Below are 115,343 nucleotides of genomic sequence, written 5' to 3' on the forward strand. Positions count from 1 at the left end.
TGATGCTTTTAATAAATGAATCAAGTATTTTAGTGGGTGAAACTGAGCTTGATCCCTCATTGTTATCGAATATTTTGTATCAAAAGGTAGTAATGTTTTTACTGCTCCAAATGAGTCGATTCCTAACTTCTCATAAGCTTTCAATTCATTTTCTAAATTTCTTACATAATCATCTGAAGTTGTATAAATGGTTGCATCTTGAGTCTCATAATTGCATTCTATTTGGTTATCACTCGTATATTTTTTAATAAAATCCATGGCATTTTTAGTAGAATGATAAAAGATTTTTGTCTTTTCTAATCCAAAATGTTGAATTAACTCATCGTAAATTAAATCGTGCTGTGCAGTTACTTTGGCAGTCGTGTGGCCTGTTGTGCCATTAATTATTTTATTCGCTTCAATTAATGCCACCTTCATACCAGCTTGCGTTAAGAAGTATGCGGTTGAAATTCCCGTAATTCCGGCACCAACGATTACAGCATCAAATTCTTCATCATCATTAAACGGTTCAAAAGTAGGTATATTTAGTCCACTTCTCCAAATTGGCTTTGATTCCTTCGGCAAGCCATTATAATCAATCTTTTCATTCATCTTTAAATACCTCCATTTAGGTTATGTGGTTATTATTACCAAATTGTTGGATGTTCATTAAACTAACTTTTCAATACTACTAATTAGTAAATATTGTTAAAATGGAGATAATGATGAATGCTCAGTTAAGAAAATAAAAAATAGTTAATAATTAGTAAAGAGGGTAATTTACATGGCATATAGAATTAAAGACACGTTAATTTCTGAAACGGATTTAAAAAATAGAGTAAAAGCACTTGCCAAGCAAATAGAACATGACTTTAATAACGAACCACTAATCCTTGTAGTTGTTTTAAAAGGATCATTTGTATTTGCAGCTGATCTAGTTCGTGAAATGAAAGGTAATATTAATGTAGACTTTATTTCTGTTTCCAGCTATAGTAATCAAACTGAATCAACTGGAAAAGTAAGACTATTAAAAGATTTAGATGAGAATATCACAGATAAAAACGTGGTGGTAATTGAAGATATCATTGATAGTGGTCTAACATTGCATTTTTTACGTGACCATCTTCAAATGCATAAGCCAAAATCGATTAAGATTTGTACTTTATTAGATAAACCTGAAAGAAGAAAAATCGATCTACCAGTTGATTATGTAGGTTTTGTCATTCCAGATGAGTTTATCGTTGGCTATGGAATTGATTATGCACAGCAATATCGAAATCTACCGTATATTGCAACTGTAGAAGAATACTAATTTAATAAAAAACATGCCGTTTGATTTTTTATCAAACGGCTTTTTTTTATTTCTTGTTAACTTTTTTATTAATTAAGTCGTTTTTTTTCTCCATGAAAAGCCACCTCTTTTAGTTACTTATCTAATCTAGCTATTCAATCATTTAATCATTATCCTGTTAAAAATGTTCTCTTTGATATTTATATAATTTCTTGGGAAAAATAACTCCAAATTAGTAAACGGGGTGAATTTATGAAACGCAAATTACTACTCATTTTCATGATTGTTGTTTGTTTAATTTTTCCGAACTTTAGTTACGTCGAAGCTACTGCTAACCCACTAAAAATTGCGTTTATTCGCGATGGATTCGTTTGGATAAAAATAAATAATAAAGAGGAAAAAATCACAAAAGCTAAAGGGGTTTATACGAATCAACCCGAGTGGTCCTTTGATGGAAATTATTTAATGTACCAAAAAGAAATACCTACTGGTCCTACACCATCTTATCCTACTCGCTCAGAAATATGGATTTATAATATGAAAACCAAAAAAGAACAACGAATCATTTCTGATGGTGAAAATCCAAAATGGTCCCCTACTAAAAATATTTTTTCTTTTCTAGATAGTGGTGTGTTGAACGTTTCTGATTTTAAAAATTTTTACAATATTGCACTAGGTGTGGATGATTATAATTGGATTCCAAACGGAAAAGGTTTTATAGCCTCATCAGCCGCAACACTAAATCCAGACGGTTGGACAAATCCAGTTTTATATAAAATCACCTTACCAAATGATTTAAAAAATATTACTAGCACAACAAACACAGTAAAACAATTTTTTGTTGTTCCTAAAACCTTAACAAAAGGCAATACGTCCATTCCGTCCATAAATGCTTCAACATTTCAATTTTCGCCTGATCAAAAATGGATTTCATTTATTGTTAACCCAACAGCTTCTTGGTCTATGGATAGCGACATGCTTTGTATCATTTCTTCAGATGGAAAGGTTTTTGAAGTTCAAGATGAAATTATTTTACATTTAGATAATCCAAAATGGGCCCAATCTAAAAATATATTAGGATACATCGCAGGTGGGGGCAGATTAGTTTTCGGATACAAAAATAAGAAGATGAATATTACTGAAATGCCAGCATTTACATCTACAAATTTAACACCACCACATTATGCTGAATTAGGATTTACATGGTGTGATGATACATCGATTGTAGTTTCAAGAGTAAAAGAAAGCGAGTGGTCAAATGATGAGAAAAAAAGACCAAAACCATCATTAAATGTGATTAATCTTTCTACTCATAAACAATTAAAAATAACAAATCCACCATCTGGAAAAGGAGATTATAATCCAATCTACTCTAAGACTACCAATAAAATAACGTGGACCAGAAAAGGCGAATTAGATGTTGCCGGTAATGTTTGGATCGCCAATTTGGATGGTAGTAAACCTAAAATTTTATTAAAAAATGTTAGTTCATACGCTATTTTTGAGCGTTAATAAGGATGAGGATGAAATTTTTCATCCTTTTTCTATTTCAAGACCATTAACGAAGCAATTATTTTGTAAAATTGGTACTACTTTAAAATGGTTTAATTGACTACAATGTCTAACATCATCTTCAAAGCCCTTCATTCTCAGCTCTCTTCCACTTCCACATTCCCAAATCAATTCTTTCAATTTATGTTTCGATTGAAGAAACGCGCCAATACAAACTTCCGCTTCAGGTGATTTTGTTCCTTCTAACTCTGATAAAATTGCTCCTGCTCCTAAATAATCTTCAATAGAAGGCCTGAGTGAATCCTCATTTTCATATAAATCATTCCAAACCTCACCGCACGGAATGACTGTTATATTCATATTTTTTTCGTTTTTTAGGTGATTAGCAAAACTTGCAACCGAAGATGCATTTAGTAAAGAACCAATCAATAACACGGGCACCTTTGAAGCAATCCATCAACAAAATGCCCCATTTAGAGAACATAAAACAAATTTTTGATTGGCATGACGTTCATTAAATGAGACAGGCGAAAGTGTTGCCTTCCCTAAAACTGCCGCTTCATTTCTTCCTAAAATATACTCCGCTCCAATCTTATTAGCATATGCTTTTCCATCTAAATTTGGTGGATATGGATAGACGATTGAATTTTGAAATACTGCCGAAACAACAGTCGATGAAAAACTAAGAACATCAACAATAATCGTAATATCTCCGCGTTCCGCTGCTTCCCTAGCTCCCCTTTTTCCCCACTCTACTCGGCATTCATAATTAGATTGATCGAACATGTTCTCACCCCTTTATTAGTCTTTTAAAAACGTCATACATAGAAAAAGCAATACTCTTTAAAAGTATTGCACTAGTGAGTAGACAAAGTATAAAAAAATAGATTTTCAGACTAATTGCAAGCGCTTGTCTTTCGAGGCACGAAGCCTGGTGAGGAGCGGAGTTTTGGCGGTTATGAGCACCGCGCAGGCAAGCGAAGTAACGAAAAAGCCAGCGTTTGGCGGGCAGACTAAAACTGTTATCGATATGTAACTTCTGTATACCCTAAACTATTTTTAGTTGTCTTCATCGGCTGATTAGGATAATAGAACACTAAATCTTTATAATTCATTTTATATTTACTTGTTTTAAAGTACTTATTCAGAGACATCGTCCTCATTTTTTCACCGTCTACATAGATTGCCTTTCCTTTAGGTCGATCCTTATCAAATCCATAAATAAGTTGATCATTTAAAAAATGCATTCCCTTTCCATCTCCGGCATACAAATGCTCTGCACCTGAAATTGAAGCAAAATTCATATTTAAAAACGATGATGATTAAAATATATATATACTATGGGGTATATCCGTAATACAAAGAATGTATGGACTATTTGGAATGTTAACCAAATTGTAGTCCACTTTTTTTAATTCTGGTAAATCCTTATGAATGGCGAAACTAACTGCTTTTTCTTTTGAATTAAAATTTATTGATATGTAAGTAAATATGCTCACTAATGCTACTAAAATTAGTACATATATAATACCTTTTTTACTCATATTCTAACTTCCTTATTGGATTTTTATTTTATTCAGGGAAAGAGCATACCCCTAAACGATTTCCTTCTAAATCTTTAAATTCAAACCATTTAAATGTTCCATCTTCATTCAATTGCTCTAATTCTACATCATGTTCTTTTAAATGATTATAAGCTTGTTCGATATTTGGAGTATAAAAATTAAAACTCATATGCGTAGTTGGATTTTCTACTTGGTTTGTCTTTCTCACTAACGTTAATGGTGTTTCCCCAATATTTAATGCCGCATATCCATTCAACGGATCGTTCCATCTAACTGTAAAACCCAATACCGAGCAATACCAATCTACCGCTTTCTCAAAATCAGTTACTTGCAGAAAAACTGTATCAATTCTTTTAAAATGCTCTGACATAGCTAAGGCCCCCTTTTTTACTACATACTATTTATTCAACACTTAAAAACTATTTCCTTTTAACATTTCATGATAAAAATAAAGGGATTCCACTATAAATAGTCAATTATTATAAAGATTAAATCTAGACAATGGAGGAGAAATATTGATAAAAATCGTAAAAGTAAAAAAAGAAGAGGAATCAAGATTACATAATTTAATGCAATTTTATATTTATGAATTTACGAAATATCTTCCTGAAATTAAACTCGGAGAAAACGGATCTTTTCATAAGTTCAATTTGGAAAAATACTGGCAGGAACTAGATTATCACGCATTTTTTGTATTGAATAAAGAAGAATTGATCGGATTCGCTTTAATAGAGGCTTTATCAGAATCAACTTCAAATTGTATAGAGGAGTTTTTTATAATTGGAAAATATAAAGGGCATGGATTTGGTAAAAAAGTTGCAATTGAACTTTTCAATCTCTTTCCGGGAAAATGGAGTATCTCACAAATTGAAAAAAATGAACCTGCAAAGGCTTTTTGGCGAAATGTAATTAATTATTATACAAAAGGGAACTTTACTGAAAGAGTTGATGAGAATAAAAAGACAATTCAAGAGTTTGATACGTATGAAATTATAGAAAAATAATTTAAAACAAAGCCACCCTATAGGTGGCTTATTTTATAATATAGATTTAATTTGCTTTGAAATTATAAAGTGGTTTAATGACGTTAATAACTTCGATTGCATCCTTAGTATTTTCAATGATTTCTTTCATTTCCTTATAAGCCATTGGACTTTCGTCGAGTGTGCTCTCTAAAACTGAGGTACTCCAAACATCCTTCATTGTTTCTTTGAACTCTTCAAGTGAAAGTGTAGCCTTAGCTTTAGATCGACTAAGAATTCGACCTGCACCATGAGGGGCCGAATAGTTCCAATCTGGGTTACCTTTGCCGATTGCAATTAAACTACCATCTCGCATGTTGATTGGAATTAATACTTTCTCACCTTTTTGAGCGGAAATCGCTCCTTTACGAAGAATCATATTTTCGATATCAATATAATTATGAACAGTCGTAAATTGTTCGACAACTGTTAAATCCATATTGGTAATAATTTCATCCATCATTGCCTTGCGGTTCCATAAAGCATATTCTTGGGCAATTGCCATATCATGCATATATCGATCAAACCAAACTCCTTCTAAATAAGCTAAATCCTTTGGAATAGATTGAGTTGGAAGGTTTTTTAGAGCAGACTCAATTTCCTTTTCACGGCCTTCATCTCTTAATTGCTGTATAACTTTTGAACGATTTTCTGACTGGCTCTTTAACAATTCATACGCCTTTTTTTGATAAAATTCTGCTACAACTTTACCTAAATTACGGCTTCCAGAGTGAATGACAAAATAAATATTTCCATCCTCATCAGAATTACACTCAATAAAATGATTTCCACCACCAAGAGACCCTAGGCTAAGCTTTGTTCTAGTTTCATTTAATTCTTTAAAGCAATAAAGCTTAGAAAAATCAATTTTCTTCACAAAATCATGCTTATTATTTCGAATTGAAAACCCTGATGGAACATGTTTACGAATGACTGCATCTAGTTTTTGAAAATCGATTTCTTTTTGTGAAACTCTTATAGTTTCCATTCCACAACCTATATCGTACATTCATCTCTAATTTATTAGAGGGTGGACTATACCTTCTCTACAATCATCGGAGTATGCAGCTCCTTATGTAGGCTCGCCGTGTTAATTATTCCATCTGACATTAGAAAAGTAGAATAATTCTGCACAATCGTCTGCTAACAACGTGCAAGTCTCTGAACCATTTGAGTATGTCACCATACCCTCTGGCTGCTGATTGCCCTCGACTTATTTTACGTTAGGGTTTCCAGCAATTGAGCGAGTTTTTTAACGTTGGAGCCGACTTAGTTAACCCCAACGAGATTTGGAACGATTTTATCCTGAATTGTCATTGTCGTTCCAATTGTGCATCCCTTACCTGCATGAGTATCAGGCATAATTCTAATTTTAGAACTTTTTACGAACTCTTGATTACATAGTTCAATAATTTGCCCAATTGCTCCTTGCTCCACATTATCTGTAAATATTATAGCTTCATTAAATGAGCCTTTAACTGTAAGCATCATGTTCTCCTTAGTTTTATTTTAAGGTCTAACTTTATTAAACTATTTCAAAGTCATTGATATTAGTTCTAAATATTTTCTAAATTTAATGAATACGAAAGAAATTCTTTATCAACTTGATAGCCGTTTTTTTCATATAATGCTTGTGCAAATTTATTATCAATCGCAGTTTGTAAATCTAATGCTTTTGCTTTCGATTTGATTGCAAATTCCTTTGCTGCATTTAATAACAATTGAGCTACTCCTTTTTGCCTTGCCGTTTCAGTTACATATAAGTCATTTAAAATCCATAACTTTTTCATTGATACGGAAGAAAATGAAGGATATAACTGAGTAAATCCTATCGATTGATCTTTTTCTTTCACAAGAAAAATAATAGAATCATTGTTATTGATTCGTTCTGTTATAAAATCAATCGCCCCGTTTAAATTACTTTCTTGTTTATAAAACATTCTGTACTGATCAAATAAATTTGCTACTTCAGTAATATGCTCTGATTTTGCACGAACTACTTCCATTATGTCACCTCTTCTAACTTTTAATAAATCTATTAGTTAGTTCGGTACATTTCGTTTAATTTCCTCTAATCACTACAAAAGATACAACCCTAAGTAAAATAGTAATTTTTATTTGAAAAGTTAATAATATAAAAATGATCTTATAATTTCCCAAAATTTAGGTTTTCATATGAATTAACTTATAATAAGATTGAAGATGAAAAACTAATTTAATCTTTTCTTTTATGTGAATAAATTAACATTCTTACACTTGGGGTGACTAATTAATGGATAAAAAAGCGCTCATTATTATTGATTATACGAATGACTTTGTAGCTGATGCTGGCTCATTAACTTGTGGTAAACCTGCACAAGAAATTGAGCAAAGTATTCTTCAATTAACTAAAAATTTTATTGAAAATCAAGATTATGTAGTATTTGCAGTAGACGTCCATGATGAGAATGATCCGTTTCATCCCGAAACAAAATTATTTCCACCTCATAATATTAGACATACTAAAGGAAGAGATTTATATGGTGGATTAATGGATTTATACAATTCATCAAAAGGCAATTCTACTATTCAATGGCTCGATAAAACACGTTACTCCGCTTTTGCAGGAACAGACCTTGAGATAAAACTAAATGAAAGAGGCATTAGCGAACTTCATTTAATAGGAGTTTGCACTGATATTTGTGTATTACATACCGCAGTCGATGCTTATAATAAAGGTTATAAAATAGTCGTTCATAAGCAGGCTGTTGCAAGCTTTAATGCAGCTGGGCATGAATGGGCATTAAGTCATTTCAAAAATACTTTAGGGGCGGAAATAAGATGAATTACAACTTTCAAGATGATAGCCTTGCACTTCATACAGACCTTTATCAAATTAATATGGCGGAAACTTATTGGGGAGACAATATTCACAATAAAAACGCTATTTTTGAACTTTATTTTCGTAAACTCCCATTTGGAAATGGATATGCAATCTTTGCAGGTTTAGAAAAAATAATCAGTTATCTGCAAAACTTTAACTTTAGTAGTTCAGATCTTACCTATTTAAAGGAAGAACTAGGTTACAAAGATGAATTTATTCAATTTCTGTCTAACGTAAAATTCACAGGATCAATTAGAGCAATTCAAGAAGGTGAATTAGTTTTTGGCAATGAGCCAATTTTAAGAGTCGAGGCCCCGCTATTAGAGGCACAATTAATTGAAACTGCCTTGTTAAACATTGTCAATTATCAAACATTAATTGCTACTAAAGCTTCCCGAATTAAACATATCGTTGGTAATGATACATTAATGGAATTCGGAACAAGACGTGCTCAAGAATTTGATGCTGCCATTTGGGGAGCAAGAGCTGCTTTTATTGGTGGATTCCATGCGACTAGTAACGTTCGTGCTGGTAAATTATTTAACATTCCTGTTTCAGGTACACATGCTCATGCGCTCGTGCAAGCATATCGAGATGAATACATAGCTTTCAAAAAATATGCAGATCGTCATTACAACTGTACATTCCTAGTTGATACATACGATACACTAAAAAGTGGAGTCCCAAATGCGATTAAAGTCGCAAAAGAACTAGGAGATAAAATTAACTTTGCAGCAATCCGACTAGATAGTGGTGACTTAGCCTATTTATCGAAAGAGGCTAGAAAAATGCTCGATGAAGCTGGTTTTATAAATACTAAAATTGTTGCTTCGAATGATTTAGATGAATATACAATTTTAAATTTAAAATCGCAAGGAGCAAAAATTGATTCTTGGGGAATCGGAACAAAGCTTATTACAGCATATGATCAACCGGCTCTAGGAGCTGTTTATAAACTAGTTAGTATTGAAGATGAAAATGGAAAAATGATTGATACAATAAAAATTTCCCAAAACCCTGAAAAAGTAACAACTCCAGGACTAAAGAAATTGTATCGAATTATTAATACAATTAACCATCATGCTGAGGCTGATTATATTGCCCTTGAAGATGAAGATCCAAAGTCTGAGGAAAAAATAAAGTTATTCCATCCGATACATCCATATATCAGTAAGTTTGTAACTAATTTTGAAGCTAGAGAACTTCATCATCAAATCTTTACAAAAGGTGAATTAGTCTACAAAGTACCTGCAATAAAAGACATTCAGGATTTTGCTGAAAACAACTTAAATTTACTTTGGGAAGAATACAAGCGTGCATTAAATCCTGAAGAATATCCTGTAGACTTGAGTCAAAAATGTTGGGATAACAAAATGGAAAAAATAGCAGAAGCTAGAAAGAAAACAGAGGAAATGAAAAATGGCTAAAATTGGGATTTATGGCAGTTCGTTTGATCCGATTACAAACGTTCATTTATGGACTGCAAGTACGATTGCTCATCGTTGTCAATTAGACAAAGTCATCTTTTTACCATGCTCATCCAAAAGAAGAGATAAACAATTACATAATACGGATGAACATCGTTGGAATATGTTAAAATTGGCAATTCAAAACAACTCAAAGTTTATTGCAGACGATTATGAAATGAGTAAAGAGGCTTGGGAAGTTTTCACTTACTATACAATGAACCATTTTAAAGCTAAATATAGTGAAGATGAAGTGTATTTCATAATGGGTGCTGATCTCTTAGAAGATATTGCAGAAGGAAAATGGAAATACGGGGATCAATTAGTTTCCGAGAACAAATTCATTGTAATGGCTCGTGATGGAATTGATATGCTAAAGACCATCTCTCGTTCTCCCTTATTAAGAAACAATGATAATGGTTCAAGATTTCATCTAATTGATAAAGGACTAGCGATGGAAATTAGTTCAACATATATCCGAGAAGAGTTTGCTAAAGGTGGCGAACCAAGATATTTATTACCTGAGGATTGCTACGCATATATTAAAAAATACAATCTGTATCAAAAGGAGAATGAAGATTGAACAGTTTACAAAAAGAAATCGTTGCAGAAATGAAAGTAAAACCAGTTATCGATCCTAAAGAAGAAATAAGAATAAGTGTTGATTTCCTAAAAAACTATCTTAAAAAACATCCATTTTTAAATGGTTTTGTTTTAGGTATTTCAGGTGGTCAAGATTCAACTTTAACTGGTAAACTTGCCCAAATGGCAATAGATGAATTAAATAATGAGCAATCAGAAAAAAATTATCTATTTATTGCAATACGATTACCATATGGCGTTCAAATGGACGAAGAGGACTGCCAGGAAGCTTTAAAGTTTATCCAACCAACTAAGACATACACAGTGAATATTAAAGCTGCAGTAGATGCTAGTGTTAAAACTTTAAAAGAAATTGGTATTGACCTTACTGATTTTGCAAAAGGTAATGAAAAAGCACGTGAAAGAATGAAAGCTCAATATAGTATTGCTGCTATGAATGGGTGTGTTGTCTTAGGCACTGACCATTCTGCTGAGGCTATAACTGGCTTTTACACTAAATATGGAGATGGTGGATCAGACCTTTGTCCAATTTTCCGTCTAAATAAACGCCAAGGGAAGATGTTGCTAAAAGAATTAAATTGCCCACCTAGGCTATATGAAAAAGTTCCGACTGCTGACCTTGAAGAAGATCGTCCACAATTAGCAGATGAAGTCGCTCTTGGCGTCACATACGATGACATCGACGATTATTTAGAAGGTAAAGAAATTAATAGTGACTCCCAAGCAAAAATCGAATCATGGTTTAATAAATCTAGACATAAGAGACAAATGCCATACACTGTTTTTGATAAATTTTAATTCATTTAAAGCTACCTATTTGGGTAGCTTCTTCACTTTTGTGCTCTATAAATGGATATGAAAGTTAAAATTGGACATGGTAATAATACAGTCATTAAGAAAGGAATGTTCATATCATGTGGATTTTATTTTTTATTCTTCTAATCTTATGGGTATTAGGTTATTTTACTTTCCATATTGCAGGCGGACTAATTCATATTCTATTAATTATCGCAATTATTGTCTTTATCGTTAACCTATTTAGACGTAAAAAGTAGCAAATTTATAGATACTTTTTCTACAAACTAAAGAGCTTGATTTTACAAGCTCTTTTTCTTATGCCATTTCTATTCCTAATTCTGCTTTATCCCCTTCTATATTCCTCTATTTTTGAATAAACTTCTATGAATGTCATAAATAATAGAGGAGCGAAATTATGTCAGTGAGTATGGAGCCCCCTATATCTATGGAACAAATGCTTCAAACAATTCGAACAGGACTACCAAAAACACTTGAACCTAAACATATAATTATTGTTGGTGCTGGAATATCAGGTTTAGTAGCAGCCTCACTATTAAAAGCAGCAGGACATGAAGTAACAATTCTCGAAGGAAATGATCGTATTGGTGGTCGTATTTTTACTAATCGTAATTTTTATTCAGGACAGTATATGGAGAATGGTGCAATGAGAATTCCTTCTATTCACTTACTTGTTTTAGAATATATTAAGAAATTTAACCTTCCTTTAGAAGAATTCATTAATAGTACACCAAACGATATAATATTTGTAAACAATGTGAGAACTATTCAAAAGCTTTATGAAGAAAATCCAGACATTCTTAACTTCCCTACTGCACCACCCGAAAAAGGTAAAACTGCTGAATATTTGGCTCAATACGCCATGCAACCCGTAACTGATTTCATAAAAAAGAATCCAAAAAAGAATTGGGAAATCGTTATTAAATTACTTGATCGTTATTCGATGGAATATTATTTGAAATACAATCCATATGGTAGGACATTATCTGTTGGAGCCATTGATATGATTAAGGTTATGCTTGGGATGGAAGGCTTTCCTGAGCTTTCATTCACTGCCTTACTTCGAGAAGTAATGATTCTGTTTACTCCTGGACTAAAGTTTTATGAAATAAAAGGTGGAAATGATCACTTACCTTATTCATTCCTACCTGAATTAAAAGAAAATATTTTTTATCATCAAAAAATGAAAAAGATTGAACAACACGACTCTTCTGTTACGATTCATACAGAGGACACGAAAACCTCGCAGGCATTTACAGTAACTGGAGACCTAGCTATCATTACTATCCCTTTTTCATTACTAAACTTCGTTGATATCATTCCACGCGATTTATTTTCTTATAACAAATATAAAGCAATTCGACAATTACATTATGTTCCTTCAACAAAAATTGGTTTACAATTTAAAACTAGATTTTGGGAAAAAGCGGGTTTTATTGGAGGTAAAATGATTTCTGATCTACCTGTTCGTTATTCTTATTTCCCAAGCCAATCCGTTGGCTCAGAAGGCCCCGGTGTCATATTAGCAAGTTATACATGGGAAGATAACGCATCAATTTGGGATAGTCTAACTGAAAAAGAACAAATAGAAAATGCTCTAGAAGATTTATCCAAAATTTACGGAAAAGAAATATATAACGAGTTTATGACTGGTAATACATTTAGTTGGTCAGAAAATCCTTATTCAGGTGGAGCTTTTGCAATTTACAAACCTGACCAACAAACTGAGATTGCGCCATATATTTCCACTCCAGAAGGTCTGATCCATTTTGCTGGTGATCACACTTCTACAACCCCAGGATGGATTCAAGGTGCAATCGAATCTGGAATAAGGGTAGCATATGAGGTGAACGATTTACCTAAATCAACGGCAAATGCGAATTTTGAAACACATGATCAAGGTTAGCACTAGCGTTTTTAATTTATAACCTTAGATAGGAGCAATAGTGCACAAAATGCTGTCATTCAATTAATTAAATCCCTTAGCCTAAAACATTTCAAGAAAAACACAAAACCCACAAGTACTTAACCTTGTGGGTTATCATCATGTTTTTATCCAATTTTTAAATATCCTACAGAAGGAACAAATGAGTATCCTTGATTAATAACCATATCTGTTATTTCTGTCGTTTCACTATCTCTGACTTGATGAAACAATTTATATTTTATTGATTTTACTTTCTTTCCTCTTAATACATTATTTAAATAAATTAACTCAATGTCTAAAAAAGGTATTCTGTACTTTAAGTTATTCGTGATTCTATTTGTAATTAGTTCATTAAACTCAATATCGGCATTATTAACTGAATTTTTTTTCATATCATCTACTAATTTATTCTGTTTATCAGTAAACTCACTAATAATATATTCGATTTCCACTTTTGAAAGGGAACGAGTTTCTTTTAATGGCAATGTAACTTGATTTGTTTTTTCTTTACTAAATAGTCGTTTAAAAAATTTAATCATAGTCCCGTCCTCTTCAATTTTTCTTATTTATATTTTGTCATGATTAAACAATATTGTAAAAATATTTTTTTAGGCACTAATACTATTCTATTATTAAACCGAAATTCCTTTGTAGAATTGCATCTCTTTTAAAATATTTAGAGTAAAACTTAATAATTCCAATAGTCATAGAATGAATTAGAATATAAATTGCCTTGTCAGATAAAAAACACCTAGTAATAGGTGTTTCAGTGTGTAGCCAAAGTACTAATTATGTATCGAAATATGGGGTTTTTTCAATTTTAATGGACTTTTGCTTTACTTATTTAGGAATATAGTGATCTCCATAAATAAAACGTTACGTAAGCTTCCCAGCCCTTCCATTTTGTAGCCATTTTCTTAATTTCTTCAATTGAAGGTTTTTTCTCTAATGATAGTCGATTTTTTATTGCATTATGTAGTCCTACATCGGCAATTGGAAACGCAGATTTTTCTTGTAAACATTTCATCAAAACGTAATCAGCTGTCCAGTTCCCAACTCCTCGAATTTCTAACAGCTTATTTAACTTTTTCTCGTATGAATCTAAACGATTTAGAGATTCTTTTGAGATGAATCCATCTGTCATTAATTTTGCGATCCCAATCACGTATTCAGCTTTTCGTTTAGTAAATTTCAAGCTAGTTAAATCGGACACTTCAAGTTTGGATATTACATCCGGAGTTGGAAATAGCCAAAATATCTCATCCTTCCAACTAAAGCTTTCTCCATATTTTTCAACAAAACTTCTTTTTAAAGAAAATGCAAATGTCAAATTGATTTGTTGACCCATAATTGCCCATGAAAATGCTTCAAATAAATCCGGAATTCCAATTACGCGAAGTCCAAAATGCTGATCAATTAGCAATTGTAGCATTTGATTATCTTTACTTATTTCATAGAACTCGGTCAGGTTTCTACCTATATCAAATAAATCCCATATAAATGCTGCTGCGGCTACTTTTATTTCTTCACTTGGACTTTGGTCTGGAAACTCAATTAATATTTCGTCTTGATCACTACTTACTTTTAGTAGAATTAATCTATTTTCTATTTTAATAAGTTTAAAAAAATTATCCTCATTTACTTGATGGAGTACTTCATTTTTAGAACGTGCTAGAAATGCTAAGCATTCTTTAAAACTAAAATCTTTTGGTGTTAAGATGGATATTGAATTCTTATTTTTATCTAATATAAGTGATTCATTAAATTCTTTATTCATATTAATCACCTCTTTCCACAAGATTAGCATTCAAAAAGTATAAGTATTGCCATTCTTTTTCGTTATTTGAATTTCTCAAAAATAATCTTTTATAAATTCACCGTTTCCTTATCCTGCTGTACGGACTTTCCACTCTGTGATAGATAACTATGTAGGATCATGCCGATCATAATAATAATCATTCCAATCCAAGAAATAATTGATGGAGATGCAGATGATAAAAAGAGCATTTCACCAATTACTGTGAATAAAACTTCCATGGATTGAGTTGCTTCTACTGCTCCTAATTTTTGCATATTTCCCCTTACTAAATCAGTAGCTTGAAAAAATAATACAGTAGCAATTACACCTGATGAGATCGCTACAATTAATGATTGTGATACTTGGTTTTGACTTGGAAGTCCTACGGTATATAATCCATAGATTGATAGGATCATCCAAAACGGTAAGCTTGCTAAGGTCATTCCTAAAACGCGTTGATATACATCCAGCTTTCCATCACATACTTCCATCATTTTTCGATTGCCAAGTGGGTATGCAAATGAGGCAATTACAACTGGTAAAATACCCGTTAAAACTGTTGAAATAGCTATCTTTGTAGCTAACTCAATCTGCATTAATAAAATTCCAAATATGATTAATAAAGACATGCCTAATCCTTTAAAAGGAATTTTCCCACGTACTTTCTGAGTTCCATTTGATGTTTGAAGTGTCATGAAGAAAAATGGTGCTAAAAGTGATCCAGATAAAATTGTTATTTGCCATGAACTAGCAATTAGCCATCCTGGAGAATAAACTGCTGCCAGACAAATTGGAGCATAAAATAAACCAAATCCAATTGTTGACCATATAACCCAACTTTTTAATTTCCCTTTCATTTCTTTCAATAGATCAATCAAATTTCTTCTAGAGATTACAATGATTAATAAAAAAGGTACCATAAAAAAGTACCTTAAGGAAGCGCTCCAAATCCAACTTCCACCAGATATTTCCATCGATCGATTTAATATAAATGTGATGGAAAAGAAAAATGCCGCTAATATTCCTAATACTATTGGGCGCATAATTTCACCTCTAAACTATCTAATTATCTTTTACGATAAAATGATTTTCAGTTAAAACTTCCTATAATTTTTTTTCTACGCAAAAATTTCAGGGTATCATTCAGTTTCTTCAAGCTTCTCATCCAATTACTACCTTACCTTACATAGAAGATTTTTCAACTAAATGAACCCCTCCAACCCACCAGTCAATGCCAATTAAATTCATTCGATTTGCTTTTCCGCTTAGTACGTCTAATCCCCCTTTAGTTAATTCAATTTTTGCTTTTGGGTTATGATGTTTAAAACTTGGTAATTCACTGTCACTGCCTACTAGAGGGTGCTCACCATCCATTAATTCATTTAAAATTGCTGCGAAATATAAATCGCTTAATCCATCATTTGTTCTTTTTTTCACGAGATTATTAAATAGTTCTGCAAAGGAGTTAATGCCTTCATTAATCATTGATAATGCTAAAAATTCTACATCATTTAATCCATTTTGTTGAGAAGGAAAATATGTCATATGACTTAATAAAGCTTGTTTTAAAAACGGAAGCGCATGACATTTTTGAATAAGTTCATTAAGTCCATCTAGATTATCTGAACAATAGGCTTTCCATCCAGCACATGCTTCTTCTATTTGCTCGTCTGTAACTTCTTGTTTAGTTGAAAGTAATCCAATTAACTGTTCTGAAGATAATTGACCTAATCCGTAAAATGGTTCAATACCATCATATTCATTAATACTAACCATCGAAATTTTTTGAAATCCAAGTGCCGATAATTCCGATAATAAATAGAGGATCGTCACCTGATCGTAACGATCATGTTCGAACCATAGAACAACTTCCTCAGAACGAGATAGTTCATTTAATAATTGATATTGGCTTTGGCAATTTTCAATAAAAAAACTCGAAGGAATTTGTAGCTTTTGTTCAAAAAATTCTGCTCTTCTTTTATATGTTTCTTCTAATGGCCAATCTTGACTAAGCGGTCCAAAATCATACATTTCTCTCCATACAACAATATTATCATTTAAAGACTTTATTTTTCCTCCAACCACATCACCATTTACAATATGATTCATCTATTCATCTACTTTCTCCATTGGTTTAAAAAAAGAAAATACAGTTCTTAATTCTTCCTTCCGACCGGAGATTCCTCTTATTTTTTTCATAATAAAAACCACCTAATTTATAGGTGGCAAGATATTTTTATAAAGTCGGTTACTCGTTAATCTCTTTTTTGTTTTTTTCTACTCGAAGACATTTCAACACCAGTTTCAGATGTTGTTGTCCCTTGACCTTGTACATTTGGTGATCCTAAGCCAACTCTAGATGGATCTTTTTTAGTTTTTCCCATATTAACACCTCCATCTTTACTTTTTCTAAACTTAAACTTCTTTATTCAAAGAATATTTTTCCTGTAAATTGCAAATCTTATATATCTGAGGAGGTGTTTTTTATGGCTAGAATCGGAGTAGAACAATCTTTAACTAATGTCCAAGAAGCATTACGTTCAGCAGGACATGATGTTGTTGAATTAAAACAGGAATCAGATGCAAATGGTTGCGATTGCTGCGTTGTAACAGGACTTGATTCAAATGTAATGGGAATGCAAAACGTAGCTACACAAGGATCAGTAATCGAGGCAAGTGGCTTAACTGCTGATGAAGTTTGTCAACAAGTTGAAAGTAGATTACAATAACAAATTACAAACAAAGATTATATCTTAAACACTCTAAAAACCTCGCCTATTGGCGAACTTTAAAGCGATGACAGAAGCGCAGTTGCACTTTTATTTATGCAACTACATCGAGTCCTCTTCGTCACTTTAAATTTTAGCTTTCTAATGTGCAAAAAAGGGTAAGCAAAATTTAATGAAATTTGCTTACCCTTTTTTCAATTTATAAATTTAATCCACCGTACAACAAAGCTCCCAATACAATATAAGCCGGATGTAACTTAACTTTCTCCTTTAATATGTAACTAATAACTCCTAAAAATAAAAACTGTCCAATACCAATTTAAAATATGAATCATGAAAGGAATTATAAGCCATAACGCCAAGTAAAACTGCGATTGTTGGGTTGACGTAAAGCATCATTCGCTTAACTTGAATCGAATGAAGATAGTTATACAAAATTCCCATTAAGGTCAGCATAAGGATTAATGATGGAGCAACTGTAGCGAATACAGCTAAAAATGAACCTAGTATACCACCTTCATGGAATCCGATATACCCTGCAATTTTAATAGCAATCGGTCCAGGTAGAGAGAGCAAGAGCTCATTTAATATGCCTCCAATTATTATGCTGGACGTAAATGAAAATTGAATGTATCAATCCCCTTATTAATGTAAATGATAAAATTAAGGGAGGTGTCTTATAATGGCAAAAGATGTACTTTGTGAAGTTGATAACTGTAAATATTGGGCTTCTGGAAACAAATGTAGTGCTGATTCCATTTATGTTGTGAGCCATAAAGGGAAACAAGCTAAAAACAATGCTGAAACAGATTGTAAAACATTTGAAGCTGGAATGTAATAGTCTTATGGGTGACCTACTAAGTAGGTTGCCCTTCCTTATTTATAGTATTGATAATAACTATCATTTTCATTCAAATTTATTCCAATTTTTTTATATTTTTTACATCGTAATCTTAGTTCTAACTCGATAGTAATCATTTTATCTAATCACTACAATTCAAAAAAATTATGCCTTTCAACTTTACATACTCTTAATGCGAAGGATTCATACCAGTCTTTTTTCCCACGTTCTTGAGCAACTTTGTGAGCTGCGTGCTCTTTCCATTTTTTAATAGCCTCCAATGACTCCCAATACGAAACCGTTATTCCCATCTCATGATCACGAGCGCTTTCCACTCCAAGGAATCCTTGTTGACTCGAAGCAAGTTCAACCATTTTATCAGACATCTTACTATATCCATTATCTCCATCCGTTCTTTTAGAACAAAAAATTACTGCATAATATGGAAGATTTGGCTTTTTTGCAAATGTACTCATTTTTAACCCTCCTTCTTCTATTAATCATATTTGATGAAAGAGTTAATTAACATAGACAAACTCAAAAAAATGTAAATAAAAAAGCAATACTCAAGGTATCGCTTCTTAATATTACTCAAAAATATAAGGATTACCGCTTAAATTATTTCTCATTTCTTCTGTTACTTGAATATCCTCTTGATGAGAGATTTGTTCAAATACTTCATCATTAATTCCACTACCATCATAATGTACTGCTTTATTTTCCATTGGAATCACCTTCTAATTGTATTAGTTTTATGACGTAAAACTTTATTATTAGATTAACCAACTCTGAAAAATAAATTATAAAAACGATGCAAAAAACGCATCGTTTCCATTTTTTATATTAATTTAGTCTCATTTACTTTATTTGTTAAAATAAAAGAATAGATCGCAGAAAGTAAAGCAAAAATAACAATAATTCCTCCTACTAATGCGTTCATTGTTACTGTATATTGAGAAATTAGGATCCCACCTAAACTTGAACCTAAAGCAATTCCTGTATGAGAAAAAGAGTTATTTAATCCAACTTGAATATCAGCCGAATCATTTGCTACCCTCGCTAGGCTATCTTGAACGGCTGGACTAATTGACCAGGATACTGTTCCCCAAAGAACAACTATAATAAATAAACTAAAAATAGAACTAGGATCGAATGTTAACGTTAAAATAGATATAGCTAATAATCCTAAATTAAACACTAATGTTTTACTTCCACCAAATTTATCAGTAGACCAACCACCTAACCATCCACCTAAAATCCCTGCCATACCAAATACTAGTAAAACAATACTGATCATATTAGTAGATAATCCCATCGTTTTCATTAAGTATGGTGTAAAGTAAGTATAAATTGTAAAATGTCCTGTTAATTGTAAAAATGATATTAGTTGTATCGATAAAATACGTTTATTTTTTAGTGTTGCTACTTGCTTAATCAATGGGATTGTAGACTGACCTTTAACTTTCGGTAAGAACTTATAAATCCCTAACATAGCAAATAAGCTTAATAAACCGACTAAAACAAAAGTCATTCTCCAACCGAAGTTTTCACCGATTATTGTACCCAAAGGGACACCAAAAACAAGAGATGAACTGATTCCCATAAAAATAACTCCAATTGCTCTACCTCTAATTTCAGGTGAAACGATGTTTGTTGCAGTCGTTATTGAAACAACAATTACAACTGAGCAACTTGCTGCAAGTATAATACGTGCAATTAGTAATACAGCGAAATTCGGACTAAAGATGGAAAGAATATTTCCAACGAAAAATACTGCTAATGCGATTAATAGTAATTTTTTACGTTCTATTTTTGAAGTGATTGCTATAAAAATAGGTGCTCCAAAAGCAAATACTACTGAAAAAATGGAAACTAGTTGACCAACCGCACCAACTGAAACATGTAAATCCCCTGCAATCATTGACAGTAAACCAGTAATAATAAATTCAACGGTTCCTGCGACAAATGTTGCAATAGCTAAAATATATATACTTTTATGCATTGCTTAACTCCTCAAGTATGACTATTCATTTATCATAATTTTTTGCCACATTAGTTTATTATATAGATATAATTAAAATTGTCTATGTAAAAAAACGAATCTACCTAAGATTCGTTTTTTATTATTCTTCGTTATTTTCTATATTTGATTTAACTAGTTTTATACTTTGGTCCTCATTATTTTCAACTAGATGCTGAAGGATCGATAATTTATTTACCCAAAATTGCTCGTAATATGATAACCATTGTTTAATCTCTAAAAATGCTTCTGGTTGTAGTCTGTATCTTCTTTCTCTGCCAACTTTTCTGCCACTAATTAATTCAGCTTCTGAAAGGATATGGAGATGTTTTGCAATTGCTGTTCTACTCATTGGAAAATTACTTGATATCTCTGAAATGGGTAATTCATTATTAGCTAATAATTTTAGTACTTCTCTTCTAGTAGGATCGGCTATCGCTTGAAATACGTCATATTTTTGTGCAGAACTGGACACTAGTTTTCAACAACCTTTTTAAGCTTCTGAACAATACCAGCCCAACCACCATTCATATTGTCGCGTACTATACCACTTTTTTGGTTTGGTTTTGTAAGAATATCATCAGTAGTTTTCCATCCACTATGGATTAATGTAAATTCAGTTTGATCCCCTAAATCTTTTAAATTAAATGATACAACCCATCCATCAACATCCCAAGTAAACGATACTCGATTTGGTTCATCAATTTCTAAAACTTTACAAGGTGATGGACCAAATGGACCTTGCAAATGAAACTCGTGACCTACGACTGGTTTAAAATCATTTGGCATGAACCATGCAGATATACCTTCCGATGTTGAGACGACCTCCCAGACCTTTTGGATAGGTGCATTGTATATTAGAGTTTGTTTAATATCTTCAACTTGGTTTTGTACGCCCATTTCAATCCTTCTTTCTAGTTAATATAAAACCTTTTGGTTACATTTAAAATTATATACAACCTTTTGGTTTTATGTCAATCTAATTTTACGTACTTATTTTTTCCTTTAGTTATTAAATTATTATTAATCGATAAAATGCCTTACATTTCAAATTCTCTTTAAACAACAAGAATATGTTATCTGTTGCAAAACGCTTTCATACATACTAAACTAGTATAACAGGCTATGACTCAGCTTCCTTCTACTTTCACTGATTAGAGCGTCTAGCGAGTCCCTTTCCTGTATTCCTTATCAGAATTGATAAGGTTACGAGGCTATATTGAATCTTCCTTCTATCAGGTTTGTACTCTAAGTACTTTTTCTAGATTCAATAATTCCCTCGTTTTTTTTATTATAAAACTTGGAGGCCATACATGAATCAAACATACATCCTTTTCCGAAGAAAAAATTCCCTCTATATCGAAAAACAAGAACACAACCTCCCAAAACCATTACTGGCAACAGCCTTGAAGCAGCTTGAAGCATTCGGTTACACTTTTTCACTTGAACTTATCGAAATTTTACAAACATGGAATGATCAAGCATTTATTGCTTGGTTTCTCGATTTCAAGGAAATGATTACTCACGAATTAGGCTATGACGTTGACCACATTCCTTTTTACAAAAATTTCCCTAATGACGTAATGAAAATTGATGAAGCGGATTTATATATGAACAGCTTATTGTACTATACATTTGATGTTCAGCCTCTTACCCTTATTCAAAATAGACCACCACTTAGAAATAAAAAAGACCTAAAAATAATTAAACTTGCAAGACAAGATGATTTAATTCAAATTATTAAAAAATTAATTGATAGTACTGGTTCTTTTAAATCCCAAGACATTGAGGATATCCAGATTGTACTTTCAACTCAAAATAAACCACTAAACTTATTACCAGAACTATTTTTATCAAAAGAAAAAATGGTTACCGTACTGAAGCTATTGTATCAATCTAAAAAAATAAGTGAATATGAAGTCGCAAACTATTTAAAAACAGCAACAGATATTTTACGCTTTTGTGTTGCATTAAGTGATGGCGATCCTTCTTTAAGCATAAATACTAAATTTATATCATTTAGTAGAAAAGAACGTAAATTAGTACTTTCATTGTTAAATAACATCCCTCATGCAATTGAAGAGATGGTTAAAAAACGAAACGTTTGGATTAGAATTGGAGAAAAACTACATCCTGGCGAATATTCGAAGCGTTTTCCGCACGCTGCAAATTTATTCAATATCCTTAGAAACGAAAAAAAAATAAGTACATACCAAAGTAAAATCACTAAATATTCAAGTGAAAAGAATCTCATTAAATTAACAAGTGAATTAATAAAACGCCCTGGTGAGTTTGCTAGAAAACTAGATTTTGTTTTACGTTCATTTACTGAAGATAATGATCAGCAATATATTGTTTCACAGTTTTCAATCGTTTGTAAGGATGTGTCAACTCCGGTTCTATTGAGTTTATGGAGTCATTTTAATAAACGTAATGATGAGAGAAGAATTCGCACCTTTTTTCCTAAAGGAAATATTGCGAAGCTCTATGCAATTGAAAATAATCTAACAAAACTTAGTGAAGTTATAATCGAAGTTGTTTTAAATATTGTTAAAAAAACATTGTCCGAACGTTTTTCTGTTAAAGAATCTCTTGGCAAAGTATGGATTGATGAGACCTATCGTAACTTTACCTTACCTAATGGATTGCGCTCGGCAAGTAAGGCACTTAGAACAATACCCCGAGGTTCAAATATTCCGATTGGTGAAGGTGATATTATTAGATTCTTTCTTTATTGGAAAGAAGGCGATGTAAATGGAGTACATACAGGAACTGTTGATATAGATTTAAGTGCAGTGTTTTACGATGATCATTTTAATTATATAAGTGATATCTCTTACTATGAGCTAAAAAATAAACGGCTTAAATGTTATCACAGTGGTGATTTCACAAGTGCTCCTAAAGGTGCTAGTGAATTCATAGACTGCCATATTCCAACTCTTAAAAATAATGGAATACGGTATGTTGTATTAAGTGTAAATAGTTATTCAGATCATTCATTTTGTAATTTACCTAGTTGTTTTGCTGGATGGATGCTACGAGACGATATTAAGTCAGGTAAGGTCTTTGAGCCAAGTACTGTAATGGATCGCTTCGATCTAGCTAATGACCAAAAAATTAGTATTCCACTAATTTTTGATACTTTCGAACAGAAGGTTATTTGGTGTGATTTAGGTTTACAAGACAATATTGAGTACTATAACAACGCAAAAAGCAATTCGAATAGTTTAGCAATACTAACTGAAGCTATGACTGAAAAGAATAGTATTTCTCTTTATGAACTATTAGAGTTACATGCCGTTGCCCGTGGTGAGCTTGTAACAAATAAAGATGAAGCAGATACAGTGTTTTCATTCAATGAAGAAGTTACACCATACCGCTATGATTTAATAGTAAGTGAGTTTATGAGCTAAGTTTTATCCCCCAGACATTTAATAAAGTCTAGGGGATATTTTGTTTCCACTAATCATTGTTATAAATTCAGCACGCTCAGTACAAAACTCATTTTCCTCTTTAAATCCAAAATTTTCATAAAGCCGAATCGCTCTTTTATTAAACTTAGCAACTGTTAATCTGAATGTAGAAAGATTACTCGTTTCATGAATTCTTTTAAGAATAAACTTGAAAAATTCACTGCCAAACCCTTTCCCCGTTAAATCTGGTCTAACCCCTAAACCGATATCAACCATCCTTTTTTCATAAACACCAAACTCGTTCCCTTTTGGTACTTGAGCTGAATAACCAATACAATAAAAGCCAATCAAGTTCTCATCTTGATCAATTACTGCTAAATACTGATTATTTACTAGTTCATCTAGTCCTTCATTGCTTATTTCATTATTATAAAAATCGTAAGGTGGTGCATAACTCCAATTAAGAATTTCTGTGGCGTAAGACTCTGTCATTTTACTAATGTATAATTTCATAAATTTCTCCTTTTTTCTACTTGTTAATCTGCAAATATAAAAAGCATTACTCATTTAAAATAGAGTAATGCTTAATTTAAATTAAGGTCTATCTAAACTAAACAACTTAATCGAGCATAATAAATTTACGAAACTACTCTATTTCTAACAAAAAAGTATACTCCGATATTAATTAATAAAATTCCAAAAAAGGCAGCTGATAATAACTGAACACCTAAAATTATACTTGCGTTATCACTAGCATTAAGGATCCACCAAATACTCGCTATGCCTAAGATAAATAGGTTAATATTAAATGCAATCGACATTGTTGCTAATACATTGTGTGTTTTATTTTGCATTTTAACCTCTACCCAAACAGATAAAATCAAGGATACGAAAATAATACTAAGGAATTCAATCAACTGTAGATTCATTTCTTATTCCTCCTAAATTTTATTTGGCAATCAACTTACTATTAGGTTATTCTTTTGATTCGTTATAAAAGAAGAAATTCCTTCCAAAAAGTAGCATTATCATTTTAAATAAGGACTTGTACCTATAACTTTTAATCTAAAAAATTATCGTATATAATAATCATTTTATAATTTTGTTTCTACAAATTAGTTCTTAACTATTTTTAACTTCTCAATAATTTAATATACGATTGAGCATTCTTATATCAGCAATCAAAAAGCAATCCATTAAAGGATTGCTCTTTTTACTTTTCATATTGAGTCCAACTGGATCCATGTATCTTATTTGAAACATTAATTATTTTTTTCTTAACTCTTTGTTCTTCAGAGCCTTTTAAAAATAATGGTTGGTAATTATTTCGGCTAGATACTGAAGAAATTGAAAATGGAACGACTTTTATTTCTTTTTGATTTGTTAGTACCCCATTATTTAGATGAAATGTTTGTTGGAAAACAAATGTATCTTTATCTTTTGGATTTTTATTTCCGCCGAACATAAAATTCCCTAAACTGTATACGATAAATTTCCCTTTATACTCTTCAATTCCTTGTACAACATGTGGGTGATGGCCAACTATTAAATCTGCTCCATGGTCGACTGCATAATGTGCTAAATTCTTTTGAGTACTATTTGGTACGTAATCACGTTCGACTCCCCAATGGAAATGGATTAGAATAATTTTCACACCACTTTTTCTTAAATTTTGTATATCATTATTAATTTTAATCCTTAAGTCGGGTGAATCGTTCCAGCCTTCATAACCTAGTGCAGCAACTTTCACACCTTTAATCGTAGTTACATATTGGTCGTTATAGCCAAAATAACCTATATTTTCTTTTTTCAAATTGTTAATCGTATCTTCAAAACCTTTTTGGAAATAATCATGACTATGGTTGTTAGCTAAATTAACCGCTTCAATACCACTTAAAGTTAATATTTTGGCATAAGAAGGATTCCCTTTAAAGCGAAAGGTTTTAGCTGCTCTTATTTTTGCATTCGTTAGCGTCGTTTCTAAATTAACAGTTGATAAGTCATCTTGTTTAAAAATATTATTTAACCCTTTTGTAAAATAAGCTAATCCATTTTTATTTGCTTCTGCTGGAAAAGAATTAATATATTGAAAATCCTCATCTGATCCAAGTGTAAAATCGCCAGCTGCACTAATTTTTATAGTCGTTTCTTTGTTTTCTGGTTTTGCGGTATTGTTATTTTCTGGTTTTTGTACTGGTGGCTTTATGGCAGGTTTTTTTATTGATTTTGGTTTTTCTACTACTTTATTTTTAGTCTCGTTTTTTACTAAATTGCTTTCAACATAAACTTTCTTATAAACAAAATAACTAAATCCTGATAAACAGCCAAATAGAACTAATATCATCATCCAAATAAATATTTTTTTACCATTTCTTTTTTCAGTATTTTTATCCTTCCGACTCCTCATATGTTTTTATTTCTCCTTTTTATATCTTTGCTAGAAATATATTTTCGATTATTAGAAATTTAAAAAATTCTATTTCTCTTTAGTACGGATGCCTAAACCTTCCCTACTACATTTAGACAAAGATTTTCATGAAATTGCTAAAAAAGCCGACTACTGACGAGCTTAAGCGAAGACAGAGACGTAGTTGCATTTACACTTTATTCCTAAAATTTGTTCTCACTGCCAATTTATACTTACTTAAAGATGAAAAAAGAGAGAGTGAGCTTTACTCTCACTTTCTATAGAAGAAACCTAGTTCGTTTCTTAATTTTTTAACGTTAATACATATGCCACAAATTCATTTAGATTATCTTTTAACATCACTTTAGAAACCAATATTTTTTTACCGGATGGACTCCAAGTAATTGGCCCAGCAATTTCGTCTAAATCAGTCGATAATTGTGTTATCTTTCTAGATTTGACATCAATCACAAATAATCCTCTTTCTCCCTTATCTTCCGAAATTACAGAAAAAGCTAATGTTTTGGAGTTTGGCGACCAACCTGCACCGAAAATTTGAGTTCCCGTAGCTAATGATACGGTTTTTCTTCCATTTTCATCGGTAATAAACAACTCTCTTTTGGTTGCTGCAATTTTTCTAACAATAGCAAATTGCTTTTGATCTGGAGATGGAATAACCCATTCAACTTTTTGCTCATTGTATTTTTTTCTTAATAGATGAACTTTATCAGAGTTTGCATCAATCTTTTTTACTTGTCCATTTAGATCTGCCGAATACATTTGCTGAAATAAAGTTGAATAAATGACGGTTTGATTATCGATCCATCGTCCTTCTGTCGCAAATGCATAAATGGTATCAGGCTCTGACACTTTAAGCTTCCCAGTTCCGTCAGAATTTATAATATAACCTGTACCAGAATTCCCATCCTCAGTTTGTTTATAAAAAATATGCTTTTTATCAGGTGAAATTATGGCACCTACTTGATCATGCTCCTCACTTGCTAATGCTTTTGATTTGTTTGTGTTTAGATCATATGAGAATAAATTAATGTGATAAGTATAGTCACCATTATCTGTCATGACTGATTTTGGTAATTTCATATTTTTTTGTTCAGTTAAAATTGTATGATTATCCAACCAATCCGTACCACGAATTCCTTCATAACGATCAATTTTCTCAAGGGCTAAATCATTTGTTACAACCTCTTCATTCCCTGTTAATACGGTAATTTTTTTATGTTTTTTTTCAATTACTATCTCTTCATTTTGACTTTCACACCCAGCTATTAATAGTATTGTACTAACTAGAAAAAATACTTTGATCATGTACTTTTTATACATCACATCACCTTCCTACATTTGTACAAATTTTATGATACGTTTAGAATGTTTCTTTTTTTAACATACCATGTTTCCAATTTGTAAACTTTTAATTCGCTAACGGAAATGTAATGATAAAATTTGATCCGCTACCTTCTATCGATTCAACATGAATCGTACCATTTTGCTTTTCAATTAAATCCTTTGTTAAAGCAAGCCCTAAACCCGATCCTCCAGATTGACGAGAACGATCCTTATTTACGGTGAAAAATGGTTCAAATATTTTATCCTGTAATTCCGATGAAATACCAATACCCGTATCAGAAATATTAATAACTAAACGCTTATTTTCAATCCAATTCGAAACGTTTATCTCACCATTTGTTTTATTATATTTAATGGCATTATCTAATAAGTTCATTATGATTAATGTAAAGCTTTCTTTATCAATAAGAATCGTTGCATGCTCAAAATTTGTACGAATAGATAAACCAAACTTAGTCATTTTTCCTTTCATTCTTAAGCAAATATCTTCTAAAAGGGAATATACATCGACTTTTTCTTTTACAATTTCAAAGTCATACTTCTCAAGTTCTGCTAGCTTTAATATTTTTTCAACCATATCGTAAAGACGAAGTGATTCTTTTCCTATATTACTTATTGCTTCTTCTAATAATTTAGGATCGTCCGAATACATGTCTAATAAATCAATATAAGCTCTAATTACGGTAAGTGGGGTTTTAAACTCATGCGTAATTGAACCAATAAACTGCTTTTGTTGTTTTTCTAAAACTTTAAGCTTTTCAACAGCTAATTGTAGATTTTCTTTTTCTTGTTGAATGCCTTTTATATTATTTTGAATTTCATTACTCATGTAGTAAATTGCTTGGCTTAAATAACCCAACTCATCTTTTCTACTTAAAGTAGAACGATCTGGATAGTTTCCTAATTGAATTTCCTCCGTTACTTTTCTAAGTTTTAAAATACTCATAACAAGAGAATTAAAAAAGAAATATCCAATAATAAAACTAAGAAACGTAGTTGCTAAACCTATTTTAATAAACAGTTTTATTGTATTATCATAAAACTTCTGATTATTAATTAATGAATAATCGAACTGTACAACCCCAATTTGATTAGTAGCATTATAAATTGGTGCAAAATAAGTTAATGTTTCACCGCTCTCCTGATATGCAATTTTACCTTTTAACGCATAACTTAAGGTATCTCCTACGTCTCTTGTAGATTCTAATGGAAGAGAATCTCCTACAACTTTTCCAGACATATTAAAAATTGTGACATGAAGACTACTAATAATCCCAATCTGTCTAGCTATTTCCCGACCATATCGTTTAAAAAAATCTTGAGGATTTTCTGATGTTTGACTTAAATAAACTTGCTTTACATATACATTTGCTAATTTACTTTGCCTAGCAAGTGTTTCTTCAGTTTGTTTTTGCTGGTTTTGTTTGATACCCTGTAAGACTAATATACTTAATACAATGACAGTTCCGATTAAAAGCATCGCTAAAAATAAGCTCGACTTAACTTTAATACTTAGTTTCATTTATTTTCACTAGATATCTTATATCCAACTCCAAAAACAGTTTGAATGAGATGTTGATAAGAATTACCTAATTTTTTACGTAAACGTTGTATATGGATATCGACTGTTCTCGTTCCACCAATATATTCCATTCCCCACACTAAATCTAATAATTCATCTCTGCTAAAAATACGATCCATATTAGAAATTAATAAAACTAGAAGGTCGAATTCTTTAGGAGTTAATTCTATATTTGTGCCATCAACTGTCACTTTTCTCTGAGAAGGAATTACTTGTAGCTTATTAATTGAAATGCTCTTTTTTTCATCTGGTGTTGATTGTTTTTTTAATCTTCGAAGTAAAGATCTAGTTCTAGCAAGTAATTCCCTAATATCAAACGGTTTTGTTATATAATCGTCGGCTCCAAACTCTAACCCTAAAACCCGATCAATAATATCATCCTTAGCTGTAAGTAAAATAATGCCAAGTCCTTCCTTATTTCCTATTTGTTTACATAGGTCCAAGCCGTTCATTTCAGGCATCATAATATCTGATATTAAAATATCTGGTTTAAAATCTGAAATTTTATCTAATGCTTCTTTTCCATTAAACGCATTTTCTACAATAAATCCTTCTCTACGAAATGCGTAAGTTAACGGATCAACAATACTTTTTTCATCATCTACAATTAATACTTTTCCTTGCAATTACCTCACCTAAATTCATAATTATGTTTTTATTATATTTAAACTTTAATATTTTCCTTAGGAAAAATTATAGATGGCTTAGTATTGAATTACTAAACGTTTTTACTATAAATGCAAAAAGTTTACATCTTGGAAACATCTTGTTCTTTTTTTTATTCGTTGTTCTTAACATTAATTAGTTTGGACAATATTCTAGTCCTTTATCTGAAATCATACATTTAATAATGAGTACATTTGAAATGGAGGTAGGAACTAAAGCAAAGAACTAAATTCCGTAAAAAACTACTAAAATTTTATAACTAGAAAGGAGGTAACGTTGCCTAATTGTTTGCTACCAAATCATAATTTCACGATAGAAATATTTTACTTACTGTGAATCTAGAAAGCTCGCGAAAGTGGCATTGGGTAGAACCATGATAGTGAGTAGGCATAATAACAGACGACCAAAATTGGACACGTAGAACAGGGAAGCAAACATGAATCTATAGATAGTATAGATTAATGGCAACGGGATTCCATGGAAAGTTACCATATTCGAAATATGCAAGATAAATGCAAAAAATATAAACTATGCCATGTAGTGTTTCAAACTTCTGAAAGAGCTTTATTAGAAGGGGTTTTATTAGATAACAATTCGAGTAGCGCGGACTTACTCGTCCCAGAAGACCTCGGCGCAACTGAATCTCGTTATTTTGAAGTACGACAAAGTGGTGGAGACAATTTTCGCCCTAGATACCGAGCCTATAAAAAGGTCACTGTACCACTTTCTTCTGTTGAAGCAATCTACTTATATCCGTATTACCACTCAAATTATCCTTATATTTATCAAAGAAATTATCATCCTCAATAGTAAAAAAAGCATCTAGAATCTAGATGCTTTTCATTTTTGATTTTGAAGTTTTATTCCGCTACAAATGCAACGATTGATAATGGTTTGATTTCATTGGAAGTAATAGACTCTTCTAGCATTCTTACTTCTGATCGAATAAGTCCATTTAATTTACTAGGCATAGTTTCGATATTATTGAGTTCAATATCGATATCCGCCAAAGTCTTATTAATCTCCCATCTAGCATCCTGTAATTTTGGAGAGAATATAGATGTTTCAATCATTATGTTCCACCCTGAAGCTTTACAAATATTTTTAATATCATTTGGAGTAAAAAGGGTACGAATATTTGATTCACTATTTTGTTTTAAAGACTCATACTGAGCCTGAATTAAAATAGATAATAAATGTGGGTATTGCTCAATTGAGCTAATTCTTGTATCCCATTCGGCAAAGCATAATTTCTTCCCCCATTTTTTAATCTTTTTTAAAACAGCAATAAATTCTTCATGTGATTTTAAATACCAAGAACAGTGAGACATAACAATATAATCAAACTGATTTTCCTGAAAATCAATAGATGGTGATACTATGTCAATTTCAAAATCTATCTTTAATTGTTTACCTAAATTCGATTGTAATAGAAAGTCTGCAGAATCTCCTAATGAAATTGGACTTCCATATGTTCGTGGGCCAATATCGATTCCATGAACAAATCCATTTTCCCCGACAATATATGCTAAAACGGCAGTCGTATCTCCTTGACCACAGCCTATTTCTAATACTTTACTACCCTTTTCTATATTCCAAAATCCAACTAATTTAAAGCGATGTTCTGTTTGAATTCTTTGTATTTCAGACATCCCCTTACCTGATGCCATACATTCAATAACTGAATCAACTGCATTTTTTAGCACTGAATTCCTCCTTAGAGATAAAAGTTTTTATGAAACTATTTTTCTATTATTTTCAAATTGGTTATTCTAATTTAAAGTTTACTTCTCCGACACCTAAATCCACATTTATTGTTAATTTAACATCAGCGTTTTCGTAGGCTTCATTAACATAAACACCATTTCCTTTTGAAATTAAATCGACTACATTTGCCTTGCCAATCCCCTTACTTAAATTTATCTTTACACCCACATCAGAAGGTAATACAATGGTCGTTTTTCCAACCCCTGTTTCAATATTTGCTTCGAAGCTTTTATTCCAGTTTCCACCTAAATTAACATTAAGCTCCCCGACTCCAGCCTCGATTTCTAAATCATTTAAATCCAGACCACGTAAATCAAGATTTGTTTGTGATGCGCCAGTATTAACATCTAGATCAATCGGAAGTTTATTCGAAAGCTTCAAATTCCATTGATTCTTTAATTTACCAATATTCACTTTTGGAAAATGCTTTTTAGATTGGTCTATTCTTACTTCTCCCGTGGAATCTTTAAGCTTATATGATACATCCGGATTAAAATATTTATTGTTATATTCGATCGTTCCGTCTACCCAATTTTTTGTACCTTTAGATACATTCATGACTCCAGCACCTAAATCTAAACTAACATCCAATTTTTTAGCTTGATCTTTATGAATAGAAATAGTTTCTTCTTTTACCTTTTCATTGTTAAAAATTGAACAACTAGCAAGAGCGAATACCGAGGTAATCAATAATAAAGCAGAAATAATAAATTTTTTCATTTTTTAACCTCCAATTAAAAACTTCTAATAATCACATTTTATGGAAATTAAATAATCTAAATAACATCCTGTAGTATCAATCCGTCTACGACTAAAGTATGAAAGTAAAAAAGTACGAGATATCCACTAATAATTATTAGATTTTTTGACAGTATTCTCCTTTAATTTTTATAAAAAGAATAATAATACCAAACTAAAATTAATCAATTACATACCTTTTCTAGATTGCGAATAAATTGTAACGAAGGAATCGTAAAGGAGGAGAATAGATGACAAGTTCTCCACTAACAACTGATCAGATGATTTCAATCATACAAAACGGCCTTAGGAAAGCTGTATCCTCAAAAAAAGTAGTTATTGTAGGCGCTGGGATGGCTGGTTTGACGGCAGCTTCATTATTAAAAAATGCAGGACATCAAGTCACCATTATCGAGGCAAATGATCGAGTTGGTGGTCGTGCCTATACTTTACGTGATCCGTTTAGTGATAGGTTATATTTAAATGCTGGTCCATTACGAATCCCAAATGTCCATCATTTAACTTTAGAGTATATTAGAAAATTCAATTTGCCAGTAAATGAATTTATTAATGAAACCCCAAACGATATTATTTATGCAAATGGAATAAAAACGAATCAAGTTAACTATAAAAGCAATCCCGACATTTTAAATTATCCAGTAGCACCAAACGAAAAAGGAAAAACTTCAGATGTATTATTGGATCAAGCATTGCAGCCATTTATCAATTTTATTAATCAAAATCCATTAACTAATTGGGAAATAGTCGAAAAAAGGTATGGTAATATTTCATTTGGTTCTTTTTTAAATTCGTACTTTTCAATTGGTGCAGTTGATATGATTGGAGTGCTCCTTGATTTTGAAGCATTTATGGGAATGTCCTTTTTAGAAGTATTAAGGGAACAGGTCACTTTTAAATCAGCAACTAAATTTTATGAAATTACAGGAGGAATGGATCTATTACCAAAAGCGTTTCTTCCTCAATTAAAGGAAAATATACTATTCAATCAAAAACTGACTAGAATTACTCAAAATGGTAATTCCATAACAATTCAAACAACTGACAATAAAACCGCAAACCAATACATTATGAACGCAGATCTTGCCATCATAGCTATACCATTTTCACTTTTAAGATTTGTGGAAATTGAACCATTTCATTCAATTTCTTATTACAAGCGAAAAGCAATTCGCGAAATAAACTACATGTCTGCAACTAAAATTGGAATTGAGTTTAAAAGCAGATTTTGGGAGAAATATGGTCAATTCGGTGGTATGTCTACAACCGATTTACCTACCAGACTCTCACTCTATCCTAGTACTGGGATTGGCACTATTGGTCCAGCAGTAGTGAAGGCAAGCTATACGTGGGCAGATGAGGCTCTAACATTAAGTGCCTTAACTGAAGAAGAACGTATTCATTATGCATTACGGGACTTGTCTAAGATTTGGGGTGACCAAGTTTATTCTGAATTTGTAACGGGAACGTCCTTTAATTGGAGTCAAAATCCATTTTCTGTTGGCGCTTTTACATTTTTTGAACCGGGGCAAGAGGAAGAACTTAATTCTTATATTTCCTCTCCTGAAGGCAGATTGCACTTTGCAGGTGAACATACTTCCCGTTCACATGCCTGGATTCAAGGTGCTATTGAGTCTGGTATACGGGCTGCTAATGAAGTTAATAGCATATACTAAACTACTTAAAAGTAAGAAAGACCGGGTAATCACTGCCCGGTCCAATTTTATCTACAAATATTTTTCATTTTTTCTTCTCTCATCTAATGTATTAGTTCATATCTCAACTTCCCAAATCGAAACCAGGTCTTGTTGCAATTACTAACTATTCTTATTGAATTGGACCACCTGGTCTAAATCGGCACATCATAATTTCATCAACAAATCGGCCATTAGCTTTTATATTCCCTCTTTTAACACCTTCAACTTTAAACCCAAATTTTTCATATAACGCTTGTGCCTTAGGATTTGTCTCCAATACTCCAAGCTCTACTCTTTCTAGCATTAACCAATGATCTGCCAAATCTAATACTTTCGTAAGCAAAGTTTTTCCAATTCCCTTATTATGATGATTTCCATCAGTTGCGATAAATAAATCTCCTACATGGGACCTGCGACCTGTTCTTTGCACTAAACCAACTAACCCTACTACATCTCCATTACATTCTGCTACAAATTCAAATTCGTTTGCTTGCAAGTTTCTAATTCTATTTTCCATCATGTCTACTCGCATACTAGGTAGAAATATCATATAGGGAAAAACATTTTCTTGAGTGCATATACGATGAAGTGCCTTAGCATCATTTATTTCTACTGGTCTAATCAATACTTCCATCTATTGTCACTCCTACAAATTTTTTATTTTAAATCTTCAAGCCATTCATGATTAGATTGATGTATCAAGATTGCTTCACGTAGCCATACTTTCTGTGAAAGGTTTAAATAATCTTTCACGTTATTAAAGTCCTGATGATCCTTTTCTTTTGTATTTCTAACCTTATATAAAAGCACTATTTCTGGATTCAAGTAAGGAATCCCTTCATTTGTAACACGAAAAAATGAGTCAAGCTTACAACTAATCGACATATCTCTTCTAAACTTCCAATCATTTAACTCGATTTCATTTAATAAAACTTCTAATTCTTCTTTTGTCTTATCATTTTTGCCATGTATTTCATGAATAGGTAATTCTAAATATTCATTCTCCCAAGTTGATAATTCCCCTTTTATAACTTTATTAAACGTCCAGTTATGTAAATATTCTTTAAAATATAATTGATCATTACGAGCAATAGAGATTTCAATATCATGGTGATTTCTCGTTTGTTTTTCTAAGAAAAGGTCAATTGCCCATCCACCAGCTATATACCATCCTTTCTTAAAATCCTTCATTTGTTTATAAACTTTATAACATTGTTCAAAAGACATAACTTTCCTACCCCCTAATTAAAAAAGTATCACACAAAATGTATGATACTTTTTAATAGATTTATTTAGTTCTTATGAAGAATAATCTTTCTACCTTAGGATGAATTGGCTCATCTGCATAAGAACGATTTGATCGATCATATGGTTGAAATCCTACATCTGTAGAATCATTATCATCTGAATAAAGTTTTGTTCCTGAATCATCTGAAACAATTGAGGTCTCAGAACCATCAGACACTAAATTAGGACTGTAATTAATAGATAATACAGTGAACAAACACAATATTGTAATAATGTTGAAAAGTCTTTTCATCATGTTATTTCCTACTTTCGATAATTTTTAATAAAGTGCTATTGTATTCTTTATATAACATGTTTTGTTTTTCTAACGATTCGTGTTTCTCATAGTAATCTGTAACAACATTATAGTATTTGATTAATTTTTCATGGTCATTGGTTTGAACCCATAATGGCAAGCCAACTTCACGTAAATATGTAACTAAATTTGCTTCGTCCTTTTTTGCCTCTAGTAATAAAACCTTCATTCGAATATAAGATGCACTATTTTTATCCTTTATTTTGGAGAGATTCTTACATAATAACTTGGTAGCTGTCTCATAATCATTTATGATCATCATATTATTCGCTATATTTGAAATGACTAAAAAGTATTCTTCAGTACCTTCCTGTATGTTAGATAAATAGGCTTGATAATACTTTATTGCTTTTTTATGTTGATTAGAATGATAGTATAAAAAGCCTAAATTATGTAAAGCACTCATATGTATTGTTTTATCACTTAATATGACAGAAGAATCTAGTATTTCAATTAGAAATTGCTCGGCTCGATCTAAAAACTTACTCTTAATTAATTGAAGTGAAAGTAACATTTTTGCATCAAGAATTCGTTTAATATTATTGTTTTGTAGAAAAATAGGAATTGCTTTATTACAAAAATACATAGATAAGGAAGTCTGATTAATAAAGCTATATACTAAAGCTCTATAAAAGCAATATTCCTGGAAATCGATCTCGAGGTTTGGCGTAATTTCTTGTACTTCATCCATTACTAGAAGAGAGTCATTATATCTTTTTTCTTTTATGTAATATATTGATAGTGTAAACAAATATTTTATTGTTTCATATTGGGAAAATTTCTTCTTTTTTGCCTCAAGTTGTTTCCATTTTTTCTTTGCCATTTTAAGATCTTCAATAAAAATATAATATCTCCAAATTGTAATACAAAAATCATTTGATATATTAGTATAATTTATACTTTCCTCTTTACCGATCAATTCTTCAAAAAGCATTTTACTAGAATCATAGTCAGCTCGTTCGATTGAAGTCCATAATCGTTTAAGTTGACCAGTCACTTCTTCTATACTATCATTTTCATCTATTTCAACTTGCATCTTTTTTAAAAGCAATTCAATCGTTTCTATACCAGCCTCTTTTGTACCATTTTCAATTTTACTTAAATGCGAAACAGAGCATATTCCTTCACATAATTTCTCCTGGGTCCATCCTAATTTTTTTCGATGATGAAAGATCATCATGCCATAATCCATATTAAAATCTCCTGTTCACCTTTATTTAAAATAGAAATTTATATGACTAGACACTATTAATTTCTTATATTAATATTTTTAATTTTTTCTTAATAATTAAATTTTATTAGATTTTCCGACACATTAATATACTTTTTCGTTTTTTTTCAGACAAATTATATTCAAAAAATTTTCCCAATACAAAAAAGCCGAATCGAATGGTATGATTTTATTACAAGCAATTAAACGATACTAACGACTAATAACTTCATTAGTATTTTTTAAATGCACCCCCATTTAATAACCAGTTTTAAAGCAAGATGTAATCATTACATCTTGCGATTTTTTTGATTAAAGCCATTTTTAATTTTCTAAATAATTTAAATATAGTTTTAGTTTTTAAGCCATCAAGTAATTTAATAGATTCATGCTAGAATCTTCCAAATTTATTCATACTTGTAGAGGTCCTATATGACAAAAAAACGACACATTTCATATTTGGTAATTATTGGAATAACCATCATTATTATATTAACATTAAAACTATCTATTGAAAAAGAAAAACAGAAGAGATTGGACGATGAAGCGTCTACAGAATTAATAATTGAACAAAATGTTCAAAATTCTGTACGAAACTACATTACAGCTTTAAAGTGGAAAGATGTTGAGATTTATAACTCTGTTGTAGTAAATTCATTAAAAATCAGCAATCACTCTTACTACTTTACTAAGATAATGTCTAACGTAATAGATGCAAAATTCATCGGGGATAATTTATCTGTCATTCATTTAAATAAAAAAGATCATAAAACTACGGTACATATTAAATACGCAATAACATTTGTTGACGGGATAAAGCCTGAAGGAAATTATAAAAACGGTAGAAATATATGTAATGTAAAACTGGATCTTGTTAAAATACAAAATAAATGGGTCATTTCAAGTATTTATGATTTAAAAGTTATCTAAATAAAAATACGTTCTCAATAAAGACCGTGATAAATGAAGAAAGTCCACTAGCTGATAACTTTGCTTGTGGATTTTTTTTATTTAAACTTATTCCCTGCCTTAATCTATAAAATTCAGACAAAAAAGGAGGTCTCAAAAGTACGCTGACTTTGAGATCTCCTTTTTAAGTCATCAGTAGTTTATTTCCAAATCAATTAGCCTAATTGCTAAAAAAACTGTTTAAATTGTATCTAAATCTTTCAGCAACATATCTTTACTTTCTTCAAACTTTACATCTTTTACATATTCATACGCTTTAGTTTTAGCAGCTAAGCTCTCGGCTGACTGATTTAATTTCGCATACGCTCTTGATAAAGCCTCATATGCATATGCTATGTAGAACGGTTCTACTTCTGCTTCTAAACTAATCTTGACACATTTTTTTGCGTAATCTAAAGCTGTTTCTCCTTGCCCTATAACAGCATACACTCGTGATAATTGCCAATATCCAATCGATATGTTTCTTGGTGTATGGCTCTCTACTTTTGTCCAATGCCAAAAAGAGCTATGACATAAATGAACCATTTCTTCTGTTTCACTTTGAGATCTATTTTCTAATTCAAGTAGATCCCAAACTTTATTAAAACATGAAGCAGCAAGCTCCCTATGAGTGAAGCTATTTTGTTTAATCGTCTCTTCCATCATTTGGTCCCCCATAAATAAAATTAAAAATATGTATTACCTAAAAAACTAAATATCATTTTATTCACATACAGAGTTTGAGTCAGCATCACAGCTAGCAATGGTTTCAAAGCCTGTTGAGCTATTTTTAATTTGTATAACTGCATTTCTTCGTTGCTCTTCTAACTTTAATCCTTTTTCACCAACGGATTGTTCATAATAATTTATTTCTTGTTCTTGCCGCTCGTCAGCATTAGCATTAAAGCTCATTAAAATACCTACTGGAGTTGCTAAAACTAACAAAAATACACCAATTCTAAGAGCCGCGTACTTAAATGCTTTGTACCCGTTTTTTAATAATTTATCCATTTGTATAAATCTCCTCAAATTGAATATAATATTCGAAACTCTTCAGCAAATCTTAACTAACAATACTATTCTCTGTTCGATTCATATTTTCCTGTTTCCCACTATGGATCATAAAATTATATGAGAAATCCTACAAAAAAAAAAACGCGTTCAAACCGATGAAAATGAATTCATCTATATGAACGCGTAATTCTTATTCGATTATGTTTATTGTTACTTAGTTTCTATTCACCTAAATCTACATTGTGGTAAACACGTTGAACATCTTCAATATCTTCAAGAACGTCTAACATTTTTTCAAACTTTGCAAGGCCATCTTCTGGAAGAGTTACATCATTTTGCGCTAACATTGTTAATTCAGCTACTGTAAACTCAGTAATACCTACATTCTTAAACGCTTCTTGTATTGCATAAAACTGGTCTTGATCAGCATAAACAATGACAGCATCTTCTTCTTCTAAAATATCGCGAACATCAACATCTGCTTCCATTAAGATTTCAAGCACTTCATCAGATGACTTACCTTCAAGTCCAATTACAGCCGTTGCATCGAACATATATGATACAGAACCTGTTACCCCAAGGTTGCCACCGTTTTTACTAAATGCAGCACGAACCTCTGCAGCTGTACGGTTTACATTATTAGTAAGCGCATCAACAATGACCATTGATCCATTAGGACCGAAACCTTCGTAACGAAGCTCATCAAAGCTTTCTTCAGAACCACCTTTTGCTTTTTCAATCGCACGGTCAACAATATGTTTCGGTACACTATAAGTTTTCGCACGCTCTAGTACAACTTTTAAAGCTTGGTTTGATTCTGGATCCGGCTCACCTTGCTTTGCTGCTACATATATTTCACGTCCAAACTTTGCATAAATACGGCTAGTATTTGCATCTTTTGAAGCTTTCTTCTCTTTAATATTATTCCATTTACGACCCATCTTGTTCCACTCTCTTTCAACTTTAAATCTACGATTAATTTACTATGTATTTGACTTTCGCCAAACATTTACCATTTAATATTATACCTCATTTATACTTTTTTTCGAAATGAATCGTTATTAAATATTAGTGGAAATAAAAAACATTACTTCTAGTTTTGAAGTAATGCCTTTATTTTTATATAACCTTTACTTTTATCAAATAAGTAAAATAATTATTCCCCTTCCAAATACCTTTTACCTCATATATTCTTTCCCCTTTTTTAGATCCAAGTTGGAATGAGTAACTTCCGTAATGATCTAGATTGTGGTCATAAATATAAGTTTTTTTAGTCCCATTATGCTCTATTATTTCCACATTTTCGGGTTGTTCCGAAAAATAAATTCTTAGAAGCTCCCCTTCGAATGCTGGAATAGCTTCTTCTTCATAAATATTTTTATCTGTACCATTTTTTGATTTAACTTTATCTAATAATTTCCCCCAAGAATAATTTGCTATTTTATAAGGAATTGTTTTATCTGCTAGCTCAAATTTAACTTCCGGTTTTTCATCTTTAGATAAAATTGTTTGGTTAATAATGATCGAAATGGTAAAAATTGCAACTAAATATAAGATTCCCCGTTTAAACATCGAACTTCCGCTCCATATTTTTCATTTAATAAGTTTAATGTAATCCATTTCTATTAATTTGTATATTGGGAAAATTCTGTACATTTGTTTTTAAAATGTTAAATCTACTAAGTTACACTATTCATTTTTATAATAAGATCATTTCAACATATTTTTCATAGAAATGACAAAAATTAAGGTAACATGGTGGGAGTAATAGAAAGGATTGATAACATGTTTAATAATAATCCAGAGTATTGGATCTCTAAACTTGGACTAGAAGCACATCCAGAAGGTGGATATTACAAATCTACCTATCAATCAAAGGAGCAAATATCGGATCGTGAATTAACGGTAAATTTTGATGATCATAGATTGCTTTATACTAGTATCTATTTTTTACTACAATCACATGATATTTCTCATTTTCACAGATTAAAGTCTGATGAATTATGGTATTTCCATGCAGGTAGTTCATTAACGATTCATGTGATACATGAGAATGGTCGATACGAAGAAATTAAATTAGGACTAAATTTAGAAAATGGAGAAGTTCCTCAATATTTAGTACCAAAAAATTCAATTTTCGGTTCATCAGTTGTGGACGAAAATACTTTTTCATTAGTAGGCTGTATGGTTTCACCTGGATTTGACTTTAAAGACTTTGAATTACTTACTCAAGAGCAATTACATAGTGAATACCCTGAATATAATGAAATTATTAATAAGTTAGCTTATAAGATACTTCCTTATTAAATTAAAAAAGAAAGTGAGCTTTTAGCTCACTTTCTTCTTTTTTTAATAGGGAAATGTAGCAACTAACTCAGAGTTAAGGTAATCTTTTTTATTTACTGGATTTCTTGTTACGATTTCGTCATTTTTGTTTTTTATCAGGTCTAGCCAATTGTGATTACTTCATATTTAAATAAGTAGTACTCACAAATCCTTTTTTACCATCGTAAGAAACGATTGCCCAATTATAATCAATTTGAGTTTTCCCTTTTGTTTGATAGCCAAGGTAACTGATTTTTGCACCTTTTGGTATCACAGTTAAAACTTTATATTTTGTACTTGGACCAGTACGTAAATTTAAATTAGCTTTTGTTGTAACAGTAGTTGGTACTTTTTGTAAGTATTTAGTACTTACATATGCTATACCATTTTTAGTAGTTGTTGTTTTAATTTGTGCCCAGCTAGCATTATAGAATTTTACAATCTCAATTTGGTCTTTCTTTCTTAAAGTGTCTACAACTTTTGAACTTGTATTTGGAGCACTTCGTACGTTTAATACACTTGCAGTTACCTCATATACACTAATCGGAGCATTTAAAACCGCTGCACTAACATGTGTTGGCACGGCCGTTACACCATTTGAAAATAATATTGCGCCAGACAAGGCCATAGTAGATACAAAAGTTTTTAATAATTTTTTCTTCATTTTCAATTCCTCCTCTCACTTTACATCTCAATAATATTGAATCAATGTTTCAATATTAGTCATGAGATGTATCCAAATTGTAAATTTTCAATTGTAATAATACGAAACACTAACAGGAAAAATTCGCATATGCTTCCAAATTTATGGATATTCTAAAATTTATATTTGTATGAATGGAGGCAAACTATGGATAATCAAGCGAACAATGAAGAAATATTGACGAATCGGCAAGGCCATCCAGTAACAGATAATCAAAACATAAGAACTGTTGGTAATCGGGGACCAACAACTTTAGAAAACTATGACTTTCTTGAAAAAATCTCACATTTTGATCGTGAACGAATTCCAGAACGCGTTGTGCATGCACGTGGAGCCGGTGCACAAGGATATTTCGAAGCCTATGGAAAAGTAGGCGATTACGCAATTTCTAAATATACTAGAGCAAAATTATTTCAAGAGAAAGGAAAAAAAACACCCGTATATGTTCGATTTTCCACAGTTGTAGGTGGTGGACATTCTCCTGAAACTTTACGTGATCCACGCGGTTTCGCTACAAAGTTTTATACTGAAGATGGAAATTGGGATTTAGTCGGTAATAATCTAAAAATCTTTTTTATTCGTGATCCTTTAAAATTTCCAGACATGGTTCACTCATTTAAACCAGATCCAGTAACAAATCTTCCTGATCCTGAAAGAATGTTTGACTTTCTTCATCTAACACCTGAATCCACTCATATGGTTACATTTCTCTTTTCCCCATGGGGAATTCCAGCTAACTATCGACAAATGCAAGGATCCGGTGTTAATACATATAAGTGGGTAAACAAAGATGGCCAGGCAGTACTTATTAAATACCACTGGGAACCGCTAAAACAAGGAATAAAAAATTTATTACAACGTGAAGCAGATGAGATCCAATCTACAAATTATAATCATGCAACTCAAGACCTGTACGAGGCTATAGAGAAAGGCGATTATCCAGAATGGGAATTATGTGTACAAATTATGAGTGATGATGAGCATCCCGAGCTTGATTTTGATCCACTAGATCCTACAAAGCTATGGGATCCAAAAAAGTTTCCATTTTTACCAGTTGGAAAAATGGTACTAAATAAAAATCCAGAAAACTATTTTGCAGAAGTTGAACAAATTGCATTTGGGACAGGTGTTCTAGTTGACGGACTGGATTTTTCAGATGATAAATTACTTCAAGGTCGCACTTTTTCGTACTCAGATACACAACGATATCGAGTTGGAACAAATTACTTACAACTACCAGTTAATTCACCAAAAAATCATGTAGCAACAAATCAACGGGATGGACAAATGGAATATAAAGTTGATGTAGCTCCAGGTCAAAACCCACATGTAAACTATGAACCTTCATCACTAGGTGGATTAAAAGAGGCACCAAAGAATGGAAAAGATCATGAGCCTGCTTACAATAATAAGTTAGTACGACAAAAAATTGACCGACCGAACGACTTTATTCAAGCTGGTACTACTTACCGTGCTTTCGATGAAACTGAAAAAAATGAATTAATTTCCAATTTAGTAGATGCACTCAAAGTATGTAAGCCACATATTCAAGAAACGATGGTAGGTTATTTTACAAAAGCAGATGAAGAATACGGACGCAGAGTGCGCGAAGGTTTAGAAAAAGTGAAGAGTAATCGAACTGAACACACTAGTACAGAAGCAGCTGATGTCGCGACTGACAAAGCCAAAAATATGGGCCATGAATCAGATCAATATTAAAATTATGAATTGGGATAGGCAGACGCCTATCCTTTTTATGTTATTATCAAAAATACGGACAAAGAGTTAATTTATTGATAAAGTTTTAAACTTTGCTTATATCATTATCTGAATATTAAGACTAAATATTCACAATTAAAAGATAAAAGTTTAAAATAAGTTTGTAAGGACAAAGATGATACATATTAAATTAATTAAAAGAGGGCTGATACTTAAATGAATAATGTAACTAAATTTAATATTTTCAAACCAGCAAAAGACATATTCGAGGCATTTGTTGATCCATCTAAAATAGGTAACTTTTGGTTTTCTTCTAGCTCTGAACGATGGGAAGAAGGAAAAGTCATTACTTTAAAATACGACCTTTACAATGCAGAAGGTAAAATTAATATCATAGAGATTGAGGAAAATAAGAAGATTGTGTTTGCTTGGGGACCTACAGTAGAAGGAAATATCGTAACAATTACATTAAATGAACAAGATCAAAATAACACAATTATTGAAGTGGTGGAAGAAGGCTTTAATGAAAGCGACCCACAATATGTTCATCATTTAATCGATAATAAAGAAGGCTGGGTATTTATGCTAAGCTGTTTAAAATGTTATTTAGAATTTGGTGTAACTAATTTAAGAGGCGGACTAGTAAAATAATTTTAAAGTAAAACAATAATATACGGGGCTATCTCATCAGTTAGGTTAACTGACTCTTGGGTGCCCCCTTTTTAATGGTAAGTAGAATGTAGCATTAGTTCGGAATTCAGTTGCCATGACTTTGAGGAGGTATCTCTGGGGTACTTATCATTTGTAGTTGAACTAATTAATCATTCTCATAGATGATTAGCAGATTTTTATTCGGTTTAGTTAGTAAATGAACAGTTTTACTAGTTTACCAGTTAGAAAGATACTAATATTATATGATTCCTATTTTACAATACTCCTACCGCTATGGGTGTTAAAACTTAAAACTTAAAACTTAAAGTCATCGCTCTAATTCATACTAAATCAATTGAAAAAAATTGAAAGAACCCACTAAATATCTATAGAAGTGAGCGTTTATGCTAAGATAGCCCCCACCACATCATACATTAACAACGTTCAAATCTTAAAACTGTTCAAATAAAAAAAGGCTTCCATATGTCAGCATCTGTGACCGATGGAACCCCCATATTTTATGTTTTTTCTACCCTTATCAAAACAGACTCGTCTAGAATCTCACATCGATATTTAAGCTTACTTTCACTTGGTTAGAATCACGAGTCTTTGTCCTCATAGGCCTTTCAAATCCACTAATTACCAGTTACTTATTGAAGCCCACTCATTATAGGAGAACTTTTAGTTAATATTTTTACCTCCGCTGTTTCGCCCCTCTTACATAAAGGATAATAATCGCAAAGATAAACATTCCACAAACAATAAAAGGCATTAAGCCTGAACTATAAACCATATATACTCGAATATGACGTATTGCATTTACAACTATAAAAAGCACCATGGATAGCCATAAAATTACAATAAGAGCCGCATTTTTATTTCTTCGCATAAACATCAGCCCCTCCCAAAAAAACAACTACAAAAAATTATTTTATTCTATTATATAGTCGAATGACCTAATCAATGACCACACGTTTTGAGTATTTGTAAAAGTTTAAAAAAAATTAAAAGGATAGCTAGTCTATAATAACTAGAGCTATCCTTTGTTCTTCCCATTTTATATATATCGAAAAATCTGTACAATTTGCATATGGTACATCATTATTAATCTTATTTTCTAAATCGATAAGTGTATATTTTTGCCACTCTTCTAATCGATTCAAATCCCATTTTTGAACAAATAAGTGATACAAAAATATTTCTCTCAATTTAAGAAAGATCGGGATTTGTTTTACTATGTCGTTATGAAGGAAGTTTTCTAGTTTATATCCCTTAAAGAAGTTCACCATAAATGTCTCAATAAACTGTTCATTCATTTGGTTAAAAGAGTTCTGTTGCCAATACGCATGATAAAAAGCTGTAGCAAAATCTTGTGCGAACCAATTAAATGCACAATCATCAAAATCAATCGTAAAGAGAGTATTACCGACTAATATTAAATTCCCTTGATGGAAATCATTATGAATAATTCCAAATGTATCAGATGTGATTCGAAATTCTTTGAGCTTTTCCATATGCTTATCAAAAATCTCTTTTATATTAGGAACTAACTGATTTCTAATCCCAAAAACGTCATAGCTATCAAGTGACCAGACTGGACGATGAACTACACTTAATTTATAACGTTTAGCTAAAGAATGCATCTTCCCCAATTTTTTACCCCATTGTTCAAACAGATGTTTATTCCAATGGTTAGGATTAGTAACATCAATTTGTTCGCCATCAATATACTCAAAATAAGTTATGACTCTTCCGTCTTCTTCTCTTAAATTACGATCTGCTCTTGCAACATTTACTCCTTGCTTATGTAATAAATTTATAAATTCAACTTCTTGTAAAACCATTTCTTTCGTTCTTCCTAATTTAGACTGCCTAACCACTCTATTATCTTGTTCATCATAAAATACATCATTTTGAAACCCACCGCTTAAACGAACTTGATTATTATTCTGCTTATTCATTGAGAGTCCCTACTATCTTATAGAATCTCATACAATCTCCATTTTGTGTTCAGAACAAAAATATATTAAGATATTTTTAAGCATTTAATCTTTTCTATATTAAATATTATATCTATTCAATTTAAGGAGTTTTCAAAATATGAGTATGCCATTTGAATTTAATTGGTTAATTGTAACGAACGAGCACGCTGTAAGACATGAAAATAACCTATTCTCGTTAGAACAAAACGGATACCATTTATACCCTATTGACACACCAATCAATGTCTCCCGAAAGAATGATGAAAAACCTTTTGGAATAGCTGTTATTCAGAAAGTAGAATGGAGAAATAATAATACATATTTACTTTATGAACTAAAAGCAATTGATACAGTTAATTAAGAAGATACAAGGATATTTTTAACAGCAAAATAAACATAAAAAGTTCAAGAACAATACTTGAACTTTTTTAATTAGAAGCCGTTCATAACATGTTTTTTTAGCCTAGAGATTTTAAAGACTTCGAATAAATAATAGGTGCATTATTTTTACTAACCATCTCAATAATACCAATCTCTTGTATTTTGCCTACAATCGTGTCATTTCGATACAAACAATAATTATAAGCTTCTGCTAGTTTATCCAGTGACAATCTATTACCTAAAGTACAATGCGGTATCCACTCCCCAGGCAAATACATGGACTTTGGATTATCATTAAATGGTTTAAACCGAGTATGAAATTCCTCGTGAAACTCAATCAAATTTTTAGTAACATTGGGTGAAAAATACAATATGCCAGTATTAAAAAACGACCCAATTGAATTAAACGTAATATCTATTTCTGATTTACTCTCATAAAATTCATCTAATTGTTCAATGAATTTCATTAAATCTAAATTATGATAACTTGCTAAAGTAATATGCGGTTTACGATCTACTACTTCATCAGCATAGAAAGAAATCGATTTTTCACTTAACTCTGTCCAAATATCTTTAATAATTTTTTCGGTTTTTTCATCAAATAAAGCTACAACTCCATACATCATATTTTCCTTCTTTCTAAACTTATACTAGATCCATATGCATAATATAGAGCTCACCTTTTCTCCCCATTACTCTATTTCCCTTATCAATAAAACCGCTTTTTAAATAAACATGCTGTGCAGCAGTATTTTTATGATTCACACCCAAAATAATTTCATCTCGTTCAGGGAAATTCGCTTTTACAAAAGAAGGCAATAAATTTAAAGATTGTTTTGCAATCCCTTTTCCTTGAAAATTTGTATCAACAGAATAAGCCCTTAATAGAATTGCATTTTTATTATCACTATATTGTCTAACTCCATCCCAACCATGCAAAACAAAAAATCCTGCAACATCATTGTTACTCATAATTAAAATCGCATGACGATCAGCCTCTAATACACATTTTTCTATATTATCAATAGGTAGACCAGTAAATTTTAAATGCTCATCAGCCAGAAAATAGTTTTTTAATTGGTCATCATATTTATCATTATAGAATTGTAAAGAAATAGTATTTGTCGTTAATAAAGAATTAGACATGCAAATATCCCCCAATAAAAATAGAATTACAAGAATAGTACAATAATTATAATCGTTTTTCTATAGTGTTTTTTTAACTAGCTCATTACTATTTTTAAACAACTATTTAGAATTAATGGAGGATTAAACAATTATATGTACTCATTTAATAAACAAAAAACCACCTCTTTAGTGGTTTTTCCAAAACAGTTTGCGCTAAATAATATACCTAAATTTCCTCAAATGGTTCAGGATAATTTTGCTGAAAATACGATAATAAATCGCTTTTTTTAAGAAGGAGATTCAAACAAATTTGCTGGCTGATCGCAGATTTAAATACAAGTTTATTGCAAAACTGACACTTTTCCTTTTCAATAAATGCATGTTTAATAGACAAAGGGAAAATCGTTTTTTGTTTTCCTGCTAATAATATGTAGCTTTGATGATTAACGGAAAAGCTTATTTTATAACCTTCGTACCCCCCAAGCTTACTAATGACCACGTTTTGAATATCTAAGTCTTGAATCACCATGTGTAATAACACCTCCGTTTTCAACAAAATATATGACGAAATGCTATTTTTATGTCTCATTATCGTTAAATATTTTCATAAAAAAATAAAAACTACCCAAAAAGTAGTTTTTTATCACGATTTCTTTATTAATTTATTATTTTACTTTGGTCGACGATTGTCAAAAGCCATTTGATATCTGATTAAAATTGTTCAGAATAATGTTCTTGGAAATAAGCTAATAATTCTTTTCTTCTATTAAATAAAGTTGGACAAACTTGTTGACTAAAATTCGATGGAAAAACTAGTTTATTGCATAGCTGACATGTTCCTTTTTCATTAAAAGTATGAATTAGAGACAAAGGAAATAATAGATTTGTTTTACCGACTAAAAGTACATACTGCTGTTGATTAATCGAAAATCTAATTTTATAGCCTTTATAATCGGTATGTTTTGCAATTTGTATGTTTTTAATTTCAAATTCAAGCTTTGTCACTTTTGACTTACACCTCCAATTAAAGGGTAGATTCAGATTTTAATAGACTTTTTTACACTTGTATTTCCTGACAACTTGTATAATCCTATATTATTAGTTTACTTAACAAAACTTTCATATAGTAATACTCTTATCAGTATTTATTAAAACTATTTTAGCTTTTTCATTTTGTTGAATGATAAGAGTTTCATTTTTTTCTTTGTTTTTTTTTAGTAAATTTTGATTTAAATTTACTTTTCCGGAAAAATATGACACTAAATAAGTGAAGATATCTATGAACTTATGTTAAAATTTAAACTAAATGTGATCACACATTTTAAATAATTTAATTACCAAGTTCATGTAATCTTAGATTTGCCCTTACTATTAAATGAGGTAAGGGATTTTTCTTTGTTATTTCAGTTATTGGTTAGAGGGAAGGTTAGTAATGAAATCAAAATCAGCAAGTACCTTAATTAAGTTAAATTTGAAAGGAGTAAGAAATAAAAAGCGAGCATTAACATTAAACTCAATGGCATTAGTTGGACTTGCATCAACATTAACAATTCAAATTCCATATAATACTACTGCGGCTGCAGCCTCTATTGATTCCAAGAAAACTCTGCAATCTAGTAAACTATATTCAAATAATATAATAAGTACATATAAATCAATTGGTAATGGTGTCCACGTAAGAACTGGAGCTGGTACCTCTTATCAGATTTTAGGTAGTGTTAATAAAAACCAAAAACTAGATGTTATTTCATTGTCTAATGGTTGGTATAAGATAAAATTTAATGGATCAACAGGATACATTAGTGCATCTTATGTTGAAAAAGTTACCGAATCGAATAATAGTATTTCTAATCAAGTGGTCAGTTCGGGTAATTACTTTTCTACTGGTAATGGTGTCCGTATAAGATCGGGCGCTGGAACTTCTTATCAGATTTTAGGCAGTGTTAATAAAAATCAAAGACTAGATGTAATCTCAGTTTCAAATGGTTGGTATAAAATAAAATATAATGGAGTAACTGGATATATTAGTTCATCCTATGTTGGAAAAGTTACCGAGTCGAGTAATAATAATACTAATCATAATCAAACGGTTAGTACGGGTAACTACATTTCTACTGGTAATGGTGTCCGCATCAGATCTGGGGCTGGAACTTCTTATCAGATTTTAGGTAGTGTTAATAAAAATCAAAGATTAGATGTAATCTCACTATCTAATGGTTGGTATAAAGTAAAATATAAAGGGACAACTGGGTATATTAGTGCATCTTATGTTGGAAAAGAAAAAGTTTCGAATCAGACAGATACAAATATGACAGACTCAAACAAGGTTGATTCAAATCAGGTAGATTCAAATAATATTCAGTCATTTGATGTACAAACTTTAATCAACATATCAAAAAAATATTCAGGTGTACCTTATATTTGGGGTGGAGAAACTCCTTCAGGTTTTGATTGTAGTGGGTATATTTCTTATGTATTCAAAGAATCTGGCCTGTCACTTCCTAGAACAAATGTTGCAGGTTATTGGTATAATAATTCAAATTTAAAAACCGTAGCTGACTTTCAACCTGGTGATTTAATCTTTTTCCAAAACACTTATACTTATGGACCATCCCATATGGGTATAGTGATTAATAATAATGAGTTTATCCATGCAAGTAGTAGTTCAGGAGTAACGATTTCTAAAATAAACAATTCATATTGGAACCAACATTTTTTAGGATTTAAACGATTTAAATAATTTTTCAACATCTTACTTGAAAAAACACCTATCATGGGTGTTTTTTTAGCTTGACGATATTAAAATATAGTTGATTTTTCCTTACTCATAGCGAGTTCAAGAGTAACTATTTTTTTCATCAATTGTATATTTAGGTATAAAAAATGCACCTCCAATGTTAGACTGTTTCTAAATTTGGGGTGCACTTCCTTACAGATATTTTTTATTAATTACTCTCAATAATCTCTTTTAGTTCAGACCAACACGTAATACGCGGGATGTCCAACTCTCGATTATATGAAGTGTCTTTCACATATGCTTTTAAAGGTAATTCTGATAGTGTGTTCAATATTTCTGGTTTATCATCAAAGTAGTAATCTAAATCTAATTCTTTTATAATATGAATTTTTTCAGAATCTTTCATTCCGCAATAAAAGCGATCTGGATGAACAGGAAATCCATTTTTTAATAACCATTCTTTTGTTCGTTCACCATATTCTTTATTTCTTGCTGTCACATAGTAAATTTCGTGTCCTTGCTTTTCTAATTCTTGTAATGTTTCAACAGCATATGGAAATGGAGGACATGTAGTAAAGTATGTTTCTTCTAAGTTACTCTTCCACATTTTGCTTCCTTCTTCTGCCGTTAAGCCAAAAGGTTCATGAATTTCAACTGTTTTTAATTCATTGTAAGCTTCTATAGGAATATTTTTATTTAGCTTTTTATTATAAATGTGAAAAGCATGCTGTCTTAAATCAATTAAAGTATCGTCTATATCGAATCCGAATTTCATTTTAAAAGTCCTTCCTCATGAAGTAATATATTTAGGATAGCCTATGAATTTATAATCAGGACCAATTTTCGTTAATTCAATATTTTCGAGTTCAATCGCTTGTCCCATTTTATCAAGCCCAGTACCTTCTAAAAATGTAGGTGCATTTTTTCCACCTATTAATTTAGGAGCTAAATAGACAATCACTTTATCAACTAAATTCTGATTGATAAAGGAAGCATTTACTTCTCCACCACCTTCTACTAATAAAGAAGAAATTGAATGTTCACCTAGAATTTTTAGCATTTCGTTTAAATCAACTCTATTTGAATTACTCGTAACAAATACTTTTACACCTAAGTTTTCTAATTCACTTCTTTTTTGTTCAGAGTGGTTTTGACTTGTGAATATCCATGTTTCAGCTTGCCCATCGGTTACTACTTTTGATTCTAAAGGTATTTTTAAAGTAGAATCTAGAATCACTCGTACTGGATTACGTCCGTTTGGAATTCTAGTTGTTAATTCTGGATTATCTTTTAATACTGTATTAACACCAACTAATATCGCACCAATTTCATTTCTTAATTGATGAACATCATTTCGAGCTTCCGCTGAAGTGATCCATTTACTATCAGAAGAATGGGTTGCAATCTTTCCATCTAATGTAGATGCAGATTTCATTACGACAAAAGGAATGTTTTTAACAATATATTTGTTAAATACTTCATTCATTTTGATCGACTGCTCTTCGCAAACTCCGATGATTACTTCAATTCCTGCATCTTGAAGAATTTTTACTCCTCTTCCTGCCACTAAAGGATTGGGGTCAAGTGTTGCGATGACTACTTTTTTCAAACCTGCATGTACAATCGCCTCTGCACATGGACCAGTTCGTCCATGATGAGAGCATGGCTCAAGCGTTACATAAATTGTGCCACCTTCAGCTTTATCTCCTGCCATTCTTAGCGCATTAATTTCAGCATGAGGTTCACCAGCTTTTAGGTGAGCACCAATTCCAACTATCCGATTATCATTTACAATTACAGATCCTACTAATGGGTTGGGGTCGGTTTGACCTTTTGTAGCCATGGCATTTTGAATAGCTAAATTCATATAAAATTCATGATTACTCACTAGTACGTCCTCCTTTAAAATGACCAGAACGAACAATTTTAGTCTCTAAATACTTTTCGTTATACTTTGATTTGTCTCCCCATAATTGAATTCTCCCAGATACATTAGCACCAGATTTTTGAAGAGCATCCAATTTTCTTGGGTTGTTTGTAATTAAAGTAACCGGTTTTGAGCGAAGCGTTTTTAATACTCGAATAGCGTCTTCGTAGTTTCGTGCATCATCTACAAAACCAAGCTCTTCATTTGCCTCAACCGTATCAAATCCTTGCTCTTGGAGAACATATGCCATCGCTTTACTAAATAAACCGATTCCTCTTCCTTCATGATTTGCTAAATAAAATAATGCACCTGATTCATTTGAAGAAATCATTTTCATTGCTTCTTTTAATTGGAATCCACAATCACAACGTTTACTTCCAAAAATATCACCCGTATGACAAATACTATGCATTCGAATTAGTGCATCCTCTGAATTTTCAAAGTCACCATAAACTAATACGCTTGATTGTTGCATTTCTGCTAAATTTGAAGAGGCTAATTTACTAATAATTTTTTCTGTGTTATATGACCCATCGTTACAAAAATCCCCTTCGATATCCTCACATCGTAGCCAACAATACCATTGAAAAATGACTGTTTCCCCATCTAAATTTACTGGTAGTTTAATTGGTCCAACTAAATAAATTGATTTATCGTTATTTTTTATGACATTAATTTTCTCTTTTAATAAAGAAACTACTTTTTCGTTGATCATGAGGCTTCCTCCTGTTTTCTAACACGATTTCATATTGATATAATATATTTCCTAGTTTTTACTTGTCCATATTTTAAATTTTAAAATTATTCTTATCTAGTCACATCAAAATGCTGTTTAAAAGTACTTTCCTGGGTTAGTTGTTCCTTTTGTAAGCTTTCAACTTCTTCTCGTCTAGTATATTCAAATTTCTTTAACACTACTGTACTTGTATCTTTGTTTCGAATAGCATCTTGAATGATATCTGTTAAAATATCTGCATCTTTCAATGCAATATTTACACCAAGCGCAGCAGTAGGACTCATCGTATGAGCCGCATCCCCCATTATAATTAAGCCGTCTTTTACCCACGTTTTACTACGGCTACTTTGAACATTTAATAAAACAAAATCGTTCCAAGATTTTATATTTTCTTGAACAGTTTCAGTCAGTTCTGGAAATGCTTTGATTAGCTGATTTACAAAAGGATTAAAAGATTTACTTCTTAAGTTCGGAAAAGAACCTTCATCTATATTCCATCCTATTTGAATAAACCCTCCTGCTTGAGTAAACAAAGCCAATTGATGTTTATTTATCAATGTTAATCTAATTGTTGAATCCCAACTTGCTGGTCTCGGTACTTTAGCCCAAAGTAGGTCGTATCCATGTTTTATAATATCTGTTTGTATATTTGCTAATTTGCGAATCGTTGAGAATCGGCCGTCGGCTCCAATTATAACTGAGCTATTAATTGTTATCTCAGTACCATTATTTATTGCTTTAACGCCAATATATCGACCATTTGGATCTTCGATTAATTTAGACACACGTGTTCCCATCAAAAGCTTGAAGTTTTCATATTTATTTGCTTCTTTTAAAATAACATTTAATAAATGATTTTGTGGAACATGAATACCAACGTGTTTTGAACCTTGTGGTGGAAAAATATTTTTTATTATTTTATTATGATTCCAATATTCAACAGGATCCATGAGTAGTAGTCCATTTTCTTTAACTTTTTCATAAAGATGATGCTTTTTTAATATTTGTTCACCTTCAGAATTTAGATGTTCTCCTCTAAATTCTTTATCAATTCCATTATGTCGTTCCACAAGAACTGTCGAAATATTATTTTTCGCAAGCAAATATGCTAATAGTGCACCACCTGGTCCTGCACCTACAATACATACATCTGTATTCATATTCATGTTGTTTTGCCACCTATTTATAGACATTTATTATGTTTCTAAAAAAATTATTTGGTTACTTTATGTAAGTAAGTTTAATTTAGTAATAAACTTACGTCAAGTAATAAATTTATGTATCGTAATCTTGTTATTAATAAAAATTTAGTTATAATATGTTATAGGTGAGGTGGTTTTAAATGGATTTTTCTTTATTATGCCCTCGGTTTGAAAAAAGCGTTGAATTAATTAGTAAACGCTGGGCAATTCTAATAATTTTTCAACTTCTTTCTGGATCACAACGATTTTGTACAATCGAATCAAACTTGCCAATTAGTGGGCGTGTCCTTTCAGAAAGACTAAAGGATTTAGAACAAGCAGGTATTGTAAAACGAGATGTTTATCCAGAAACTCCAGTTCGAATCGAATATTCTTTAACAGAAAAAGGACTGGCTTTAGAACCAGTTATTAAGGAATTAATGAAATGGTCGCAAGATTGGACAACAATCGATTAAAAATAGTTTTTGTTATTTGCTTCGCCTTTTAATTATTTTTTAGAATTCTAATATGTATAAAGGAGATGTCTCATCGGGATTAATGCTAACTATGAGACATCCCTTTTTAATAACAATAAAAAAGTTGCCTCAAAAGTACGCTGACTAATGAGACAACCTTTATTCACTTTTCTATAAATTTCTTACTCTACTAGCTGCTTATTGAATACCTAACTCACTCTTACTATCTGCAAGTTCTTTACCTTTATAACGCTAACCAGTTTTGGAGCATTGTCTACAGCTGGATTTTGTTTTAAGAAATTCTTTTCTACATAAGCAAAATCTTTTGCATCAACTGTACCGTCATTGATATCAGCTGAACGTTTGTTTTTTCATTTGTACGTTCAAAAGTATTTCTAATTTTTAATTTTAATCTTTTAAGAAAACTGATCAATTCTTTCTTCTTTCAAAAATCATTCTTGATTATTCGATTGTTCTTTTTCCTTCTTTCTTTTTAGAAAAAAATTAAGCCAATGATCCCTACTAAAAGTAATAATCCGCCTCCGATATAATACCAATAATGATTATTTTTTATTTAAACTGCTTTATTATTCAAATCTTGACACTTGAATAAATGGCTTTTTAGATTCAGCAGAATAAACTTCTGTTTTATTTGAAATCTCATTCCAGAAACAAACGTTATGGATGATTTTGAGTATCCTACAGATAATACTCCATAAAAGTTGAGTGAGCAGCTCCAACTAATGATGACATCCCGATTACACTAACAAGCGCGACTTTTGTAAATTTCATTTCACTTTACTCCTTTAAAATTTTTTTGTTTCAACGATGTCATTATTTCGCCGTATTAAAGTGATTCCCATGATGTTTTTTACCTTTGATTTAGGTGAAAATAATATCCTGTCTTCAATAAAAATTCACATTTTACTCTAAGATTCGCATTAAAAGGTAATTTTTCAGAAAAAACTTTCACTGAATTAAGACGGAACATTAATAGCAATAATAGTAATAAATTGGACAAAAATATATGGAGATTTTGAATGGATAAATCAACAAAGCGGAAATTACAAATAATAGATATTTTAAGTAAAGAAGATAAGTGGTTTAAAACAGAAGAATTAGCAAATGAGTTACTTTGTACTGAAAAAACAATCCGAAATGATTTACAGGCAATTAACACACACCTACCTAAAGGATGGCAAATTGAAACAATAAAAGGGAAAGGAATTTATATTAATAAACCGATTTCCTCATCAATTAACCAAATTCGTTCACTTTTTGTAAAAAACTCCTTGAAATTTCAAGCTATCATGCTAATACAATTTACTCAAATTAAAAGTATTGCAGAATTAGCAAACGCGCTTTTTACACAGCAACCTACTGTCTATTCAATACTTGATCGAGTTGAGGAATTATTGGGGGCCTACCATCTAACTTTAAAACGTGGCCCGCTCGAAATCGTAGGAAGAGAATTTGAAATTCGGCTATTGTGTAGTGATATTCTAGATGTTTTATACTCTTATTCGGATGACCAAGAATGGCCACTTGAAGCATTCTCATTTCAAGATATTAAAAAAATTGTAGTGGACACAACCGAAAAGTTTAAATTATTCCTATTTCCTTCTACTGCCAATAAGTACATCTATTTACTTGGAACGATGTTATATAGAATCGATAAAAAAATGCATCTTGGATTAACTGAGCAATCGAACAACATGGTTTTAGAATCAAAGTATTTTAAAATTGCTAATGAAATTTGTAGTCATTTAGAAAATCGATATAAACAGTATATTTCTATGAATGAACGGATTGCGTTTTCATTATTAATATCAACTCTTCCATATTATAGTTTTGACAACATGGAAAAAAACGAATTTCTTTATTTATATCAGAATCAAAAAACAAAGTATTTTAAGGAACTCTATCACTTAGTTGAACTATTAAAGGAAAAAACAGGTATATCGTTAGATAAAGACGAGGAGTTTCTATACACATTACATGACCAATTCCAAAGATACTCGTTCATTTTATACTCCATCGATAAAAAAGAACCATCCTATTCAATGGACCGTTATGTTAAAAATCAGTATTCAGACCTATATAAAAATGTATCAAAAGCATTACAAATCTGGACAAAAAAATTTTCATACCCAGAAATTACTAGAGATAAAATTGCGAAAGTTACATTAAATGTTCAAGCTTCTAAAATTAATTTCTCATCATCAAGGAAGAAGGTTTTATTATTAACAAGTAATGGTCCAGGAGTTCATCGTTATATTGAAACGAAATTGGTTACTGCTTTTGGACATAAAATTGATTTTATTCTACCTAAATTAGGTGAGTTTGAATCAACAATTATAAATGAACTAAACATTGAGTTTATTATTTCTGATTTCTTGCTTGAAGGCGAAATCATTCACCCAGTTATTACAATTGATCCTGTTCTTACGCAAAGAGATATTGATCAAATTTCAAATTTTTTAAATTCAAACTCGACAGAAAAAAAGTAAGGCCAAAAAATAAACCTTACTTTTTTTGTATTTTGACTATCTATTCTCCAAGTGTCGTTTAATAAACTGTGCAATTTCTGTATTCGCTTGCTTACTAATACGCGAAGCTTTGTCCATTAACTGAAAATCATGAAACATTCCTCTCCAAACTTTACATGTCACCTCTACGCCATTAGCATTTGCTTTTGCAGCATAGGCTAAAATATCATCGATTAACTCTTCCCTTGCGCCAGCATGAATCAGCATTGGAGGTCAACCTTTTAAATCACCATAAAGTGGTGAGATTAAAGGATTTTTCCGATTATTATTCCCTACGTATGTATCAACAATATTGATATCATTTCCATGATAACTTGCATGAATACGATCAAAATCTGAAGTGTATAATTGACTTTCTTTTGTTAAGTCAGTCGCTGGAGAGATTCCTACAACAGCAGTTGGATAGTTTCGATTTGAAGATTTTATTTTATTTAACAAAGCAAATGCTAAATTACCACCAGCACTATCACCAACGATAATAACTTTAGAATTAGGACCATAATTTTCCCCTAAATAATTATAAACTTTTTCAACATCAGTTAAAGCTGCTGGAAATGGATTTTCAGGTGAAAGTCTATACTGTATCGTTAATACCCTGTAACCTGTCTCTCTAGCTAGGATTGTTCCTAAATTCCTTGAAAATCCTAAACCACCCCTGGTCCACCCTCCGCCGTGTACATAAAAAACAATCTTATCTTCTGAGGATCCATCTGGAATTAACCATTCTACTTTTGTTCCTTCAATATTATCTCCTTTAATTTTAATATTTGGGGGAGTTGGAATTATTTGTTTTTCAATTTCAATTCGTTTTTGTTCTAATGATGCCGTTCTTCCTTCTTTTGCCTTTTTTATATTTAATGCTCTAAGAGCTTCCGAAACTTTGTCTGGTTTCTCATTCTGATAGATAAGGGAAGAATTACTTTCACTTTTCACAGTATTTTTCGAAGCAACTAAATAATTTCCCATTAACAAACACGTCACTAGTGAAAGAAATAAAAAAGTTTTTTTCAAATTAGCTCCCTACTTTACTGGTATTTTTTGTTATCTAATATTAAATTTTCCATTTTCTCATGAATTACTCAAGATAAAAAAGGTGCACAGAATTTGTGCACCTCAGGCTGTTGACAAGCGCTCGCTTTCTTCGTTACTTCGCCTGTCTGCGGTGCTCATTACCGTCTAGGGTAACTCCGCTCCTCACCAGGCTTTGTGCCTCGAAAGACAAGCGCTTGCAATCAGCCTGAATATCAAGTTTTTAGTACTTTGTCTACACACTGAGGTGCACAGAATTTGTTTTCCATTTTCTCTTGAATTACTCAAGATAAAAAAGGTGCACAGAATTTGTGCACCTTTTTAGCGTAGACATTAAAAAGTAGGTAAATTACTTAAATTATTTGTAGGATCACCATCAGGGTAAGAGCGAAGGGTTTTATGTGGATTATCTCCACGAGTTAGACCCGTGTTCACATCTTCAATTTGTTCAAGTTCTGCCATTGCAATGGCTTGCTCAATCCCGACTATTTCACCATTTTGAAATTTTACATCTGTAATATCACCATCGCCATTTTTTCGTACTGCGACGATATGTAATTTATTTGGATCATCTTGATGTTCAGGATGTCCGATACCACGATTTTGAAACGACATTCCAATACACCTCCATTTATTAGACACAAAAATAGTATGGCGAGATGAAAATATGTTTATCCTTCCAAATTATTACAAGACTAAATCTAAAATAATATTGATAGATATTTCACAATTTATACACAGACAAATTTGCACAAAAACTATACGATAGTAGTGTAATCATTAATCCAAACCACTTTCGAAAGAAGGGAAAAATATGACTACTATTTTAGGAATGACAAGAGAAGGTAGATTAATCCACAAAATTGGTGATGGTTATTACCGATATACAAAATTAAACAAAGACGAACTAAAAATATTAAATATACTTATTGGTGAAGGTATGGCGACTGTCGTAAAAAAAGGGATCGATAATGCGGCTCTTGTTAAACTGACTGAACAAGGCAAAATGATTAAACACGAATGTTAGCTTTCATTGTTAGGAATAAATGATTAATACATCCATGACACCCTTTATATATTTTTATTTACCCCTTTAAAATAATAGCTGAAATAACTAAGCATACTTAAAGGGGTACAGTTTTATTTAGGCGACTATGTTTTTACATTCTTTGATGAATCATTTGTTTATACAATGGCATAATAGAATTTATCACGATTATTATTGACTCCATTTATTCGCCTACTAAGCCATCACCATCTCGATCATCCATGTATTTATAGAGCCATGAATCCCGCGTAATTGGCATTTTAAAGCCAGCTGCTTTAGCTTCAGCGATTGTAACACTTCCGTTATGATTGGTATCCACTTTACTAACATCCTCATTACTATTTTTCGTGTTGTTTACAGATACATTGTTTGTTTTCGGTAGCGTACTGCTCGCACCTGTCGTTTTCCTTAAATTTTTGTTCACTTCATCTGGGCTTACATTGTCAAATTCATCTGTAATGGATCTGCCCTGAATTTTGTATGTGAATTTATAATGGTTAGGAATTTGCGTCTGCGTATTTGGATATTGAATCACTGCTACGAAATCTGTACAACCTCTTGCATCTCGAATCACTTTTTCCATATAAGCTTGATCGCCGTGCCTATTGAGATTGCTGTTCTGAGGTGTAATGTTATATGCGTTTGAAACTCCCCCAAGTGAGTCAGCAATCACATGCCCTTTATCCAAGGTCGGACTCTCTGTACCAGGAACATTCGCTTCATCAGTGTAATATCTTCCTGATGACAAAACATGATCAGTTTTCGAATTTTGAAGTGTTATCTTTTTCGCCTCAACACGAATAAGCTGACCGTATTCATTTGTATACGCCCAATATTTGCGTTCTCCATATCCGACATCTACTTTGACATTCGGCTGTCTATCTCCTGACATGTCCCCGCCGTTTACTACAATTAGGGTATATTTGCTGTAATCAAATCCGTTCGTTGTACCTGTTGACTTTGAAGTACTAGATGCAGGAACACTTTTGTTAGGTTCACGATCACTAGTTGGTTTTACTGTTTCATCGGCAGACGTACCCTTATTGGTTTCAACAGCCTTGGAAGCCGTGCTCGCTTTCGATTGGCCTTTTTCTGATGTAGTCTGTTCAGTGATTTTTCCGCAACCCACAAATACAAATAGTAAAATCACAGTAAATAAAATCAAAAATATTCTTTTGTTCACATTTCTGCACACCTTTCTCATTTTTCTACACTAGAAAAATCATATATAAACGATAACATATTTTAATCTTTTGTTGGAATATATCTATCGTTTGTATTGATTCTTTAAGCAACAATCCGACCTAGCAGTTGAATAAGAAAATCTCCAATCTACTTTAAAAGCGCAAAAAAAAAAACGCTATCTCATAATCAAGACAACGTTTTAGATTGATTTCAAATTTGTTCATTTAAACTTGTGCCAAACTGATAAAGACTTTAATCACTCTGGATTAGCATCGGACCTTATTTGACTACTCTTTCAGGAGAAAAACCTAATAATCTATTACGTATTGGAACTTCTAAGTATATTTTACTGTCAATTTCGAAAATGAATCATCGATAAAAAGCACAGTTTAATTCCGTATATTTAACTATTAATAACTAAAATTAACCTATAAAACTTCATACTATATTCTCATAGAGATAGTGTTGATATTTAATTTGAATAAATGTAATATATTAATTGATAATCCTGCAGGTTATTTTTTCCAATTTTACCACTAATTACCATAACTATTTTATAGCTCGTATATCCCCAGAAATATGGTCTGGGAGTCTCTACCTAATTCCCGTTAAGAATTAGACTACGAGGTAATTTTTACTTTATTAGTAAAAAAAGCTGAATTTAATAAAGGGTAACTATGTTCCTTTGAATAGATCTTTTAAATACTCTATTAATCTAAGACTGTTTAAAAGTGGGTATTCTTCACCTATTTGAAGTACTTTATTCCCTTTAAAATATCAACTTTTTTGCGAACCAAGATAAAGTAGGACTTATCTCTTTAGTGGAGAATACGTCCTACTTTATCTTGGTTTTTTTACGTCACTTAAATGTTTTCTTAAATTAATGTTTATAGAAGGGGTTTATTGATATGTATAAGGCCATGTATCATACTTTTGATCACCTAAGACTATCTGACAAGCAAACGCAAGAGGCTAATATTGCGTTCTTACATGACTTTAATGCAATTTTAGAATTCCCCCATTTAAAAAAATTAGCAAAAAAAACACAGTTAATTCCCAACTCAGAGCATTGCCATAATCGTTTGTCTCATACTATTGATGTATGCCATGTTTCAGGCTTAATCGTGCAACATCTTAATAATTATTTTCAAAAGAATAACATTACACCCATAAATAAAGATTTAGTAAAGACTATTAGTCTAGCTCATGATATTGGTCATCCACCATTTGGACATACCGGTGAACGAGTGCTAGATGAAATGATGAAAAAAATGGGCGGATTTGAATCAAATGCACAAAGCGTTAAAATTTTAGTTAATAGTTCGGATGATTTTAAATACAGAACCCTTACTGCCATAATGAAATACAAAAATAAAATCCCGTTAATTCGAGAAGAATATAACGGTTTAATTAAAGGCTATTACGGGTATATGACAGACTATTTAGAACCTTTATTTTTGACATATCGAGACAATGTCATTGAGCAATCGATCGTAGACATAGCAGATACGATTTCTTATGCCCTATCAGATCTAAAAGATTTAATTCTATTTTATGGAGAAAATAGATTTGCTCAATTACTTAACAGATATTTTACAGAAAGCACGATGCTAGCGGAGACAATGCTTTCTTTCCCTGATATTAGTAGATCTGAATTACTTTATTTCATTCCAAAAATTATGGAAGACATTAAAAATAATATACTTGGGGAAATATTACAAAATTACCGTATGTTCACATCGAAATCACTTCATTCTATTATCCATGATTTTATAGAAACATTAGTGATTAAGATAAACTATGCACATCCAATGTATAGTAAATTGAGTCTCCCAATAGAAAATGAAATAAAACTTTTTTTATTAAATCAAATTACTAAGAAATGTTTCTTAGAAAGAAAAGTTAATAGAGAAATAGATAAAAAGATTACTCATAATATACAGCTCACCTACGATTATCTTTTTAACTTAAATAGTGAGGATTCTTTGTTGAAATTAGATAAGGAAGTCTTACATCAATTGATCAATCTCTCTACTGTTATTGAGCGTTCACGTTTTGTTTGTGACGTAATGTGTCATTTAAGTGATATGGAGATTGAAGATTTTGTAAGGAAATCTAATAAAAAAATAATTGTAGTATAACAGGAGGAAATAACATGAGTATAAATGTAAAACAATCTGTCGAGCAGTTCAGTTTAAATAGTAAAGAGTATTATGAAAACAGATACGAATTATATGAAAGATTACGAAATGATGCACCTGTTTTTTGGCATGAAGAAATGCAATCTTGGTTTATAACTAGATATGAGGATGTGTCAAAGAATTTACTTGGAGATAAATTTATTTCAAGTAATGTAATTCCGAATAAAATGAGTAATCTTGCTGAAGGAGAAGATCAACATTTTAAAGATATAATCGATATCATTAAGACTTGGATGGTCTATAATGATCGACCAGTTCATTCTCAATTAAAAGGTTATATGAACAGAGCCTTTTTAGTTAATGAAATCGAACTTATCGCTCCTGAAATTCAGAAGATTGTTTCTACAATCGTTGATAAAGTTCTTGAAAAAAACATAAGTTCATTTGACTTTGTAAAAGAGATCGCACACCCTATTCCTGCAATGGTACTTTGTAAAATGTTAGGAATTCCTGGTGAAGAAGTCGACAGATTTATTAAGTGGTCTGATGATATCGCATTATTTATGCAAGATTTCGTTGTGTCTCATGTTCCTAGTAAAGAAATTAGTGAACAAGTTAGAGGAAGCGTAAGAGAAATTTGGACATACCTTTCAGATGCGATTGCGGAAAGACGTAAAGAAAAGAAAAATGATTTATTAAGTAGGTTAATCTCTGAAACTCCTGGTGAAGATGGTGAACTTACTGATGATCAATTAATTGCTCAAACAATGCATTTAATTTTTGGTGGACATAAAATTCCTCAATTTGTGTTAAGTAATACATTACATCTTCTATTTAAGAATCAAGATGTTCTAGAAATGCTTAAAAAAGATATGTCCCTTCTTCCAAAAGTGTTAGATGAAACAATGAGACTAGAAGGGCCAATCCAATATATTGTTAGACATGCTTCAAATGATATCGAATTACACGGACAGCAAATCAAGAAAAATGATTCGGTTTATTTCTTCTTAGCTTCTGCTGGCCGAGACGAGCGAGTATTTGCAAATCCTGACAAAATGGATATAAGTAGAACAGGTTTCCGTCATGTAGCTTTCGGCGGAGGTTATCATACTTGTATAGCTGCTGCTTTTGCTCGTGTGGAGATCATGGAGATTCTTAAGGAAGTAATAACTCGTTTTCCAACAATCGATTCATTATATGATTTAGAAAATCCAGAGTGGACTGCAAACCCTACTTTCACTGGAATGATCCAGATGCAAGTGAAAATCTAGTATTACAGGATATTTGATAGGAATAGAAAAAAATTTCTATTCCTATTTTTTCTAATTTAGAGGTGATTACAAATTGAATAATTGCGAGTTTCATAATACTACCATTTTAGTCGTTCATGAAATTTATGGAATTAACAAACATATAAAAGAAATTTGTGACAATTTGAATAAATTAGGATTTACAGTCGTTTGTCCAAATTTATTAGGTAATTCAGAGATTTTTTGCTATAAAGATGAAAACAAAGCTTATAAGCATTTTGTTCATGAGATTGGTTTTGAGTTAGCTACTAATAAAATTATAACTCTTGCAAAAGAACTTCGAACTAAATGTGCTAATTTGTATATTTTGGGGTTTAGTGTAGGTGCAACGATTGCATGGTTAGGCAGTAAATATGACGGGTTATTTGATGGAATAATTGGATTTTATGGTTCGAGGATTAGAGACTACTTAGAGGTTAGTCCAAAATGCGAGACCTTATTAATTTTTCCAACGAAAGAAAAATCATTTGATCCTGAATGTGTCGTAAATAAATTGAAAACAAAAGATAAGATTCAAATCATTAAAATAGAAGGAAGTCATGGTTTTACCGATCAATCAACTTCTAATTATAATCGGTATGCTACTGAATATTGTTTTCAAAAAATGCGTGATTTTATTATGAAACAAAATCATCAAAAAAGTAATTTTTCCGAAACGGGTGGAATCAAATGACCGATCAAAAATGGATGTCATTACAGTTTTTTGGGTTTTTCTTCACTTTTGGAATTTTCGTACCTTATTGGTCTGCTTGGCTAACAACAAGTAAAGGTTTTACAGCTGATGAAGCTGGACTTATCATTGCTTTAGGATTAATAACAAGGTCAATAACAACCTTTTTTATTTTTCCATTTATAAGTAGATACCTAAATTTAGCAAGATTAAACCAAGTAGTTTCCTTAACTTCTGTTACGCTATTAATCCTATTAATCCCATTTAATAGTTTAATTGCAGTAGCTTCCATTACAGTTTTATTAAGTCTAGTTTATCCAATGCCTTTAGCTATGTATGAGTCTATGGCGTCTATCCTTATTAGAGAAAGCAAAATAGAGTATGGAAAAAGTAGATCTTATGGCTCGATTGGCTATATTATTTCTCTATCATTAACCGGAATAATTATATCTTTAAAAAGTGAAAATGTAGTTATTTACTTTTTGATAATTGGATGTGTTCTACTTTCTTTATTAACATCCATGAACGCTCCTTTACCTTTAAAAACAAAAATAACATCAAAAAAGGTTCCATTATTTAAATTGTTTAAATCAAAAGCGTTTTTATTAGTACTAACGATCTGCATCACCCTTCAAGCTGCACATGCAGCATATTATAGTTATGCTGTTCTTTTTTTGAAAAATATTGGGGTGAAAACTAGTTTTACAGGTTTCATCTTAATCATTGCAGTAATATCAGAAATTGCTTTCTTCTATCTATCAGATTCTCTATTTAAAAGGAGATCTGTTCCAGTTTTATTAATGTTTAGTGTAAGTGCTTCTATATTAAGATGGGTATTGATCTTTTCTTTTAACAGCATTTCAGTTTTTGTATTGTCTCAATTTTTGCATTCTATTACTTTTGGGCTTACTCAATTTGCCTTTGTAAAATATTTAGATGAAAACATCGAAAACAAGTACTTCCCCTTTGCTCATGGAATTTATGCAGCTCTTGGTTTAAGTTTAGGTAGCGGTATTTTAACATTAGTAAGTGGTTACCTCTACTCTATATCTCCATCTTTTGCTTTTTTAGGTATGGCATTGGTCTGTATCCCCTGTTTAGGATTATGTTACTTTTTGAAATTAACATTAGGGGATCAAAATAACTTAACAGGAGAGATAAGTGAAAATGTTACTAGTAAAAGAAAAAGTGTATAGTACTAAAAAGTCTGTAAACTCTGATGAAACAATTCATACAGAAGTAATTCATTTGAATGAAGAAAAAGTGATTAAGTTGAAATTTATAAGTTCAAATTCTCCTAGAAATCAGGGTGTCGGATTTATATCAGAAAATGGAATATCAATCAACAATGCCCCAAAACAAAAAACAGTCATTATTTGGAAAAATGAAGTTCAATCAGAACTAATCTTAAAATGCTCCAGTGGCTTTTTAAATATTTTTAATGTGTGGGAAGAAGAACGAATGGTAGGTTTCCATGATTTTCAGTCTGGTATGAGAATCAAAAAGGAGAAAGATGCAATGTTCTACAGTTGTAATGATACTTTTGCTAATGGTGATTTTACCTCTTTAGTATTCTCACTTGAAATACTATCCGATTAAAATAAACAAAAAAGCAGAGTTGAATTTTTTCAATTCTGTTTTTTACTAAAAACTTATACCATCTTTTCCTTAATCCAATCCTTTCTTTGCGTCTATTTTTGGAAAGAATAGGAAAAACTAAATTAAGATTCGATATAGTAAACTTTTGTTCACTAGAAAGTAGGTATTAAACATGACTGAAGATTTTTTTGCTGATTATGAAAAATTTGTTGTTCCACCTTTATATCCATTTAAAGAAGAGAAACGAAAATTTAATCCTAAAGACTATGCATCATATTACATCTTAACAGTCTCATTATATGACTCTCTTATTTCAAATTGGAACGAGGCGGCTAAATATAAAATTGACGTCCGAAACTGTATAGATCACGTATTAAATGATTTTAATGAAAAAAAAGGTGGTAAATATCATCTTCAATTACTTGAATTTGAAAGTGATAAATCCTATTTTGTCATTGCCTTGTCTATAAAAAATAAAATTGAAAAAGAAAAAATCGATGGAATTATTTCAAAGTATATTGAACAACTTGTATCAAATTCTTTTTATATTGGACAGAGCTGGTACTGGCTAATCGGTCAAAAAGGGAAAAGAGACCGAAAACTCTTCAATATATCAATAAAGGAATACATGCACTAGCCTATATTATTCGGCATTCTATTTTTCTTTTATTTAATAAAAGGATTGATCTTAAATTTCCCCTTCTAAACACGCTTCAACAAAGCTACTTATTCGTTCTCTATATCGAACTCACGTATCCTTGTGTTTTAAAGATGTTCGAAACATAAAGCTTCTTTAATTTTTCCACAAAAGAAAAATGAGCCAATCAACTAATCGGCTCATTTCTAAAACTTATGTCAGATAAAAAAAAGTTAATTTAGTCCCTTAAACCCATACTTCTCTAATATCTTCACTGACTCATCATTTTGAAGATATTCAAAGAATTTTTTTGCTTCTTTAGGTTGCTTGCTATTCTTTATTACGCCTAACGGATAAATAATTGGATCGTGTGTATTTTCAGCTGCTGTTGCTACAATCTTAACTTTTGTCGATGTCAATGCATCTGTTTTATATACAATTCCTGCGTCCACATTATTTGTTTCTACATAAGAAAGTACTTGCCTAACATCCTTACCATATACTACTTTTCCTTCAATTGATTTCCAAACATTTAAATTTTCCAATGTTTCCTTTCCATATTGTCCTGCTGGTACAGATTCTGGCGTACCGATCGAAACTTTATCTGCTTTTGTAAGATCTTCAAAAGAGTTAATTTCTTTTTTTGTATCCTTTGGTACAACTAAAACCAGTTCATTTCCAACTACATTTTTACCCTGGCTCTGATTAATTAAACCAGCTTTTACTAAATTATTAAATTTGTCCTCTGCAGCTGAGAAGAAAAGATCGACTGGTGCTCCTTGAGAAATTTGTTGTTGTAATGCTCCGGATGCACCATAGTTGAAGTTTATTCTTATATTAGGATTTTCCTTTTCAAAGTTTGCTTTAATAACGTTAAGTGCATCCTGTAAACTAGCAGCTGCTGAAATAGTTAATTCTACATTTTTTTGAGAAACTTCTTGTTTCTGAGCTGTCGACTTTTTAGCTTGCTCATTTGATGAACAACCAGATACAACTAGTCCTAATAACATCATCGAAACTATTAAAGAATAAATTTTTTTCATCCTTCATCTACCTTCCCGCTTAATATATAACTAGTTATATCTAATTATATTTAGTTATAACTAAATAAGAAATAGAATTTTAAAATTCCAATAAATTTACTAGGAATATGCTTTTTACAAGGCATTGAGTTAAAATAGAAAATGGAGGGATGTAAATGACGACGGAACTTTCCTATACAATCGAAGAAGTGTCACAGTTTTTAAAAGTATCGAAATTAACCATTTATGACCTTGTCAAAAAAGGTGAATTACCTGTATTCCGTGTAGGAAGACAGATGAGAATAGCAGCAAATGACTTGGACAATTACATAAAAAACAATAAAACAAATCAAAAAACCACATTGCCTGCCTCAGTTTTTGAACCCCGTAGAAGTGATCATCTAAAAGAATCAAATCATATTGTTATTAGTGGCCAAGATTTAGTTTTAGATATACTCGGTAAACAGATCGAGAAAAACTCAAACTATAAATCTTTAAGATCTTTTACTGGAAGCTTAAACAGTCTTATTTCTATGTATAATGGTGAATGTGACATTGTTAGCCTTCATCTTTTTGACGGAGATACAGGAGAATATAATCTACCATATCTTAAAAAAATTTTAGTGGGACATCCATTTATTTTATTCAATCTGCTATCTAGGAAAGCAGGCTTATACGTTAAAAAAGGTAATCCTTTAAAGATTACCTCTTGGAAAGATTTGGAACGTGAAGATATAAAAATTGTCAATAGAGAGAAAGGCTCAGGTGCTCGAATTCTTCTCGATGAACAGCTACGTATTAATAAGACCTCTCCTAAAAATATTAAAGGATATGAACATGAAGTGAGCAATCATATAAGTGTGGCCTCCGCTGTCTCAACAGGGGTAGCAGACGTTGGAGTAGGAATTGAAAAAGCTGCTAAAATTGTAGGAATTGATTTTATTCCACTCGTCACAGAACAGTATGATTTAGTTATATTAAAAACCCCTAAAAATGACCACCTGATAAGTATAGTTCAAGAAATCTTAACTTCTGATCAGTTTCAATCAGAGGTTGATTCTTTAGGTGACTATGATACTTCTATGACAGGGAAAATTATATATGAGACAAATTAAAAGAAGGATACTGAAATTAGTACCCTTCTTTTTTGCTTGTTATTAAAAGTAAAAGTCATTCGAACAAAACCAAATCTGCTATCATTTGGTCCTAAATTTAAATTACTTACTATATTGTGTTAGAACATACTCAAATCATACATTGTATTTACAGAAGATTTTTTATGTAATGATTTAACCTCATCTTCAATTTCGCGACAATTCCTTACGATCTCCTGTATATGTGAAATAATTTGTAAGCATTCAAATGAAGGCATCACTTTGGTTTCTTCCACACACTCAATTAACTTTATACCAAATTCTTTTTCTAAACTAATGATTGATTCTTTCATCTCAGCTTCATTAACAATTAGCTTCTGTGCTGCAATCATAAAGGAACCACTTTCTATCACTTCACAAAGATGACTTAATTGTTCAATTTTCATATAGTTTCCTCCATTACTCTACGATGTTCCTTTTCCTGGTCTAGTTTAATTATATTAAGTGTTGATGTGATTTTAATTTTTAAAAAAAGTATCAATACTGTTTTTTCAAATAATTAATCGTTTATAACCACGTATGTAATCTTCTTCCTAAAAACCAACTGACCAAATTCATATAATTCCAACTCTATTAAAGGAAAATTCTACAATTAAAATTAATTTCCCTTTGATTTAAACTTGGGTTATTTTTGCCTTGATTTTATTGATTTTTCCAGTTCGACACTGCTAATTTCAGAAGAAATCTATATTAAATAAGCCAATTTTATATTACTCAAATAGAAAAAACCCTACAATTTGTGGGTTTCTTAGGGATTCCCTATTCTTGAATATTTTTAACTATAAATATTCATTTGGGGTAATTTTGTTAAAACGTATTAATTTTTCCAATGAAAGCTGATAACACACTAAATTCTAAGCAAAATTTAATTAATAATACAGCTTAAATCAAACTATAATTGCATATAAGAAATGGTAGAAAGATAGTCAATCTAATATTCACATTCGGGGGAATAACAATGGTTTTCTTTTATCAATTCGGGATTTTAGTTGTCATTATTGGAATCGTGCTCTTCTTATTGTTTTATAAGGTCTTTATCAAAATAGGTAGGTTATTTAACAAACATATTAAAAACATAAAAAAAGAAATCGGGAGAGATGAAGAGTGAACGGTTTAAGAAGTCTGCTTGCTGGCGGAGTTATTATAATTGGAGGTATTATTTACACAATTGGCGGTATGTAGCATATTAGTGTTGGTAGTATTGGTATTGAAAAACATATGAGCGGAGAAATTACTGAAGTCCCCCAAGGTTTTCATTGGACTGGTTGGGGAGTTTCGGTACAAGAATATCCTACATATACACAATCATTAGTTTTATCAAGTGACAAACACGAAGGTGGAAATTCGAATCAAGAATGGTCAGTAGGTACCGGAGATCAGCAAGAGCTCCCTGTTAATACAAATTTAACATGGAAAATTTCAACTAAAAACGTCGCCAATCTTTATCAATCAGTAGGTGGAAAAGATATTAGTTACATCAAAAATAACATCGTCAAACCTACAATGAAAAATGTTGTTAACAAAATTACGCACAAATATAGTTGGAACGACATTAAAGGTTCAAAACAAGCTGATATTACTGAAGAGATCAATGCTTCACTAGATAAAGAACTTGCAAAACAAGGTATTGAAGTCGGAACTTTTGGATTTACACACGTAGGTTCCCCTGCAGGTATGGCACAATCGCAAGCACAATTAGCAACTTCTGAATTGAACGTAAAAAAGGCATTAGCTGACCAAGAAAAAGCTAAGATTGAAAATCAAACAAAAATCCTAAATGCGGAAGCAGATGCTAAAGCAAATAAAATTTTATCAGACTCACTTACTCCAGAATTATTAAAGAAAATGGAAATGGATGCTAGGCAAAAATGGGGTTGGGTTACTGTTCAAGGTGGGACACCTCTAGTTCAGGCAAAATAACCAATAAGAAGAATAAATTTAAAAATATTTAACAGGCATATAAGGTCATTCGAATTTTAGAATGCTATTTTAAAAATAACTTCACCTAAGGCGTCAAGTAAGGTATTAATTGATAAGTTTATTTCTCCCAAGCAATTCACTACTCAATTTAAAACTCTTTCTACATTTTTAGGAAGGGTTTTTATTTATTTTAAGATTATTAAGAATGATTTTTTTAAAACATAAAAAAAGGTGCCCCTTAAAAATTTTACTTTTGGGACAACCTCTTTATTCTTTTTATTCATATCGAAGCGCTTGAATAGGATCAAGCTTTGACGCTTTATTCGCTGGAAAAACACCAAATACGACCCCAACTAATAAAGAAAATACAAACGATAACAGCATAACCGGAACAGAGTATGCAATTGCAGTTCCTGTCGTTATCGTAAATATTTTGGCACTTATTACACCTATTAAAACGCCTATAATTCCACCAAGTGAACTTAATACCATTGATTCAATAAGAAATTGAAGAAGAATACTTCCACGCTTTGCTCCAATTGCTTTTCGTATTCCGATTTCTTTTGTGCGTTCTGAAACCGATACTAGCATAATATTCATAATACCGATACCACCAACAATAAGTGAGATCGCAGCACTTCCACCTAGCATTAATGTCATCGTTTTATTAACAGATGAAGCAGTTTCCATTAAATCCTCTGGACTTGAAACACTATAGCTATCTTCATCGCCAATGATTGCAAACATCTTTTGTTCAATTCTACGTAATGTAAAATTAATCATATTTTCATTTTCTACTTTTACATAGACAGTTCCAATTGAAGTAGTAGATGCCAAACGCTGAGCTGTGCTAAGTGGAACAAATATCGTACTGTCTCCACTTGAACCTAATGAACTACCAACTGATTGAAGTACCCCAACGACTCTAAATGATGTTCCATTAACCTTAACGTATTGACCAACTGGATTTCCAAAACCAAATAAAGTTCTTGCTGTGCTTGAGCCAAGTACTGCTATTTTTGAGTGATTATCATTATCTAAGTCTGCGATAAACCGCCCTGATTGTAGCTCTAAATCACGAACTTTTAAATAAGGTGACGTTGTTCCTGTCACTGATACTTGTGCGTTCGTTTGTCCGTTTTTTACAGTAACTCTTCCAGAAACAGTCGGAGCAATTGCTTCTACACCACTAACGTCCTTAAGTTGATTGGCATCATCTTCTTTAAACGTTACATCGGAACCAGTAACACTTACTGTTAATACATTTGTACCTAAGCTTCCTATTTGATCTTGCACTTCTTTCGTTGATCCTTGTCCAATCGCAACCATCACAATAACGGAGGATACACCGATAATAATACCTAGCATCGTTAAGAACGCTCTTACTTTATTTCCTTTAATGCTCTTAAGCGCCATTCTCAGTGTCTGCAAACCATTCACCACCATTCTCGTATAGCTGGCCATCATGTATCCGCACAACACGATTTGCCTGTTTTGCAACATCTAAATCATGTGTAATTAGAATAATCGTATGTCCTTGCTCATTTAACAAATTCATAATCTCTAAAATTTCCTTACTTGTTTTACTATCGAGAGCACCAGTCGGTTCATCTGCTAGTAAAATAGGAGGGCTTCCAGCAAGGGCACGCGCAATTGCGACACGCTGTTGCTGCCCTCCTGATAATTGTGTAGGTAAATGATTTGCCCGATCTACTATTCCTACTTTTTTTAATGCCGAAAGGGCAATTTCTCTTCGTTCAGCTGTTTTCATTCCTCTATAAATAAGAGGAAGTTCTACATTTTCTACCGCAGTTAACTTTGGTATAAGATTGAAATTTTGAAAAATAAATCCAATTTTTTCATTCCGTATAGTCGCTAGTTGCGAGCTCTTCATTTGCCCTACATCATCATTATTAATCAAATATCTCCCAGAATCTGGTCGGTCTAAGCACCCAATCATGTTCATAAATGTTGACTTGCCTGAACCTGATGGACCGATTATTGATATAAAATCACCCTTTTGGATATCAAGAGATACACTCTGTAGAGCCATTACCGTTTCACCGCCAAGTTCATACATTTTCGTCATATTTTTAATTTGAATGATCGGCTCAAAGTTAGTCATTATTTACCTCCTTGTCCGCCACCTAATTGATTTTTCCCCCCGAAATTTCCGCTACGGTTGAATTCACTACCTGAAAAACCGCCACCAGAGAATCCACCACCTGGAAACCCGCCTCCTTGCATCATAACTCCACCAGAATTCCCCTTAGATTGAACGCTCGGAATTTCAATAGACTCGCCTTCACTTAATCCACTTGTAATTTCTACACTCGTATCATTTGAAATACCAGTTTTGACGGTAACTTTCTTTGTAGATTGTCCAGAATCATCTGTAGAAGTAGGAACTAGTACATATTTTTCATTTCCATTTTTATATACTGCTTCCACTGGAACATATAGCGCGTCGGCTTTACTTTGTATTAAAATACTTGCTTCTGTTGACATACCTATTTTCAAACCTTTTGGATTTTTAATTTTTACAGTTACATCAAATGTTGAAACGCCATTTGTCGATGTGCCTTCATTTGCTACTTTTGTTACAGCCCCATCGAAAGTTTCACCTTCAAAAGCACTTGCTGTTATTTTTACTGACTGTCCAACTTTTACCTTTGTGATATCTAATTCATCAACACTGATTGTTGTTTCCAAAGAACTATAATTTGTTATATGCGCAACTGTCGTAGAACTTTGTACCGAATCTCCACTATTCACAGCAAGACTAGTAATTGTTCCAGCAACTGGTGCCTGTAAAACACTACCATCTGTAAATTTCATAAGTGTTTCACCTGCTTTGACAACTGATCCTTCCTTCACATTTACAGTATCCGCTACTAAAGTACTACCTACAGTATTTCCTGTACTAGAATTATTTGAGGAACTGCCACTACCTTCCCGTGTAATCGGTAATATAACGCCATCTTCATCTTCCATGCGCATTAGTACTTTTCCTTGTGATGCACCGCTACCGCTAGTTACGTAAACCTTTGTAATTTCTCCATCTTTTGGAGCCGTAACAACATCACCATTCTTAAATGTCACAAGTGTGTCACCTTTATCTACTGATTCTCCAGATGAAACACTTACACTGTCCACAACAAGAATCGTATTTGCTGCAGTAACATCCTCGTCGGTATTTGCAGTTACCGAACCCGACCCAGTAACAGCTACTTCTAACTTTCCTTTTTGTGCCGTAATTGTTTGTACTGTAGCCATCACATTTTGGGCTTGATTTGCTTGACTCTTACTATATATGAACCAGCCACTTCCTCCTCCAACAGCAACAACAATAACTGAAATAATAACCCACTTTTTCAATTTACTTTTCTCCTCTCCATCAGTGAGATTGATATGAATATGTACCCGATTATTCTTTATTGAGATACATGCGATTTCGGAATTTCACATATCTCAGAGCCTCTACTATCTTTTAACGATTTTAAGAACATCAGGGCTTGTCTTTCGTTTATACAGCAAACTTACTCTACTATTGATCGTTTGTTTTAGAGCTTGTTTTAGTTTATTTTTTACTCCTCCTAATTTCATTTGATAAGCCCATTTTGGATTGTGTACCTTAAATTTCCCTTAATAAAATTAATGCTTTTAATGGGGATACGATATAAGTTGTTTTCAAAGAAACTCTTAAATTACGCACAAACAAATACCCCCCTTCTATGTTTTTTGAAGGGGGGATTCTACTTATCTTCTTGAAATCAATATATAGGGAACCCTCCATTTACTAGACTAACTACATGTTGATCTCTTACATTCTCCCATACTTATCAGTGACTTTATATTCCTTACCTTGTCGCTAAGAATAGAAACATATCTTCACGCATGGATATTAGGGTACAATTAGAGGTTTTATATGTCTAAATTATTTATTAAAGTTATTTATAGACTTATTTTTGCTTCTGTCAATACCAGCATAACAAGGACGATTGCATCGTTTCCAATTAAAAAACCACCTTTACAGGAGGTTTTAAATTTATAGACTATTGTGCTTTCTGTTATCCAAATAATTACACTTTATTAGTAACTTGTTTTGTTTCTTTTATATCCATTTTTTCCCAAGGCGTTCCTAAAAACGGTAGCGCCCATCTATCTAATCCATACCATCCCGCAACTTTCCATCCTAATACTAACCAAGTAGCTAGAATAAACAAAAGGGGATTAGTACTAAGCGTTCCTGCAAATAAATAGCTTACACTCATTAAACTACCAAAAAAAGCAGCAATTCCTGTTAGTAAACCTAAAATTAGTCCTAGACCTACAAGAACCTCACCATAAGCTACTAAATATGAAAAGAATTTAGCATTTGGTAATACTGTGTGCTTTAAAAAACTTGCATACCAACCAGTTACATCTGGATGAGGAACAGTAGAATTAGCTTTAGCTAAAGCACCTTGAGTAAAGCCCTTTACTACAACTCCAGCTTGTGATCCAGTCCAAACGTCTGAATTTATTTTATCCCATCCAGCTGATAACCATTCGTACCCTAAGTAAATACGTATAACTAACCAAATCCAAGCAGATTTACTACTGTTAAAAAATTAGAAACAGGATTATCAGAAACAATAACTTCATAGCTACCAACATTTTTATTTTCCATTGATTCTCACCCTCCTGAGCGTTTTCTTATTTTAATTTTTTAACAGTAAAAAATATGTACTTTGTAAAATATTATTCTTTAATATATAATTTTTCTATTTCTATTATAGGTACAATGTCATTTACAAAACCTGTATAATTTAAGCATAGAAAAAATGCACATCAAGTTTAACCAAATTTAAAAAGATTATTATTTAATAATAAATACTGGGCAAGTCACCTTTTGTACTACATAATGACTGACACTGCCTAAAAACAACTCTTTTAAATTACTTAGACCACGGCTACCCATCACAACAAGGTCGGCATTATTACTATTAATAAAATCCACAATCGTACACGAAGGAATACCTTCCAAAACGAATGTTTCTGTACGATTAGGAAGTTCTTCCAGCTTTTTATTTACTTCATTAAGTGCTATTTTCGCTATCTCATATTCTGTTTGGCGTATCTCCTCTATATTCAACGTACCGTAATTAGAAACATCAACAGGTACATGAAATACTGTGATGACATTCAATTCGATACTTTTATTTTGTTTTGCTAATATGATAGCCCTGTCCAATGCTTTTTTGCTTAATTCAGAATTATCATATGGAACTACTATTCTTGAACATACATTTAACATCCTTTTCTTCCTCCTATACTAATTTCGATTATTTATTTCTAAACACCTCGATATAGTCCTAATAGACTCATATAATATAGATGTATTCACAAAACTATATTAGATTTGTAAAAGTAGTTCGATTCTTAATATACTCAAATTTTAAACAGTTTTAATAGGTATTAAATTGACCTACATAGAAATAGTTTTTGAGTGGAAAGTTAGTACAAAACTGAAATCATCATCTTCAATTAGAATGATCTTACTAGTAATTTCAAAATCTTTAAAAATACATACGTAAATAAAATAGAACTCGATTATCTAACAATTAATACCGGGCAAGTAGCTTTTTGCAATACATAATGACTGACACTGCCTAGGAAAATTTCCTTTAATACACTCAAACCACGACTTCCCATCACAACAAGATCACCGTCTTCTTGCTTAACAAAATCTACAATCGTTTCAGCAGGGTTTCCTTCCAATACACATGTTTTTGACTTGTTTGGCAGTGAATTTAACTTTTTCTCAATTTCAATAAGTATTTCCTTGGCTGCTAAGAGTTCTGCCTTACGCATCACACGATAGTAAGAAACGGTATATGGTATATTAATAACCATAATAACAACCAATTCTATCCTTTTATCCTGTTTTGCTATATTCATTGCCGTTTCTAATGCCTTTTTGCCTAATTCAGAATGATCATATGCAACTATCATTTTCGAGCATACAGATAACATATAATTCACCTCTTTCCAATAAATCTTATTCTTCCATTTAAATTAATATCACTTTGTAATTATTAATTTAAATGGAATTTCATAAGTTTATTAAGTGAAAATTTCATTAGATTGTTTGAAGATTTTAATTTAGTAAGAAGATAAATAAAAAACACCATTCTAATCGAACGATGACTTTTGATTAATCTTATTAGTGAAACTGAAAGATTTTTATTCTTTTAGCGCACTTTTATATCCTTTTTTGTAGTCAAGAATCAAATATATTTCCGATGAATTTTCTTTCCATCATAACTTAACAACACTGACTTATTCTCAATATTTGTCTCCAAATGAACCCCTCTACCCCACAACTGATGAATATAAGGATGAATTGAAAAAAGCAGTGGACTTTAGTTCCACTGCTTTTTCAGTTTTCATGCAAATTTTAATACACCTTTACCGTTCTTATTGCACTAATTAATCCTTTTGTATCCTTTACCGTAACATATAAATATGTTCCAGCTTTTTGTTTTGGTATATTTACTTTAAAATTCCCGTAGCTATTTGCTTTATATGTATAAACTTTTGTTCCAATTTTTACTGAAGCAACTGCATACTTTTCAGTTTTTCCAGTAACTGTTGTTGAATAATACCTAACTGAACTCACCACGGGTATATTCGGTGCGACACGAGTAACTTTTAAGGATCTAGCATTACTAACTTTTCCAGCTACGGTTGAAGTTATATTAATTGATATTCCACTGTTTTGAATTGGTATCGACACTTTGAAATTCCCTACACTATCAGCTTTAGCGCTGTATGACTTTGTGCCAATCTTAACAGTTACTACCGCATACTTTTCGGTTTTTCCAGTAACAGTTGCCGCTTTATTATTGATTGTGTTAACAACCGGGACATTTGGAGCAACTCTAGTAACCTGCATTTCCTTTGGTAAGCTTATATTACCTGCTGCATCTTTTGCAGTAATGCTCAATTTTACTCCACTGTTTTGAGTAGATATCTTGACTGTGAACTTCCCATATTGGTCAGTAATGCCACTATATGATAATGTCCCCACTTTCACGGTAACCGTGGCTCCTTTTTCGCTTACCCCTGTTACTGTGGTTGATTTGTTTGTTACCGTACTAACCACTGGAATATTTGGAGCAACTTTAGTAATCTGCATTTCCTTTGGTAAGCTTATATTACCTGCTGCATCTTTTGCAGTAATGCTCAATTTTACTCCACTGTTTTGAGTAGATATCTTGACTGTGAACTTCCCATAAGAATCAGCAATGCCGTTATATGATAACGTCCCCACTTTTACGGTAACCGTGGCTCCTTTTTCGCTTACCCCTGTTACTGTGGTTGATTTGTTTGTTACCGTATTAACCACTGGAATATTTGGAGAAATTCTTGTAACTGTCACCTTTTTGGATAGACTTTCGTTCTGTGCGAGATCAGTTGAAGTTACTGAAATCGCTGTTCCACTATTTTGAATCGGGATAATCATGCTAAAAATGCCATTTACATCAGCAATGGCGCTGTAAGTTTTATTATCTATAACAGCCTTAACAGTTGCTCCTACTTCCGTTTTCCCTGTAATTTTTCCATCTTTATTTGTAACAGGATTAACTGTTGGTTCTGATGGTGAAGTTTTATCAATCACCGTCGTAGTAACGCTTGAACTTACATTATTTGCAGCATCACTTGCAGTCACGTATAGAACTGTACCTGCTTTTTGCATAGCGATTGGTATCGCAAAACTACCATCATTTTTTGCAAAGCCATCAGAGACAAATTTTTCTCCATTTCTGATCGTGATCTTTGCCCCTGCTTCCGAGTTGCCAATGACTTCCTTTGATGCGTCAGTTAGTGGAAAATCAAATGATAGTTTTAACGAAGGTGCTGTCACATCCTTCACTGTTAATTGAATGATGTCACTCCTATTTTGATCCTGATCTTCTGCAAAAACTTTCATTATCGTGCCTGCTACTTGTGGTTGGAAATGTATTGAAAACATACCATCTAAAGCATAGGACGAACCAATGAGTGTTTCACCAGCAAAAACTTTAATCATCAAGTTTTTGTCTGCATATCCACTAATACTAGTAGATTGATCAGTCATTTCAGTAGTTATAAGCTGTGGTACGACTGGGAGTGCTCGGTGGATCACTGTAACAGTTTTAGCTTCACTCCTATTTCCGGACTCGTCTATTGCAATTACACGTACCTGTGTATCAGCCATTAATGGTTTAATTGCAATCGAAAAATGACCACTTTCATCTGTTACATCCTTACCGACTAATTCATTAGCAACCATCGCAACTACGGTGGATAATGGCTCGGCTGTACCTGTGATTGCTAGCGCAGTATCAGTCACTTCATTTACGCTAGGGACTTCTGGTGGTGTAGTATCCATCACTGTCACTTTCGTAATTGGACTTGTTCTGTTGAAACTATCTATTACCTTTATCGATAAGACGGTTCCACCTCGTTGGAGTTCGATTGGAACCTGAAAACTTCCATCCGGCAGTGTATTTCCCTCACCGATTTTCACATCATTATGGTAAATTTCCACAAGGCTATCCGCATCAGTCATGCCATTAATCGTTTGATCATGGTCGCTCACGCTTGTCACCAATACGCCCAATTCTCCTTTTGGGTAGCTATTTTCAAACGGTTTGTATGTATTTGAAGAGATGTCTAACTTGTCTCGATAGTTCATGTTATCATTTACATCAACAATCCCTTGGTTAATCTGACTAGAATCTGTCACACCCCAATAATTATTTTTCCCATCAAAGATGATCCCCTTATATCCAGAGATTTTCACCTTTATTCGAGGGTAACCGAAGAAATTGTTTTCGTTAATAAAAATATTTGGAATTCCACCTTCAGGTTCTCTACTATTCAAGTTAATATCTGGAGCATAATGATCAATTGGATTGATGAAGGTGTTATTTTTTATCATCACTTTACCAAGTCCATTATTAACATCTAGCGTTGCTTTTTGACTAAAAAAATTATGCTCGATCACAGAGTCCAAATCAGAGGACGAAAGCAAAATTGAACCGTTTTGATATTGGTTATGTCGTAGCGTAACATTTTTTTTCAATGTGGTTACGAGGAAACCACCATTGTATGTAGTTTGATGAAAATGGTCGGCATACTCAATTTGAATCGTGCTATTATTAAAATCAGTACCCTTTACATAAACATCTTGTAATAAAATGCGGTCCTGTTCCGTACCAACAGCCTGTAATTTACCTTTGACAGATATCCATAACCCATTTTTTCCAATCAACTGTACACCTGGTTCTATAGTAAGCGTGGCTCCTGGATAGATATCAATCACACCTGTTTGAATATAAGGGGATCCCTCTTTTGTTAATGTTCTGTTCTCGCTAATGACACCATAAATTTCGGTTCCGGTTGTTGTTTCAGCGAATTTTTTGGCTGGAAAAAGAGAAAAAAGCAAAAGTAAAACTATCAAAAGTTGGAAGTATTTTTTCATTAATTCGCTCCTTATTTTTTTAATTTAATCTTAATTTTTTAATTATATCTTAATTTTTATTGCTATCCTGTTCATTTGCAAGATAAATTTACTTAAATTCCAGAATATATACAAAAACTAGCGTTGGTCGACTATTTCACTGCCGTAGCTCAAATACCGAGAGTTTAAAATTTTAAATACCTAACCAAAAATATAATCAGTATTTAAGCTGGCTTCTACTGATCTATACGTTTTATAGCTTTTAATCCTATCAACCATAAACTCAAAAAAAAATCGACTTTTCAGCTGACCATTTTATTCATACGACATGATCTGATAATACAAGGAGGAATATAATTTAATTACTCGGAAGTAAATTTCTGTATCTTAAATTATCAAGTAATCTGAGATACAGGCTAATTTTAAAGCATATGCTTAGCCCAACAAACGTGTTTCGTTAGTTGAATAGCGTTTATTTAATTAGTATCTAGATTCCTAAAATTGTAATGAACTGATGATTCTTACATTGATTCAATTATGCTTTTTATTTCAAGTTCTTATGGTCGCTATTTAAAAATCAGCTTAACATTTTCTAATTGTTTTAGAATTTGTTCCCTAGTATGTTTATCTATTTAACCAACTCCCTATAGCTCCCATGGGCTATAGTCCTTAATCTCCTTCTCAATGGCACGAGACAAGTAAAACTGCAAAAAGGGAATCCACCATTTACCAAAAAAAAGACTCCGCTATCTATTCAAAATGAACAGTTAAGGGAATCCCTTCTACTTTTAACGCATTCATAACATTAATATTTACAATGATTTTGAGACTTTAAAAAATATTCTAACTATTTTAAAAAATCACTAAATAATTGTGAATTAATAATTCCGCAAAGATAATTAAAACTAATAAAATAATTGCTACCATTAAATAAAATGTTTTTTGAATCCAATATGAGAAGAAATTAATTATATTTAAGAAAAATGCACCTGACTGTTCACCAGAACCTAAACTAAAATTTTTCATTTCTTCGTAACGTTTTCTATTAAATCTAATAGCATATACAAACATAATTAAATCAATTAAACCAAAAAATACTAAAATACTAATTTCATTACTAGACATTTTTTCTTCCTTTTTTACTTAAAATTCTTTAATTTATTATCCAATATTTATAACAACAAGAACTAGTCTTGTTAATAATATTCTAAGAGTATAATTTTTCATGTCACTCTTCTCCTGATGTAATTTTAATTTATAATATATAAGTGTAAAATTCTAGGTTAACTTCTAATCAACCGACTCCCCTATAATAATTTTCAAACCTTTTTCATTATATTTTTTTAATATTTTTAATACAACAGTAATAATTTAACAGAAATGAATGTAATTCTTTGAAAACCATTAACACCAGTGTTCTAGAAGAAATATTGAAATATATGAAATTTCTTTCTAACTAGTATTCATATCAATAATTATAATTAAAACAAGTAAATTAAAATTTAATATTATTTTGATGTAACTTACATTTTATTGCTTCCAATAAACAAGAACTTCAATTCCTTATTCAACATAATGGCAGATTAGTTGAACAAGAAGTGGTGAAGTTTTTATATCAAAATCCGAAAAATATGGTAAGTTTATATCACATTACATAACAACATCGAATTACTTGTTGAAGGGAAAAAAGGGGAATCAACCATGAATAATTTAAAGACTATATTTGCAAACGAATGGAAATTAATAGGAATTATTTTGCTATTTACTTTAGTGATAGTTACAAAGTGGTCAGAACATGATTTCGATTTTACCTTTTGGTTGCTTGTATTCTGGTTAATTATTTCTATATTTGTTGCAGTTTTCAATGTTATACAAATATCTAAAAGAACGGATTTATAAGGATTTATTGTTCAACTGACGCAGTGCGTTAGTTCAATAGAAAAATGCTATTATATGTTTTTAAAGAGGTGAATAAATGAAGTTTATTTCAGGAGGATATTACATAGTAGCTCCTTCAATTAGACAAGAATTTATGGATAATGATATAGTACCCGATAGTATAATCTCAGTAAGTGAGTGCATTTGTGATATTCATCCTGTAATCAATGTTTTTGGGGAGGTTCAAAGGAAAATAAACTAAAATACATCCAAGATCTTAATATTTCAGAGGATAAATACAAAGAGATGGAAAGTTGGATTCAAGATAAGTTTGATTTGAAAGAATTCGAATATCCGCAAATCTTCCCATCGTTAGATTTAGCAAAAGAGTTTTTTAACACATTTTTAAATCATATAAAAGACTTAAGAATAATTGGTATTGGACTTCCAAATATTTATTTGGATAGTTTCTTAGAAGAGGAAGGCACTATAAGCAAGCCTGCTGATGAAAAAACAGGATTAGAGAATGTTCTTACCAGGAAAGAATTTATTGTTGATGAAACTGGTTCATTTAAAGGTTATGAGATCTTAGGCTATGAAACTAATCTATTTCATTCTTATCTGTGTAACGGATTAGAAAAAGATTTTAAAAATCAATTTAATTTTACATTGAATGAATATGGTTTTATTAAATCTCTTGCTGATGCAGACAGATGTTGTCACATCGCAAATGACGAAGACCTTGAAACTGAAACTGTTTTTTGGCTTCCTTGGGCTATTTTTGAATACATTTCTTATTGAACTAACGCATGCGATAGTTTAAATTCTCAATCTCCTCAAGTGGTTTTTAACTTATTATCGTAAAAGATAATTTCAAACAATAAAAATAAGGATGACTTTTATGAAAGAATACCAAAATCTATTAAAAAAATGGGATCATATACTGAACAAATTAGAAAGAAACAATGGTAAAGTGCAGCCAATTGAGTTTGGAGAAAAAGCAACAATAAAAGAAATTCAAGAAAAGGAAAAAGAGTTAGGATACAAATTGCCTCCTTCATATAAATCTATTATTAAAAATTATGCAAAATCATTGTCGTTTTACTATTCATTTTCGGAAGATACAATGATCCCCACTGAATTTAGCGAAATATTTTCTGGAGAAATTAATTGGGACTTTTCAGAGCTTCAGAATTTAGATGAATTAGCTGAAGACTTGGAGGAAGATGGAGAAGATTATGGTAAGAACCTTAGAGGGAAACTAGAATTTTCCCATGCTGGAAATGGTGACATTTATGCTTTTGATATGTTAGCTGAGGGTGAAGAAAAACCAGTTATATATTGGGACCACGAAGAAGATACTGTTACCTATATTGCAGATTCTTTTATTGATTATCTGGAAAAGATTACGGAATTAAGTTGTGTGGGTAGTGAAAAATGGCAGATAGATTATTTTTTAAATGAAAATGGTTTAGACACATCAAGTTCAAATGCATTAAGGTGGAAGGAGTGGTTTGAAACTTTCTCTGAAACTACCTTAGATGATGTTAAAAATAATATGGACGAGCTAATCTCTTATACTATTTATCGAAAGAAACTAGATAAAGATGCTTTAAATTCCTTTTTGTTATTTAATAAAAATGATTTGTTTGATAAATTACTTAATTACCTAAATAAGTATGAAGCGTTTATCGATAAGAAGATGGTTTGCGAGATTATTGGGGAAGCCTTGGGAATATACGCAAAGTCTTGGGTTGCAAATTTATGGGAAGTTAATCATCATATGCAGTTGGATAGTAGATTGCGTTCATATCTTAGTATTAAGTGTCTTGACGATAATACTGGATTAAAATTAGTATTCAATTATTTAGAAGAACAATCGAATGGGAAAATAAACGGTTATGATGCACTTTCTCATCTATCTTCTAATAAATCGCATCAAGTTATTGCTTGGATGGAAAATCATGTGAAATTCCCTGTTACAGAAGGATGGGACGAATTGTATATCGAATCCAATCCTACTTGGGATGATATAAAAAGATGGTCAGAGTTAGAGGAAAGACATCAAGTCACTTTAATTCATGCTTTAGAAGGAGTGTTAATGAATAAAATGTATGGACCTTCTAAACATTTTGAATTTAGTCCTTCATCAAAAGAGGAGTTCATTTCCTTATTAAATAACTTAAAAATTAAACAAATACTTAGAACAAGAATTCAGATTATAGATAATTTGATTGAAAATGTTAATCAATATTACAATGTGTAATTATCAAAAAATATATAAGAGTCTTCTTCAACTACCATGGGAGTACGATATAAACTACCATTCACTGTTGTGGATCCGAGGATTCATGGAACAAATGGATACAAAGAAGTATGGGGCAATCACGAGTTTCCTATAAACGAATTCAGTATCTTAAAAGAGTACATAGGCAAAAAATAAAATTTGTATTTATCTTATTCAACTAACGCACTGCTTTAGTTGAATAAGGTTAATGGTATCGAAACCAAACAAACCATCCTTTTTCTTTACTTTTAGCTAAAAATATTTGACCTTGGGCTAAGTTAGCCCCAGGTGCTTTTGGGAAATCCAAACGGACAAGCCACGATTTTTCAGCAATCTCTTTCCCGCAAAAATGCTTTGCCATTCCAAAATAATCTTCTTCTTCTTTCACACCAACTGTTTTAGGGAATGGCTTTGCGGTAACTACATTCCACTTCGTATAAATGCCAGGTAGATCCTCTAAACCTGTACCATAAGTTTTGGGTATTAAGGTATTTAAAACTTCTATTACCTCTTTTTGATCCTTCATTGATGTTTTGTCTAAGTCACTTAACACAGGACACTTTTTAGGTTGCGCGTATCCTACAATCGATCCAAAAGATAACATCATAATGAACATAAAAATCGTCACTTTCATCTTCATTTTCTATTCACCTCTGGTGTTATCTTTCCTTAATAACTCGATTGTTATTAACAATGTGCCATTTAATAACAAAAAAAGAACCACTTTAAATGGTTCTTGTTATTGAACTTAAGCATCAGTTAGTTAATTCAATTATATTTTAATTAGCTTTAGCAAAACGGTTTTGTATAACAAATGCGATAATAACTGATAACATTGTAATAATGAATGGAGATACAGAAGAACTTTCAACAAAAACAACCTCATTTGGCAATTTTGAAATATTACTCCATTGATTAGCTATATCAGGCTGATAAAATACCGTTAAAAGCATACCTGAGAATACATTTAAAGCAACAAATACTAGGATAAAACTTACTGAAAACAAAAGAATTTTTTTCATTTTTATTCTCCTTTAGTTATTCAATTTATTATATTCACTAAGAAGATTTTCCTAAGATGATACTACTAATATTAACATATTTTTCCATTTCCAACTATAAGTTTGCAAATTCCTTATTGAACTAAACTGCCATTTAGTTACATAAGGTCCAGGTCCACTTACCGAAAAAGAATTCTATACTTTCTAAACATAAAGAAAACCACCTAAAAAAGGTGGCTTCAAATATACTTCCGATGAATATTCTTCCCATCATAACTAAACAACACTGACTTATTCTCAATATTCGTCTCTAAATGAACCCCTCTACCCCACAACTGATGAATATAAGGCATTACCTTCTCAACATACTTCACATCAAGTTCCATATGTTCATAGGAATGCTTCAAATAAAGCTCACCATTTTTTAAATAATCTCCCTCTTGAACAACGATATATGGGAATCCTCCATTTACTCGACTAACTACAAGTTGATCTCTTACATTCTCCCATGCCTTATCCGTAACTTTATACTCCTTACCTTGTCGCTGGAATAAATACATATCTTCACGCATAACAAGGTCTTTCGTTAAGTAGTTTCGTATAAAAGAACTATCGGACTCTAACTCTCGTACTTCAAACATTTTTTCTCGCCCGCTGCCAGGCTTAACACCTAATTCTCTCATTTCTTTCGTAGGATTATTATATCGCTCTTCAATATCTTCAAACATTCTTAATCCTAAATAATAAGGATTAATGCTTGTTTTTGATGGCTGAACCACTCCTGCATTAAGCTTTGCGTACTCAATCGCTTCATTTGAATCAAGATTTAGTTCACGCATAATTCTTATATGCCAATAACTTGCCCAGCCTTCATTCATAATTTTCGTTTCGAGCTGTGGCCAGAAATAAAGCATTTCTTCTCGTAACATAGTCAGGATGTCACGTTGCCATTCTTCTAGTTCTCTGGAGTATTCTTCGATAAATAATAGGATATCTTTTTCAGGTTGTGGTGGGAATTGTTTCCGTTTAATGGGGATAAGATTTGAATCATTTTTCTTTTCTTTACTTTGATCCATATTCCATAAATCATCATATGGCGTCACTCGTTTTTTCTCTTTTATTGGGAAATCAGTTTCTAAATCATACGCCAGTTTTGGTCGCATTAATGATGGATCAATATGCTCTTGAATTGAGAGGACCGCATCTAGGAAATTTTCTACTTCTTGCTTTCCGTATATATGTTCATAGTGTTTAATTCGTTCAGCAGTAGCTGCCATACTTTCAACCATATCTCTCTTCGTGTTTGAGAAACGAATATTATTTTTAAAGAAATCACAATGAGCTAAAACGTGTGCAACGATTAATTTATTTTGAACGAGAGAGTTTGTATCCAATAAAAATGCATAACATGGATCAGAGTTGATTACCAATTCATAAATTTTGCTTAGCCCTAAATCGTAATGAAGCTTCATTTTATAAAACTGTTTTCCAAAGCTCCAGTGGGAGAATCTTGTAGGCATACCGTAAGCGCCAAATGTATAAATGATATCTGCAGGACAGATTTCATAGCGCATTGGGTAAAAGTCTAGCCCAAATCCTCTCGCAATCTCTGTAATTTCGTCAATAGCATATTCCAACGCTCTATAATCACTCGCCTTCATCACACTCTCCTCCTGTCTCTTCTTATATTATTCTATGAACTGAAATATGAATTAATGTAAGAATCGTCACTTCCAAACAATAATCATTTGTCTAATTCGAAATTTTTTTAAAACATAAACACAAAAAAACGTATGAAAAAAATTCATACGATAGTTCATTTTATTTTTACAATTCAATTGATATAACTTCATTTTTTGGAATTCTTTTTTTAAAGAAAACCTAATGTAGTTTGGATTGCAAGTACACATGCTTATTATTTTAATTTAATCTTATTATCCCTATTACAAATATAAGTATACTTAAGCTGGGGAAAAGATTTTTATCTGTAGAGGAAAATTGTTTAAATTAATAGCAGCAATTAAATTCCAGGAACTTAAATTAAATTCCCCAAATCGCAATTAAACCCCAAGGTAAATACAAATTAATATATTTCAGGTCAATTTCACCAGTTTTGAGCACCAATGAAGCCTATTCTTCAGTAATCTGATCAAAAACCAATAAAGTATTTCTACAATCCGAAAAATCATAACACTATATTTCCTTTTTTCCCTATCGTTCCGGCCCTTAACCATCCTTATTTTACCTAACCTCTACCGTAACCTTTTGTTAAATTCTCTCATGGCTAATTAATTTTTTTCGCCATAAACTATGTGTACCCTCTAAAAAGGAGGTTCACAATGCAAGTACAATCCGATTATGATTTAGCATTGTATTACACTTATTGTTGTCAATGGGATAAGCTTCTCGTATTAATGGTAAATACGAAAGACGAACTTTTTTCAAAGCGTATCGAACATTTTCTACATGCCTTTAAATACGAGAGGGACTTAGCGGTCATAGATGAAAAACTTAAAGGTATGTTCCAACATATTGAGCATGCCACTAGCCAAGAAAGCGCCGAGGAACAATCTTTTATCTCATCATTAGAGCTTTAACTAAAATAAATGAAAAGAGCGACTCAATAGTCGCTCTTTTTTTAGACTAATACTTCAATTTTTTCCATAAATGCTTGTTGTAAACTATCCAATTTTTGGATGCTATCTTGACGAGATTGTCCTACAATTCCGAAATAGAACTTGATTTTTGGTTCAGTTCCAGATGGACGTAAGCATACCCATGAACCGTCTTCAAGTTGATACTTTAATACATTTGATTTTGGTAGAAGTATTTGTTCTTTACCTCCTGATTCTAAAGTTGTTTTCTCTTGAAGTTTATAGTCTTCAACCGTAACAACTTTTAGACCATTTATATCAACAGGAGGGTTTTGACGGTAATTTGTTAAAATCGACTGGATTTTTTCTGTACCTTCAATCCCTTTTAATGTTAATGATTTTAGTCCTTCTAAGTAGTAGCCATATTGCTCATAAAGGCTATTTAAACCTTCATATAAAGTCATACCTTTTGTTTTGTAATAAGTAGCTATTTCTGCAGCAAGTACTGTTGCTTGGATTGCGTCTTTATCACGAACAAACGGTTTAATTAAATAGCCATAACTTTCTTCATAACCAAATAAGAATGAGTATTCGTTTGTTTGCTCATATTCTTTAATTTTTTCACCAATAAACTTAAATCCAGTAAGTGTATCGATTGTTTTAACACCGAATTTTGATGCGATTACTTGACCAAATTCAGATGTAACGATTGTTTTAAGTAATAGCGCATTTGCAGGTACTTCTTGTTGGCTTAATAAATAGTGGAGCATTAATGCTCCTGTTTGATTTCCAGTAAGGACTACATATTCGCCTTTTTCATTTTTTGTAGCGATTCCTAATCGATCAGCATCGGGATCAGTTGCAATTAATACATCTGCATCAATCTCTTTACCGTAACGAATTGCATATTCAAATGCTGCATGTTCTTCAGGGTTTGGTGATTTTACAGTTGTAAAATTTGGATCTGCTTTTGCTTGTTCCTCAACAATTGTTACATTTTCAAAGCCAACTGCTTTTAATGACATCGTTGCAGGTAGTAATGCTGTACCATGTAATGGAGTAAAGACAATTTTTAAATCCTTACCATGTTTTTGAACTAAATCGTTATTAACAACAACAGTTTTTAGTTGCTCTACATATAATTTGTCCATTTCTTCATCTAATCTATGTATTAGTCCTTTTTCAACTAATTCTTTTTCTGAATTCACTTCAATTTCTAACTCATTTTCAAATGAATTAACGTACTCAATTACTTGATCTGCAGCAGCTGGAGGTAATTGACCTCCGTCATCTCCATAAACTTTAAATCCGTTATATTCAGGTGGATTATGACTAGCCGTAATGACAATTCCACCGAAACAGTTTAACTGACGTACAGCAAATGATAATTCTGGTGTAGGACGTAATTCTTTGAATACATATGCCTTAATACCATGAGTCGCAAGTGTTTTAGCTGCTTCCACTGCAAACTCAGGACTTTTGTGACGAGAATCGAAAGCAATTGCAACTCCACGGTTTTTTGCTTCTTCTCCAAAGCTTTCAATATATTTTGCAAAACCAGCTGATGCTTTTCGGATTGTATAAATGTTCATACGATTCGTTCCAGGTCCGATTTCTCCGCGCATTCCACCAGTTCCAAATTCTAAATTTTGATAGAAGCTTTCCTTAAGTATAAGGTGATTATTCTCAAGATTAATTAATTGTTCTTTAAGTTCTTGATCTAATGTCGGTGATTGAATCCATTTTTCATATGTTGTTTCCCAATTCATTTTGTTCTCCTCCTATACTTAATCAGAGTTCAGATTCGATAAAAGTCTTACAAACTCCTTCTATATATAACAAAAGTTTACAATATTCTCACTAAAATTTCTATAATTGCACTATTTTAATTGTGAATGAGTTTGAAAAGTATGTAGAAAATAAAAACTAAAGGAGGGTGAGTTTATGCCAGAAATTAGATGTAGTGTTGCAAATTGTAATTTTTGGGGGCAGGGAAACTTTTGCCAAGCAGACTCAATTCTTGTTCAAACCGAAGCATACGAATACTCTAATGACTTTGATTTAACAATTCAAAATGCAGTCTTAGACGGCGAGATTACTACTTCTGCTGTACATAGTGGTGAAACTTGCTGTCACACGTTTCGACCTAAATATTAATAAAATGGTGCCATTTACATTTTTTCGTATATGGCACCATTTTATTCGTTTAACCGTTCACAATTACTCCACCATTAACATGAATGATTTGTCCGGTAATAAAGGAAGCTTCATTGCTTGCTAAATAAAGATAAGCTGGTGCAAGCTCTACTGGTTGTCCAGCTCGTTTCATTGGCGTTGTGCTACCAAACTTTGCTACTTCTTGTTCGTCAAAACTTGCTGGAATCAATGGTGTCCAAATTGGCCCGGGAGCTACACCATTAACACGAATTCCCTTTTGAGCAAGATTTGTAGAAAGTGAACGAGTAAATGTGACAATCGCTCCTTTTGTTGCAGAGTAATCCAATAATTGATCATGTCCTTTATAAGCAGTTATTGACGTCGTATTTATTATAGAGTCTCCTTGCTTCATATGTGGAAGGCAAGCTTTTGATAAAAAGAACATTGAAAAAATATTCGTTTCAAATGTTTTCTTTAATTGCTCTTCTGTAATGTCTTCCAAATTCTTTTGTGGATATTGTACAGCAGCATTGTTCACTAAAATGTTAATTTTCCCAAAGGTTTGAATTGCATTTTGAACAATTTGTTTACAAACTTCCTCTGTTCGAATGTCACATCTCATTATTTCACAATTTCCACCAAAATCATTTATAAATTTCTTTGTATCTTGTGCATCAACATCCTCATCAAAATACGGAATAAAAACTGATGCCCCTTCTTTTGCAAAGAGTATTGCAACTGCTTTTCCAATTCCACTATCTCCACCAGTAATAATAGCTACTTTTTCCTTTAATTTACCACTTTGTGTGTAGTTTGGATCATCTGAAATAGGTATTGGCGTCATTTCCTTTTCGATACCTGGTTGCTTATTTTGATGTTGCGGATTAAATTTAGTCGGAAACTGTTTCTGATTCATTTACTACATCCTCCTTTTAAATAATTCAGATTTAGCATGCCCAAATCGCACTTTGAGGAATACTAAACATCATTGAATTTGTTAAAAGTTGTTAATTTAATTAAAAAACTTGCACTTTCAAAATAAAACGAATATTATTAATAACTGTTGAGTATATCATTCGTATTTTACAAGGAGATCTAGTATGTTTAAATTAAAAGAGGCTAACACAACCGTTAAAACAGAAATCATAGCCGGCTTTACCACATTTTTAACTATGGCTTATATAATTATTGTTAATCCTATTATATTATCTGATGCTGGTGTTCCATTTAACCAAGCATTTACTGCAACAATCATTGCAACATTAGTGGGAACATTATTTATGGCATTGTTCGGAAACTATCCAATTGCAATTGCACCCGGAATGGGAATGAATGCATACTTTGCCTATTCAGTTGTTTCAAAAGCACATGGCATTTCGTATCATTTAGCATTCTCAGCTGTATTTATTACGGGTATTTTATTCGTTATTTTATCTTTAACTAAATTTAGAACGCATTTAATAGAAGCAATTCCAAATACATTAAAACATGCAATTAGTGTTGGAATTGGATTATTTATCGCATTTATAGGTTTACGTCTTTCAGGTATAATCGTTGCTAACAAAGATAATCTTGTAGGGTTAGGAAATCTCCATTCTCCTGGTGTAGTCCTTACTATTATCGGAATTGCAATTACAATTACCTTATTTGCCTTAAATGTAAATGGAGCTTTATTCTTCGGAATGGCTGCAACAGCAATCATCGCAGGATTAGCTGGAAAATTACACATTAAAGGAAGTATATTCTCTTTTCCTAAATTACCTGAAGGGATCATTGTTGCTAATCCAATCACAGCAGCTTCAGATGTCATTCATTATGGACTATATTCAGTTGTCTTTTCATTTTTATTAGTTACAATTTTTGATACGACAGGTACATTCCTAGGTGTAGCTTCACAGGCTGGTTTATTAAATAAGAAAGATGAAAAACGTACTGGTCGTGCGATGCTATCTGATTCATTCGGTACTACAATTGGAGCTATGTTTGGTACTTCACCAACAACAGCTTATATCGAATCTACAGCAGGTGTTGCAGCTGGAGGTAGAACAGGTTTAACGGCACTTGTTGTTGCATTACTATTCGTTTTTGCAGCATTCTTTAGCCCACTTGTTAATTCAATTTCTGGTGTAGCAGCAATTACATCACCATCATTAATCGTAGTAGGTTGCCTAATGATGGGTAGTGTTCGTCATATTGAGTGGGATAACTTTGAAGAAGCATTCCCTGCATTCCTAGTTATTATCACAATGCCACTTACATCAAGTATTGCAACAGGTATTGCACTTGGGTTTATTACCTATCCATTATTAAAACTCGTTAAAGGGAAAGCAAAAAATGTTAAACCAGTTATTTATATATTTGGTATTTTATTCTTAATCCAATTGGTTTTCTTCCCACATTAATAATAAATATTTCAAGGCACATGATCTTTAAAAAGATTAATGTGCTTTTTTATTTTTTATTTAGGTACTAGCCTTTCCTTGATGGGACATCTATGCATACTTTGTTTATGTAGATTATTAAGGAGGTGTTCTACGATGTGGAACAACCAAGATCAAGTCAACATGAACTCAAGTAGATGTAGACGTAATGACTGTGATTGTGACGATTGCAGAAGAAGACGTTGCGATTGTGATGATTGCCATCGAGATCATTGTGATTGCCATCACCATGATTGTCACTGCAGATGCAGATGCTGTTGTACTAGAAGAAAAAGTAAGTGTGGCTGTATGAATCCGTGTTTAGGTGTCGATATGGTAATGTTTGAAATGATGATGAAAAACATGATGAACAATAATAACAACAAAAATAATAATAATAAGGATTAATTGATTTTCTCCCTCCCCCATAAAAACAACCTGAATTTAACAGGTTGATCAAACTGATGCAAACGCTCGCTTTTATAGTACATTTCGTACTTTTAAAGACAAGCGTTTTCAATCAGTTTAAATCGTTTGATTTTCAACATATTAAAACGACCTGATTAACAGGTCGTTTTTTCATACGATATAAAACCTAAAATTTGTTCACGAAGTCGCTTAGCATCTTCATAGCCTTCTTTATAAAGCTCTAATAATCGTTCTTTTTTCCGTTCGATTCGACTAACCTTTAACTTTTGTATAGGACGAATGACTAATATATTTCCGGCTTTTTCTTGCTCCTCAATATATTCAAGTTGCTTATTATAAACTTCATACCTATTTAGTACGGCCTGAACAAGTCCTGGATAATCTTTATACTTTTTTTGCAAATACCAAGTTCCTTTTGAAGGCTTTTTACGATAACCAGCATTTCTAGTTAAAACAACTATATTTTTAAAATTACCATCCGCTTCAGATTTGCCGATTGGAATCGGATCTGCAATGCCACCATCCATCAAGAAATGATCATTAAACTGAATGATTGGGGCCATTAGCGGTAAAGAACTTGATGCCCGAATTATATTTAACATATCTGTTGATTCTACAATTTGATCTTTATCAAAATAGACAGGTTCTCCTGTAACACAATCAGTCGTGCCAACTACAAATTTTTGCTCAGCATTATAAAAAGAATCAAAATCAAAAGGATCTAACTCATTAGGAATAATATCAAATAATAAGTCCATACCAAAAAGCTGCTTATTACGAATTAAATTTTTAAAAGAAATATAATCTGGATGCTGTAAAAATTCCGTATTTACTCGTTTATTACGACCATGTTGTTTTGATAGATAGGAAGTACCCATACAAGCACCCGCAGAAACACCTATCACATAAGGAATTTCTATATTTTGCTCAAGAAAATAATCAAGAACACCAGCAGTATAAATCCCCCTCATTCCTCCACCTTCGAGAACTAAACCCATTCCATTCATTTTCACAGCCCCCCTTTTTTCAAATTTTTTAAGACAATCTATTTAAATATTTTATTATATGAGTTGATGAAAGGGAAGAAATTAGCGTTGTGTGGAGGACAAGGATTTCAGTTCTTAGTTTGTTTGATTTAAGCTTTATAGTGTTAAATTCCTCGAAGCTGCGATTAAAAATCGGGTATCGCAATTAAATTCCCAAGTATCGCAATTATAATACTCAATCTCCCCGCTCATCCCATAAAATTAATTCGTTTCCACCATCCCTATTCAATTTTTCAAATAATTGCTCGGTTTCCTTAAAAAATGCTATCTAAATCACTACATTCTCACTTCCCAAACAAAAAACAGACCTCCTATAGGTCTGTCCTTTTTTTGCCTTTCTCTTTCTGCATTCCTACTCCTTCTTTGTTTTTCCCGGTTCGAATATTTCTTTAACACCTTTAACACTTTTCAAAGAAGTAGTATGATATGTTCCATTTGCCCAATCTTCCATTTGATCACTATACCATTTGCTTCCGAGGTTCCCGGATTGTCCTGGTCCAACTACGTTTTCTGATTTACTTAAATCTGAAAAGTCTACAACAGTTCGCCAAGACGCACCATGGTCTACGATTCCTTGGTCATCGTATCCTGCTGCTTTAACTGTAGTTGAGCTGCCTCCTACTGGGATTGGATCTCTTGCATTAAAGAAATAGCTTAAGATTTTAATACTGGATAATGGGTGTTCGAAAGCAACTTTATGGTGATCACCCCAGTTCCACTTAGCTACATTTTCACCGTCAGTTTTGCTAATATTTTTAATTGTTGATTTGAAAGTTTTTAATAATAGTTTATCAATTCCTCCTTGTTCATCAACCCAGATTACTTTTTTCCCATTTAAGCTGTCACGTAGCATTTGATCGACTACGACTTTGCGGTCTCCAAATAAATCCATCATATCGTTTGAGATTTGTTGATCGAACAATGCTTTATTTATTTGAGACATCCACATTTGGAAGATGAGAGGAGAAGCTTCATCTTTATCATCTATAAAATTCCATTTTTCAAGTTCCCTTAAAGCTGATTTTTCAAAAGATGATAATTGATTTTTATTTTGTTTTATTGATTTAATAAACTTCGGTGCATGTTCTTTCGCTTGTAAGTTCATTTCGTCCATTTGTAGCTTTTGCATATCATTAACAGTCAGTTTATCATTCTTTTTTAATACTTCTTGAATGCGTAATTGACGGTAAGGTTGAGCCCAGGAATTTGAAATATGGTATGGATATGAATCATCTACTACTTTATTATTTGCAGATGAAATAAATCCTTCCTTTGGATTAACGATTGTTGGTAGTTCTTCGTATGGAATATAGCCTTTCCAACCGTAATCACTAGTCCAACCTGGCACCGGCATTAGCCCGTCACCTTTTTTACGGATTGGAATTTTACCATTCGCTCTGTAGGCAATCGTTCCGTCATTCGATGCAAATACGAAATTTTGGGCCGGCGCTTCAAATAAAGCTAATCCTTCTTTAAACGAATTCCAATCCTTTGCAATGTCAAATTTTAAAACAGCTTCTAGCTCTGTTGTTGGTTGTAGTGCTGTCCATTGTAAAGAGAATACAGTATCTTTTCCAGCATCGCTCGCAAATTCCGAAATCACTGGACCATGTCTCGTAATCATAACAGGTAAAACCTTATTCTTTTGTCCTTTAATTTTGATTGTTTCATTTATAACCTGTGCCTTTTCCCATTGGCCATCATATAAAAACTCGTCTGGCTTATTTGGATTTCTTTTTTCAATGTATAGATCTTGTACATCTGGTCCTACGTTTGTTACTCCCCAGGCAATATGTTCATTATGACCAACTATGATTCCCGGTACCCCTGCAAAAATTACACCACTTACATTCATATCACCAGATTTTAATTGAGTTTCATACCATATTGCTGGAGTCGCTAATCCTAAATGAGGATCATCTGCTAATAACGGTTTACCTGACTTAGTTTTAGATCCACTAACAACCCAGTCATTACTTCCATTCCAAACAGGTGGAATAATTGCGCTAGCAAAGCTCTTTTCTACGTCTATTTTTGAAGTATTGCTTGGAATAATATACGGCTCTATATCATTAGTAGAAGGGAATAGCTCCAAAGCCTTATCCTTTGGAAATTTATTCATAGTATAATAACGAAATGCTTGTTCATTCCAGTGACCGCCTAAATCAAATGCCATATATTTACCAATTACTAGTGAGTCAATTGCCGTCCATTCAGTTGGTTTATACTTTAAAATTTTAAATTCAACTGGTAGTTTATTTTCATTTATTGCGTATTTTATGTACGCATTTACGCCTTCTGCATACCAATTTAATACATTTTGTCCATTTTTATCGTATTTACTGTAAGAAGCTTCAGCAGCTCTTCTTAAACCAAGCGTTCGAAAATATGAGTCGCGCTCTACTGTAGCATCACCAATTATTTCACTTAATTGTCCGGATGCTTGTCTCCTACTTAAATCCATTTGAAATAATCGATCTTGTGCAGTTACAAAGCCTTGCGCAACATACAAGTCATGCAAACTCTTAGCACTAATATGAGGTACTCCTTTAGCATCCCTAACTACCTCTACTTTATGGTTTAACGTACTGATCGTTAAATTTCCTTTAATGCTTGGTAATGATTTCTTTGTTAAGTAAAGGCCGGTTCCCGCAACGATTAAGACGATAACAATTAAGATAGTTGATGTAACTTTAATCCACCTCGGAAAGCGCTTCCGATTTTTTGATATCTCAATAGGCGCACTCATTTTTCTCCCTCCTGCTTAAACTGCATATAAAACATATACTGTATATTAATTCTGCAAGTCTTATTGCATTCCTTCTTATGACGAATAGGGTATAATACTATTTATTAACATTAAAGGAGTGTATGGAAATGTCATTAAATTCTTGGTTCGAAAAAGGCATGACTTTTCAAGAATATGTAGAAGCAATGAATGTAAATAAAGAAGAACTACTAAAAATCTATAATGAAATTACGATTCCTGAAAGTACACAAGTAAAACTTGAACAATTAAAGAATCGTCATTGGAAGGTTGTTACATTAACTGCGGATTGGTGTGGAGATGCACTACTTAATGTACCTGTCATACAGAAAATGATGGAAATAGCTAATATCGATACTAGATATTTAATTCGAGATGAAAACCTAGAATTAATGGATCAATATTTAACAAATGGTAAATCTCGTTCTATACCAATTTTTGTTTTCATGGATGAAAAAGGGGATGAAGTAAATGTATGGGGTCCACGTTCTGCGGAGATTGAAGAAATTGTTGTTGAAATGAAAAAAGAGCTTCCAGATAAAGATGATCCAAGTTTCCAAGAAAAACAAACTGCTGTTTTTAAAGCGATTCGAACAAACTTCGTAGAAGACAAAAAATACTGGAATTCAGTAATTAATAGTGTAGAAGCGAAATTATTCTCATAATAAAAAGTACAGGTTATTTAGTTGAACTATTTTTCAATTAAATAGCCTTTTTATATATTTTCTTACCAAAAAATTAGATTGTAGATTTCTATTAGATTTTTACTATAAAAGTAACTAACGAATCCACCCATTGCGATGAATGGACCAAAAGGAATCGGATTACGCCGCTTTAATTCTCCAGACAATATTACAACTAACCCGTAAATACTGCCTGAAAAACATGCAAGCATAAATGCAATAAGGGTTAGTTTCCAACCTAAAATTATTCCTAGCACACTAAATAACTTTATGTCTCCTCCCCCCATGCCACCATTAGTAATCACATTAATTAGAAGCAAAATCATAAATGTTCCTAACGCACCTACTATACTACTCCACCATGGATCCAATGGAAATAAGATTCGTTCAAAACTAAAAATAAATAAAAAGAATAGTAGAATGCGATTAGGGATAATCATATAGTTCACATCAGAAACAACAATAATGATTAATAAAGATATTATCGAAAGAGCGATCAGTAACTCTTTATGAAAACCAAATTCATAGATGGAAAAAACAAATAACATAGCTGTTAGTATTTCAAATAATACATATTGTTTGGAAATAACTAAGCCGCAACTTCGACATTTCCCTCTTAGGAGTAAAAACGAAAATACCGGTATTAATTCTAACGCACTCAATTTATGTCCACAATTTGAACACGAGGAACCCGGTAAAATAATCGATTTCCCGATAGGTACTCTTACCCCAACAACATTAAAAAAAGAACCAAATACTAGACCTAATACAAAAAAAGTAAAGTAGACTAATGCTATGATTACCAACTCCTTTATAGTCATTCAACTAGTTTAGTTAAGGATCATTATATCATTGGAACATAATCTACTTATTTATTAAAAAAGAATACTTTATGAAAAAATAAGAATACTTGCCGTTAGCGGAGACAGAGGTAATTTGATAACTACCTCAAATACTCTTCCTGACTGCCAATCTATCCTTTTTAAGTACAAAAAAAAGCAATCTACCATTCTTAAGAAAAGTAAATTGCAGTTATTATTATGTTTAGTTAATTACACTACCTGAGCCAGCAAATTTAGGTTTCCAATAAGAATTAGAAAGACTTACAACAGCTACACCCTTACTTGAAGTCGCTGAAATAAAATTATTATTTCCCATGAAAATTCCTACGTGGCTAATACCTTTTTTGTATGTATTTTTGAAGAAAACTAAATCACCAGGCACTGGCTTTTTAACAATTGAACTAACAGTATACATTGACTTAGCTGTTCGAGGTAATGTAGTACCTACTTTTTTGTATACATACCCTACGTAACCTGAGCAGTCAAAACCTTTAGTACTTGTACCACCAAAACGATAAGGCACTCCAGTATATTGTTTAGCGATTTTTGTTACCTGATTTTTCTTTGAGTATGGGTTATATGTAGATGCTGCTTGTGATTTAGTCGTAAAAAATACCATGCTCAGTAAGCATACGAAAGCTATAAGGACTTGCTTTTTCATCTCTTTCTCCCCCTTCATTGATTAATTTTAGTCTAACAAAATACAATTTTGAAAGCCATTACAGGAGTGTTACAAATTGTCGAAGTGTTTGTAATACTACAAAACCCTGTTGGTTTTTGCCATAAATATGTAGTAAAAATGACGATCATTCGACAGCTATATAAATCTAGTGTTAAAAAGGTCCGACCATTCAGTACAAAATGAAAACAGACTGTCATTAGACAGTCTGTTTAGTAAATACTATACAATTAAATTAAACGATAAACTCTAGCTTCAAAAGGTTTAAATTCCATGTTTTCAACTAATTGATAATCAGTTAATTCAATGTTCGTTAAGCTTAATTCTGCATTCTTTTTCGTAAGTTCTTTCGGTAAAGTAAATTTTTGTTTCTCTGATGATAAATTTGTAATGACTAGGAATGTTTCTTTTTCACCTTTTCGAGTATAGGCATAAATAGGTTCATTTTTAACGTCTAGATATTCATACGGTGCATAAACTAGTGCCTTATTTTCTTTACGCAATGTGATCATCTTTTTATAGAATGATAAAATCGAGTCTGCATCTTTTTCTTGGATTTCAACATTTATTTCATTAAAGTTATCATTCGTTTTAAGCCAAGGTTTACCTGTTGTAAATCCTGCATTCTTTGTACCGTTCCATTGCATAGGTGTGCGAGAATTATCACGGCCTGTTTTCCATAAAATGTCTAGAACATCTTGTTCAGTTGAACCATTTTCAATCATGGTATGATACATATTTTTTGCACTTACATCATTATAATCATTGATTGATGTGTAATGAACATTTGTCATTCCAATTTCTTGTCCTTGGTAAATGAATGGTGTTCCTTGCATAAAGAAATACATGACTCCAATAGCTTTTGCTGAAATTTTCCAAAATGTTTTATCATCGTTTCCTAATGTACTAACTGCCCTAGGTATATCATGGTTCTCTATAAATAATGCATTCCATCCATACCCTTCTAGACCGATTTGCCATTTAGTAAGTACTTCTTTTAAATCAGCGATTGAAGTTTCAGTTTCATCGGTTTTCTTCCAAAGATCTAAACTTTCGAATTGGAAAATCATATTGAACTTTCCTTCTTTTTCTCCAACCCACAGGTGAGCATCTTTCGTTGTTACACCATTTGCTTCACCGACTGTCATAATGTCATATTTATCAAATGTTTCACGTTTTAGCTCATCCAGATATTTGTGAATTCCTTCTTGATTCATGTGCATATCAAAGCTTGCCACATATTTTTCTTTCTTTGGATTTGGCATATCTGGAAAACCTGGTCGTTTTTTTATATGACTGATTGCGTCTACTCGGAAACCGTCAATTCCTTTATCTAACCACCAATTAATCATGTCATAGACTTTTTGTCTTACTTCTTTGTTCTCCCAATTTAAATCAGGCTGCTTTTTTGAGAATAAGTGTAAGAAATATTCATCTGTTGCTTCATCATATTCCCATGCAGATCCACCAAAAATACTTTCCCAGTTGTTTGGCTCATGGCCAGATTTTTTTCCTTCTCTCCAAATATAGTAGTCTCGATAAGGATTATCTTTAGACTTTTTAGATTCTACAAACCAAGGATGCTCATCACTTGTATGATTGACTACTAAATCTAAAATTAACTTCATTCCTCTTTCGTGAACATTCTTTAATAACTCATCAAAATCAGCCATTGTACCAAACTCATCCATAATGTCTTGATAATCTGAGATGTCGTAGCCATTATCATCATTTGGTGACTTGTAAAATGGACAAATCCAAATAACATCTATACCGAGTTCCTTTAAATAATCTAATTTCGAAATTACACCTCTTAAGTCACCAATTCCATCACCATTTGAATCCATAAAGCTACGTGGATAAATTTGGTAAGCAACCGCTTCCTTCCACCAACTTTGATTTGTCATAATCTCTCTCCTCCAAATGCATAAAAGCGTTTTCAGTATTGACTATATTAGTAGCCATCAATAATATTTAAGTACAATTTTATTGCAACCGTTTGCACATTATTATCTTAACATTCAACTAACTATAGTTCAATAACAGAAATTAAGAGCCAGATTACACTTTATTAGAACTTTCTATTCTAACTCCCTTATGCTGCCAGATTTTAAAAGCCGTTTGCACAAAAAGCAAAAAAAAAGCAACTTAGGATTTCCCTTAAGCCGCTTATTGTTCTAATTTCTTAACATCCTTTACCCTGGCTGAAGGATGTATTTGAACATCTTCTGTATATTCCACAAGGTCAATTACACATTTTGGTCCAATTGTTACAGCATCTCCTCGAACTACACTTGCTGTTGTATAATCAATTTTTACTGCACTTCCCTCAATTATATCTGATTTGAAGTTCATTCGATTGTTAAAAAGTTTAGTAAAAACACGTGTAAATATATTATTTTCATCGAATCGACTAATTTCTATTGTTTCTCCACCAATTTCAGGTATATAGCTAAATCCACTATGAGGTAAATAGCCAAATCCCCCATGAGTAATTTTTACGTTTTCAGCATTTAATAATCCATTCATAGATAAGTGACCTTTAGCTGTAAACACTTCACATTCAGAACCTTTTTCTGTAGAAAGCGATCCTTTTACAGTAATTACTTCAGCCTTTACTATTCCTGTCGTTTTCATTGAGCCTGAAACATTAATACTTTGAACATTTAAGTCGCCCTTTGTTTTAAAGCTACCGCTAACATTCACATCTCCACCAGAAACTTTTCCATCAATTGAAGCCGATCCGCTGACACTCATTTTTTTTGCATCTACATCACTTAGACATTTAGCGCTCCCACTGCAATTAAAATAATCAGTTTCGACTTTTCCATTGAATTTTGCTGAGCCACTTACTTTCACTTCATGACAAAAAATATCACCAAGTATTCGTCCGCTTCCACTAATTCTAACGTCATCATATTTGCCAGTACCAATTGTTCCAGAACCGTTAATAATTGCATTCTGCTTTGATTGCACGCTCACAATAATCTCTCCTCCATAATTTATTTAATTGATTTATTTAAATAGCTCGAGAGAGTAACATTGATTAAGATTGAATCCTTTTGATCAACAAACGTCTCATGTTGATTTCCAATAATCCATGTACCCATACCAAATTTTCGAATATAAATGACAGTCGCTTCCTCCATGTTGATTTGGTTTTTATGCGTTTCTACTAAATTTAAAAATTGCTTTATTTCATCTATTGTTACACTTCCATTTGAAAGCCACTCGTTTACAAAAAGTAATGAACATAGTTGAACCGTACCTAAATGCTCTGATTTAGTATTTGGAAAAAGTGATTGATATATTTGTAAGACTTGTTTCGGGATTTGCTCCAAAGATAAAGTAGCATTCCCACGATTAGAAACGATTTCTTCATTGATTGAAAACACTTTAGCAATATCATCTAATGATTGATCATCCTTCAACTCTTTTATTTTTTCAATCCGATCCAAAATTTTCTGTTTTGGAAAAAACGTTTCCTGTCCAGTGAAGCTTGATTTTTTCATAAACCACTCTTCAGGAATGATATTTTTCCTTTTCCATCTATAAAGCTGCCCGTACGATATGCCTGTAAGCTGTAGTAAATCTTTTTTGGAAATTAATTCTTCACTCATATGACACTCCTCCTGACACGAGTATAACAAAACAATGTTTTATTGTAAAGTAGTCGATTGTACCACTTTTTATATTTACTTATTCAATTTCACAACAATATTATGCGTAACATTGTTTTAATAAAATTCATTTTCATATAAAGAAAACTCGTCGATTGACGAGCTTTTAAGACAGAGACGTTATTGTACTTATACTTTTTCCATAGAATTGCCTATTACATCGAGTATTCTACAATTTATGAATGAATTTTAAGTAGCAATCTTATTGTACATTTATCTAGTTAGGATCGTCCTTATCTTTCATCCTAAATTAAATCCACATCTTCTTTCTCAAGAACTACACTTACTTGATATTCCTTCAAGTCAATGGTTCTCTCGCTCGTAAATTTGACCCCTTCTTTTTGGAGGAAACGCTTTTGCCTTAAAAATCCTTCTTCATCTTGGATTCCAATTTCACCTTTAGCATTTATCACTCTATGCCATGGCAATTGGTATTTTTGTCCCATTGAGTGTAAGATTCTTACAACCTGTCTAGCTCCTCTTGGACTTCCCGCCAATTTTGCAACTTGACCATATGTCATTACTTTTCCTGATGGTATATTTTTAATAACTTCTATTGCGCTACTAGTAAAAGATTCCATTTTTTCCCCTCTAAAATTCACATTTTGCTATTTTATATTAATTTTACCACATAACTTATTATGCCTATTTATTAATAAAATAGTGTCAGTCACTACTATTAATGAATAGTCTAGTTAGTAGATTTAAATATTATCGGGAGGATGATAGTGAATTGAATGCTAATTTTTTAATAGCTTTACGAGAAGGCCTTGAAGTTTCCTTAGTGATCGGGTACTTACTCATTACTTTAATTCAGAGTAAAAAACAGCATTTAATTAAGTCAGTAGTTTACGGAACGATACTTGGAGTAGTAGTTAGTATTTTTGCTGGATTTTTCTTATTTACAACATTCGGCGAACTAAATGGAAATGTTGAACATACAATCGAAGGTGTAATCCAATTAATTGCATCATTGCTAATCTTCTATTTTATTTACTGGTTAAGTAGTCAAAGTAGCATGAATATCTCAGATAAACTAAAATCAGAAGTTAAAATAATAGATAGTAGTATTTCATTATTTTTAATGGCAAGCGTATTTGTAATCCGCGAAGGCTTAGAGCTAGTTCTGTTTGTTTTATCCAATGCACATACAATCGCCCTTGTTGGTATGATTTCTATACTATTAGGAATTATAGCAGCTATCTTAATCGCATATTTATTTATCAAAACTACAATTAATTTAAATATAAAAGTGATTTTTACTTTACTAGGTATTCTATTAATTTTCTTTGGAGGTAAAGTATTTACTGAAGGTCTTTTCTCCTTTATTAATGCTACCCCACTAGTTGAACAAATCGTCTATTATGGATTTGTGGTCATTTCACTAATTATTTTATTTAGAAACAACATACGATCATTTTTCAAAAAAATAGGGTAGATTCGTCTATGGCTGCTGTCCTAAAATACTTCTATGAGAGAAGAAAACCTGCAATCTAATGAGGGTTTTCTTCTTTATACTAATTACAGTTTTTGTACTTAACATCACTTTTCTGTATAGTTTTTCACATTCATACTATAATATTTTTATAAGAGAAAGAAAGGTCGGTTACAATGAAAATTACAATTTCCGAAGATGCATTAAAATGGTTTCAAGATGAGATGAATGTAAAAGAAGGAGATACTGTTCGTTTTTTCGCGCGATACGGTGGAAATAGTACAATACATAAAGGCTATTCTTTAGGTGTTACGAAAGAACAACCTGTGGACATTGGAGAATCTATCACCATTGATAACGTTGTCTATTTTATAAACGAAACAGATTTATGGTATTTTAAAGATTATCATTTAAACGTAATTGTAAATGAAAATAATGAATTACATTTTGATTATGAACTGAAATAATCAAAGGAGCTTAGGTAGCGTTTGTGCCTAAGCTCTTTTTGTTAGGTAGTCTTATTAGATAGCCTCTTTTTTGTTTTTCATTTAACAGTGTTTTGTTTTAAATATAAAAGAGTGCCTCACTATTTAAGTGAGGCACTCTTCATCAATTATTCTTCAATCTTTTTCTTTTTGCTTACTAACTTATAAATAACTGGAATGATGATTAATGTTAAGAATGTTGAAGTTGTTAAACCACCAATTACAGTTACTGCTAATCCTTTCGAAATTAAGCCTGATGTTGAATTTGAAAGGGCCATTGGTACTAATGCAAGAATTGTCGCTAATGCTGTCATTAAAATTGGACGTAATCTTGTTTTTGAAGCTTCGATTAATGCATCAGTAACTTCTAGTCCATTTTTACGGTTATGTTCAACACGGTCTAATAATACAACCGCATTCGTTACAACAATACCAATTAACATTAATAATCCGATCATTGCACTCATTGATAGTGTTTGCTTACCAATAAATAACGCTAAGAAAGCTCCCACTGGTACAAAGATTAATGATGTTAAAATAACAAACGGTGTTCTTAAGCCACCAAATGTCATACTCATGATTAAGAATACTAATCCAACAGCAACTACCATTGCTATTCCTAGACTGCTGAATCCATCTGTCATCATATCTAAACCGCCGCCAATTTTCATATCGACGCTTTTTGGTAAATCAATTTTATTTAAGTGTTTTGTTACATCTTTTGTAACTGTTGCAGTGTCTTTCCCTTTAACTTCTGCACTAACTGATGCATACATTTTCCCATCATCATGGTTGATTGAAACTGGTGCATCCTTTTGAGAAATTGTTACATAGTCTTTAATTTCTTTCGGACCTGTTGCAGTCATAAATTTAATTTTTTCAATATCTTCTTTTGAAGTTGCTTTATTTTTATAACCTACAGTAAGCTTATTTGTTTGTCCATTTAAGTCGTACTCACCGATTTCGACGTCATTAATTTTTTCATTAATAGCTCCCATAACTTGTAACATTGAAATATTTTCATCGCGTGCTTTATCGTTTAATGTAATTTCTAATTTAGGTTGTACATCTTTTAAATTATTAGAAACATTTTTCAGACGATCATCACTATTTAATTCTTTTTCAATTTTTGATGCTGCATCTTTTAAATCATTAAAGTTTGCAGAATATAAATTTACATCAATATTATTCCCTGTTGGAGGACCATTTTGAGATAGTTCTTTTGCCGTGATCGTTGTACCTTTTACTTTCGCATCAACAATTGGAGGAACTTCTTTGTTGATTTTTGAAAGCTCTTTATTCATGTTCTTTCCATCTTTTAGATTGATTTGGAAGATCGCTTTATTTTTGCCACCATCCATATTCATTATAAAATCACGTTTTCCACCAACAGTAGCTTGTACACTGTCAATTTTGTCTGAATCTGCAAAGTATTTTTCTAATTCTTTAGCAACTACATTTGATTGTTCCACAGTACTATTCGATGGAAGAGTTGCTGTCACTTGGAGTGTTTTATTTACATTACCTGGTAAGAATGAGAATCCTAATAAAGGAATCATCGATAATGAACCAGCTAATAAAACAATTGATAATAAGATAACAATCCATTTACGTTTTAATGCCGAACGAAGTAACTTTTCGTAACCTCTCATAAAACGAGTATCATTACTGTGTTCTTTTAATGGTTTTGATAAGAATTTTGCTCCTAATGTTGGAATTAAAATGATCGCAACAATTAGAGAAGTTAAAATCGAAACAACTACTGAAATAGCAAATGGTCTAAAGAATTCTCCAATAATACCACTTACAAATGCTAAAGGTAAAAATACTACTACAGTTGCAAATGTAGATGATGCAATAGCACCAATTACTTCTTTAGTTGCATATAATGCCATCCCTTTTCTCTTATATTGATTACCTTTTTGCTGCTTCCATCTGTAAATATTTTCTATTACAACGATACTATCATCAACAATACGTCCAATCGCGACAACTAGTCCACCTAGCGTCATAATATTCAATGTATAACCCAATGAATTTAATACTGATATCGTTGCAAAGATTGAAATTGGTAATGATAAAATTGAAATAATTGTCGCTCTAATATTTCTTAAGAATAACAGAATAACAACTACTGTAAATAACGCACCTAATAGACCTTCTTTAATTAAAGAACTAACGGATTTCTCGATTTCTTTACCGTTATCCATAATGACATGCGTTTCTACTTTATTGTCTTTCTTAAATGATTTAATTTCTTTTTTAACTGATGTTGCTACATCAGCTGTATTTGAATCTTGTGTTTGAGATACAGATAAAATATAACTTTCTTTTCCGTTATATCTAGAAATTTGGTCCTGAACTGATACTACTTTTACATCTGCAATGTCAGCAACAGTAACATTTTTTGGGGTTACTGTTTGTGCTTGTGCTGCACCTTTACTTAGTTGTGCTCCTTGAGTCATTGAACCCATTTGTGCACCAGCTGCACTAGATAAAACTGTATTTTTGATTTGATCGACTGAGTTTAACGTACCTTTCATTCGAACAGAAACTGTTTTTCCATTATTTTCAACGGATCCTAATGGCACAGCATAATCTAAACCTTGAATTGCCGTTTTAATTGTGTCTAAAGAAATCCCTTTTTCTTCAGCTTTTTTATTATCGACAACAATTTGAATTTCTTCGTCTTTTGTTCCTTGAAGACTTACATCACTTACACCATTGATTTTTTTAATTTGAGGAAGTAAATCTTTTTCAATTGATTGTTGTAAATCTTTTACTTGACCGTTATTTGCAATTGCAACTTGATAAATAGGAGCAGAATCCATCGCAATACGTTGAACTGTCGCTTCTGCTTTATCTGGTAACTTTGTTTTATTGATAACATTATCAACGTCTTTTTCAATTTTATCCATATCCGTTCCAAAAGGATAAATCAAAAAGATTGAAGCCATATTTTCACTTGAAGTACTTGTTAACTGATCATAGTTTTCAAGCTTCATTAAACCTGATTCGATTGGTTTAGTGACCTCAGTTTCTATATCCTCAGATGATGCACCAGGGTATACTACCTGTACTGCAACTGCTGGAAATGAAACATCAGGAAATGTTTCAATTTGAATTTTTTGGGCAGAATAAATTCCCCCTATTAAAACAAGAACACTTAATATAATAACTGATATTGTGTTCTTCAAACTTAATTTCGTTAAGCCTGCAAACATAATGTATCTATTTCCCCTTTCGATTGGTTACAATTCTAATACTTGATTAGTCTATCAAATCTATATGAACAGAATATGAACAATTTAGAACATAATTTGAACTTTTTGATACTACAAGTTTTTCGGAAGGATAATCGTAAAACTAGTTCCTTTTCCAACAACACTTTCAACTTCAATTTTCCCATGATGTATTTCAATAATTTTTTGTACAATCGAAAGACCAAGTCCGGTTCCTTTTTTATTTCTAGAACGATCTGCTTGATAAAAACGTTCAAAGATCCTCTCAATATCCTCCTTACTTATTCCTAGTCCACTATCGCTAATCATGACGTGAATGTTGTGATCTAATTCCAAAATATCAACTTTAATGTACCCAGCATTATTTGAGTACTTAATCGCATTTTGAAGTAAATTAATCCATACTTGTTCAAGTAGTAAACGATCTGCTACTATTTCTGTTTGTGGTAAATTTAAAACTAATTGGAGCTTTTTACTTTCCCAATGAGGCTCTAATGCCAAAATAATTTTTCGAATCTGTTCATCTAATTTGTATGGCGAAGGAAGGAATGGGTGTTGCTCAGAGTCTAATGAAGCTAGATTTAATAATCTTTCACTCATCATAGAAAGCCGTTCACTCTCTTCCTCGATGATAGATAAATAATGTTCCTTTTTCTCTTCCGTTAATTGCTTATTTCTTAAAACCTTTGCAAATCCCTTAATAGATGTTAACGGTGATTGAATTTCATGAGAAACATTCGAAACAAATTCACTTCTCATTTCTTCTAACTTGTTTAATTTATTCGTCATGAGATTAAAATTTGAAGCTAGTAGACCAATTTCATCTTTACGTTTAATCGTTACTTGTACGTCATAGTTACCTTTAGCTAGTTCTTTTGTAGCCTGAATTAGCTCTTTTACTGGTTTGACTAATAATTTTGCAACAAATAAAAATGTCACTGATCCAATGATTAATGTTGTCAGTAAACTAAAAAAGACAACTCTATGCATTTTAAAGAACCCACGATCAATATTAGGCTGAATAAATAAAGCATATTCGTGTTCATCTTTTTTAAAAGGTAGACCGATGAGATATCCTTTTGTTTGAACATCACTTTTGTTTAGTACATTTAATACTTGTTCTTTTTTTATATTCTTCTTTTTTAGTGCTGTATTTTTCAAAACAATTTTACCCGACTCATCATACAGTGATATATAAAAATTTTTACTAAGAATTTTTAAGGTCGCATCTACTCCATTTTGATTATCTTGTTTAGAATAGATGGAAATAAAATTTTCTCCAACATCAATTAAATCACTTTGTACTTCTGTTTCAACATGTTTTATAAAGTATTTAGAAGCGATAAAAAAAGTAATGACTAAACTCGACAAAATAACTGAAATAAAAATTAAAACCAATCTTGTGTACATGCTTTTCATGTGTGATTTTCCTCTAATTTATAGCCTAAACCTCTTATTGTAACGATTTCGACTGTAGCCTTTAACGCTCTTAGACGCTCTCGTATTCTCTTTATATGCACATCAACTGTGCGTTCATCTCCTTCATAATCCAGTCCCCATATTTGCTCAATCAAATCATTTCTCGTAAAAATTCTTCCAGCTTGGCTTGCAAGCTTCAACAATAATTCGAATTCCTTTAATGGTAATGTAATCGATTGATCACTCGTAGAAATTTCATATTTAACTTGATTAATCGTTAAATTACCGACAAAAATATTTTTATCAGATAGTAATTGGAATCTTCTTAATAGAGCTTTTACACGGGCTACGATTTCCAAAGGATCAAACGGCTTAACAACATAATCATCTACCCCAAGATCAAATCCTTTTAATTTATCTTGAGATTCACCTTTTGCTGTAACCATTAAAATCGGAATATCATAATACTTTTTAACTTCTTTTGTCAGCTCATATCCATCTACTTCAGGCATCATCACATCAACTACTACTATTTGAATATTATTTTCTTCCAGTATTGTTAATGCTTCTTGACCATTTTCAGCCTCAATAACTGTATAGCCTTCCCCACTTAAAAAGATAGAGATTAACTCCCGAATATTTGGATCATCATCGACAACTAATACTTTTACATGATTCAATCAATTCACCTACTTACATTTACAAATAATTATGTACATATTATATAAACTCATTATGAACTAAATATGAATTATGAAACCAAAACTAACTATATAAAAAAGAGAATGGCTTAATTGGCCACTCTCTTAAGGAAGTTTTTATTTTCTACCTATTTTAAAATCGTAATTTTCTACAATATTAATTAATCTATTCTCACGACTTTACCTGATTTTCGCTCTCTAACGATTCTCTTCCTATTCCCAGACTTTCCACATCTATATTTTCCATTTTCATCATCTACCACTGAATCCTTACGAGTCATAAATACTGCTATTAACATAGTTAAAATAAGAATCCCGCCAAATATATACATTTCTAGCACTACATAACCCCCACTTACTTTATCAAAATTGAATGCAAAAAAGACACTAGGAAAATCTCCAGTGCCTTCATAAGACATCATATTGGAAACCTTCTCCCTACACGCCTACGAGGTTAGCTGTCGGATTCGGACCTAAAAAGTAGCCCTACCTAAAAAGGATTCACCCCAAAGTACAATTGCACAAAAATTGGTTCCCCCGCTTCAAATTGAAATGTCCCTCAATAATAGAAGAAACACTCAACTAAAACTCAGCGATCAATGGTCATTTAATTATATATATATTACTTAAATAACAATTCAACTACTAAATTGTAAACTATTTTACTACTTAAAGAAACTAATATGTCTTTTAATTAAGAATGCTGGGCCAATAAATGACCATTATAATAATCATTTCCTTGTTAATTTTTATATCGTAAGAATAAGTAATATTACTTATTCATAAAAGTTTTTTTAGGAACTAAATAAAATACTATTCTATGGAGAATCTTTTATTCTTTGAAATAGAAAAAGGATTGCCGCAGCAACCCTTTCTTAGCCTAGGCTATTTCTCCCAAAGTTCAACCAATCTACCTTCAGGATCTTTAATCCAAGCAAACTTACCATAATCACTATTCTCTTTTTCCCTTGCAAGAGGTACACCGACTTGTTCAAGATGCTTAATCGTCTCGTCTAGATTAAATACTTGAAAATTTAACATCACTTGCTGTTCTGTTGGAAAATAACTGTCTTCTTCAGTAAAGAACGAAAAGATCGTTTCATTTTCGGAATCAGATTTAATAATCGTCCCATTCCAATTTTCTATTTCAATATTCAGCACTTTACTATACCATTTTTTTAAAGCATCCAGATTTTTAGTCCTCCAAAATATTCCCCCGAAACCTTTTATCATCATAATTTAATCCCTCATTTTTTTTAAATTTCTTTAAAATTACTTACTTTGCATAACTTTCTCTATTCGACGATCCGGTAGTAACCACATAATAGCAACGATTACATAAATTATTTGAGCGAACCAAGGCCATATCAAAGACGTGCAAACTCCAGATAAGTAACAAACCACAGAAGCTTTTCCTTTCCAATCGTTTCCTATTGCCTGTTTTAACTTTGAATTCTTTCCTTCTTTTTGGATAATGATCCCCTGCAATATAGTGTAAGCTATTGCTGCCAGTAAGAGTATTACACCATAAAGCATTGTTGGATAAGGCTTATAATGGTTTTCTCCCATCCAACCAGATGCAAATGGAATTAAGGATAACCAGAAAAGCAAATGAAGATTTGCCCACATTATTGATCCTGTCACCCTTTGTAAAGTGTGTATCATATGATGATGGTTATTCCAGTAAATACCTACATAAATGAAACTAAGTAAATAACTCAGAAAGGTTGGGAAAAGTTGTAATAAGTCTTGTATATTTGGACTGTGAGGAATCTTAATTTCTAGGACCATAATTGTAATAATGATAGCAAGTACACCGTCACTAAAAGCTTCCAACCGATTTTTATTCATTGTTTACTCCCTTTTATTATTTGTCTTTTTATTTTATTTGTATTTTTATCTAATTAAATTCCTTGTTTTCTCGGAAAAACTTAAATTTTTTTATAGGTTAGTTTAAAGAATGCCCGTCACTTAACAAGCCTCTGTTCTAAATCCCTTTTTTGACGCAAGTGATGACGAAAATGCATATAAACCAATTCATACCATTCCCTTGCATTTAGCCATCCAAACCCTCCATGCTCGACTTTATAATTTGGGTTAATCTGATTCACTTTCGACTCCCATTTGCTTAACCTTAAAATGACTTGATTTATTCTGCTGATAAGCTCGTCCTTGCTATCTGAATTATTAGGTGGATCATTTAGTTCATCTGGTAATCTAATTTTAATTGGTGGAAATCCCCCAATCTTATATAAATTCTCACCAAATTCCGTTTTTCCAAGGGGTTGTTCATCATTTAAGGTGGCGCAAATTTCCATGTTATCTAGATATTCATGGGCACAAATGATTAAATGGTCATACATTTGACTAATAGACCAAACATCCTCTTCAGATTTATACCTTAACTGTTCTAAAGTGTAATTTTGAAGCTCATTTTTATATGTATTAATCAGTTCAAGTTCGCTCAGTGTTTATTCCTCCTTTGTATTTACTTAAATCTAAATTTTTTACATTTTTTGCATATGTAACTAATCATTTCAATATTCGTATACAAATCCCTTCTTCAATATACCTACCATTTATCTCAAATAAAAAATCGACTTTGCAGTCGATTTTTATTTGTACAACTATATTTACTATTATATACGAACTATAATCGAGTCCTAATTACTAAATGAAGTATTATTTATATAGATTCACAAACACAAAAAAGGAATCTCCTAAATGAATGATTCCTCAAAAATTTTCTTTAACTATGATAATTCCAAATAACTTTTTAACTTCTAATATGGAGTAGGTGTAGGCGTTCCCGGTGGTCTCCACCAAGATTCAACTGTTTTCCAAGCTGTATTATAATCATAACCTTTTCCCATCAAATAACCTATAGCAACTGCTTCTGTTAACGCATGTTGATAACCAAGTTGTTGTGCTTCTTTTAATCCATGACTAACAGCAGGGTTTATTACTGTTAGAATTTGTTGTGGATTTACAGCTTGTTGTGGATTTCTATAATAATCAAAGTGGTTATAAAGTTGGTTGTAGAAATTCAAAATAACTTTCCTCCCTTTTAACTAACGAATTATGCAATTTTGGGCTATCGAATCTTTATAATATATGTAGGATTGGGATTTTGCGGAATAGGCTATAAGCATGGCTTAAAAATTTTTTAGATAAATAACCTTCCTCTTTCCACAAACTACCGAATACTTAATTTACAGTCAATTTCAAAGGTTGCTTTCGAGCATTGACTAGGTCGACTATCCGTCACAGAAAAAGACTACCTAGGTAGTCTCTCATTGTTCATCTATTAAGAACTTAAAAACTATTTTTGATTAAGTCCGGACTTGCACCGAAAAATACATTGTTAAGGTACTATTTTTTAATCTACATTTTCTACCAATGATTGATAAATTTCCTTCAGTGACCATACTTTCCCTTTTTCATCTTTATAAACAACATGTTCTCTTTGAAAGTGGGCAGGTGATTCCAAACCTGCAGCTGCAGCTAACCGAAATAAACCTTCACGCATTGAAATTAGATAATTTGCTGTTCGATATTTTTTTTCATCAATGACAAGGGCTTTTTGTAAATCAGGATCTGTTGTGGCTACACCGACTGGACATGCATTGGAGTGGCATTTTAATGCTTGAATACAACCAATTGTAATCATAAATCCTCTTGCGATATTAACAAGGTCAGCCCCCATAGCTAGCGTAATTGCTACTCGATCTGGCGAAAATAATTTTCCTGAAGCTATTATTTTAACTTGGTCACGTACGCCATATTTTCTTAAAGCATGGTCCATTAAAGGTAATGCAGATTTAATAGGCAACCCTACACTATCTGCAAGTTCCTGATATGTGGCACCTGTCCCACCTTCTCCACCGTCTACAGTAATAAAGTCCGGGCCCTTCCCAGTACTTTTTATATGTTTTGCTAATTCATCAGCTTCTTGACCACTTCCAATAACCACTTTCATTCCAACTGGTTTTCCAGTTTGTTCTCGAATTTGTTCCATAAAGTCGAATAATGAAGGAAAGTCGTGAAACTCTCGAAAACGATTAGGGCTATCAATCGATTTAAACGGCTCTACCATTCTTATTCTTGCAATTTCTTCCGTTACCTTTTCTCCATCAATATGCCCACCACGTGTTTTTGCACCTTGAGCTAATTTCAGTTCAAAAGCTTTCACTTCAGGAATTTTACTTTTTTCTTTCAATGCATCCCAATTAAAATTCCCCTCTTTATCTCTAACCCCAAATAAACCTGGGCCAATTTGCATAATAATATCCACGCCACCCTTTAGATGGTATTCAGACAAACCACCCTCACCCGTATTCATCCATGTCCCTTTCGCAATTGCTAATCCCTCTGAGAGTGCAGTTATAGCCTTTTCACCTAAGGATCCATAGCTCATAGCAGACATACCAATCTGGCCTTTTACAATAAAAGGATACCTCGTGTTTTTACCTATCACAATTGCATCACGATCATCCAATAAAAATGCAAGTGAATCATTTTTCTCTAATCTTTCTTCCTTCTGTGTAAATAAAGGCTCTTTAATCAATAAATATCGGTTTGTTGTTACGTTTATTTGCTGGTCCATTTTTAATTCTTCTGATAGTTTTGGAAACATCGAATTTCTAATATAATATCCTTTTTCTTCAAAGTCTCTTTTAGACCCAAATCCAAGGACATCTCGTTTATATTTTGCTTTTTTGACAATATGCTCATATTCTTCTCTAGAAAAAGGTTTACCTTCTAGATCATTGTTAAATAAATACTGACGTAACTCAGGTCCAATCGTTTCTAAGAAGTATCTAGCTCTTCCTATTACTGGATAATTACGGAGTATTGGATGCTGCTTCTGTCTTCGATCTATGAAGAACAAATAAAGTGTACCTATTATTAAACCTAAAAGTATTAAAGCAAAAAAAATGAATCCAAGGATAATTAAAACATTTGTTATATTCAATTATAATTCCCCCTTGAAAGTTCCGTAACATTGCTATCAAATTTAATTAACATTAAAATA

118 protein-coding genes, 4 pseudogenes and 2 riboswitches (1 of these 124 cut by a window edge) are annotated in these 115,343 nt (G+C 32.0%); of the genes and pseudogenes, 40 read left to right on the forward strand and 82 right to left on the reverse strand.

Annotated elements, in window-relative coordinates; genetic code table 11:
- Window positions 1-591, reverse strand: partial view of an FAD-dependent oxidoreductase gene (locus RAH41_RS05415; RefSeq protein ID WP_331221146.1) — the 5' portion only. Its footprint begins 948 nt before the window's first position; only the first 591 of its 1,539 coding nucleotides appear in the window; its start codon is at window positions 589-591; its stop codon lies beyond the left edge, outside the window.
- 172 nt (window positions 592-763) lie between these two features.
- Between RAH41_RS05415 and hpt the strand changes: the two genes are divergently transcribed.
- Together hpt and RAH41_RS05425 are read left to right on the forward strand one after the other, a co-directional pair.
- Window positions 764-1,291, forward strand: coding sequence for a hypoxanthine phosphoribosyltransferase (gene hpt, locus RAH41_RS05420; protein WP_331221147.1), 528 nt, complete (start codon window positions 764-766; stop codon window positions 1,289-1,291).
- 231 nt (window positions 1,292-1,522) lie between these two features.
- Window positions 1,523-2,782 (forward strand): TolB domain-containing protein, encoded by a 1,260-nt coding sequence (locus RAH41_RS05425; RefSeq protein ID WP_331221148.1) that lies wholly within the window; start codon window positions 1,523-1,525, stop codon window positions 2,780-2,782.
- Window positions 2,783-2,803: 21 nt separating this feature from the next.
- Here the strand turns inward: RAH41_RS05425 and RAH41_RS05430 are convergent, their stop codons facing one another.
- The 4 genes from RAH41_RS05430 to RAH41_RS05445 form a co-directional block, all read right to left on the reverse strand.
- Window positions 2,804-3,223: a 2-phosphosulfolactate phosphatase gene (locus RAH41_RS05430; protein WP_331221149.1), complete on the reverse strand. Its 420-nt coding sequence runs from the start codon at window positions 3,221-3,223 to the stop codon at window positions 2,804-2,806.
- Between the two features lie 15 nt (window positions 3,224-3,238).
- Window positions 3,239-3,568 carry a hypothetical protein gene (locus RAH41_RS05435; RefSeq protein WP_331221150.1) on the reverse strand — a complete coding sequence of 110 codons (330 nt, stop codon included), beginning with the start codon at window positions 3,566-3,568 and terminating at the stop codon, window positions 3,239-3,241.
- Between the two features lie 236 nt (window positions 3,569-3,804).
- Window positions 3,805-4,029 carry a hypothetical protein gene (locus RAH41_RS05440; RefSeq protein ID WP_331221151.1) on the reverse strand — a complete coding sequence of 75 codons (225 nt, stop codon included), beginning with the start codon at window positions 4,027-4,029 and terminating at the stop codon, window positions 3,805-3,807.
- A 325-nt stretch (window positions 4,030-4,354) separates the two neighbouring features.
- Window positions 4,355-4,717, reverse strand: a complete 363-nt coding sequence (locus RAH41_RS05445) for a VOC family protein (RefSeq protein ID WP_331221152.1) — start codon at window positions 4,715-4,717, stop codon at window positions 4,355-4,357.
- Window positions 4,718-4,862: 145 nt separating this feature from the next.
- On the opposite strand from RAH41_RS05445, the gene RAH41_RS05450 reads away from it, so the two are divergent.
- Window positions 4,863-5,351, forward strand: coding sequence for a GNAT family N-acetyltransferase (locus RAH41_RS05450; RefSeq protein ID WP_331221153.1), 489 nt, complete (start codon window positions 4,863-4,865; stop codon window positions 5,349-5,351).
- A 46-nt stretch (window positions 5,352-5,397) separates the two neighbouring features.
- Here RAH41_RS05450 and RAH41_RS05455 read toward each other — a convergent pair whose 3' ends face one another.
- The 3 genes from RAH41_RS05455 to RAH41_RS05465 form a co-directional block, all read right to left on the reverse strand.
- Window positions 5,398-6,357 carry an RtcB family protein gene (locus tag RAH41_RS05455; RefSeq protein WP_331221154.1) on the reverse strand — a complete coding sequence of 320 codons (960 nt, stop codon included), beginning with the start codon at window positions 6,355-6,357 and terminating at the stop codon, window positions 5,398-5,400.
- 281 nt (window positions 6,358-6,638) lie between these two features.
- Entirely contained in the window at window positions 6,639-6,857 is a 219-nt protein-coding gene (locus RAH41_RS05460) for an RtcB family protein (protein WP_419471564.1), read from the reverse strand.
- 68 nt (window positions 6,858-6,925) lie between these two features.
- The gene (locus RAH41_RS05465; protein ID WP_331221155.1) at window positions 6,926-7,375 is read right to left on the reverse strand and encodes a GNAT family N-acetyltransferase; all 450 of its coding nucleotides are present in this window, start codon (window positions 7,373-7,375) and stop codon (window positions 6,926-6,928) included.
- Window positions 7,376-7,641: 266 nt separating this feature from the next.
- Here RAH41_RS05465 and RAH41_RS05470 point away from each other — a divergent pair, with 266 nt between their 5' ends.
- From RAH41_RS05470 to RAH41_RS05495, 6 genes are all read left to right on the forward strand, one after another.
- Window positions 7,642-8,193 carry an isochorismatase family cysteine hydrolase gene (locus RAH41_RS05470; protein ID WP_331221156.1) on the forward strand — a complete coding sequence of 184 codons (552 nt, stop codon included), beginning with the start codon at window positions 7,642-7,644 and terminating at the stop codon, window positions 8,191-8,193.
- Window positions 8,190-9,659: a nicotinate phosphoribosyltransferase gene (locus tag RAH41_RS05475; protein WP_331221157.1), complete on the forward strand. Its 1,470-nt coding sequence runs from the start codon at window positions 8,190-8,192 to the stop codon at window positions 9,657-9,659. The genes RAH41_RS05470 and RAH41_RS05475 overlap by 4 nt, the downstream gene beginning before the upstream one ends.
- Entirely contained in the window at window positions 9,652-10,281 is a 630-nt protein-coding gene (nadD, locus tag RAH41_RS05480) for a nicotinate (nicotinamide) nucleotide adenylyltransferase (protein WP_056471873.1), read from the forward strand. Before RAH41_RS05475 ends, nadD begins: the two co-directional genes overlap by 8 nt.
- Entirely contained in the window at window positions 10,278-11,099 is an 822-nt protein-coding gene (gene nadE, locus RAH41_RS05485; RefSeq protein ID WP_331221158.1) for an ammonia-dependent NAD(+) synthetase, read from the forward strand. Before nadD ends, nadE begins: the two co-directional genes overlap by 4 nt.
- Window positions 11,100-11,215: 116 nt before the next feature.
- A complete protein-coding gene (locus tag RAH41_RS05490; RefSeq protein ID WP_170927396.1) occupies window positions 11,216-11,356 on the forward strand; it encodes a lmo0937 family membrane protein in 141 nt (46 codons plus the stop codon).
- Between the two features lie 158 nt (window positions 11,357-11,514).
- Entirely contained in the window at window positions 11,515-13,023 is a 1,509-nt protein-coding gene (locus tag RAH41_RS05495) for a flavin monoamine oxidase family protein (RefSeq protein ID WP_331221159.1), read from the forward strand.
- A 146-nt stretch (window positions 13,024-13,169) separates the two neighbouring features.
- Here the strand turns inward: RAH41_RS05495 and RAH41_RS05500 are convergent, their stop codons facing one another.
- From RAH41_RS05500 to RAH41_RS05520, 5 genes are all read right to left on the reverse strand, one after another.
- Entirely contained in the window at window positions 13,170-13,583 is a 414-nt protein-coding gene (locus RAH41_RS05500) for a hypothetical protein (RefSeq protein ID WP_331221160.1), read from the reverse strand.
- Between the two features lie 305 nt (window positions 13,584-13,888).
- On the reverse strand, window positions 13,889-14,821 hold the full coding sequence (locus RAH41_RS05505) for a DNA-3-methyladenine glycosylase family protein (protein ID WP_331221161.1): 933 nt from the start codon (window positions 14,819-14,821) through the stop codon (window positions 13,889-13,891).
- 89 nt (window positions 14,822-14,910) lie between these two features.
- Complete coding sequence (locus RAH41_RS05510) at window positions 14,911-15,885, reverse strand: multidrug resistance efflux transporter family protein (RefSeq protein WP_331221162.1); 975 nt, start codon at window positions 15,883-15,885, stop codon at window positions 14,911-14,913.
- 139 nt (window positions 15,886-16,024) lie between these two features.
- Complete coding sequence (locus tag RAH41_RS05515) at window positions 16,025-16,951, reverse strand: DUF1835 domain-containing protein (protein ID WP_331221163.1); 927 nt, start codon at window positions 16,949-16,951, stop codon at window positions 16,025-16,027.
- A gap of 146 nt (window positions 16,952-17,097) precedes the next feature.
- A complete protein-coding gene (locus RAH41_RS05520; RefSeq protein ID WP_088012208.1) occupies window positions 17,098-17,226 on the reverse strand; it encodes a YuzL family protein in 129 nt (42 codons plus the stop codon).
- 102 nt (window positions 17,227-17,328) lie between these two features.
- Here RAH41_RS05520 and RAH41_RS05525 point away from each other — a divergent pair, with 102 nt between their 5' ends.
- Window positions 17,329-17,571, forward strand: a complete 243-nt coding sequence (locus RAH41_RS05525) for a YkuS family protein (RefSeq protein WP_056471845.1) — start codon at window positions 17,329-17,331, stop codon at window positions 17,569-17,571.
- A 291-nt stretch (window positions 17,572-17,862) separates the two neighbouring features.
- On the opposite strand, the gene RAH41_RS05530 is transcribed toward RAH41_RS05525, so the two are convergent.
- On the reverse strand, window positions 17,863-18,147 hold the full coding sequence (locus tag RAH41_RS05530; RefSeq protein ID WP_331221164.1) for a chromate transporter: 285 nt from the start codon (window positions 18,145-18,147) through the stop codon (window positions 17,863-17,865).
- Window positions 18,148-18,253: 106 nt separating this feature from the next.
- On the opposite strand from RAH41_RS05530, the gene RAH41_RS05535 reads away from it, so the two are divergent.
- Complete coding sequence (locus tag RAH41_RS05535; RefSeq protein ID WP_088012223.1) at window positions 18,254-18,409, forward strand: DUF1540 domain-containing protein; 156 nt, start codon at window positions 18,254-18,256, stop codon at window positions 18,407-18,409.
- 152 nt (window positions 18,410-18,561) lie between these two features.
- Here the strand turns inward: RAH41_RS05535 and RAH41_RS05540 are convergent, their stop codons facing one another.
- From RAH41_RS05540 to RAH41_RS05560, 5 genes are all read right to left on the reverse strand, one after another.
- Window positions 18,562-18,888 (reverse strand): antibiotic biosynthesis monooxygenase, encoded by a 327-nt coding sequence (locus RAH41_RS05540; RefSeq protein WP_331221165.1) that lies wholly within the window; start codon window positions 18,886-18,888, stop codon window positions 18,562-18,564.
- Between the two features lie 111 nt (window positions 18,889-18,999).
- Window positions 19,000-19,137 carry a hypothetical protein gene (locus RAH41_RS05545; protein ID WP_331221166.1) on the reverse strand — a complete coding sequence of 46 codons (138 nt, stop codon included), beginning with the start codon at window positions 19,135-19,137 and terminating at the stop codon, window positions 19,000-19,002.
- A 113-nt stretch (window positions 19,138-19,250) separates the two neighbouring features.
- A complete protein-coding gene (locus RAH41_RS05550) occupies window positions 19,251-20,414 on the reverse strand; it encodes an MFS transporter (protein ID WP_331221167.1) in 1,164 nt (387 codons plus the stop codon).
- Between the two features lie 121 nt (window positions 20,415-20,535).
- Window positions 20,536-20,907 carry a metalloregulator ArsR/SmtB family transcription factor gene (locus RAH41_RS05555; RefSeq protein ID WP_331221168.1) on the reverse strand — a complete coding sequence of 124 codons (372 nt, stop codon included), beginning with the start codon at window positions 20,905-20,907 and terminating at the stop codon, window positions 20,536-20,538.
- Entirely contained in the window at window positions 20,907-21,332 is a 426-nt protein-coding gene (locus RAH41_RS05560) for an SRPBCC domain-containing protein (RefSeq protein ID WP_331221169.1), read from the reverse strand. The genes RAH41_RS05555 and RAH41_RS05560 overlap by 1 nt, the downstream gene beginning before the upstream one ends.
- 413 nt (window positions 21,333-21,745) lie before the next feature.
- Between RAH41_RS05560 and RAH41_RS05565 the strand changes: the two genes are divergently transcribed.
- Window positions 21,746-23,845 (forward strand): cytoplasmic protein, encoded by a 2,100-nt coding sequence (locus RAH41_RS05565; protein WP_331221170.1) that lies wholly within the window; start codon window positions 21,746-21,748, stop codon window positions 23,843-23,845.
- An 18-nt stretch (window positions 23,846-23,863) separates the two neighbouring features.
- Here RAH41_RS05565 and RAH41_RS05570 read toward each other — a convergent pair whose 3' ends face one another.
- The 6 genes from RAH41_RS05570 to RAH41_RS05595 all read right to left on the reverse strand — a co-directional run bounded on the left by RAH41_RS05570 (window position 23,864) and on the right by RAH41_RS05595 (window position 29,825).
- Entirely contained in the window at window positions 23,864-24,358 is a 495-nt protein-coding gene (locus RAH41_RS05570) for a GNAT family protein (protein WP_331221171.1), read from the reverse strand.
- 125 nt (window positions 24,359-24,483) lie between these two features.
- Complete coding sequence (locus tag RAH41_RS05575) at window positions 24,484-24,774, reverse strand: hypothetical protein (RefSeq protein ID WP_331221172.1); 291 nt, start codon at window positions 24,772-24,774, stop codon at window positions 24,484-24,486.
- Window positions 24,775-25,058: 284 nt separating this feature from the next.
- Window positions 25,059-26,252, reverse strand: coding sequence for a CapA family protein (locus RAH41_RS05580; protein ID WP_331221173.1), 1,194 nt, complete (start codon window positions 26,250-26,252; stop codon window positions 25,059-25,061).
- 303 nt (window positions 26,253-26,555) lie between these two features.
- The gene (locus RAH41_RS05585; protein WP_331221174.1) at window positions 26,556-27,593 is read right to left on the reverse strand and encodes a hypothetical protein; all 1,038 of its coding nucleotides are present in this window, start codon (window positions 27,591-27,593) and stop codon (window positions 26,556-26,558) included.
- A gap of 88 nt (window positions 27,594-27,681) precedes the next feature.
- Entirely contained in the window at window positions 27,682-29,139 is a 1,458-nt protein-coding gene (locus RAH41_RS05590) for a HAMP domain-containing sensor histidine kinase (protein WP_331221175.1), read from the reverse strand.
- Entirely contained in the window at window positions 29,136-29,825 is a 690-nt protein-coding gene (locus tag RAH41_RS05595) for a response regulator transcription factor (protein ID WP_331221176.1), read from the reverse strand. The genes RAH41_RS05590 and RAH41_RS05595 overlap by 4 nt, the downstream gene beginning before the upstream one ends.
- 517 nt (window positions 29,826-30,342) lie before the next feature.
- Here RAH41_RS05595 and RAH41_RS05600 point away from each other — a divergent pair.
- Complete coding sequence (locus RAH41_RS05600) at window positions 30,343-30,675, forward strand: hypothetical protein (protein ID WP_331221177.1); 333 nt, start codon at window positions 30,343-30,345, stop codon at window positions 30,673-30,675.
- A 50-nt stretch (window positions 30,676-30,725) separates the two neighbouring features.
- Here RAH41_RS05600 and RAH41_RS05605 read toward each other — a convergent pair whose 3' ends face one another.
- The gene (locus tag RAH41_RS05605; protein ID WP_331221178.1) at window positions 30,726-31,571 is read right to left on the reverse strand and encodes a class I SAM-dependent methyltransferase; all 846 of its coding nucleotides are present in this window, start codon (window positions 31,569-31,571) and stop codon (window positions 30,726-30,728) included.
- A 61-nt stretch (window positions 31,572-31,632) separates the two neighbouring features.
- Complete coding sequence (locus RAH41_RS05610) at window positions 31,633-32,352, reverse strand: toast rack family protein (protein ID WP_331221179.1); 720 nt, start codon at window positions 32,350-32,352, stop codon at window positions 31,633-31,635.
- A gap of 269 nt (window positions 32,353-32,621) precedes the next feature.
- Between RAH41_RS05610 and RAH41_RS05615 the strand changes: the two genes are divergently transcribed.
- Window positions 32,622-34,064 (forward strand): flavin monoamine oxidase family protein, encoded by a 1,443-nt coding sequence (locus tag RAH41_RS05615; protein ID WP_331221180.1) that lies wholly within the window; start codon window positions 32,622-32,624, stop codon window positions 34,062-34,064.
- Window positions 34,065-34,215: 151 nt separating this feature from the next.
- On the opposite strand, the gene RAH41_RS05620 is transcribed toward RAH41_RS05615, so the two are convergent.
- The 4 genes from RAH41_RS05620 to RAH41_RS05635 form a co-directional block, all read right to left on the reverse strand.
- Window positions 34,216-34,719, reverse strand: a complete 504-nt coding sequence (locus tag RAH41_RS05620) for a GNAT family N-acetyltransferase (protein WP_331221181.1) — start codon at window positions 34,717-34,719, stop codon at window positions 34,216-34,218.
- A 23-nt stretch (window positions 34,720-34,742) separates the two neighbouring features.
- Window positions 34,743-35,312, reverse strand: coding sequence for a nucleotidyltransferase domain-containing protein (locus RAH41_RS05625; RefSeq protein WP_331221182.1), 570 nt, complete (start codon window positions 35,310-35,312; stop codon window positions 34,743-34,745).
- Window positions 35,313-35,373: 61 nt separating this feature from the next.
- Window positions 35,374-35,628: a hypothetical protein gene (locus RAH41_RS05630; RefSeq protein WP_331221183.1), complete on the reverse strand. Its 255-nt coding sequence runs from the start codon at window positions 35,626-35,628 to the stop codon at window positions 35,374-35,376.
- Between the two features lies 1 nt (window position 35,629).
- Complete coding sequence (locus RAH41_RS05635; protein ID WP_331221184.1) at window positions 35,630-36,880, reverse strand: helix-turn-helix transcriptional regulator; 1,251 nt, start codon at window positions 36,878-36,880, stop codon at window positions 35,630-35,632.
- A gap of 450 nt (window positions 36,881-37,330) precedes the next feature.
- Between RAH41_RS05635 and RAH41_RS05640 the strand changes: the two genes are divergently transcribed.
- The gene (locus RAH41_RS05640) at window positions 37,331-37,828 is read left to right on the forward strand and encodes a hypothetical protein (RefSeq protein WP_331221185.1); all 498 of its coding nucleotides are present in this window, start codon (window positions 37,331-37,333) and stop codon (window positions 37,826-37,828) included.
- A 219-nt stretch (window positions 37,829-38,047) separates the two neighbouring features.
- Here the strand turns inward: RAH41_RS05640 and RAH41_RS05645 are convergent, their stop codons facing one another.
- From RAH41_RS05645 to RAH41_RS05660, 4 genes are all read right to left on the reverse strand, one after another.
- Window positions 38,048-38,509 carry a hypothetical protein gene (locus tag RAH41_RS05645; RefSeq protein WP_331221186.1) on the reverse strand — a complete coding sequence of 154 codons (462 nt, stop codon included), beginning with the start codon at window positions 38,507-38,509 and terminating at the stop codon, window positions 38,048-38,050.
- Between the two features lie 60 nt (window positions 38,510-38,569).
- Window positions 38,570-38,857, reverse strand: coding sequence for a hypothetical protein (locus RAH41_RS05650; RefSeq protein ID WP_331221187.1), 288 nt, complete (start codon window positions 38,855-38,857; stop codon window positions 38,570-38,572).
- Window positions 38,858-39,081: 224 nt separating this feature from the next.
- Entirely contained in the window at window positions 39,082-39,801 is a 720-nt protein-coding gene (locus tag RAH41_RS05655) for a YebC/PmpR family DNA-binding transcriptional regulator (RefSeq protein ID WP_331221188.1), read from the reverse strand.
- Between the two features lie 178 nt (window positions 39,802-39,979).
- The gene (locus RAH41_RS05660; RefSeq protein WP_331221189.1) at window positions 39,980-40,432 is read right to left on the reverse strand and encodes a hypothetical protein; all 453 of its coding nucleotides are present in this window, start codon (window positions 40,430-40,432) and stop codon (window positions 39,980-39,982) included.
- A gap of 213 nt (window positions 40,433-40,645) precedes the next feature.
- Between RAH41_RS05660 and RAH41_RS05665 the strand changes: the two genes are divergently transcribed.
- The gene (locus RAH41_RS05665; protein ID WP_331221190.1) at window positions 40,646-41,167 is read left to right on the forward strand and encodes a cupin domain-containing protein; all 522 of its coding nucleotides are present in this window, start codon (window positions 40,646-40,648) and stop codon (window positions 41,165-41,167) included.
- Between the two features lie 154 nt (window positions 41,168-41,321).
- Here RAH41_RS05665 and RAH41_RS05670 read toward each other — a convergent pair whose 3' ends face one another.
- Window positions 41,322-41,849: an SH3 domain-containing protein gene (locus RAH41_RS05670; RefSeq protein WP_331221191.1), complete on the reverse strand. Its 528-nt coding sequence runs from the start codon at window positions 41,847-41,849 to the stop codon at window positions 41,322-41,324.
- Window positions 41,850-42,053: 204 nt separating this feature from the next.
- Here RAH41_RS05670 and RAH41_RS05675 point away from each other — a divergent pair.
- Window positions 42,054-43,607 (forward strand): annotated as a pseudogene (locus tag RAH41_RS05675) (catalase); the annotation flags it as partial.
- Window positions 43,608-43,823: 216 nt separating this feature from the next.
- On the forward strand, window positions 43,824-44,258 hold the full coding sequence (locus tag RAH41_RS05680; RefSeq protein WP_331221193.1) for an SRPBCC family protein: 435 nt from the start codon (window positions 43,824-43,826) through the stop codon (window positions 44,256-44,258).
- A gap of 694 nt (window positions 44,259-44,952) precedes the next feature.
- Here RAH41_RS05680 and RAH41_RS05685 read toward each other — a convergent pair.
- Together RAH41_RS05685 and RAH41_RS05690 are read right to left on the reverse strand one after the other, a co-directional pair.
- Window positions 44,953-45,147 (reverse strand): hypothetical protein, encoded by a 195-nt coding sequence (locus tag RAH41_RS05685; protein ID WP_331221194.1) that lies wholly within the window; start codon window positions 45,145-45,147, stop codon window positions 44,953-44,955.
- A 127-nt stretch (window positions 45,148-45,274) separates the two neighbouring features.
- Window positions 45,275-46,219, reverse strand: a complete 945-nt coding sequence (locus tag RAH41_RS05690) for a phosphotransferase enzyme family protein (RefSeq protein WP_331221195.1) — start codon at window positions 46,217-46,219, stop codon at window positions 45,275-45,277.
- Window positions 46,220-46,358: 139 nt separating this feature from the next.
- On the opposite strand from RAH41_RS05690, the gene RAH41_RS05695 reads away from it, so the two are divergent.
- The gene (locus RAH41_RS05695) at window positions 46,359-46,601 is read left to right on the forward strand and encodes a DUF2584 family protein (protein WP_114344532.1); all 243 of its coding nucleotides are present in this window, start codon (window positions 46,359-46,361) and stop codon (window positions 46,599-46,601) included.
- Between the two features lie 97 nt (window positions 46,602-46,698).
- Here the strand turns inward: RAH41_RS05695 and RAH41_RS05700 are convergent, their stop codons facing one another.
- The 4 genes from RAH41_RS05700 to RAH41_RS05715 all read right to left on the reverse strand — a co-directional run bounded on the left by RAH41_RS05700 (window position 46,699) and on the right by RAH41_RS05715 (window position 48,754).
- Entirely contained in the window at window positions 46,699-47,247 is a 549-nt protein-coding gene (locus RAH41_RS05700; protein ID WP_331221196.1) for a 2'-5' RNA ligase family protein, read from the reverse strand.
- Window positions 47,248-47,266: 19 nt separating this feature from the next.
- A complete protein-coding gene (locus RAH41_RS05705) occupies window positions 47,267-47,767 on the reverse strand; it encodes a GNAT family N-acetyltransferase (protein ID WP_331221197.1) in 501 nt (166 codons plus the stop codon).
- A 208-nt stretch (window positions 47,768-47,975) separates the two neighbouring features.
- On the reverse strand, window positions 47,976-48,278 hold the full coding sequence (locus RAH41_RS05710) for a hypothetical protein (RefSeq protein WP_331221198.1): 303 nt from the start codon (window positions 48,276-48,278) through the stop codon (window positions 47,976-47,978).
- A 182-nt stretch (window positions 48,279-48,460) separates the two neighbouring features.
- Window positions 48,461-48,754 (reverse strand): hypothetical protein, encoded by a 294-nt coding sequence (locus RAH41_RS05715; protein WP_331221199.1) that lies wholly within the window; start codon window positions 48,752-48,754, stop codon window positions 48,461-48,463.
- Between the two features lie 427 nt (window positions 48,755-49,181).
- Here RAH41_RS05715 and RAH41_RS05720 point away from each other — a divergent pair, with 427 nt between their 5' ends.
- Entirely contained in the window at window positions 49,182-50,489 is a 1,308-nt protein-coding gene (locus tag RAH41_RS05720) for a C40 family peptidase (RefSeq protein WP_331221200.1), read from the forward strand.
- 205 nt (window positions 50,490-50,694) lie between these two features.
- Here RAH41_RS05720 and RAH41_RS05725 read toward each other — a convergent pair whose 3' ends face one another.
- From RAH41_RS05725 to RAH41_RS05740, 4 genes are all read right to left on the reverse strand, one after another.
- The gene (locus RAH41_RS05725) at window positions 50,695-51,261 is read right to left on the reverse strand and encodes a 5' nucleotidase, NT5C type (protein WP_331221201.1); all 567 of its coding nucleotides are present in this window, start codon (window positions 51,259-51,261) and stop codon (window positions 50,695-50,697) included.
- 15 nt (window positions 51,262-51,276) lie between these two features.
- Window positions 51,277-52,374: a bifunctional diaminohydroxyphosphoribosylaminopyrimidine deaminase/5-amino-6-(5-phosphoribosylamino)uracil reductase RibD gene (gene ribD, locus RAH41_RS05730; protein WP_331221202.1), complete on the reverse strand. Its 1,098-nt coding sequence runs from the start codon at window positions 52,372-52,374 to the stop codon at window positions 51,277-51,279.
- Window positions 52,367-53,128, reverse strand: coding sequence for a GTP cyclohydrolase II (locus RAH41_RS05735; RefSeq protein WP_331221203.1), 762 nt, complete (start codon window positions 53,126-53,128; stop codon window positions 52,367-52,369). Before RAH41_RS05735 ends, ribD begins: the two co-directional genes overlap by 8 nt.
- A gap of 92 nt (window positions 53,129-53,220) precedes the next feature.
- Complete coding sequence (locus RAH41_RS05740; protein ID WP_331221204.1) at window positions 53,221-54,315, reverse strand: FAD-dependent monooxygenase; 1,095 nt, start codon at window positions 54,313-54,315, stop codon at window positions 53,221-53,223.
- Between the two features lie 176 nt (window positions 54,316-54,491).
- On the opposite strand from RAH41_RS05740, the gene RAH41_RS05745 reads away from it, so the two are divergent.
- Window positions 54,492-54,806, forward strand: coding sequence for a winged helix-turn-helix transcriptional regulator (locus tag RAH41_RS05745; RefSeq protein WP_331221205.1), 315 nt, complete (start codon window positions 54,492-54,494; stop codon window positions 54,804-54,806).
- A 1,040-nt stretch (window positions 54,807-55,846) separates the two neighbouring features.
- The gene (locus RAH41_RS05750; RefSeq protein WP_331221206.1) at window positions 55,847-57,316 is read left to right on the forward strand and encodes a BglG family transcription antiterminator; all 1,470 of its coding nucleotides are present in this window, start codon (window positions 55,847-55,849) and stop codon (window positions 57,314-57,316) included.
- Window positions 57,317-57,352: 36 nt separating this feature from the next.
- Here RAH41_RS05750 and RAH41_RS05755 read toward each other — a convergent pair.
- Window positions 57,353-58,321, reverse strand: a pseudogene (locus RAH41_RS05755) (alpha/beta hydrolase).
- A gap of 396 nt (window positions 58,322-58,717) precedes the next feature.
- Window positions 58,718-58,999 carry a DUF3892 domain-containing protein gene (locus RAH41_RS05760; protein ID WP_069032911.1) on the reverse strand — a complete coding sequence of 94 codons (282 nt, stop codon included), beginning with the start codon at window positions 58,997-58,999 and terminating at the stop codon, window positions 58,718-58,720.
- A gap of 199 nt (window positions 59,000-59,198) precedes the next feature.
- On the opposite strand from RAH41_RS05760, the gene RAH41_RS05765 reads away from it, so the two are divergent.
- A complete protein-coding gene (locus RAH41_RS05765) occupies window positions 59,199-59,411 on the forward strand; it encodes a hypothetical protein (RefSeq protein ID WP_331221207.1) in 213 nt (70 codons plus the stop codon).
- Window positions 59,412-59,616: 205 nt separating this feature from the next.
- Here the strand turns inward: RAH41_RS05765 and RAH41_RS05770 are convergent, their stop codons facing one another.
- On the reverse strand, window positions 59,617-60,615 hold the full coding sequence (locus RAH41_RS05770; protein ID WP_331221208.1) for a DNA/RNA non-specific endonuclease: 999 nt from the start codon (window positions 60,613-60,615) through the stop codon (window positions 59,617-59,619).
- A gap of 543 nt (window positions 60,616-61,158) precedes the next feature.
- A riboswitch (purine riboswitch) is annotated at window positions 61,159-61,260 on the forward strand.
- Window positions 61,261-61,525: 265 nt separating this feature from the next.
- On the opposite strand from RAH41_RS05770, the gene RAH41_RS05775 reads away from it, so the two are divergent.
- From RAH41_RS05775 to RAH41_RS05800, 6 genes are all read left to right on the forward strand, one after another.
- Complete coding sequence (locus RAH41_RS05775; protein WP_331221209.1) at window positions 61,526-62,758, forward strand: HD domain-containing protein; 1,233 nt, start codon at window positions 61,526-61,528, stop codon at window positions 62,756-62,758.
- 14 nt (window positions 62,759-62,772) lie between these two features.
- The gene (locus RAH41_RS05780) at window positions 62,773-64,029 is read left to right on the forward strand and encodes a cytochrome P450 (RefSeq protein ID WP_331221210.1); all 1,257 of its coding nucleotides are present in this window, start codon (window positions 62,773-62,775) and stop codon (window positions 64,027-64,029) included.
- Window positions 64,030-64,102: 73 nt separating this feature from the next.
- A complete protein-coding gene (locus tag RAH41_RS05785; protein ID WP_331221211.1) occupies window positions 64,103-64,741 on the forward strand; it encodes a dienelactone hydrolase family protein in 639 nt (212 codons plus the stop codon).
- Window positions 64,738-65,934 carry an MFS transporter gene (locus tag RAH41_RS05790; RefSeq protein WP_331221212.1) on the forward strand — a complete coding sequence of 399 codons (1,197 nt, stop codon included), beginning with the start codon at window positions 64,738-64,740 and terminating at the stop codon, window positions 65,932-65,934. The genes RAH41_RS05785 and RAH41_RS05790 overlap by 4 nt, the downstream gene beginning before the upstream one ends.
- Window positions 65,900-66,337 carry a hypothetical protein gene (locus RAH41_RS05795; RefSeq protein ID WP_331221213.1) on the forward strand — a complete coding sequence of 146 codons (438 nt, stop codon included), beginning with the start codon at window positions 65,900-65,902 and terminating at the stop codon, window positions 66,335-66,337. Before RAH41_RS05790 ends, RAH41_RS05795 begins: the two co-directional genes overlap by 35 nt.
- A 172-nt stretch (window positions 66,338-66,509) precedes the next feature.
- Window positions 66,510-66,974 (forward strand): hypothetical protein, encoded by a 465-nt coding sequence (locus tag RAH41_RS05800; RefSeq protein ID WP_331221214.1) that lies wholly within the window; start codon window positions 66,510-66,512, stop codon window positions 66,972-66,974.
- 233 nt (window positions 66,975-67,207) lie between these two features.
- On the opposite strand, the gene modA is transcribed toward RAH41_RS05800, so the two are convergent.
- Window positions 67,208-68,017, reverse strand: a complete 810-nt coding sequence (gene modA / locus RAH41_RS05805; protein WP_331221215.1) for a molybdate ABC transporter substrate-binding protein — start codon at window positions 68,015-68,017, stop codon at window positions 67,208-67,210.
- 155 nt (window positions 68,018-68,172) lie between these two features.
- Here modA and RAH41_RS05810 point away from each other — a divergent pair, with 155 nt between their 5' ends.
- On the forward strand, window positions 68,173-69,111 hold the full coding sequence (locus RAH41_RS05810; protein ID WP_331221216.1) for a helix-turn-helix transcriptional regulator: 939 nt from the start codon (window positions 68,173-68,175) through the stop codon (window positions 69,109-69,111).
- A gap of 119 nt (window positions 69,112-69,230) precedes the next feature.
- Here the strand turns inward: RAH41_RS05810 and RAH41_RS05815 are convergent, their stop codons facing one another.
- Complete coding sequence (locus RAH41_RS05815; protein WP_331221217.1) at window positions 69,231-69,536, reverse strand: LysR family transcriptional regulator; 306 nt, start codon at window positions 69,534-69,536, stop codon at window positions 69,231-69,233.
- A gap of 572 nt (window positions 69,537-70,108) precedes the next feature.
- Here RAH41_RS05815 and RAH41_RS05820 point away from each other — a divergent pair.
- Both RAH41_RS05820 and RAH41_RS05825 read left to right on the forward strand, forming a co-directional pair.
- Entirely contained in the window at window positions 70,109-70,258 is a 150-nt protein-coding gene (locus tag RAH41_RS05820; protein WP_331221218.1) for a hypothetical protein, read from the forward strand.
- A gap of 110 nt (window positions 70,259-70,368) precedes the next feature.
- A complete protein-coding gene (locus RAH41_RS05825) occupies window positions 70,369-71,070 on the forward strand; it encodes an SPFH domain-containing protein (RefSeq protein ID WP_331221219.1) in 702 nt (233 codons plus the stop codon).
- Window positions 71,071-71,346: 276 nt separating this feature from the next.
- On the opposite strand, the gene RAH41_RS05830 is transcribed toward RAH41_RS05825, so the two are convergent.
- The 9 genes and pseudogenes from RAH41_RS05830 to RAH41_RS05865 form a co-directional block, all read right to left on the reverse strand.
- Window positions 71,347-72,510: an ABC transporter permease gene (locus tag RAH41_RS05830; RefSeq protein WP_331221220.1), complete on the reverse strand. Its 1,164-nt coding sequence runs from the start codon at window positions 72,508-72,510 to the stop codon at window positions 71,347-71,349.
- Window positions 72,476-73,195: an ABC transporter ATP-binding protein gene (locus RAH41_RS05835; RefSeq protein ID WP_331221221.1), complete on the reverse strand. Its 720-nt coding sequence runs from the start codon at window positions 73,193-73,195 to the stop codon at window positions 72,476-72,478. Before RAH41_RS05835 ends, RAH41_RS05830 begins: the two co-directional genes overlap by 35 nt.
- A complete protein-coding gene (locus RAH41_RS05840; RefSeq protein ID WP_331221222.1) occupies window positions 73,195-74,448 on the reverse strand; it encodes an efflux RND transporter periplasmic adaptor subunit in 1,254 nt (417 codons plus the stop codon). The genes RAH41_RS05835 and RAH41_RS05840 overlap by 1 nt, the downstream gene beginning before the upstream one ends.
- A gap of 704 nt (window positions 74,449-75,152) precedes the next feature.
- Window positions 75,153-75,742, reverse strand: a pseudogene (locus RAH41_RS05845) (DoxX family membrane protein).
- Between the two features lie 189 nt (window positions 75,743-75,931).
- Window positions 75,932-76,369, reverse strand: a complete 438-nt coding sequence (locus RAH41_RS05850; RefSeq protein ID WP_331221223.1) for a universal stress protein — start codon at window positions 76,367-76,369, stop codon at window positions 75,932-75,934.
- 296 nt (window positions 76,370-76,665) lie between these two features.
- Complete coding sequence (locus RAH41_RS05855; protein WP_331221224.1) at window positions 76,666-77,088, reverse strand: universal stress protein; 423 nt, start codon at window positions 77,086-77,088, stop codon at window positions 76,666-76,668.
- 254 nt (window positions 77,089-77,342) lie between these two features.
- Window positions 77,343-77,468: pseudogene (locus RAH41_RS22585) on the reverse strand (stage V sporulation protein R); the annotation flags it as partial.
- Between the two features lie 44 nt (window positions 77,469-77,512).
- Window positions 77,513-80,584: an Ig-like domain-containing protein gene (locus RAH41_RS05860; protein ID WP_331221225.1), complete on the reverse strand. Its 3,072-nt coding sequence runs from the start codon at window positions 80,582-80,584 to the stop codon at window positions 77,513-77,515.
- 831 nt (window positions 80,585-81,415) lie between these two features.
- Window positions 81,416-81,688, reverse strand: a complete 273-nt coding sequence (locus RAH41_RS05865) for a hypothetical protein (RefSeq protein WP_331221226.1) — start codon at window positions 81,686-81,688, stop codon at window positions 81,416-81,418.
- A 1,059-nt stretch (window positions 81,689-82,747) separates the two neighbouring features.
- On the opposite strand from RAH41_RS05865, the gene RAH41_RS05870 reads away from it, so the two are divergent.
- On the forward strand, window positions 82,748-83,242 hold the full coding sequence (locus RAH41_RS05870; protein WP_331221227.1) for a hypothetical protein: 495 nt from the start codon (window positions 82,748-82,750) through the stop codon (window positions 83,240-83,242).
- 100 nt (window positions 83,243-83,342) lie between these two features.
- Window positions 83,343-84,707: an SMI1/KNR4 family protein gene (locus RAH41_RS05875; protein ID WP_331221228.1), complete on the forward strand. Its 1,365-nt coding sequence runs from the start codon at window positions 83,343-83,345 to the stop codon at window positions 84,705-84,707.
- Between the two features lie 226 nt (window positions 84,708-84,933).
- Here RAH41_RS05875 and RAH41_RS05880 read toward each other — a convergent pair whose 3' ends face one another.
- The 3 genes from RAH41_RS05880 to RAH41_RS05890 all read right to left on the reverse strand — a co-directional run bounded on the left by RAH41_RS05880 (window position 84,934) and on the right by RAH41_RS05890 (window position 87,390).
- Complete coding sequence (locus tag RAH41_RS05880) at window positions 84,934-85,368, reverse strand: hypothetical protein (protein WP_331221229.1); 435 nt, start codon at window positions 85,366-85,368, stop codon at window positions 84,934-84,936.
- A gap of 139 nt (window positions 85,369-85,507) precedes the next feature.
- Window positions 85,508-85,750 (reverse strand): hypothetical protein, encoded by a 243-nt coding sequence (locus RAH41_RS05885; RefSeq protein WP_331221230.1) that lies wholly within the window; start codon window positions 85,748-85,750, stop codon window positions 85,508-85,510.
- A 218-nt stretch (window positions 85,751-85,968) separates the two neighbouring features.
- A complete protein-coding gene (locus RAH41_RS05890; protein ID WP_331221231.1) occupies window positions 85,969-87,390 on the reverse strand; it encodes a SpoVR family protein in 1,422 nt (473 codons plus the stop codon).
- Window positions 87,391-88,068: 678 nt separating this feature from the next.
- On the opposite strand from RAH41_RS05890, the gene RAH41_RS05895 reads away from it, so the two are divergent.
- Window positions 88,069-88,326: a YhdB family protein gene (locus tag RAH41_RS05895; RefSeq protein WP_331221232.1), complete on the forward strand. Its 258-nt coding sequence runs from the start codon at window positions 88,069-88,071 to the stop codon at window positions 88,324-88,326.
- A 41-nt stretch (window positions 88,327-88,367) separates the two neighbouring features.
- Here RAH41_RS05895 and RAH41_RS05900 read toward each other — a convergent pair whose 3' ends face one another.
- The gene (locus RAH41_RS05900) at window positions 88,368-90,092 is read right to left on the reverse strand and encodes a phospho-sugar mutase (protein WP_331221233.1); all 1,725 of its coding nucleotides are present in this window, start codon (window positions 90,090-90,092) and stop codon (window positions 88,368-88,370) included.
- A gap of 175 nt (window positions 90,093-90,267) precedes the next feature.
- Between RAH41_RS05900 and RAH41_RS05905 the strand changes: the two genes are divergently transcribed.
- Window positions 90,268-90,480, forward strand: coding sequence for a DUF1540 domain-containing protein (locus tag RAH41_RS05905; RefSeq protein WP_056471273.1), 213 nt, complete (start codon window positions 90,268-90,270; stop codon window positions 90,478-90,480).
- A gap of 49 nt (window positions 90,481-90,529) precedes the next feature.
- On the opposite strand, the gene RAH41_RS05910 is transcribed toward RAH41_RS05905, so the two are convergent.
- Window positions 90,530-91,396 carry an SDR family oxidoreductase gene (locus RAH41_RS05910; RefSeq protein WP_331221234.1) on the reverse strand — a complete coding sequence of 289 codons (867 nt, stop codon included), beginning with the start codon at window positions 91,394-91,396 and terminating at the stop codon, window positions 90,530-90,532.
- Between the two features lie 184 nt (window positions 91,397-91,580).
- Between RAH41_RS05910 and RAH41_RS05915 the strand changes: the two genes are divergently transcribed.
- Window positions 91,581-92,882 carry an NCS2 family permease gene (locus RAH41_RS05915; protein ID WP_331221235.1) on the forward strand — a complete coding sequence of 434 codons (1,302 nt, stop codon included), beginning with the start codon at window positions 91,581-91,583 and terminating at the stop codon, window positions 92,880-92,882.
- A gap of 581 nt (window positions 92,883-93,463) precedes the next feature.
- On the opposite strand, the gene RAH41_RS05920 is transcribed toward RAH41_RS05915, so the two are convergent.
- Window positions 93,464-94,336: a patatin family protein gene (locus RAH41_RS05920; RefSeq protein ID WP_331221236.1), complete on the reverse strand. Its 873-nt coding sequence runs from the start codon at window positions 94,334-94,336 to the stop codon at window positions 93,464-93,466.
- A gap of 391 nt (window positions 94,337-94,727) precedes the next feature.
- A complete protein-coding gene (locus tag RAH41_RS05925) occupies window positions 94,728-97,124 on the reverse strand; it encodes a penicillin acylase family protein (RefSeq protein WP_331221237.1) in 2,397 nt (798 codons plus the stop codon).
- A 128-nt stretch (window positions 97,125-97,252) separates the two neighbouring features.
- Between RAH41_RS05925 and RAH41_RS05930 the strand changes: the two genes are divergently transcribed.
- On the forward strand, window positions 97,253-97,807 hold the full coding sequence (locus RAH41_RS05930) for a thioredoxin family protein (RefSeq protein ID WP_331221238.1): 555 nt from the start codon (window positions 97,253-97,255) through the stop codon (window positions 97,805-97,807).
- A 62-nt stretch (window positions 97,808-97,869) separates the two neighbouring features.
- On the opposite strand, the gene RAH41_RS05935 is transcribed toward RAH41_RS05930, so the two are convergent.
- The 6 genes from RAH41_RS05935 to RAH41_RS05960 all read right to left on the reverse strand — a co-directional run bounded on the left by RAH41_RS05935 (window position 97,870) and on the right by RAH41_RS05960 (window position 103,607).
- Complete coding sequence (locus RAH41_RS05935) at window positions 97,870-98,646, reverse strand: prepilin peptidase (RefSeq protein WP_331221239.1); 777 nt, start codon at window positions 98,644-98,646, stop codon at window positions 97,870-97,872.
- A gap of 223 nt (window positions 98,647-98,869) precedes the next feature.
- Window positions 98,870-99,328, reverse strand: a complete 459-nt coding sequence (locus tag RAH41_RS05940; RefSeq protein ID WP_331221240.1) for a C40 family peptidase — start codon at window positions 99,326-99,328, stop codon at window positions 98,870-98,872.
- 248 nt (window positions 99,329-99,576) lie between these two features.
- Window positions 99,577-101,253: an alpha-glucosidase gene (locus RAH41_RS05945; RefSeq protein WP_331221242.1), complete on the reverse strand. Its 1,677-nt coding sequence runs from the start codon at window positions 101,251-101,253 to the stop codon at window positions 99,577-99,579.
- Between the two features lie 262 nt (window positions 101,254-101,515).
- A complete protein-coding gene (locus RAH41_RS05950; protein ID WP_331221243.1) occupies window positions 101,516-102,328 on the reverse strand; it encodes a polymer-forming cytoskeletal protein in 813 nt (270 codons plus the stop codon).
- A 20-nt stretch (window positions 102,329-102,348) separates the two neighbouring features.
- Window positions 102,349-102,966, reverse strand: a complete 618-nt coding sequence (locus RAH41_RS05955; RefSeq protein WP_331221244.1) for a DUF4004 family protein — start codon at window positions 102,964-102,966, stop codon at window positions 102,349-102,351.
- A 305-nt stretch (window positions 102,967-103,271) separates the two neighbouring features.
- Window positions 103,272-103,607, reverse strand: coding sequence for an MGMT family protein (locus RAH41_RS05960; RefSeq protein ID WP_331221246.1), 336 nt, complete (start codon window positions 103,605-103,607; stop codon window positions 103,272-103,274).
- A gap of 152 nt (window positions 103,608-103,759) precedes the next feature.
- On the opposite strand from RAH41_RS05960, the gene RAH41_RS05965 reads away from it, so the two are divergent.
- Window positions 103,760-104,464 carry an FTR1 family protein gene (locus RAH41_RS05965; RefSeq protein WP_331221248.1) on the forward strand — a complete coding sequence of 235 codons (705 nt, stop codon included), beginning with the start codon at window positions 103,760-103,762 and terminating at the stop codon, window positions 104,462-104,464.
- Between the two features lie 173 nt (window positions 104,465-104,637).
- Window positions 104,638-104,928 carry a HesB/YadR/YfhF family protein gene (locus RAH41_RS05970; RefSeq protein ID WP_331221249.1) on the forward strand — a complete coding sequence of 97 codons (291 nt, stop codon included), beginning with the start codon at window positions 104,638-104,640 and terminating at the stop codon, window positions 104,926-104,928.
- A gap of 146 nt (window positions 104,929-105,074) precedes the next feature.
- Here the strand turns inward: RAH41_RS05970 and RAH41_RS05975 are convergent, their stop codons facing one another.
- From RAH41_RS05975 to RAH41_RS06015, 9 genes are all read right to left on the reverse strand, one after another.
- Window positions 105,075-108,170: an efflux RND transporter permease subunit gene (locus RAH41_RS05975; protein WP_331221250.1), complete on the reverse strand. Its 3,096-nt coding sequence runs from the start codon at window positions 108,168-108,170 to the stop codon at window positions 105,075-105,077.
- 111 nt (window positions 108,171-108,281) lie between these two features.
- Window positions 108,282-109,607: a HAMP domain-containing sensor histidine kinase gene (locus RAH41_RS05980; RefSeq protein WP_331221251.1), complete on the reverse strand. Its 1,326-nt coding sequence runs from the start codon at window positions 109,605-109,607 to the stop codon at window positions 108,282-108,284.
- On the reverse strand, window positions 109,604-110,287 hold the full coding sequence (locus RAH41_RS05985; RefSeq protein ID WP_331221252.1) for a response regulator transcription factor: 684 nt from the start codon (window positions 110,285-110,287) through the stop codon (window positions 109,604-109,606). The genes RAH41_RS05980 and RAH41_RS05985 overlap by 4 nt, the downstream gene beginning before the upstream one ends.
- Before the next feature lie 182 nt (window positions 110,288-110,469).
- On the reverse strand, window positions 110,470-110,730 hold the full coding sequence (locus tag RAH41_RS05990; RefSeq protein WP_331221254.1) for a hypothetical protein: 261 nt from the start codon (window positions 110,728-110,730) through the stop codon (window positions 110,470-110,472).
- A gap of 7 nt (window positions 110,731-110,737) precedes the next feature.
- A riboswitch (cyclic di-AMP (ydaO/yuaA leader) is annotated at window positions 110,738-110,876 on the reverse strand.
- 317 nt (window positions 110,877-111,193) lie between these two features.
- Window positions 111,194-111,541, reverse strand: a complete 348-nt coding sequence (locus tag RAH41_RS05995) for a VOC family protein (RefSeq protein WP_331221471.1) — start codon at window positions 111,539-111,541, stop codon at window positions 111,194-111,196.
- Window positions 111,542-111,580: 39 nt separating this feature from the next.
- A complete protein-coding gene (locus tag RAH41_RS06000) occupies window positions 111,581-112,159 on the reverse strand; it encodes a TMEM175 family protein (protein WP_331221255.1) in 579 nt (192 codons plus the stop codon).
- 116 nt (window positions 112,160-112,275) lie between these two features.
- The gene (locus tag RAH41_RS06005) at window positions 112,276-112,776 is read right to left on the reverse strand and encodes a DinB family protein (protein WP_331221472.1); all 501 of its coding nucleotides are present in this window, start codon (window positions 112,774-112,776) and stop codon (window positions 112,276-112,278) included.
- A gap of 315 nt (window positions 112,777-113,091) precedes the next feature.
- Entirely contained in the window at window positions 113,092-113,358 is a 267-nt protein-coding gene (locus RAH41_RS06010; RefSeq protein WP_331221256.1) for a hypothetical protein, read from the reverse strand.
- Between the two features lie 329 nt (window positions 113,359-113,687).
- The gene (locus RAH41_RS06015) at window positions 113,688-115,283 is read right to left on the reverse strand and encodes an FMN-binding glutamate synthase family protein (protein ID WP_331221258.1); all 1,596 of its coding nucleotides are present in this window, start codon (window positions 115,281-115,283) and stop codon (window positions 113,688-113,690) included.
- Window positions 115,284-115,343 lie beyond the last annotated feature (60 nt).

It is taken from the genome of Gottfriedia acidiceleris, assembly GCF_036421055.1.
Taxonomy (GTDB): Bacteria; Bacillota; Bacilli; order Bacillales; family Bacillaceae_G; genus Gottfriedia; species Gottfriedia acidiceleris_C.

What these genes read in the sequence shown, in the direction of transcription:
- RAH41_RS05880 (WP_331221229.1), bottom strand. Translation starts at nt 85,368, where the DNA reads ATGAAGATGAAAGTGACGATTTTTATGTTCATTATGATGTTATCTTTT.
- RAH41_RS05825 (WP_331221219.1), top strand. Translation starts at nt 70,369, where the DNA reads ATGAGCGGAGAAATTACTGAAGTCCCCCAAGGTTTTCATTGGACTGGT.
- RAH41_RS05815 (WP_331221217.1), bottom strand. Translation starts at nt 69,536, where the DNA reads ATGAAAATTGAACAATTAAGTCATCTTTGTGAAGTGATAGAAAGTGGT.
- RAH41_RS05705 (WP_331221197.1), bottom strand. Translation starts at nt 47,767, where the DNA reads ATGTCTAATTCTTTATTAACGACAAATACTATTTCTTTACAATTCTAT.
- RAH41_RS05575 (WP_331221172.1), bottom strand. Translation starts at nt 24,774, where the DNA reads ATGAATCTACAGTTGATTGAATTCCTTAGTATTATTTTCGTATCCTTG.
- RAH41_RS05470 (WP_331221156.1), top strand. Translation starts at nt 7,642, where the DNA reads ATGGATAAAAAAGCGCTCATTATTATTGATTATACGAATGACTTTGTA.
- RAH41_RS05570 (WP_331221171.1), bottom strand. Translation starts at nt 24,358, where the DNA reads ATGAAATTATACATTAGTAAAATGACAGAGTCTTACGCCACAGAAATT.
- RAH41_RS05720 (WP_331221200.1), top strand. Translation starts at nt 49,182, where the DNA reads ATGAAATCAAAATCAGCAAGTACCTTAATTAAGTTAAATTTGAAAGGA.
- RAH41_RS05865 (WP_331221226.1), bottom strand. Translation starts at nt 81,688, where the DNA reads ATGTCTAGTAATGAAATTAGTATTTTAGTATTTTTTGGTTTAATTGAT.
- RAH41_RS05980 (WP_331221251.1), bottom strand. Translation starts at nt 109,607, where the DNA reads ATGAAAAGCATGTACACAAGATTGGTTTTAATTTTTATTTCAGTTATT.
- RAH41_RS05425 (WP_331221148.1), top strand. Translation starts at nt 1,523, where the DNA reads ATGAAACGCAAATTACTACTCATTTTCATGATTGTTGTTTGTTTAATT.
- RAH41_RS05600 (WP_331221177.1), top strand. Translation starts at nt 30,343, where the DNA reads ATGGAAAGTTACCATATTCGAAATATGCAAGATAAATGCAAAAAATAT.
- nadD (WP_056471873.1), top strand. Translation starts at nt 9,652, where the DNA reads ATGGCTAAAATTGGGATTTATGGCAGTTCGTTTGATCCGATTACAAAC.
- RAH41_RS05685 (WP_331221194.1), bottom strand. Translation starts at nt 45,147, where the DNA reads ATGCGAAGAAATAAAAATGCGGCTCTTATTGTAATTTTATGGCTATCC.
- RAH41_RS06000 (WP_331221255.1), bottom strand. Translation starts at nt 112,159, where the DNA reads ATGAATAAAAATCGGTTGGAAGCTTTTAGTGACGGTGTACTTGCTATC.
- RAH41_RS05665 (WP_331221190.1), top strand. Translation starts at nt 40,646, where the DNA reads ATGTTTAATAATAATCCAGAGTATTGGATCTCTAAACTTGGACTAGAA.
- RAH41_RS05875 (WP_331221228.1), top strand. Translation starts at nt 83,343, where the DNA reads ATGAAAGAATACCAAAATCTATTAAAAAAATGGGATCATATACTGAAC.
- RAH41_RS05550 (WP_331221167.1), bottom strand. Translation starts at nt 20,414, where the DNA reads ATGCATAAAAGTATATATATTTTAGCTATTGCAACATTTGTCGCAGGA.
- RAH41_RS05800 (WP_331221214.1), top strand. Translation starts at nt 66,510, where the DNA reads ATGACTGAAGATTTTTTTGCTGATTATGAAAAATTTGTTGTTCCACCT.
- RAH41_RS05515 (WP_331221163.1), bottom strand. Translation starts at nt 16,951, where the DNA reads ATGAATCATATTGTAAATGGTGATGTGGTTGGAGGAAAAATAAAGTCT.
- RAH41_RS05740 (WP_331221204.1), bottom strand. Translation starts at nt 54,315, where the DNA reads ATGAATATGAATACAGATGTATGTATTGTAGGTGCAGGACCAGGTGGT.
- RAH41_RS05465 (WP_331221155.1), bottom strand. Translation starts at nt 7,375, where the DNA reads ATGGAAGTAGTTCGTGCAAAATCAGAGCATATTACTGAAGTAGCAAAT.
- RAH41_RS05970 (WP_331221249.1), top strand. Translation starts at nt 104,638, where the DNA reads ATGAAAATTACAATTTCCGAAGATGCATTAAAATGGTTTCAAGATGAG.
- RAH41_RS05925 (WP_331221237.1), bottom strand. Translation starts at nt 97,124, where the DNA reads ATGAGTGCGCCTATTGAGATATCAAAAAATCGGAAGCGCTTTCCGAGG.
- RAH41_RS05635 (WP_331221184.1), bottom strand. Translation starts at nt 36,880, where the DNA reads ATGGATTATGGCATGATGATCTTTCATCATCGAAAAAAATTAGGATGG.
- RAH41_RS05645 (WP_331221186.1), bottom strand. Translation starts at nt 38,509, where the DNA reads ATGGAAGAGACGATTAAACAAAATAGCTTCACTCATAGGGAGCTTGCT.
- RAH41_RS05565 (WP_331221170.1), top strand. Translation starts at nt 21,746, where the DNA reads ATGAATCAAACATACATCCTTTTCCGAAGAAAAAATTCCCTCTATATC.
- RAH41_RS05615 (WP_331221180.1), top strand. Translation starts at nt 32,622, where the DNA reads ATGACAAGTTCTCCACTAACAACTGATCAGATGATTTCAATCATACAA.
- RAH41_RS05495 (WP_331221159.1), top strand. Translation starts at nt 11,515, where the DNA reads ATGTCAGTGAGTATGGAGCCCCCTATATCTATGGAACAAATGCTTCAA.
- RAH41_RS05710 (WP_331221198.1), bottom strand. Translation starts at nt 48,278, where the DNA reads ATGGTGATTCAAGACTTAGATATTCAAAACGTGGTCATTAGTAAGCTT.
- hpt (WP_331221147.1), top strand. Translation starts at nt 764, where the DNA reads ATGGCATATAGAATTAAAGACACGTTAATTTCTGAAACGGATTTAAAA.
- RAH41_RS05630 (WP_331221183.1), bottom strand. Translation starts at nt 35,628, where the DNA reads ATGATGAAAAGACTTTTCAACATTATTACAATATTGTGTTTGTTCACT.
- RAH41_RS05700 (WP_331221196.1), bottom strand. Translation starts at nt 47,247, where the DNA reads ATGATGTATGGAGTTGTAGCTTTATTTGATGAAAAAACCGAAAAAATT.
- RAH41_RS05670 (WP_331221191.1), bottom strand. Translation starts at nt 41,849, where the DNA reads ATGAAGAAAAAATTATTAAAAACTTTTGTATCTACTATGGCCTTGTCT.
- RAH41_RS05725 (WP_331221201.1), bottom strand. Translation starts at nt 51,261, where the DNA reads ATGAAATTCGGATTCGATATAGACGATACTTTAATTGATTTAAGACAG.
- RAH41_RS05955 (WP_331221244.1), bottom strand. Translation starts at nt 102,966, where the DNA reads ATGAGTGAAGAATTAATTTCCAAAAAAGATTTACTACAGCTTACAGGC.
- RAH41_RS05885 (WP_331221230.1), bottom strand. Translation starts at nt 85,750, where the DNA reads ATGAAAAAAATTCTTTTGTTTTCAGTAAGTTTTATCCTAGTATTTGTT.
- RAH41_RS05930 (WP_331221238.1), top strand. Translation starts at nt 97,253, where the DNA reads ATGTCATTAAATTCTTGGTTCGAAAAAGGCATGACTTTTCAAGAATAT.
- RAH41_RS05820 (WP_331221218.1), top strand. Translation starts at nt 70,109, where the DNA reads ATGGTTTTCTTTTATCAATTCGGGATTTTAGTTGTCATTATTGGAATC.
- RAH41_RS05650 (WP_331221187.1), bottom strand. Translation starts at nt 38,857, where the DNA reads ATGGATAAATTATTAAAAAACGGGTACAAAGCATTTAAGTACGCGGCT.
- RAH41_RS05535 (WP_088012223.1), top strand. Translation starts at nt 18,254, where the DNA reads ATGGCAAAAGATGTACTTTGTGAAGTTGATAACTGTAAATATTGGGCT.
- RAH41_RS05760 (WP_069032911.1), bottom strand. Translation starts at nt 58,999, where the DNA reads ATGTCGTTTCAAAATCGTGGTATCGGACATCCTGAACATCAAGATGAT.
- RAH41_RS05905 (WP_056471273.1), top strand. Translation starts at nt 90,268, where the DNA reads ATGCCAGAAATTAGATGTAGTGTTGCAAATTGTAATTTTTGGGGGCAG.
- RAH41_RS05995 (WP_331221471.1), bottom strand. Translation starts at nt 111,541, where the DNA reads ATGATAAAAGGTTTCGGGGGAATATTTTGGAGGACTAAAAATCTGGAT.
- RAH41_RS05585 (WP_331221174.1), bottom strand. Translation starts at nt 27,593, where the DNA reads ATGTATAAAAAGTACATGATCAAAGTATTTTTTCTAGTTAGTACAATA.
- RAH41_RS05915 (WP_331221235.1), top strand. Translation starts at nt 91,581, where the DNA reads ATGTTTAAATTAAAAGAGGCTAACACAACCGTTAAAACAGAAATCATA.
- RAH41_RS05510 (WP_331221162.1), bottom strand. Translation starts at nt 15,885, where the DNA reads ATGCGCCCAATAGTATTAGGAATATTAGCGGCATTTTTCTTTTCCATC.
- RAH41_RS05775 (WP_331221209.1), top strand. Translation starts at nt 61,526, where the DNA reads ATGTATAAGGCCATGTATCATACTTTTGATCACCTAAGACTATCTGAC.
- RAH41_RS05855 (WP_331221224.1), bottom strand. Translation starts at nt 77,088, where the DNA reads ATGTTATCTGTATGCTCGAAAATGATAGTTGCATATGATCATTCTGAA.
- RAH41_RS05490 (WP_170927396.1), top strand. Translation starts at nt 11,216, where the DNA reads ATGTGGATTTTATTTTTTATTCTTCTAATCTTATGGGTATTAGGTTAT.
- RAH41_RS05500 (WP_331221160.1), bottom strand. Translation starts at nt 13,583, where the DNA reads ATGATTAAATTTTTTAAACGACTATTTAGTAAAGAAAAAACAAATCAA.
- RAH41_RS05735 (WP_331221203.1), bottom strand. Translation starts at nt 53,128, where the DNA reads ATGATCAACGAAAAAGTAGTTTCTTTATTAAAAGAGAAAATTAATGTC.
- RAH41_RS05520 (WP_088012208.1), bottom strand. Translation starts at nt 17,226, where the DNA reads ATGGGAAAAACTAAAAAAGATCCATCTAGAGTTGGCTTAGGATCACCA.
- RAH41_RS05455 (WP_331221154.1), bottom strand. Translation starts at nt 6,357, where the DNA reads ATGGAAACTATAAGAGTTTCACAAAAAGAAATCGATTTTCAAAAACTA.
- RAH41_RS05445 (WP_331221152.1), bottom strand. Translation starts at nt 4,717, where the DNA reads ATGTCAGAGCATTTTAAAAGAATTGATACAGTTTTTCTGCAAGTAACT.
- RAH41_RS05545 (WP_331221166.1), bottom strand. Translation starts at nt 19,137, where the DNA reads ATGGAAAATAAAGCAGTACATTATGATGGTAGTGGAATTAATGATGAA.
- RAH41_RS05780 (WP_331221210.1), top strand. Translation starts at nt 62,773, where the DNA reads ATGAGTATAAATGTAAAACAATCTGTCGAGCAGTTCAGTTTAAATAGT.
- RAH41_RS05505 (WP_331221161.1), bottom strand. Translation starts at nt 14,821, where the DNA reads ATGAATAAAGAATTTAATGAATCACTTATATTAGATAAAAATAAGAAT.
- RAH41_RS05870 (WP_331221227.1), top strand. Translation starts at nt 82,748, where the DNA reads ATGGAAAGTTGGATTCAAGATAAGTTTGATTTGAAAGAATTCGAATAT.
- RAH41_RS05460 (WP_419471564.1), bottom strand. Translation starts at nt 6,857, where the DNA reads ATGCTTACAGTTAAAGGCTCATTTAATGAAGCTATAATATTTACAGAT.
- RAH41_RS05960 (WP_331221246.1), bottom strand. Translation starts at nt 103,607, where the DNA reads ATGGAATCTTTTACTAGTAGCGCAATAGAAGTTATTAAAAATATACCA.
- RAH41_RS05745 (WP_331221205.1), top strand. Translation starts at nt 54,492, where the DNA reads ATGGATTTTTCTTTATTATGCCCTCGGTTTGAAAAAAGCGTTGAATTA.
- RAH41_RS05990 (WP_331221254.1), bottom strand. Translation starts at nt 110,730, where the DNA reads ATGATGTCTTATGAAGGCACTGGAGATTTTCCTAGTGTCTTTTTTGCA.
- RAH41_RS05590 (WP_331221175.1), bottom strand. Translation starts at nt 29,139, where the DNA reads ATGAAACTAAGTATTAAAGTTAAGTCGAGCTTATTTTTAGCGATGCTT.
- RAH41_RS05935 (WP_331221239.1), bottom strand. Translation starts at nt 98,646, where the DNA reads ATGACTATAAAGGAGTTGGTAATCATAGCATTAGTCTACTTTACTTTT.
- RAH41_RS05620 (WP_331221181.1), bottom strand. Translation starts at nt 34,719, where the DNA reads ATGGAAGTATTGATTAGACCAGTAGAAATAAATGATGCTAAGGCACTT.
- RAH41_RS05850 (WP_331221223.1), bottom strand. Translation starts at nt 76,369, where the DNA reads ATGTTAAATGTATGTTCAAGAATAGTAGTTCCATATGATAATTCTGAA.
- RAH41_RS05895 (WP_331221232.1), top strand. Translation starts at nt 88,069, where the DNA reads ATGCAAGTACAATCCGATTATGATTTAGCATTGTATTACACTTATTGT.
- RAH41_RS05680 (WP_331221193.1), top strand. Translation starts at nt 43,824, where the DNA reads ATGAATAATGTAACTAAATTTAATATTTTCAAACCAGCAAAAGACATA.
- RAH41_RS05750 (WP_331221206.1), top strand. Translation starts at nt 55,847, where the DNA reads ATGGATAAATCAACAAAGCGGAAATTACAAATAATAGATATTTTAAGT.
- RAH41_RS05640 (WP_331221185.1), top strand. Translation starts at nt 37,331, where the DNA reads ATGACAAAAAAACGACACATTTCATATTTGGTAATTATTGGAATAACC.
- RAH41_RS05435 (WP_331221150.1), bottom strand. Translation starts at nt 3,568, where the DNA reads ATGTTCGATCAATCTAATTATGAATGCCGAGTAGAGTGGGGAAAAAGG.
- RAH41_RS05890 (WP_331221231.1), bottom strand. Translation starts at nt 87,390, where the DNA reads ATGAAGGCGAGTGATTATAGAGCGTTGGAATATGCTATTGACGAAATT.
- RAH41_RS05900 (WP_331221233.1), bottom strand. Translation starts at nt 90,092, where the DNA reads ATGAATTGGGAAACAACATATGAAAAATGGATTCAATCACCGACATTA.
- RAH41_RS05475 (WP_331221157.1), top strand. Translation starts at nt 8,190, where the DNA reads ATGAATTACAACTTTCAAGATGATAGCCTTGCACTTCATACAGACCTT.
- RAH41_RS05695 (WP_114344532.1), top strand. Translation starts at nt 46,359, where the DNA reads ATGAGTATGCCATTTGAATTTAATTGGTTAATTGTAACGAACGAGCAC.
- RAH41_RS05765 (WP_331221207.1), top strand. Translation starts at nt 59,199, where the DNA reads ATGACTACTATTTTAGGAATGACAAGAGAAGGTAGATTAATCCACAAA.
- RAH41_RS05920 (WP_331221236.1), bottom strand. Translation starts at nt 94,336, where the DNA reads ATGAATGGAATGGGTTTAGTTCTCGAAGGTGGAGGAATGAGGGGGATT.
- RAH41_RS05975 (WP_331221250.1), bottom strand. Translation starts at nt 108,170, where the DNA reads ATGTTTGCAGGCTTAACGAAATTAAGTTTGAAGAACACAATATCAGTT.
- RAH41_RS05625 (WP_331221182.1), bottom strand. Translation starts at nt 35,312, where the DNA reads ATGTCTTTTGAACAATGTTATAAAGTTTATAAACAAATGAAGGATTTT.
- RAH41_RS05690 (WP_331221195.1), bottom strand. Translation starts at nt 46,219, where the DNA reads ATGAATAAGCAGAATAATAATCAAGTTCGTTTAAGCGGTGGGTTTCAA.
- RAH41_RS05560 (WP_331221169.1), bottom strand. Translation starts at nt 21,332, where the DNA reads ATGGGCGTACAAAACCAAGTTGAAGATATTAAACAAACTCTAATATAC.
- RAH41_RS05660 (WP_331221189.1), bottom strand. Translation starts at nt 40,432, where the DNA reads ATGTTTAAACGGGGAATCTTATATTTAGTTGCAATTTTTACCATTTCG.
- RAH41_RS05910 (WP_331221234.1), bottom strand. Translation starts at nt 91,396, where the DNA reads ATGAATCAGAAACAGTTTCCGACTAAATTTAATCCGCAACATCAAAAT.
- RAH41_RS05860 (WP_331221225.1), bottom strand. Translation starts at nt 80,584, where the DNA reads ATGAAAAAATACTTCCAACTTTTGATAGTTTTACTTTTGCTTTTTTCT.
- RAH41_RS05945 (WP_331221242.1), bottom strand. Translation starts at nt 101,253, where the DNA reads ATGACAAATCAAAGTTGGTGGAAGGAAGCGGTTGCTTACCAAATTTAT.
- RAH41_RS05610 (WP_331221179.1), bottom strand. Translation starts at nt 32,352, where the DNA reads ATGAAAAAATTTATTATTTCTGCTTTATTATTGATTACCTCGGTATTC.
- RAH41_RS05810 (WP_331221216.1), top strand. Translation starts at nt 68,173, where the DNA reads ATGACGACGGAACTTTCCTATACAATCGAAGAAGTGTCACAGTTTTTA.
- RAH41_RS05940 (WP_331221240.1), bottom strand. Translation starts at nt 99,328, where the DNA reads ATGAAAAAGCAAGTCCTTATAGCTTTCGTATGCTTACTGAGCATGGTA.
- RAH41_RS05790 (WP_331221212.1), top strand. Translation starts at nt 64,738, where the DNA reads ATGACCGATCAAAAATGGATGTCATTACAGTTTTTTGGGTTTTTCTTC.
- RAH41_RS05655 (WP_331221188.1), bottom strand. Translation starts at nt 39,801, where the DNA reads ATGGGTCGTAAATGGAATAATATTAAAGAGAAGAAAGCTTCAAAAGAT.
- RAH41_RS05835 (WP_331221221.1), bottom strand. Translation starts at nt 73,195, where the DNA reads ATGACTAACTTTGAGCCGATCATTCAAATTAAAAATATGACGAAAATG.
- RAH41_RS05540 (WP_331221165.1), bottom strand. Translation starts at nt 18,888, where the DNA reads ATGAGTACATTTGCAAAAAAGCCAAATCTTCCATATTATGCAGTAATT.
- modA (WP_331221215.1), bottom strand. Translation starts at nt 68,017, where the DNA reads ATGAAAAAAATTTATTCTTTAATAGTTTCGATGATGTTATTAGGACTA.
- RAH41_RS05580 (WP_331221173.1), bottom strand. Translation starts at nt 26,252, where the DNA reads ATGAGGAGTCGGAAGGATAAAAATACTGAAAAAAGAAATGGTAAAAAA.
- RAH41_RS05525 (WP_056471845.1), top strand. Translation starts at nt 17,329, where the DNA reads ATGGCTAGAATCGGAGTAGAACAATCTTTAACTAATGTCCAAGAAGCA.
- RAH41_RS05440 (WP_331221151.1), bottom strand. Translation starts at nt 4,029, where the DNA reads ATGCATTTTTTAAATGATCAACTTATTTATGGATTTGATAAGGATCGA.